105 protein-coding genes and 5 pseudogenes (1 of these 110 cut by a window edge) are annotated in these 111,775 nt (G+C 66.3%); 53 read left to right on the forward strand and 57 right to left on the reverse strand.

The features are described from left to right. From J8I34_RS12450 to J8I34_RS12460, 3 genes are all read right to left on the reverse strand, one after another. The coding region (locus J8I34_RS12450) for a transposase (RefSeq protein WP_209806167.1) at window positions 1-319 on the reverse strand (319 nt) is incomplete at its 3' end. An 84-nt stretch (window positions 320-403) separates the two neighbouring features. After that, complete coding sequence (locus tag J8I34_RS12455) at window positions 404-1,390, reverse strand: Bug family tripartite tricarboxylate transporter substrate binding protein (protein WP_029044620.1); 987 nt, start codon at window positions 1,388-1,390, stop codon at window positions 404-406. Window positions 1,391-1,495: 105 nt separating this feature from the next. Continuing rightward, window positions 1,496-2,404 (reverse strand): LysR family transcriptional regulator, encoded by a 909-nt coding sequence (locus J8I34_RS12460; RefSeq protein ID WP_209806168.1) that lies wholly within the window; start codon window positions 2,402-2,404, stop codon window positions 1,496-1,498. Window positions 2,405-2,595: 191 nt separating this feature from the next. Between J8I34_RS12460 and J8I34_RS12465 the strand changes: the two genes are divergently transcribed. Then, a complete protein-coding gene (locus J8I34_RS12465) occupies window positions 2,596-4,581 on the forward strand; it encodes an aconitase family protein (protein ID WP_209806169.1) in 1,986 nt (661 codons plus the stop codon). A gap of 8 nt (window positions 4,582-4,589) precedes the next feature. Here the strand turns inward: J8I34_RS12465 and J8I34_RS12470 are convergent, their stop codons facing one another. After that, entirely contained in the window at window positions 4,590-5,120 is a 531-nt protein-coding gene (locus J8I34_RS12470; protein WP_029044623.1) for a hypothetical protein, read from the reverse strand. 28 nt (window positions 5,121-5,148) lie between these two features. Continuing rightward, on the reverse strand, window positions 5,149-5,964 hold the full coding sequence (locus J8I34_RS12475) for a DUF2092 domain-containing protein (RefSeq protein ID WP_209770107.1): 816 nt from the start codon (window positions 5,962-5,964) through the stop codon (window positions 5,149-5,151). Between the two features lie 285 nt (window positions 5,965-6,249). Here J8I34_RS12475 and J8I34_RS12480 point away from each other — a divergent pair. The 5 genes and pseudogenes from J8I34_RS12480 to J8I34_RS12500 form a co-directional block, all read left to right on the forward strand. Beyond that, window positions 6,250-6,463, forward strand: a pseudogene (locus J8I34_RS12480) (chromate resistance protein ChrB domain-containing protein); the annotation flags it as partial. A gap of 19 nt (window positions 6,464-6,482) precedes the next feature. Then, window positions 6,483-7,141 (forward strand): annotated as a pseudogene (locus J8I34_RS12485) (chromate transporter); the annotation flags it as partial. A 217-nt stretch (window positions 7,142-7,358) separates the two neighbouring features. Beyond that, window positions 7,359-8,648, forward strand: a complete 1,290-nt coding sequence (locus tag J8I34_RS12490) for an MFS transporter (RefSeq protein WP_051320269.1) — start codon at window positions 7,359-7,361, stop codon at window positions 8,646-8,648. Between the two features lie 22 nt (window positions 8,649-8,670). After that, complete coding sequence (locus tag J8I34_RS35735; protein ID WP_500784427.1) at window positions 8,671-9,096, forward strand: metal-sensing transcriptional repressor; 426 nt, start codon at window positions 8,671-8,673, stop codon at window positions 9,094-9,096. An 11-nt stretch (window positions 9,097-9,107) separates the two neighbouring features. Then, the gene (locus tag J8I34_RS12500; RefSeq protein WP_029044630.1) at window positions 9,108-10,448 is read left to right on the forward strand and encodes an MFS transporter; all 1,341 of its coding nucleotides are present in this window, start codon (window positions 9,108-9,110) and stop codon (window positions 10,446-10,448) included. Between the two features lie 90 nt (window positions 10,449-10,538). Here the strand turns inward: J8I34_RS12500 and J8I34_RS12505 are convergent, their stop codons facing one another. From J8I34_RS12505 to J8I34_RS12535, 7 genes are all read right to left on the reverse strand, one after another. Beyond that, window positions 10,539-10,925: a hypothetical protein gene (locus J8I34_RS12505; RefSeq protein WP_029044631.1), complete on the reverse strand. Its 387-nt coding sequence runs from the start codon at window positions 10,923-10,925 to the stop codon at window positions 10,539-10,541. Between the two features lie 52 nt (window positions 10,926-10,977). Beyond that, the gene (locus J8I34_RS12510) at window positions 10,978-14,082 is read right to left on the reverse strand and encodes an efflux RND transporter permease subunit (RefSeq protein WP_209806170.1); all 3,105 of its coding nucleotides are present in this window, start codon (window positions 14,080-14,082) and stop codon (window positions 10,978-10,980) included. 9 nt (window positions 14,083-14,091) lie between these two features. Further along, window positions 14,092-15,216, reverse strand: coding sequence for an efflux RND transporter periplasmic adaptor subunit (locus J8I34_RS12515; protein WP_209770086.1), 1,125 nt, complete (start codon window positions 15,214-15,216; stop codon window positions 14,092-14,094). Between the two features lie 8 nt (window positions 15,217-15,224). Continuing rightward, window positions 15,225-15,782, reverse strand: a complete 558-nt coding sequence (locus J8I34_RS12520) for a hypothetical protein (RefSeq protein ID WP_209806171.1) — start codon at window positions 15,780-15,782, stop codon at window positions 15,225-15,227. Then, window positions 15,779-16,996 (reverse strand): TolC family protein, encoded by a 1,218-nt coding sequence (locus J8I34_RS12525; RefSeq protein ID WP_209770084.1) that lies wholly within the window; start codon window positions 16,994-16,996, stop codon window positions 15,779-15,781. The genes J8I34_RS12520 and J8I34_RS12525 overlap by 4 nt, the downstream gene beginning before the upstream one ends. Before the next feature lie 99 nt (window positions 16,997-17,095). After that, the gene (locus J8I34_RS12530; protein WP_029044636.1) at window positions 17,096-17,449 is read right to left on the reverse strand and encodes a hypothetical protein; all 354 of its coding nucleotides are present in this window, start codon (window positions 17,447-17,449) and stop codon (window positions 17,096-17,098) included. 506 nt (window positions 17,450-17,955) lie between these two features. Then, window positions 17,956-18,474: a GNAT family N-acetyltransferase gene (locus tag J8I34_RS12535; RefSeq protein WP_209806172.1), complete on the reverse strand. Its 519-nt coding sequence runs from the start codon at window positions 18,472-18,474 to the stop codon at window positions 17,956-17,958. Window positions 18,475-19,058: 584 nt separating this feature from the next. Between J8I34_RS12535 and J8I34_RS12540 the strand changes: the two genes are divergently transcribed. From J8I34_RS12540 to J8I34_RS12560, 5 genes and pseudogenes are all read left to right on the forward strand, one after another. Next, on the forward strand, window positions 19,059-20,036 hold the full coding sequence (locus J8I34_RS12540; protein WP_029044638.1) for a tripartite tricarboxylate transporter substrate binding protein: 978 nt from the start codon (window positions 19,059-19,061) through the stop codon (window positions 20,034-20,036). A 279-nt stretch (window positions 20,037-20,315) separates the two neighbouring features. After that, window positions 20,316-21,563: a serine hydrolase domain-containing protein gene (locus J8I34_RS12545; RefSeq protein ID WP_209806173.1), complete on the forward strand. Its 1,248-nt coding sequence runs from the start codon at window positions 20,316-20,318 to the stop codon at window positions 21,561-21,563. 76 nt (window positions 21,564-21,639) lie between these two features. After that, window positions 21,640-22,659: an NADP-dependent oxidoreductase gene (locus tag J8I34_RS12550; protein ID WP_209806174.1), complete on the forward strand. Its 1,020-nt coding sequence runs from the start codon at window positions 21,640-21,642 to the stop codon at window positions 22,657-22,659. A gap of 78 nt (window positions 22,660-22,737) precedes the next feature. Further along, window positions 22,738-23,598, forward strand: a complete 861-nt coding sequence (locus tag J8I34_RS12555; protein ID WP_209806175.1) for an SDR family NAD(P)-dependent oxidoreductase — start codon at window positions 22,738-22,740, stop codon at window positions 23,596-23,598. Between the two features lie 36 nt (window positions 23,599-23,634). Further along, window positions 23,635-23,844: pseudogene (locus J8I34_RS12560) on the forward strand (EthD family reductase); the annotation flags it as partial. Window positions 23,845-23,921: 77 nt separating this feature from the next. Here the strand turns inward: J8I34_RS12560 and J8I34_RS12565 are convergent. The 3 genes from J8I34_RS12565 to J8I34_RS12575 form a co-directional block, all read right to left on the reverse strand. Next, entirely contained in the window at window positions 23,922-24,980 is a 1,059-nt protein-coding gene (locus J8I34_RS12565; protein ID WP_029044643.1) for an AraC family transcriptional regulator, read from the reverse strand. A gap of 72 nt (window positions 24,981-25,052) precedes the next feature. Then, window positions 25,053-25,781: an SDR family NAD(P)-dependent oxidoreductase gene (locus tag J8I34_RS12570; protein WP_209806176.1), complete on the reverse strand. Its 729-nt coding sequence runs from the start codon at window positions 25,779-25,781 to the stop codon at window positions 25,053-25,055. Window positions 25,782-25,855: 74 nt separating this feature from the next. Beyond that, a complete protein-coding gene (locus J8I34_RS12575; RefSeq protein WP_209770064.1) occupies window positions 25,856-26,704 on the reverse strand; it encodes a TauD/TfdA dioxygenase family protein in 849 nt (282 codons plus the stop codon). A 129-nt stretch (window positions 26,705-26,833) separates the two neighbouring features. On the opposite strand from J8I34_RS12575, the pseudogene J8I34_RS12580 reads away from it, so the two are divergent. Beyond that, window positions 26,834-27,808, forward strand: a pseudogene (locus J8I34_RS12580) (AraC family transcriptional regulator); the annotation flags it as partial. Window positions 27,809-28,020: 212 nt separating this feature from the next. Here J8I34_RS12580 and J8I34_RS12585 read toward each other — a convergent pair. Beyond that, the gene (locus J8I34_RS12585) at window positions 28,021-30,720 is read right to left on the reverse strand and encodes a winged helix-turn-helix domain-containing protein (RefSeq protein ID WP_209806177.1); all 2,700 of its coding nucleotides are present in this window, start codon (window positions 30,718-30,720) and stop codon (window positions 28,021-28,023) included. A 304-nt stretch (window positions 30,721-31,024) separates the two neighbouring features. On the opposite strand from J8I34_RS12585, the gene J8I34_RS12590 reads away from it, so the two are divergent. From J8I34_RS12590 to J8I34_RS12600, 3 genes are all read left to right on the forward strand, one after another. Then, window positions 31,025-32,047 carry a hemerythrin domain-containing protein gene (locus tag J8I34_RS12590; protein ID WP_209806178.1) on the forward strand — a complete coding sequence of 341 codons (1,023 nt, stop codon included), beginning with the start codon at window positions 31,025-31,027 and terminating at the stop codon, window positions 32,045-32,047. Between the two features lie 92 nt (window positions 32,048-32,139). Beyond that, window positions 32,140-33,195: a beta-keto acid cleavage family enzyme gene (locus J8I34_RS12595; RefSeq protein WP_209806179.1), complete on the forward strand. Its 1,056-nt coding sequence runs from the start codon at window positions 32,140-32,142 to the stop codon at window positions 33,193-33,195. 187 nt (window positions 33,196-33,382) lie between these two features. Beyond that, on the forward strand, window positions 33,383-34,141 hold the full coding sequence (locus tag J8I34_RS12600) for an SDR family NAD(P)-dependent oxidoreductase (protein WP_209806221.1): 759 nt from the start codon (window positions 33,383-33,385) through the stop codon (window positions 34,139-34,141). 86 nt (window positions 34,142-34,227) lie between these two features. Here J8I34_RS12600 and J8I34_RS12605 read toward each other — a convergent pair whose 3' ends face one another. The 10 genes from J8I34_RS12605 to J8I34_RS12650 form a co-directional block, all read right to left on the reverse strand. Beyond that, the gene (locus J8I34_RS12605; RefSeq protein ID WP_209806180.1) at window positions 34,228-35,040 is read right to left on the reverse strand and encodes an SDR family NAD(P)-dependent oxidoreductase; all 813 of its coding nucleotides are present in this window, start codon (window positions 35,038-35,040) and stop codon (window positions 34,228-34,230) included. Window positions 35,041-35,206: 166 nt separating this feature from the next. Next, on the reverse strand, window positions 35,207-35,902 hold the full coding sequence (gene kdpE / locus J8I34_RS12610; RefSeq protein WP_209806181.1) for a two-component system response regulator KdpE: 696 nt from the start codon (window positions 35,900-35,902) through the stop codon (window positions 35,207-35,209). Window positions 35,903-35,942: 40 nt separating this feature from the next. Continuing rightward, on the reverse strand, window positions 35,943-38,798 hold the full coding sequence (locus J8I34_RS12615; RefSeq protein WP_209806222.1) for a DUF4118 domain-containing protein: 2,856 nt from the start codon (window positions 38,796-38,798) through the stop codon (window positions 35,943-35,945). Window positions 38,799-38,860: 62 nt separating this feature from the next. Beyond that, entirely contained in the window at window positions 38,861-39,496 is a 636-nt protein-coding gene (gene kdpC / locus J8I34_RS12620; protein ID WP_209806182.1) for a potassium-transporting ATPase subunit KdpC, read from the reverse strand. A 17-nt stretch (window positions 39,497-39,513) separates the two neighbouring features. Continuing rightward, window positions 39,514-41,754, reverse strand: a complete 2,241-nt coding sequence (kdpB, locus tag J8I34_RS12625; protein ID WP_209806183.1) for a potassium-transporting ATPase subunit KdpB — start codon at window positions 41,752-41,754, stop codon at window positions 39,514-39,516. Window positions 41,755-41,843: 89 nt separating this feature from the next. Next, a complete protein-coding gene (gene kdpA, locus J8I34_RS12630) occupies window positions 41,844-43,676 on the reverse strand; it encodes a potassium-transporting ATPase subunit KdpA (RefSeq protein ID WP_209806184.1) in 1,833 nt (610 codons plus the stop codon). After that, window positions 43,676-43,765: a K(+)-transporting ATPase subunit F gene (gene kdpF / locus J8I34_RS12635; RefSeq protein ID WP_209770007.1), complete on the reverse strand. Its 90-nt coding sequence runs from the start codon at window positions 43,763-43,765 to the stop codon at window positions 43,676-43,678. Before kdpF ends, kdpA begins: the two co-directional genes overlap by 1 nt. After that, the gene (locus tag J8I34_RS12640; protein WP_209769998.1) at window positions 43,765-43,929 is read right to left on the reverse strand and encodes a hypothetical protein; all 165 of its coding nucleotides are present in this window, start codon (window positions 43,927-43,929) and stop codon (window positions 43,765-43,767) included. Before J8I34_RS12640 ends, kdpF begins: the two co-directional genes overlap by 1 nt. A 343-nt stretch (window positions 43,930-44,272) precedes the next feature. Beyond that, window positions 44,273-44,971, reverse strand: a complete 699-nt coding sequence (locus J8I34_RS12645) for a potassium channel family protein (protein WP_029044653.1) — start codon at window positions 44,969-44,971, stop codon at window positions 44,273-44,275. Continuing rightward, window positions 44,961-46,349 (reverse strand): TrkH family potassium uptake protein, encoded by a 1,389-nt coding sequence (locus J8I34_RS12650; RefSeq protein WP_371748070.1) that lies wholly within the window; start codon window positions 46,347-46,349, stop codon window positions 44,961-44,963. The genes J8I34_RS12645 and J8I34_RS12650 overlap by 11 nt, the downstream gene beginning before the upstream one ends. A gap of 249 nt (window positions 46,350-46,598) precedes the next feature. Between J8I34_RS12650 and J8I34_RS12655 the strand changes: the two genes are divergently transcribed. Beyond that, on the forward strand, window positions 46,599-47,990 hold the full coding sequence (locus J8I34_RS12655) for a 3-deoxy-D-arabino-heptulosonate 7-phosphate synthase (protein WP_209806185.1): 1,392 nt from the start codon (window positions 46,599-46,601) through the stop codon (window positions 47,988-47,990). Window positions 47,991-48,015: 25 nt separating this feature from the next. Here J8I34_RS12655 and J8I34_RS12660 read toward each other — a convergent pair whose 3' ends face one another. The 6 genes from J8I34_RS12660 to J8I34_RS12685 all read right to left on the reverse strand — a co-directional run bounded on the left by J8I34_RS12660 (window position 48,016) and on the right by J8I34_RS12685 (window position 55,384). After that, entirely contained in the window at window positions 48,016-50,382 is a 2,367-nt protein-coding gene (locus J8I34_RS12660; RefSeq protein ID WP_209769990.1) for a DNA polymerase II, read from the reverse strand. 41 nt (window positions 50,383-50,423) lie between these two features. Then, window positions 50,424-51,461 (reverse strand): hypothetical protein, encoded by a 1,038-nt coding sequence (locus J8I34_RS12665; protein ID WP_209769988.1) that lies wholly within the window; start codon window positions 51,459-51,461, stop codon window positions 50,424-50,426. A 53-nt stretch (window positions 51,462-51,514) separates the two neighbouring features. Next, window positions 51,515-52,702: a monovalent cation:proton antiporter-2 (CPA2) family protein gene (locus J8I34_RS12670; RefSeq protein WP_029044658.1), complete on the reverse strand. Its 1,188-nt coding sequence runs from the start codon at window positions 52,700-52,702 to the stop codon at window positions 51,515-51,517. Between the two features lie 380 nt (window positions 52,703-53,082). Then, window positions 53,083-53,343: a sugar phosphate isomerase family gene (locus J8I34_RS12675; RefSeq protein ID WP_371748071.1), complete on the reverse strand. Its 261-nt coding sequence runs from the start codon at window positions 53,341-53,343 to the stop codon at window positions 53,083-53,085. A 91-nt stretch (window positions 53,344-53,434) separates the two neighbouring features. Beyond that, on the reverse strand, window positions 53,435-53,977 hold the full coding sequence (locus tag J8I34_RS12680) for an SRPBCC family protein (protein WP_209769979.1): 543 nt from the start codon (window positions 53,975-53,977) through the stop codon (window positions 53,435-53,437). Between the two features lie 195 nt (window positions 53,978-54,172). Then, entirely contained in the window at window positions 54,173-55,384 is a 1,212-nt protein-coding gene (locus tag J8I34_RS12685; RefSeq protein WP_029044662.1) for an NAD(P)/FAD-dependent oxidoreductase, read from the reverse strand. Between J8I34_RS12685 and J8I34_RS12690 the strand changes: the two genes are divergently transcribed. Genes J8I34_RS12690 through J8I34_RS12700 form a run of 3 tightly spaced genes read left to right on the forward strand, consistent with a single transcriptional unit; the run spans window position 55,371 to window position 57,519 of the window. After that, window positions 55,371-56,261 carry a TetR/AcrR family transcriptional regulator gene (locus J8I34_RS12690; protein WP_245175908.1) on the forward strand — a complete coding sequence of 297 codons (891 nt, stop codon included), beginning with the start codon at window positions 55,371-55,373 and terminating at the stop codon, window positions 56,259-56,261. The two genes, J8I34_RS12685 and J8I34_RS12690, sit on opposite strands and share 14 nt — an antisense overlap. Window positions 56,262-56,316: 55 nt before the next feature. Next, window positions 56,317-56,538 carry a DUF2798 domain-containing protein gene (locus tag J8I34_RS12695; protein WP_209769977.1) on the forward strand — a complete coding sequence of 74 codons (222 nt, stop codon included), beginning with the start codon at window positions 56,317-56,319 and terminating at the stop codon, window positions 56,536-56,538. Between the two features lie 30 nt (window positions 56,539-56,568). Beyond that, window positions 56,569-57,519, forward strand: a complete 951-nt coding sequence (locus J8I34_RS12700; RefSeq protein WP_209769975.1) for an alpha/beta fold hydrolase — start codon at window positions 56,569-56,571, stop codon at window positions 57,517-57,519. Window positions 57,520-57,601: 82 nt separating this feature from the next. On the opposite strand, the gene J8I34_RS12705 is transcribed toward J8I34_RS12700, so the two are convergent. Continuing rightward, a complete protein-coding gene (locus tag J8I34_RS12705) occupies window positions 57,602-58,174 on the reverse strand; it encodes a DUF2939 domain-containing protein (RefSeq protein ID WP_035876525.1) in 573 nt (190 codons plus the stop codon). 241 nt (window positions 58,175-58,415) lie between these two features. Between J8I34_RS12705 and J8I34_RS12710 the strand changes: the two genes are divergently transcribed. Further along, a complete protein-coding gene (locus tag J8I34_RS12710; RefSeq protein WP_245175909.1) occupies window positions 58,416-58,817 on the forward strand; it encodes a hypothetical protein in 402 nt (133 codons plus the stop codon). A 60-nt stretch (window positions 58,818-58,877) separates the two neighbouring features. Here J8I34_RS12710 and J8I34_RS12715 read toward each other — a convergent pair whose 3' ends face one another. The 6 genes from J8I34_RS12715 to cyoA all read right to left on the reverse strand — a co-directional run bounded on the left by J8I34_RS12715 (window position 58,878) and on the right by cyoA (window position 64,045). Further along, window positions 58,878-59,246: a VOC family protein gene (locus tag J8I34_RS12715; RefSeq protein ID WP_209769971.1), complete on the reverse strand. Its 369-nt coding sequence runs from the start codon at window positions 59,244-59,246 to the stop codon at window positions 58,878-58,880. Between the two features lie 303 nt (window positions 59,247-59,549). Continuing rightward, window positions 59,550-59,747, reverse strand: coding sequence for a hypothetical protein (locus J8I34_RS12720; protein WP_209806187.1), 198 nt, complete (start codon window positions 59,745-59,747; stop codon window positions 59,550-59,552). Between the two features lie 81 nt (window positions 59,748-59,828). Further along, window positions 59,829-60,254, reverse strand: coding sequence for a cytochrome o ubiquinol oxidase subunit IV (cyoD, locus tag J8I34_RS12725; protein ID WP_209769961.1), 426 nt, complete (start codon window positions 60,252-60,254; stop codon window positions 59,829-59,831). After that, the gene (gene cyoC / locus J8I34_RS12730; protein ID WP_029044671.1) at window positions 60,251-60,907 is read right to left on the reverse strand and encodes a cytochrome o ubiquinol oxidase subunit III; all 657 of its coding nucleotides are present in this window, start codon (window positions 60,905-60,907) and stop codon (window positions 60,251-60,253) included. Before cyoC ends, cyoD begins: the two co-directional genes overlap by 4 nt. Further along, a complete protein-coding gene (gene cyoB, locus J8I34_RS12735; RefSeq protein WP_209769959.1) occupies window positions 60,900-62,903 on the reverse strand; it encodes a cytochrome o ubiquinol oxidase subunit I in 2,004 nt (667 codons plus the stop codon). Before cyoB ends, cyoC begins: the two co-directional genes overlap by 8 nt. A 92-nt stretch (window positions 62,904-62,995) precedes the next feature. Then, entirely contained in the window at window positions 62,996-64,045 is a 1,050-nt protein-coding gene (gene cyoA, locus J8I34_RS12740; RefSeq protein ID WP_209770375.1) for a ubiquinol oxidase subunit II, read from the reverse strand. 143 nt (window positions 64,046-64,188) lie between these two features. On the opposite strand from cyoA, the gene J8I34_RS12745 reads away from it, so the two are divergent. Beyond that, window positions 64,189-65,508, forward strand: coding sequence for an MFS transporter (locus J8I34_RS12745; protein ID WP_209769957.1), 1,320 nt, complete (start codon window positions 64,189-64,191; stop codon window positions 65,506-65,508). 484 nt (window positions 65,509-65,992) lie between these two features. Here J8I34_RS12745 and J8I34_RS12750 read toward each other — a convergent pair whose 3' ends face one another. Further along, the gene (locus J8I34_RS12750; protein WP_209769954.1) at window positions 65,993-66,943 is read right to left on the reverse strand and encodes a GlxA family transcriptional regulator; all 951 of its coding nucleotides are present in this window, start codon (window positions 66,941-66,943) and stop codon (window positions 65,993-65,995) included. A 432-nt stretch (window positions 66,944-67,375) separates the two neighbouring features. On the opposite strand from J8I34_RS12750, the gene J8I34_RS12755 reads away from it, so the two are divergent. Further along, window positions 67,376-67,726 (forward strand): hypothetical protein, encoded by a 351-nt coding sequence (locus tag J8I34_RS12755; protein ID WP_029044676.1) that lies wholly within the window; start codon window positions 67,376-67,378, stop codon window positions 67,724-67,726. 129 nt (window positions 67,727-67,855) lie between these two features. On the opposite strand, the gene J8I34_RS12760 is transcribed toward J8I34_RS12755, so the two are convergent. Continuing rightward, window positions 67,856-68,764 carry a LysR family transcriptional regulator gene (locus J8I34_RS12760; protein ID WP_029044677.1) on the reverse strand — a complete coding sequence of 303 codons (909 nt, stop codon included), beginning with the start codon at window positions 68,762-68,764 and terminating at the stop codon, window positions 67,856-67,858. Window positions 68,765-68,917: 153 nt separating this feature from the next. Here J8I34_RS12760 and J8I34_RS12765 point away from each other — a divergent pair, with 153 nt between their 5' ends. The 4 genes from J8I34_RS12765 (at window position 68,918) to J8I34_RS12780 (ending at window position 72,851) form a co-directional block, all read left to right on the forward strand. Then, window positions 68,918-70,099, forward strand: coding sequence for a M20 aminoacylase family protein (locus tag J8I34_RS12765; protein WP_209769952.1), 1,182 nt, complete (start codon window positions 68,918-68,920; stop codon window positions 70,097-70,099). 24 nt (window positions 70,100-70,123) lie between these two features. Continuing rightward, window positions 70,124-71,140, forward strand: coding sequence for a tripartite tricarboxylate transporter substrate binding protein (locus J8I34_RS12770; RefSeq protein ID WP_029044679.1), 1,017 nt, complete (start codon window positions 70,124-70,126; stop codon window positions 71,138-71,140). A 73-nt stretch (window positions 71,141-71,213) separates the two neighbouring features. Further along, window positions 71,214-72,122 (forward strand): DMT family transporter, encoded by a 909-nt coding sequence (locus J8I34_RS12775; RefSeq protein WP_029044680.1) that lies wholly within the window; start codon window positions 71,214-71,216, stop codon window positions 72,120-72,122. 120 nt (window positions 72,123-72,242) lie between these two features. Further along, window positions 72,243-72,851 carry a hypothetical protein gene (locus J8I34_RS12780; protein ID WP_371748073.1) on the forward strand — a complete coding sequence of 203 codons (609 nt, stop codon included), beginning with the start codon at window positions 72,243-72,245 and terminating at the stop codon, window positions 72,849-72,851. A 19-nt stretch (window positions 72,852-72,870) separates the two neighbouring features. Here J8I34_RS12780 and J8I34_RS12785 read toward each other — a convergent pair whose 3' ends face one another. Then, entirely contained in the window at window positions 72,871-73,800 is a 930-nt protein-coding gene (locus J8I34_RS12785) for a 2-hydroxyacid dehydrogenase (RefSeq protein ID WP_209769943.1), read from the reverse strand. Window positions 73,801-73,824: 24 nt separating this feature from the next. Continuing rightward, the gene (locus tag J8I34_RS12790; RefSeq protein ID WP_029044683.1) at window positions 73,825-74,595 is read right to left on the reverse strand and encodes a class II aldolase/adducin family protein; all 771 of its coding nucleotides are present in this window, start codon (window positions 74,593-74,595) and stop codon (window positions 73,825-73,827) included. Window positions 74,596-74,728: 133 nt separating this feature from the next. On the opposite strand from J8I34_RS12790, the gene J8I34_RS12795 reads away from it, so the two are divergent. After that, on the forward strand, window positions 74,729-75,409 hold the full coding sequence (locus J8I34_RS12795; RefSeq protein WP_245175910.1) for a Crp/Fnr family transcriptional regulator: 681 nt from the start codon (window positions 74,729-74,731) through the stop codon (window positions 75,407-75,409). 212 nt (window positions 75,410-75,621) lie between these two features. Here the strand turns inward: J8I34_RS12795 and J8I34_RS12800 are convergent, their stop codons facing one another. From J8I34_RS12800 to J8I34_RS12815, 4 genes and pseudogenes are all read right to left on the reverse strand, one after another. Next, a complete protein-coding gene (locus J8I34_RS12800; protein ID WP_209769939.1) occupies window positions 75,622-76,578 on the reverse strand; it encodes a Bug family tripartite tricarboxylate transporter substrate binding protein in 957 nt (318 codons plus the stop codon). 52 nt (window positions 76,579-76,630) lie between these two features. Beyond that, a complete protein-coding gene (locus tag J8I34_RS12805) occupies window positions 76,631-77,785 on the reverse strand; it encodes an L-talarate/galactarate dehydratase (RefSeq protein ID WP_209806188.1) in 1,155 nt (384 codons plus the stop codon). A gap of 2 nt (window positions 77,786-77,787) precedes the next feature. Beyond that, window positions 77,788-78,678, reverse strand: a pseudogene (gene glxR, locus J8I34_RS12810) (2-hydroxy-3-oxopropionate reductase); the annotation flags it as partial. 55 nt (window positions 78,679-78,733) lie between these two features. Beyond that, a complete protein-coding gene (locus J8I34_RS12815; RefSeq protein WP_209806189.1) occupies window positions 78,734-79,540 on the reverse strand; it encodes an HpcH/HpaI aldolase family protein in 807 nt (268 codons plus the stop codon). Window positions 79,541-79,922: 382 nt separating this feature from the next. On the opposite strand from J8I34_RS12815, the gene J8I34_RS12820 reads away from it, so the two are divergent. The 20 genes from J8I34_RS12820 (at window position 79,923) to ccmI (ending at window position 94,751) form a co-directional block, all read left to right on the forward strand. Beyond that, on the forward strand, window positions 79,923-80,201 hold the full coding sequence (locus J8I34_RS12820) for a hypothetical protein (protein ID WP_209769925.1): 279 nt from the start codon (window positions 79,923-79,925) through the stop codon (window positions 80,199-80,201). A 163-nt stretch (window positions 80,202-80,364) separates the two neighbouring features. Beyond that, window positions 80,365-80,559, forward strand: coding sequence for a hypothetical protein (locus J8I34_RS12825; protein ID WP_029044690.1), 195 nt, complete (start codon window positions 80,365-80,367; stop codon window positions 80,557-80,559). A gap of 117 nt (window positions 80,560-80,676) precedes the next feature. Continuing rightward, entirely contained in the window at window positions 80,677-81,198 is a 522-nt protein-coding gene (locus J8I34_RS12830; protein WP_029044691.1) for a hypothetical protein, read from the forward strand. A gap of 153 nt (window positions 81,199-81,351) precedes the next feature. Continuing rightward, on the forward strand, window positions 81,352-82,575 hold the full coding sequence (gene serA, locus J8I34_RS12835; RefSeq protein ID WP_209806190.1) for a phosphoglycerate dehydrogenase: 1,224 nt from the start codon (window positions 81,352-81,354) through the stop codon (window positions 82,573-82,575). A gap of 201 nt (window positions 82,576-82,776) precedes the next feature. After that, window positions 82,777-83,103 carry a type 1 fimbrial protein gene (locus J8I34_RS12840; RefSeq protein WP_209806191.1) on the forward strand — a complete coding sequence of 109 codons (327 nt, stop codon included), beginning with the start codon at window positions 82,777-82,779 and terminating at the stop codon, window positions 83,101-83,103. Between the two features lie 97 nt (window positions 83,104-83,200). Beyond that, the gene (locus tag J8I34_RS35250) at window positions 83,201-83,449 is read left to right on the forward strand and encodes a response regulator transcription factor (RefSeq protein WP_255360095.1); all 249 of its coding nucleotides are present in this window, start codon (window positions 83,201-83,203) and stop codon (window positions 83,447-83,449) included. Between the two features lie 102 nt (window positions 83,450-83,551). Continuing rightward, entirely contained in the window at window positions 83,552-83,716 is a 165-nt protein-coding gene (gene napE, locus J8I34_RS12850) for a periplasmic nitrate reductase, NapE protein (RefSeq protein WP_029044694.1), read from the forward strand. A gap of 84 nt (window positions 83,717-83,800) precedes the next feature. Beyond that, on the forward strand, window positions 83,801-84,127 hold the full coding sequence (locus J8I34_RS12855; protein ID WP_029044695.1) for a chaperone NapD: 327 nt from the start codon (window positions 83,801-83,803) through the stop codon (window positions 84,125-84,127). Continuing rightward, window positions 84,124-86,619, forward strand: coding sequence for a periplasmic nitrate reductase subunit alpha (napA, locus tag J8I34_RS12860; RefSeq protein ID WP_029044696.1), 2,496 nt, complete (start codon window positions 84,124-84,126; stop codon window positions 86,617-86,619). The genes J8I34_RS12855 and napA overlap by 4 nt, the downstream gene beginning before the upstream one ends. 26 nt (window positions 86,620-86,645) lie before the next feature. Beyond that, entirely contained in the window at window positions 86,646-87,176 is a 531-nt protein-coding gene (locus J8I34_RS12865) for a nitrate reductase cytochrome c-type subunit (RefSeq protein WP_029044697.1), read from the forward strand. A gap of 72 nt (window positions 87,177-87,248) precedes the next feature. After that, window positions 87,249-87,836, forward strand: a complete 588-nt coding sequence (locus J8I34_RS12870; protein WP_029044698.1) for a cytochrome c3 family protein — start codon at window positions 87,249-87,251, stop codon at window positions 87,834-87,836. A 3-nt stretch (window positions 87,837-87,839) separates the two neighbouring features. After that, window positions 87,840-88,487 (forward strand): cytochrome c biogenesis heme-transporting ATPase CcmA, encoded by a 648-nt coding sequence (gene ccmA, locus J8I34_RS12875; protein WP_369796386.1) that lies wholly within the window; start codon window positions 87,840-87,842, stop codon window positions 88,485-88,487. Next, window positions 88,484-89,161 carry a heme exporter protein CcmB gene (gene ccmB / locus J8I34_RS12880; protein WP_029044700.1) on the forward strand — a complete coding sequence of 226 codons (678 nt, stop codon included), beginning with the start codon at window positions 88,484-88,486 and terminating at the stop codon, window positions 89,159-89,161. Before ccmA ends, ccmB begins: the two co-directional genes overlap by 4 nt. Then, window positions 89,158-89,928, forward strand: coding sequence for a heme ABC transporter permease (locus tag J8I34_RS12885; RefSeq protein ID WP_209806192.1), 771 nt, complete (start codon window positions 89,158-89,160; stop codon window positions 89,926-89,928). The genes ccmB and J8I34_RS12885 overlap by 4 nt, the downstream gene beginning before the upstream one ends. Beyond that, complete coding sequence (ccmD, locus tag J8I34_RS12890; RefSeq protein ID WP_156914273.1) at window positions 89,925-90,083, forward strand: heme exporter protein CcmD; 159 nt, start codon at window positions 89,925-89,927, stop codon at window positions 90,081-90,083. The genes J8I34_RS12885 and ccmD overlap by 4 nt, the downstream gene beginning before the upstream one ends. Further along, a complete protein-coding gene (ccmE, locus tag J8I34_RS12895; protein ID WP_029044702.1) occupies window positions 90,080-90,550 on the forward strand; it encodes a cytochrome c maturation protein CcmE in 471 nt (156 codons plus the stop codon). Before ccmD ends, ccmE begins: the two co-directional genes overlap by 4 nt. Continuing rightward, the gene (locus J8I34_RS12900) at window positions 90,547-92,556 is read left to right on the forward strand and encodes a heme lyase CcmF/NrfE family subunit (RefSeq protein WP_029044703.1); all 2,010 of its coding nucleotides are present in this window, start codon (window positions 90,547-90,549) and stop codon (window positions 92,554-92,556) included. The genes ccmE and J8I34_RS12900 overlap by 4 nt, the downstream gene beginning before the upstream one ends. Further along, window positions 92,553-93,095 carry a DsbE family thiol:disulfide interchange protein gene (locus J8I34_RS12905; RefSeq protein WP_209806193.1) on the forward strand — a complete coding sequence of 181 codons (543 nt, stop codon included), beginning with the start codon at window positions 92,553-92,555 and terminating at the stop codon, window positions 93,093-93,095. Before J8I34_RS12900 ends, J8I34_RS12905 begins: the two co-directional genes overlap by 4 nt. Next, entirely contained in the window at window positions 93,088-93,555 is a 468-nt protein-coding gene (locus J8I34_RS12910; RefSeq protein WP_029044705.1) for a cytochrome c-type biogenesis protein, read from the forward strand. The genes J8I34_RS12905 and J8I34_RS12910 overlap by 8 nt, the downstream gene beginning before the upstream one ends. Then, window positions 93,552-94,751: a c-type cytochrome biogenesis protein CcmI gene (gene ccmI / locus J8I34_RS12915; RefSeq protein WP_209806194.1), complete on the forward strand. Its 1,200-nt coding sequence runs from the start codon at window positions 93,552-93,554 to the stop codon at window positions 94,749-94,751. The genes J8I34_RS12910 and ccmI overlap by 4 nt, the downstream gene beginning before the upstream one ends. 3 nt (window positions 94,752-94,754) lie before the next feature. Here the strand turns inward: ccmI and J8I34_RS12920 are convergent, their stop codons facing one another. Next, complete coding sequence (locus J8I34_RS12920) at window positions 94,755-95,711, reverse strand: L-threonine 3-dehydrogenase (protein WP_209806195.1); 957 nt, start codon at window positions 95,709-95,711, stop codon at window positions 94,755-94,757. After that, window positions 95,711-96,910, reverse strand: a complete 1,200-nt coding sequence (kbl, locus tag J8I34_RS12925; protein ID WP_029044708.1) for a glycine C-acetyltransferase — start codon at window positions 96,908-96,910, stop codon at window positions 95,711-95,713. Before kbl ends, J8I34_RS12920 begins: the two co-directional genes overlap by 1 nt. A 113-nt stretch (window positions 96,911-97,023) precedes the next feature. On the opposite strand from kbl, the gene J8I34_RS12930 reads away from it, so the two are divergent. Then, the gene (locus J8I34_RS12930; protein WP_029044709.1) at window positions 97,024-97,620 is read left to right on the forward strand and encodes a helix-turn-helix domain-containing protein; all 597 of its coding nucleotides are present in this window, start codon (window positions 97,024-97,026) and stop codon (window positions 97,618-97,620) included. A gap of 62 nt (window positions 97,621-97,682) precedes the next feature. On the opposite strand, the gene J8I34_RS12935 is transcribed toward J8I34_RS12930, so the two are convergent. From J8I34_RS12935 to J8I34_RS12970, 8 genes are all read right to left on the reverse strand, one after another. After that, window positions 97,683-98,849, reverse strand: a complete 1,167-nt coding sequence (locus J8I34_RS12935) for a xanthine dehydrogenase family Fe-S subunit (RefSeq protein ID WP_209806196.1) — start codon at window positions 98,847-98,849, stop codon at window positions 97,683-97,685. A gap of 8 nt (window positions 98,850-98,857) precedes the next feature. Beyond that, entirely contained in the window at window positions 98,858-99,685 is an 828-nt protein-coding gene (locus J8I34_RS12940; protein ID WP_209806197.1) for an FAD binding domain-containing protein, read from the reverse strand. 3 nt (window positions 99,686-99,688) lie between these two features. Continuing rightward, complete coding sequence (locus tag J8I34_RS12945) at window positions 99,689-102,085, reverse strand: xanthine dehydrogenase family protein molybdopterin-binding subunit (RefSeq protein ID WP_209806198.1); 2,397 nt, start codon at window positions 102,083-102,085, stop codon at window positions 99,689-99,691. A 127-nt stretch (window positions 102,086-102,212) separates the two neighbouring features. Next, a complete protein-coding gene (locus J8I34_RS12950) occupies window positions 102,213-102,839 on the reverse strand; it encodes an N-carbamoylsarcosine amidohydrolase (protein WP_209806223.1) in 627 nt (208 codons plus the stop codon). Next, window positions 102,839-103,897 (reverse strand): 2,5-dihydroxypyridine 5,6-dioxygenase NicX family protein, encoded by a 1,059-nt coding sequence (locus J8I34_RS12955; RefSeq protein ID WP_209806199.1) that lies wholly within the window; start codon window positions 103,895-103,897, stop codon window positions 102,839-102,841. The genes J8I34_RS12950 and J8I34_RS12955 overlap by 1 nt, the downstream gene beginning before the upstream one ends. Before the next feature lie 16 nt (window positions 103,898-103,913). Then, window positions 103,914-104,741, reverse strand: coding sequence for an alpha/beta fold hydrolase (locus J8I34_RS12960; RefSeq protein WP_209806200.1), 828 nt, complete (start codon window positions 104,739-104,741; stop codon window positions 103,914-103,916). Between the two features lie 9 nt (window positions 104,742-104,750). Next, a complete protein-coding gene (locus tag J8I34_RS12965) occupies window positions 104,751-105,503 on the reverse strand; it encodes a maleate cis-trans isomerase family protein (protein WP_209806201.1) in 753 nt (250 codons plus the stop codon). Between the two features lie 21 nt (window positions 105,504-105,524). Next, window positions 105,525-106,487, reverse strand: a complete 963-nt coding sequence (locus tag J8I34_RS12970; RefSeq protein WP_209806202.1) for an amidohydrolase family protein — start codon at window positions 106,485-106,487, stop codon at window positions 105,525-105,527. A 455-nt stretch (window positions 106,488-106,942) separates the two neighbouring features. Between J8I34_RS12970 and J8I34_RS12975 the strand changes: the two genes are divergently transcribed. The 5 genes from J8I34_RS12975 to J8I34_RS12995 all read left to right on the forward strand — a co-directional run. Then, window positions 106,943-108,547, forward strand: coding sequence for an MFS transporter (locus J8I34_RS12975; RefSeq protein ID WP_209806203.1), 1,605 nt, complete (start codon window positions 106,943-106,945; stop codon window positions 108,545-108,547). A gap of 166 nt (window positions 108,548-108,713) precedes the next feature. Then, the gene (locus J8I34_RS12980; RefSeq protein WP_209806204.1) at window positions 108,714-109,931 is read left to right on the forward strand and encodes an ABC transporter substrate-binding protein; all 1,218 of its coding nucleotides are present in this window, start codon (window positions 108,714-108,716) and stop codon (window positions 109,929-109,931) included. Window positions 109,932-109,939: 8 nt separating this feature from the next. Further along, a complete protein-coding gene (locus tag J8I34_RS12985) occupies window positions 109,940-110,713 on the forward strand; it encodes an ABC transporter ATP-binding protein (protein ID WP_209806205.1) in 774 nt (257 codons plus the stop codon). Beyond that, on the forward strand, window positions 110,710-111,447 hold the full coding sequence (locus J8I34_RS12990) for an ABC transporter ATP-binding protein (protein ID WP_209806206.1): 738 nt from the start codon (window positions 110,710-110,712) through the stop codon (window positions 111,445-111,447). The genes J8I34_RS12985 and J8I34_RS12990 overlap by 4 nt, the downstream gene beginning before the upstream one ends. A gap of 12 nt (window positions 111,448-111,459) precedes the next feature. Then, a protein-coding gene (locus tag J8I34_RS12995) for a branched-chain amino acid ABC transporter permease (RefSeq protein WP_209806207.1) crosses the window boundary here: on the forward strand, window positions 111,460-111,775 show its start. It continues 569 nt past the right edge of the window; only the first 316 of its 885 coding nucleotides appear in the window; the start codon lies at window positions 111,460-111,462; the stop codon falls past the right edge of the window.

The following is a 111,775-nucleotide window of genomic DNA, read 5'->3' on the forward strand; positions in this document are numbered from 1 at the left end:
CCCAGACCACATCATCCATCGCCAGGCCAATGAACCAGCGAAACAGCAAGTTGTAGTGCGTCTGTTCCATGAGCTGGCGCTCCGACCGGACGCTGTAGAGCACCTGCAGCAGCATGGCCCGCAGCAACTTCTCCGGCGCGATGCTGGGCCGACCACCCTTGATATCGGCCTCGTACATTTGCGCGAACAGCCGATCCATCTTCGCCAGCGCCTGGTTCGCCATGGTGCGGATCGAGCGCAAGGGGTGGGACTTCGGCACGAAATCTTCCAGCCGCCGCATGGTGAACAAACTTTCGGTGAAGGTGTCAGCGCCGCGCATGAATGTGGGGTTGTAAGGAGTCCTCAGATTAACGATTCAGCAAGTCGTCGCGCTGACGTCCACTGCCGGTATTTCAGCAGCCTGTTAGTTCAGCGTCGCCCCCGCCTGCTTGACGATCCTTGCATGCTTGTCCAGCTCGCTGCGGAAGAACGGCACGGCCGCGTCGGCACCGGTGGCCGCCACGACCACGCCCTGCCCCGCCAGATGCTCCTGCACCTCGCGCTCCTGCAGCGTGGCCTGGATCCTGGACTGCAGCGCCGATACATTGGCCTTCGGCAAGCCCGCCGGACCCACGATCGCCAGCCAGGCATCGAAGCTGTAGCGCGGCAGGCCGGACTCCGCCAGCGTCGGCACCTCCGGCAGCGCCGGCACGCGCTGCGCGGTCGAGACGGCGATGGCCTTCAGCTTGCCGGCCTTGAGCAGCGGCAGCACCGCCTGCACCGTCAGGAAGCCGACCTGTACCTGGCCGCCGACCAGGTCCGTGGTGTAGTTGCCGGAGCCCTTGTAGGGCACATGCCGGATATCGACCTTCGCTTCGCTGGCAAACAGCTGGCCGGCCAGATGCAGCACCGTGCCGTTGCCAGACGAGCCATAGTTGAGTTCGCCCGGCTTCGACTTGAGCAGCGCGACCAGTTCGCGGGTGTTTTGCGCGTTGACCGAAGGATTGACGACCAGCACCAGCGGCAGCGTGCCGATCACCGTGATCGGCGTGATGTCCTTGAGCGAGTCGTAGGGCAGGTTCTTGTAGATAAACGGGTTGATCACGTGGTTCGACGAGATCAGGCCCAGCGTCGACCCGTCTTTCGGCGCCCTGACGATCTGCTGCGTGCCCGGCACGCCGCCGGCACCGGCGATATTCTCGACCACCACCGACTGGCCCAGGTGCTTGCCCAGCGGCTGGCTCAGCGCGCGCGCCACGGCGTCGGCCTGCGATCCCGGCTGGGTCGGCACGATCAGCCTGACCGGCCTGGTTTCCTGCGCATTGACCGCGCCAGGCAGGCCGCCCAGCACGGCCAGTGTGGTGATGCCCGCAAGCGCATGGCGCGCCCGCCGAAACAGCGTTGTCCGCATTCCTTGTCTCCGTTTATTGAAATCGCACCGTGGGCGGTGGCCTTGGGTCGGAGTGTAGGGCTGCGCCGCTGCACGGCAGAGTGCTAATCCGCTGGACCGGATATCTCAGGCTGGCATAGCCTCGGCGGTGCCTGGCTGGAGCGCGCGGATCATGGCCGCGATCGCGCGCAGCCGTGGTTGCTTGTAGGGCGCATAGATCAGCAGCTGCCGCTCGCGCCACGGCTCGTCGAGCGGCGCGCGCACAAAGCCGCGCGTGCCGGCATAGGCCGCGCCGGCGCTGGCCGGCAGCACGGCGATGCCCAGGCCGGCCTCGACCATGCGGCATGCGGCTTCGAAGCTCGACACCGTCACGCTCTGGTTGAACGGCAGGCGCAGGTTCGCCGCCTGTTCGCGCAGCTCCTGGTCGAGCGCGCCGCCAGGCTGCACCACCACCAGGGGATGCTCCAGCACTTCGGCATAGCGGATGCGCTTGCGCCGCGCCAGCCGGTGCGACGACGGCAGCACCACATTGAGCGGATCGCTGGCGAACGGCCACGACTCCAGCCCACCAGGCGTCTTGGCCGCGACGCCGATGCCGATGTCGACGCGGTCATCGAGGCAGGCGCGGATCGATTCGGCGGTGGAGCGTTCGTACAGCGCGATCTCGACCAGCGGATGCGCCGCCTTGAACGCATGCAGCCGCTCCGGCAGGAATCCGATGATGGCCGACGGACTGGCCGACACGCGCACCACGCCGGCAACCTGGTCGCCAAGATCCTGCACTTCGCGCGCAAAGCTGGCGATGTCTTCGTTGAGCTTGCGGCCCAGTTCGAGCGCGCGGGCGCCGGCATCGGTCAGCACCACGCCGGCGGGCGATCGCACGAACAGCACCACGCCGAGGCTGCGCTCCAGTTCGGCGATGCGCCGGCTCAGCGCCGACTGCGCAATGTGTTCGGTTTCCGCCGCGCGCTTGATCGAGCCTTCGCGTGCCGCGGCGAGGAACAGTTGGATATTGACGGGGTCGATGCGGTGCATGGTCTTCAGGATGCCGGGCGTGTCGCGTGTCGTTAGATACTAACGCCTGCGCACATGCCTGCCGCATGCACCACAGGACACGTGGGTTAACCCTGATATGCCCCCGGCAGATAGCAGACATGCCGGATCAGCGCTTCGTGCCGGCGCGATGCAGCCAGTAAAGTGCCGCCAATATGCCACTGGAGACCCGCATGAGCGCCCCCGATTTCCCAGGCCGCATCCTGTTCCTCGCCGACTCGGCGGATGCCATGGCGCGCCAGCTGCACGGCGAGGCGCTCACGCTTGAGCAAGCCGGGCCCTTGCGCGACGACGTGTCCACCGACGAGATCACGCCGGTGCCGATCCTGACGCACTACGACGACAAGCTCGGCCGCTATCCCTATACCGGCTGCAAGGTCGGCGGCACCTGCCCGGTCGCGCCCGGCGCGATCCGCGAGGGCGGCTTCTCGGTGACGGTCGCGGGCAACCGCTACGGCAAGGGATCGTCGCGCGAGCATAGCCCGGCGGCAGAAAAGCTCGCCGGCATCCGGCTGGTGATCGCGCGCAGCTTCGAGCGCATCTACCGCCAGAACGCCGACAACATCGGCCTGTTCACCTCGACCGACTTCGGCCTGCTCGCGCGCCTGCAGGCCGGCGAGCCGATCGCCGCGGAAACGCTGGTGGCCGGGCGCGACGCGCTGGCCGCCGCCATCCTGCTGAGCGGCGGGCTGCTGAAGTTCGGCCAGCAATACCTGGGCAAGGTCGAACCGGCACCAGCGACGCCGCCCGCGGCGCCGCAAACCCTGTTCGAGAAGATCGTCCACCGCCACCTGCTGACGACGCCCGTGACGCCCGTATCCCCGGCGGGCCCGCAACCGGGCGACGGCATCTTCGTGCGCGCAGACTGGCGCTTTATCCACGAGTACTACACCGGCATGTGCGCCCACATGCTGCACGCCACGTTCGGCAAGCCGCTGCGGCTCAAGGATGCCGATCGCATCGTGGTATTCGAGGACCATACCTCCTACGTCAATGAAAGCCCCGCGCATGTGCGTGGCGGGCTGGTCGACAACATTGCGCGGATGTGCGCGGCGCAGCGGGAGTTCGTCGACGCCTACCGGCTGCGGTGCCACCGCACGCTGACGGAGGAAGCCTCACTCAGCGGCGACGGCAGCGACGACGGCAGCCATGCCGCGGGCATCTCGCACGCGATGATGGCCGAGCGCTATGCGCTGCCGGGACAGGTCGTGGTGGGCACCGACTCGCACACCCCGCATAGCGGCGCGCTCGGCTGCGTGGCCTTCGGCGTCGGCACCACCGACATGGCCAATGCGTTCGTGACGGGTGCGGTCCGCATGACCATGCCGCAGGGCATCCGCGTCGCGCTCCACGGTGCGCTTGCGCCGGGCGTCACGGCCAAGGATGTCGTGCTGCATCTGCTGGCGCGGGCCGAGATCAAGGCAGGCGCCGGCGTCGGCAAGGTGTTCGAGTTCACCGGCCCCGCCGTGCGCGCGATGTCCATCGACGAACGCGCCACGCTGACCAATATGTGCGCCGAGCTGGGTGGCTTCACCGGCATCGTCGCGCCGGATGCGCAGACCGTGCGCTTCCTCAGGGAGCGCCGCGGCATTGATCTCGTGATCGAGCCGTGGATGCGCAGCGACGACGATGCCGCCTTCGCGGCCACCATCGAACTCGACTGCGGCACGCTCGGCCCGATGGTGGCGCGCCCCGGCGATCCCGGCAACGGCCTGCCGCTGGCCACGCTGGACCAGCGCGTGCGGGTGGATATCGCCTATGGCGGCTCCTGCACCGCCGGCAAGCGCGAGGATTTCGACCTGTACCACGAGGTGCTGCACTGGGCGGTGCAGCGCGGCCTGCGGCTGCCTTCGCATGTCACGCTCTACCTGCAGTTCGGCACCACCGACGTGCGGGACTATTGCATCCGCCAGGGCTACATGGAGACGTTCCATGCGGTCGGCGCGCGCATCTTGCAACCGTCGTGCGGGGCGTGCGCCAACTGTGGCCCGGGTTCGTCGGAACGGGCCGAGCAGGTGACGGTGAGTTCGATCAACCGGAATTTCCCCGGGCGCTCGGGGCCCGGGCAGGTGTGGCTGGCCAGCCCGCCCACCGTGGCCGCCAGTGCGATGGCGGGCGAACTGCTGTCATTCCATGACCTGCAGCGGCGCCACGGGTAAGCGCGCCATCAGTACGGAGGATTGACCACGACGTACTGCGCGCCCTGCGGCATGTACCAGGTACTGCCGCACTGCTGGTAGACCATGCCGCCGTAGTTGACCGGCACGCAGCTCGGCGGGACCGTGCGCACCATGGATCCCACCACCGCCGACGTGACGGCGACGGTGGCCGTCACCGCGGCGGCCGTCGCCACCGGGTGGTAATCGTTGTCCCAGCCGCAGCAGCCGCCATTTTCGACGTTCACGTTGACGTTGCGGCTCGTATTGACGTTGACGTCGCGGCTGGCGTTGACGTTGTTGACGCTGGTGTTGCGGACATTGTTGGTGCGCGCGTCGGCACGCTGGTTGTTCACCTGCCGCGTTTCGCGGCTGGCGCCGCCGGCAGCGGCGCGCTGCCCGCCCGCGGCATGTCCGCCGGCAGCGGCATGTCCGCCCCCCCTGTCGCCGCGGGCGGCCTCGGCCACCGATGTCCAGCCGGACGCCACCAGCATGAGCGCGGCCGTGCACACCGCGAGCGGCTTTGCGAATGTGTAGCTCATGGCAATGCTCCTTTTGTCCATGGCCCCGTTACCGGGTGGCCTTCAGGGGAACGAACTCCGCCTTCCTGGCGTCCTTGGGCGGCGTGAAGGCGAACGCTGAATTGCTGAATTTCGGATTCAGGTTCCACTTGTACAGCGTGACCGATTGCGGCCTGGCCTCGTCGGACCGGTTGGTGATGACGAGCTTGCGCGGCACCGGACGGTTGCCGGCGGCGATCCAGATCTGCCAGTCGAGCTGCCCCTGGCGGAAGGCATAGTGATCGCACAGCTCGCCGCCAACGATGTCCTGCCCGGCATTCATCGCCGATTCGATGTTGTCCACCGGCGCCGCGGGCGTGCCCCACAGGAACAGGTCGGCCGAGGGGATTTCCACGCCGAAGCGTTCGCGCAGCCGCTGCGCCAGCACGCCCAGGTTGTCGCTGAATTCGGCCTGCGAGTATGCCTTCTGCGTCGGGGAATAGAGCGTGACCTTCTTGCCGTCATAGATCAGGTCGCGCTGCGAGCGCGCGCTGCGCATCAGCGCGCGCAGCCGGTCCGGCCGCTGCACATCCAGGTCCGCGGTGGCGGTGTGCTGCAGCTTCTGGCCGTCCTGCAGCACCCGTTCGCCAGACAGGTCGATAAACACCTCGAACTGGCGCAGCGACTGCAGGTACTTGCCCATGTCGTTGAGCGCCTGGATCGTTGCGGGGTCGACAGCGTTCGGCTGGGGCTTCGCCTGTGCCTGCGCCGGTGCCGCGGCGGAGGCGGCCGATGTTGCAGGCGTCGCGGGTGGCGGCGCGGGCGGCGTGCTGCTGCAGGCCGCCAGCGCGATGACGAGCAGGGTCAGGGCCGGTATGCGTGCCATGGTGAACTCCCGGTTGACTGGACAATCGCCCGGCCGCGTGCGGATTCAGGCCGGCGATGGAGATGCTGGGGAATCTTCTATGACGGGAAGGGGGAAGTGAAGTGAATCTTTTTGTGGGTGCGGTAAGCCGTGTTGTAGGGCGCTGGAATTGGCTGTCCTGGCGGCGGGGGCCGGGAATCGGAGATGGACTGGATATTCCGCATGGGCGTAGCCCGATGTGGCGAAGAGACCTCTGCTTGCTTGATCCGCATGGTTGTCTCCTATGTTTTTTTGGGATGCCGCGGCTTCGGCCTCGAATCCGACCACGGGCTCAGCCGGCTTGGCACCATGGTGCATGCGCTCGACATTTGCGGCATTTCGGTGCCGGAAGCCAGCGGCTTTGAAGCCGTACTGGCCGGCGCACGGGCCCGCCTGAAGGATGATGACGCGCTGCTGGCGGAAATCGGCACGGTTGCTGGATTCACTTTACGCGCACTTCTCGGCCAACAAGAAGACTTGATTTCCATTTTCAACCCGCCATGAGTCGCATGCAGCAAGCCGGTATAGCACCACCGGAAGTCTCGGAACGGCCTGCCTATACTCTTTGGCAGACTCGTGCTCTATTTCCTCCGCCTTGGCACCTTCGGCTTTGGCGGGCCGGTCGCGTTGGCCGGCTATATGCATCGCGACCTGGTCGAGCGGCGGGGATGGATCGCAGAGGGCGACTACAAGGAAGGCATCGCGCTGGCGCAACTGGCGATTTATCTCGGCTACGTGCACTACCGCATCCTCGGTGCCACGCTGATCGGCCGGCCGCCAGCGGTCTGCTCAGCACGCTGGACTGGCCGCTGCTGACCCAGATCGGTGTTTTCTTCGCCAAGGCCGGCGCCTTCGTCTTTGGCCGGGTCTTGCCATCGTGCCCTTCCTTTACGGTGGCGTGGTGACGGAATACCAATGGCTTAACGAAAAGCAATTCGTCGATGCGGTGGCCGTGGCCATGATCACGCCCGGCCCCGTCGTGATCACGGTCGGCTTTATCGGCTACCTGGTGGCCGGGCTGCCCGGCGCCTGCGTAGCGGCCCTGGCGACCTTCCTGCCGTGCTACCTGTTCACGGTATGGCCGGCCCCTTACTTCAAGAAGTACGGAAAACTGCCGGCCATCCTGGCCTTCGTCGATGGCGTCACGGCGGCTGCAATTTCCGGCTACGGGCGAAACCGGCGCTGGATGGCAAGCTGCACATCGACACCTCGGACGAGCATATCCCGGGTGCCGGTGCCATCGGCGTCTGGACCAGGGCCGACAGCGTAACCCTCTTTGCTGCCATCTCGTCTGGCAGTAACAACACCGGATAAGGCGGCAGGCACCATGTCAGGCTGCAACATACATAGCAGTCCGCCCTCGCCAACTGGCCTCGATGCCAGATCGACAAGTCAGGCTCGCCGTGGCAGTACATAAGGACCACCCCCCCACCGCCAGCAGTAGCTGGCTCGAACGCATCACGCTGCCATCCGGTGTTCGCCCCGACGCCCTGCCGCTGCTTGCTGGCCGTGCGCTGCGTGGTATCTGTGATGGCTATATTGCCGTGCTGTTGCCGTCCTACCTGCTGGCCCTTCGCTTCGACTCGCTGGCCGTTGGGCTCATAAGCAGCGCGACCCTGATCGGCTCTGCCCTCGCCACCATTCTGATCGGGATCGCCGGGCACCGCTACCCGCAACGCCGCTTGCTGATGCTGGCGGCGGCCATGATGTTTGCGACCGGCCTCGGCTTTGCTGGCTTCTCCACGCTGTGGCCGCTTCTGGTCATCGCATTCGTCGGCACGCTTAACCCTGGCTCCGGCGATGTCAGTATCTTCCTGCCCTTGGAGCACGCGCGCCTGGCGGAATCAGCATCGCCTGACACCCGGACGGCGCTGTTCGCCCGCTACGGCCTGGTCGGCGCATTTTCCTCCGCTTTAGGGGCACTAGCAGCGGCGATTCCGGCATGGCTGGCCGAGCAATCCCGGCTGTCCCCGCTCGATGCGATGCGCCTGATGTTCGTTTTCTACGGAATCATAGGACTGCTGCTGTGGCGTCTCTATGCGCGCGTACCTGCCACGCAGCCATGTGGGTCGGCAACCACGGCGACCACACCATTGGGTCCGTCCCGTCCGATCGTATTGCGCCTGGCGATGCTGTTCAGCGTGGACGCGTTCGCGGGCGGGCTCGTGGTCAATTCGCTCCTGTCGCTGTGGCTGATGCAGCGGTTCGGCCTGAGTCCTGCCGCGACCGGCCAGTTCTTCTTCCTCGCAGGAATACTGACGACGTTCTCGCAACTCGCCGCGGTGCCGCTGGCGCGAAAGATCGGCCTGCTCAACACGATGGTATTTACGCATATCCCGTCCAGCCTGTGCCTGATTGCCGCCGCCTTCGCGCCCACGCTGACGCTTAGCCTGTCCTTGCTGCTTGCTCGCAGCGCGCTGTCGCAGATGGATGTGCCGACACGGACGGCTTATGTGATGGCGGTTGTGACCCCGCCGGAACGGGCGGCGGCCGCAAGCCTGACCGCCGTGCCGCGCAGCCTGGCTGCGGCACTCAGTCCCGCGCTCGCCGCCGCATTGATGGCGTGCGGCTATGCCAGCACGCCGCTGGTCGCCTGCGGCCTGCTGAAGATCGCCTACGACCTCGCGATGCTGCGCGCGTTCCGTCGGGTCAAGCCACTCAACTGACCGGCCAGAGCGGGATGTGGACTTGCCGGACTGGATCACAGCAGTACTGGCCGCAATCGTCGTTGTCGCGGCGCTGAACTGTCCGATCCATGGTGAAGGCCGAACGGATGACCAGGAGCACTGGCTTCACCGGAGCGACAGCCATCATGCTATCCTCCCCCCCAGGATAGGAGAAGTTATGTCGATGCATGCCACGCACCCCGATATCATCAAGCGCCTGAAGCGCGCCGAAGGCCACCTGAGGCGCATCATCGGCATGCTTGAAGAACAGCGGCCGTGCGTGGAGGTCGCGCAGCAGCTGCAGGCAGTCGAATCCGCCGTGGCAAGCGCCAAGAAAACGCTGGTCCATGACCATATCGACCATTGCCTCGACGATGCGATTCGCGCCGGTACCCGCACTGCGGACGAGGCGTTGCGCGAGTTCAAGTCCATCAGCAAGTATCTATAAACGTCACCGTTATGCTGGATGTCCTGACCAATCGCACCTACCGGCACTTGTTCCTTGCGCAGGTCATCGCACTCGTCGGGACGGGACTGGCAACAGTGGCGCTGGGGTTGCTCGCTTATGATCTGGCTGGCGCGAACGCCGGCACCGTTCTCGGCACAGCGCTTGCCATCAAGATGGTCGCCTATGTCGGTGTTGCCCCGGTCATCGGTGCGTACGCGAACCGGCTGCCCCGCCGCGCGTTCCTGGTGTCGATGGACCTGGTCCGTGCCGGTGTCGCGGTCTCGCTACCGTTCGTGACCGAAGCCTGGCAGATCTATCTGCTCATTTTCCTGCTCCAGTCGGCGTCGGCGGCGTTTACCCCCACGTTCCAGGCGACGATCCCCGACGTGCTACCCGACGAGAAGGACTACACCCGCGCATTGTCGTTGTCGCGGCTGGCCTATGACCTGGAAAACCTTGCCAGCCCTGCGCTGGCCGCCGCGCTGTTGACGGTGATCGGTTTCCACTGGCTGTTTGCCGGCACCGTCATCGGCTTCCTGGTTTCGGCTGCGCTGGTGGTATCCGTGCGACTGCCTCAGTCACGGGCAGTCGAGCGATCGGGCGGCATCTTCGCCAAGACAACCCATGGCATGTCGATCTATCTTCGGACGCCGCGCCTGCGTGGCCTGCTTGCGCTGAACCTTGCCGCTGCGGCGGCGGGTTCGATGGTCATCGTGAATACCGTCGTCTACGTGCAAAGCAAGATGCAGCGGCCTGCCACCGACGTTCCGATTGCATTGGCCGCGTTCGGATGCGGATCGATGCTCGTGGCGCTGCTGCTGCCAAAGTACCTCGACAAGCGGCCCGACAGGCCCGCCATGCTGACCGGTGCTTCGGTCATGGCGCTGGGCTTGCTGGCGGGCATCGCAATCGCGGAGCTGGGAGGATCGGCCGAATGGCCCGCATTCCTCGCTGCCTGGTTCACGATCGGCATAGGTTATTCGATGACGCTGACGCCCAGCGGACGCTTGCTGCGGCGCTCGGCAAGTTCGGCCAACCGGCCGGCAGTCTTCGCGGCGCAGTTTTCCCTGTCGCATGCATGCTGGCTGGTCACATACCCGCTGGCCGGGCAGCTTGGTGCGAGACTGGGCATGGCGCCGACCTTTGCCGTCCTCGCTGCGCTGACCCTCCTTGGCGTGGGGATTGGCTGGCGGATGTGGCCGGCCGCAGACCACGATATTCTCGACCACAGCCACCCAGCGGGAACGGCGTTCGAGGAGCACCTGTCTGAAGGCGAGCGTACGGGCAGCCGCAGCCACCGCCACGCCTTCACCATCGATGAGCTGCATCCGAGATGGCCGGATCTTTTGTAGTCACCGCCTTTGTACTTCCGGCCATGACCGGATGGCGACGCCCCTGCGCACCCGGCTTGCCATGGTGTGATCGACGGGGTTCCTACTGTGTCACTTCGCTACAAAGCGCGCCGTGACGGTCTTGCCGTTGGCAAACTTGATTGTCGCGACCAGCTTGGAGCCGGCTTTGAATTGCAACTTGTCGGCCGCCACCAGCGCATTGTCCGTTCCCGGGTTCAGCACCGTTTCCGTCTTCTGGGCGCCGGTCAGCACCGTCAGCTTGCCGCTGGCGCCGGCCACCGGCAGTTTCCGGTCATGGTCGTCGACATAGATGGTGACCGCGCCATCCTTGTTGACCAACTCGAACTGCAGGTCACTGGCGGTCTGCACGATGCCGCCGTACTGCGCGGGCTTGGCGCCGTGGGCCATGGCCAGACCGGAAAGGCCGGACAGTGCGAGGCTGCCGGCAAACAACATGGCTGAAATCTGTTTCTTCATCGAATACTCCGTTGATGCAGCGACTTGGGGGCGTCGCTGCCAAAGCCCGTAGTCAGTACGCGTCGCCCTGCTGTTGCGACAGAATCCGTTCCAGCGGGCGGCGCCCGAACAACCAGAATGCCAAGGGTGTCAGCACGGAATCCAGGATGGTCGAGCTGACCAGCCCGCCGAAGATCACCACCGCCACCGGATGCAGGATTTCCTTGCCGGGCGCGTCGGCCGACACCAGCAGCGGCGTCAGTGCGAACGCCGCAACCAGCGCGGTCATCAGCACTGGCGTCAGCCGCTCCAGCGACCCGCGCACGATCATCGGGATACCGAAGGTCTCCCCTTCGACGCGGCACAGGTTGATGTAGTGGCTGACTTTCAGGATGCCGTTGCGGGTGGCGATACCCGTCAGCGTGATGAAGCCGACCATGGACGCCACAGAGAGGGTCAGGCCTCCCAGCCACATCGCGATTACGCTGCCGATCAATGCCAGCGGGATATTCGCCATGATGATCAACGTGAGAGTCGCGGAGCGATAGCGCGAATACAGCACCAGGTAGATCAGTGCCAGCGACACCAGTGACAGCAGCACGATCAGTTGCGTCGCCTGCTCCTGTGCCTGGAACTGACCCTCGATGCTGACAAAATAACCACCGGGTAGCCCGGCGCGCGCGACCGCGCTGCGCACCTCGCCGATGACCTTCGACATATCCGAGCCATCGGTATTGGCATAGACCACGATGCGCCGGCGGCCATTCTCGCGCCCGATCTGATTCGGGCCGTCGCCATCCTCGACCGTGGCGACTGCCGACAGCGGTACCGCGCCCCGCGGCGAATCGAGCATGACGCGGGACAGGTCCTGCGGTGTACGGCCCGTATCCGGCAACCGCACCACCAGGTCGTAGCGGCGCACGCCCTCGATCAGCTGCGTCACCCGCGTGCCGTCCGACAAGGTCTGCAACGCCTTCAGCGCCTCGCCAGCCGGAATGCCGTATTGCGCGGCCTTGCGGTAATCGAGCCTCACATTGACTTGCGGAATCAGCACCTGACGCTCGACCGTGATATCGACGAGCCCCGGTATGGCGGCAAGTCGCCCGCGCACATTCTCTGCCAGGCCGCGCAGCGTATCGAGATCGTCGCCATAGATCTTCAGCGCGATCTGTGCCCGCACCCCGGACAGCAGGTGGTCCAGCCGGTGCGAAATCGGCTGGCCGATCGCCACCGACGCAGGCAGGCTGGCAAGCTGGGCGCGGATGGCGGCCATCACTTGTTCACGACTGCGGTCGGAGCGCTTCAGGTCGACGTCGATCTCGGAGGAATGCACGCCTTCGGCATGTTCATCGAGTTCGGCGCGGCCGGTGCGCCGGCCGACCTGCGTCACTTCCGGCACCTGCCGGATCAGCGTTTCCGCCAGCGCGCCCATGCGGTTGGCTTCGGCCAGCGAGGTGCCCGGATTGAACATCAGCGACATCACCAGCGAACCTTCGTTGAAGGCCGGCAGGAAGGCGCGCGGCATGAACGGCACCGTGGCGGCCGCCAGCGCCACGGCGATGGCAGCCGCGGCAAGCACCGCCTTTGCGCGCGGAAACGACCAGTCCAGCACCCTGCCGTCGACCCGCTTGAGCCATGCCACCAGCGGGCTGTCCGGATGCTCGAGCCGCTTCATCCGCGGCAGCAGGTAATAAGACAGCACCGGGGTCACCGTCATCGACACCAGCATCGAGGCCAGGATCGACACGATGTAGGCGATGCCCAGCGGCGCGAACAGGCGCCCTTCGATACCCGGCAGCGCAAACAGCGGCACGAACACCAGCACCACCACCAGCGTGGCATAGACGATGCCGGAGCGGACTTCGACCGAAGCGCGCCAGATCACCTCAAGCACCGACGGCGGATTCTCCTTGCCGGCCCGCTGCCTGAGCCGGCGCAGGATGTTCTCCACGTCGACCACGGCGTCGTCGACCAGCTCGCCGATGGCAATGGCCAGGCCGCCCAGCGTCATCACGTTGATCGACTGGCCCAGCAGGTGGAAGGCCAGCGCGGTGACGGCCAGCGATAGCGGAATCGCCACCAGCGAGATCGCGGTAGTGCGCGCGCTCAGCAAGAAGGCGAACAGGATGACGGTGACCATGATGGCGCCGTCGCGGAGCGCTTCGACTACGTTGCCGATCGAGGCCTCGATGAAGTCGGCCTGGCGGAACAGCACCTGCGGCGCGGACAGCCCCGGCGGCAGCCCCTGTTTCAGCTCCCCGAGTGCGGCCTCAAGGTCGCGCGTCAGCCCCACCGTGTCCGCCGCCGGCTGCTTCTGCACGCTGACGATCACTGCCGGCTTGCCATTGAAGCCAGCGTCGCCGCGCTTGAGTGCCGGGGCATAACGCACGCCCGCCACCTGCTCCAGCAGCACCGGCATGCCGTCCTTGTAGGCAACGGCCAGCCCCTTGAGGTCGTCGAGCCGGTTGGTGCGCCCGAGATTGCGGATCAGGTATTCGCGCCCATTCAGGTCGATGAAGCCACCGCTGGTATTGGCCGCGAAGTCGCGCAACGCGCTCTCCACCTGGGGCAATGCCACACCAAACTGCGCCATCCTGGCGGTGTCCGGTTCGACCCGAAGCTGGCGCACCTCGCCGCCGATCGGGATGACCTGCGACACGCCAGCCACCGACAGCAGGCGCGGCCGCAGCACGAAGTCGGCATATTCTCGCGCCTGCATCGGGCTGGCTTTGGCCGGATCGATCGGCAAGGCGATCAGCATGATCTCGCCCATGATCGACGACACCGGCCCGAGAATGGGCGTCAGCCCCCCGGGCAACTGCTCTTTCACCAGCGCCAGCCGCTCCGACACCAGCTGGCGGTTGCGATAGATATCGCTGCCCCAGTCGAATTCGGCATAGACAATCGACAGGCCCACGCCCGAAACCGAGCGGACCCGCGTGACGCCGGGCATGCCATTCAGTGCGGTCTCGATCGGGAACGACACCAGCAGCTCCACTTCCTGCGGCGCCATGCCGCCAGCTTCGGTGATTACGGTCACCAGCGGCTTGTTGAGGTCCGGGAAGACATCCACCGGCGTGCGCCAGGCGGTGAAGGCGCCGTATGCCATCAGGATGACGGCAACGGCAAGGACCAGCAGCCGATTGCCTAGGCTCGCGCGAACAATCCAGTTGAACATGCGCGCCCCTCAGCGGATCTGGTTGATCAGCGCCGCCCCGGACACTACCACCCGGTTCTCCGGCGACAGGCCTTTGACCACGACCACCGTGCGCGCATCCAGCACGCGGGCCTCCACCGGCTGGGCGATAAAGCGCTGCGTGCCGGACTTGATCCACACCACCGGCAGGTTGCTGGCGTTGCGGACCAGGGCCTCGCTGGGCAACGCGATGCCCTTGAGCGTATCGGTCAGCGTGGCCACCACCGTTACGGGCTGCCCGACGGCAAGCGGCACCGCATTGCCCGTGAGCCGGAACGTCAACGGCACGGCGCCATTCTTCAAGCTGCGCCCGGCGCCGATGAAGTCCAGCTTGCCACCGTCCGATCGACCCAGGGTACCAGCCTGGATACGGTTTGCCAGCGAGGCATCCGCGGTGTTGGCCTCGATCAGCATCCGCGCCGGGTCAACCACTTCATACAGCACGTCGCCAGCAGCGACTACCTGGCCGGCCAGCACATTGGCGGTGGCGATGACGCCACTGGCTGGCGCGGTCAGCGTGTTGGTAAGGTGCAGGCTCTTGCCCACTGCCTCGCGCTGGCCGGAAAGGCTCTGGACCTCGGCGCGGGCGGCTTCGATCTCCTTGCGCGGGATGCTGTCCTGCAGCGATTCCAACCGCTGCAGCCGTTGCCGGGCCAGGTTCAGGCTGGCGCTCAGGTTGGCCAGCTGCGCCTGCTGGTTGCCGATATCGAAGGGCTCGCTCTTGTGCCGTAGCACGGCCAGCACCTGGCCTTTGGTGACACGCTGCCCGAGTACCGGGAAGCCACCGGGTGGCGGCTCGATCCAGCCCGGGTGTCCCGCCTGCAGCCGCCCGCCCGCATTGGGGTCGATCGCCACCACGGCATTCAGCTCCACGGTCACGGGGTGCAAGGCTTCCTGCGGCATCGTCGTCCGTATACCCATGCGCCGTTGCGCGAGCTTAGGCACCTGGACACTACCGTCGGGCAACCGGGCCAGGCCGCCGCTGCCGGACACCGCCCCCGGTGCATCAAGGTGTTCGCCACCGGGCCCGTGTGCACCGGGCCCGGCCAGTGCCGGCATGGCTGCACAGGCAGCCAGCGCGACGGCGATCGTTGCGAATTTGGTTGTCTTCAGCATGTCGGGCCTCAGTTTTTCTTATGGATGTTGCGGCGCCTTATGCCCCAGGCTGCGGCAACCAGGACAACCGCCACAAGCAAGACGACCCACGGCCAGCGCGCTTGCCAGAAGGCCCCGAGGCCATGGGTGTGCGCGTCCGCGGCAACATTGAGAGTGCCCTCGATCAGGTCCGACTCATTGCCCGCAACAAGGGTGAACACGAGTGCATGGTTGCCCGGCTGGTGCAGTGCCTTGAGGAGTTTCTCGTCGGTAAAGGAGTAGTCGCCGAAGTCGGCGTGCAGCTTGCCTTGCGCCTGAATGCCGTTGAACTCGACCTCCAGCGTGCCGTTCAGCACCGGCTCGTTGGTGGCGTAGCGGTCGATCATCACCGACAGCTCATCCGCGGCTAGAGTGCCAACCAGTTCGAACGCCTCCGTATTGGCTTCGATGCCGGGCTGGGCATTCGCCGCGGCGCCGGTGCTTGTGGGCGCATCGAGGTGTTCGCCATTGGGGCCGTGGGCGCCCGGAGCGGCATGCGCGGCGCAGGCGAGTGACAAGAGCAGGGTGAGAAAGAGCTGGCGGATCATGGCAGGACTCCGAGAGCCTGGTTCAGGTTGGCAGTGGCGATGCCGCGGCGGGCGCGCTGGCGCGCCAGGTCGGCTTCGGCTTCAAGGGCCTGGTTTTGTGCGCGCAGCACTTCAGGCAAGCCGATTTCACCGGCATTGAAAGTCTTGCGCAGCAGTGCCGCCCGCTCGGACAGCGTAGCGCTGCGCTCTTCCGTGAGCTTGAGCTGCTGCCCGGCGAGCGACAGCGCCGCCTGTGCCGCGTCGATCTCAGCGCGGACGATGCGTTCAGTGCGATCGAGCTCGGCCCGGGCTGTCATCAGTTCAGTCTGCGCGGCGGTCTCGCGCGGCAGATTACGCGCGTCGGTTGCGAATGGGATTTTGACGAAGAGGCCGATGGTCTGGTCGCTGGGCATGCCGCCGCCGGCCCGGTCGCTGCGGTACAGCACACCAACTTCCGGCGGATCGCGGCGCGATTTGCGCAAGTAGCCCACCTGCCGCTCGCTGCGCAGCACGGCTCGCTGGGCTGCTTCCAACCGCGGATGGGTCGGCACGCTGGCAGCCGGATCGCCCACGGCCGCTGCCGCTTCGTCATACCGCTGCGGCAGGGCAGATACGCCGGTCGCTTGCAAAAGCCGCGCCCTGGCGTCCACCAGCCGGGATTCGCTGTCAGCCAGCAGCCCCTGTGCCGCCAAATAGTCCTGCTGCGCCAGCAGCAGGTCGGTGCGCGCAAGGTCGCCAGCGCTGACGCGCCGCCGCACGTCGTCGCGCAGGGAAGCGGCGATCTCGGCGCGGCGTCGTAATACATCGTGCTCACCCTCCGCAGCCACAAGCTGCCAGACGCGCTCGCGCACCTCAGCGGCGACGTTCAGCCGCGCCAGAGCGGCGCCGGCCTCGGCCTCGGCGGCCTGCGCGTCAGCCAGATCGCCGCGGGCCGCGCGCTGACCTGGCATCCACACCGGGACACCAAGCTGGACCTCGCTCTCGCGCAGGCCCCGATTCTCGGTCCAGCGGTCGTCCCGGTGCAGCAGGCCCAGTGTGGGTGGTCCGGCGATCAGCGCATCCGCCTGTACCCGACTGGCCGCCGCCTCCAGGCGCCGCCCTTCGGTCGCCTGGAATGCCACGGACCGCTCCCACGCGGTATTGAACAGCGCGTGCAGATCCGCCGGCGCAGGCTGGCCATGGGCCGCCGGCATCAGCAGCGCGGACGCAACAATGGAAAAGAAGAACTTCTGCATGGAATCCCCAACGCAAATCGCGATAGCACAGGTAATGCGGCGGGGCGCGGCGCAAGCCTTTGCGCCACGGCATGGAATCAGGAGGTCAAGGCCCCGCCGTCAGGCGGGCGCGTGAGGCGGGCGTAAGGGGGGACTGCCCCGAGGGTCGGGCATGCGGCCGCCAAGAAACAACGGCTCGGACTGGGTCCGCTGCGACAGCGGCGGCAGCAGGCTCGCGGGCAGGGGCGCCTGGAAGTGAGCGCCGTAGTCGAAGTCGAGTTGGTGTGACGCCGACGCTGTGGAATCGTCGAACGCGATCTCCCCGTCGTCGTCGTGGTGATGGGGGATATGTTCGGCGTGCGCCGCCATATGCTCCGAGGGGAAGCCGACCGAATGCGCGAGCTGCCGCTGCGCTGCGGCCAAGGCCTGCAGCGGCAGGATCAGCATCAGGAGGATGGCAATTGCGCGCGACATAGGCTGGATTCTACCTGACCGGTAGCAGGTAGCGCGAAGACTGACGGGACACCGTGTAACTGAATGTGGCAAGGCTAACGACCGGGGGCATTTACGAAGAATTCTTCCCCACAAGCAAGCCATCACGCTCGACACTGGAGGGGAGGAACAGGCAGATCATGCGCAGGCAGACTCATGAGGGATCGGGAGAGGATGGTCCTTCCGCCCTCGACTTCAGGCAGGGCGAGCAGCACTTCTGCTGGCTGCAACGCAACATGGCTCCACCAGTGGTTCCAGTCCGCCTCAACCCAAGCACGAGCCGCGCCGGGGAACTGAACTCCGACGCCGGGCCAGGCATCATGCGTATGCCGCGGACGAAGGACATGGCCAGGTCGTGCATTGTCACTGCTGGTGACCGACCTGCGGATAGGGATGACCGTCCCCGGCCAACTTCTGCCATCATCGTCCCTCCGCCGAACGCCCGGCATCGGTCCGAAAAGAGACAACCGGACCGCGGCAACAGCCTGCTAGAGACCAAGCGCCCAGAATTCTTGTTGAAATGTCTGCCCAAACGCCTTTTGTCCAGGCACTATCTCCGTCGTATGGAACCCCAGGCGTCGATAAAGCGCCCTTGCCTCTACGAGGCAGCTATAGGTTTCGAGCTGTACCTCCTTCAACGAGTGCGCGCGTGCATGATCGAGGGCTATCTTCATCAAGGCATGCCCGGCGCCTCTGCCTCTATACTGCGGCAGGACCAGAACGAAATTGAGAAACGCCACATCGCCAGGTCTGTCGGAGATTGCAATCGACGCCGCGCGCTTGTCCCCTATCCATCCAACCCAGACGCGATTGAACGTGCTTGGTAGCTGGAGAAATGCATGCATCTTCCGGGCGATGCTGTCCTGGAAACTTCCGTCAAAGCCGAACTCCGTGGCGTAGACTTCTCCATGCGCAGCAACGATCCATTCGTGGTCGCCCTCTTGCGCTGTTCGTACCATTAATTCGCTGGCTGTCACTCGTAACCCCCCATTTGCTTGTGTTGGCATTATCTACCTGCCGGCTTGCACTTCAATACACAACGCATCTCCCTTGTCGGGTCGGTGCACCGCCGCGAATCCACAGAATTACACGGAGCCCTTATTCCAGGTGCGCGCGAGAAGGTGCCGTCAGGTTTGAAGCAATTCATTGATCGCAAACCGCCGGGCGAATACGTACGGTCTGGCGAGATGAAGTCCCCCCAATTCGAGTGGTCTGTTTATGCGCCTGCACGGCGACACTATGGGGAATGGCGAAATCGCTTCCGCCATTGCGGCATGACTGCAATCGGGTACGCCAGGGCGTCACGGTCTCCACCCCGCGGGTCTGCTCGATCATGTCGGACTTTGCGCTCCGGGATGGATTCCGGGGCGCTTTTTCTTTGTTGGGCTTGCAGTGAGATGCGAAGAGGGCCGCCGCCGGCGCCAGCCAAGCACAAGGCCCGCCCACATTGGGCTTTCCCTAACTGTCCCGAAATGTCAAATTTTTGCCCCCGAATGTTAAGGCGCTTTGCCTCGACCGCCCATACTTCTGCCACGACTTCCGTCGTCAATGGCACCCATTTCCAGCCCACACTTATAACGGGGAGACACCTATGCCAATCCGCCCTGCCCTGACCTGCATGCGCCGCGCCGCTGTGTGCGCTGTCCTGGCCCTGTCCATGCCCGTCGCCATGGCATGGACCAGCAAGCCGGTCCGGGTACTGATCCCTGCGCCTGCCGGCGGCACCATGGATGTGCTGGCACGCGTGCTGTCCGAAGCGCTCACCGCCGAACTGGGCCAGCCCGTGGTGGTCGATAACAAGCCGGGCGCCGGCGGCAGCATTGCGATCAACACGATGCTGGCGGCGCCGGCCGACGGGCAGACCATCCTGGTGTCAACCACCAATGTGCTCACGGAGATCCCGCATGTAGTGAAGGTCTCCTTCGATCCGATGAAGGATGTGAAGCCCGTGGCCGCGGTGGCCAGGTCGACCCTCGTGCTGGTCGGGTCGACGAGCCTGCCGGCCAAGGACCTGCCGAGCCTGGTGAGCTATGTGAAGGCCCATTCGGGGCAACTCAGTTTTGCTTCCTACAGCGCGGGCACGGTCGCCCACTATGCCGGCCTGATCATGAACCAGAAAGCCGGCATGGATCTGCAGCACGTGCCTTTCGCCGGCTCTCCGCCGGCGCTGACACAGGTCATGGGCGGACAGATCGCCGTGATGTATGACGGCATGGTGACCTCGCTGCCGATGATCAAGGCCGGCAAGCTGCAGGCCTATGCCCTGGCCGCGAAACAGCGTTCGCCGCTGCTGCCGCAGGTTCCGACCTTTGCCGAGCTGGGCTATCCGGACATTGACTTCAACAACTGGGCGGGCGTGTTCGTCTCGTCCAAGGTGCCGGCAGACGTGGTCCAGAAGATCCAGGCGGCCGTCTACAAGGCGGCCTCGACGCCCAAGGTGCAGGAACGTATCCTCGGGCTCGGCTTCGAGACAGTACCGGCGCAAGCCCCTGCCCAGCTTGGCCAGGCCTTGCGCGCCGAATACGATCGCAATGCCGCCATCGTGAAGGCCTATAGCATCCAGCCCTGACGGTCCGCGGCTCCGGCGGCGTTGCTGCTGCCTTCCCGCCGGAGCTCGCTCCTTCGCGGCCATCGGGACGATCGGCCGCGATCATCCAACCTTCGCTGGTTGCTCCCCTCCTCCCCGATTCCCGTCGCCAGCCGCTGACGCAATGTCCCCGGCGGTCACGACAAAGACCCCTACCATCAATCGCCAAGCCGACCGTCTGCCTAGAATCGGCACACATACCTCACCGGCACAGCGCACCGCGCCGAACCCTCGATCCGCCGAAACTTGCAGGAGCCTGCATTGCCTCTCACCCGTGCCCTCGAACATGCTGATACCCCTGAAGGGGTGGGACTGTCCGCGCGGCGGCTGCAGTCGATCTCGGCGGTGATCCATGCCGATGTCGACCGGCGCAAGATCCCGGGCGCGGTCGTGCTGGTTGCGCGCAAGGGCCGGATCGGCTGGTTCGAGGCGTTCGGCTTCGAGCATGCGGATACCCCGTCGCGTGCGATGCAACACCATTCGGTCTTCCGCATTGCCGCGATGACCCGGCCCATCGTCGGCGTGGCAGCGCTGACATTGATGGAAGAAGGCCGACTGGCCCTGAGCGACCCCGTCGAACGCTACATCCCCGAGTTCGCCCGCCTCCAGGTCGGCGTCGAGTCAGTCGACGCGAATACCGGCGAGCGCCGCCTTGCGCTCGAGCCCGTGCGCCGCGCCATGACCGTTCACGACCTGTTCCGGCACACGTCCGGGCTGACATACGGGCAGTTCGGCGACTCGCTGGTGCAGCGCCAGTATCGCGAATGCGGCCTGATGGATCCCCGACAGACCAATGCCGAGATGATCGCGAAGCTGGCGGCCATCCCGCTGCAATGCCAGCCGGGCGAGGTGTTCGAATATGGCATGTCCACCGACGTGCTTGGCCGCATCATCGAGATTGTCTCGGGCATGGACCTCGCTCGGTTCGTCGCGGAGCGTGTAACGCAGCCGCTGCGCATGCATGCAACGGGCTTCGGGCTGATCAGGCAGGACGGCGCGGGCCTGGCGCTGCCAGCCGGCGCATCCGGCAAGTCCTCCGCCCTGTTCGACTACGACGAGCACAACCCGCCTCGCTGGCATTCCGGTGGCGCCGGCCTGCTGTCCACGGCCGGCGACTACGCGCGCTTCTGCCAGATGCTGCTCGATGGAGGCGTGCTCGATGGCGTGCGCGTGCTCTCGCGCAAGACCGTCGAACTAATGCTTGGCAACCATCTGCCGCGGGGCACGCGCTATGGCGGTTCGACAACCGGGCTCGGCATCAACGCGCCATTGCCCGATCTCGGCCAGGGCCATGGCCTCGCCGTGGGCGTGCGCACTGCGCAGGGCTTGAGCCCGGTGCCCGGTTCCATCGGCGATTTCTACTGGGGCGGCGCGCTCGGGACCTATTTCTGGGCAGATCCGCAAGAGCAGCTGGTTGCCATCCTGATGCTCCAGGAGAACGACCTGGCGACGCGCGTCGGGTACCGGTCCCTGTTGCGCAACATCGTATATGGCGCGCTGGAAGACTGAGCCGGCAAGCGCACTGCGGCGACCGGCAACGCGGCCCGCGCACACGGCGCCAGTCACGAATTTTGGAGGAACAAGCATGAAGACAATGAACCGGCGCTGGATCCTCAGGCAGCGCCCCGTCGGCGATATCGGCGACAACGACCTGCAGCTCGTCGAAGCACCGATGCCACGGCCGGAGGACGGCGAAATGCTGGTGCGTAATATCTATCTCATGGTGGCGCCGACCAACCGCGTCTGGATGAGCGAGATCGACCAGTACATGGCACCGGTGGCACTTGGCGAAGTCATGCGCGGGGTCACCATGGGGGTGGTCATCGAGTCCCACCATCCGGACTTCAGGCCAGGCGACATTGTCGAGGGCGGCATGGCCTGGGAAGAGTATTCGGTCACGAAGACTGCCAGGCGCGTCCCGGTGGAGCACGGCCTGCCCCTGCATGCCTTTGCGAGCGTGCTGGGCAACTCCGGCATGACCGCCTATTTCGGCATGCTCGACATTGCCAGGCCCAAGGCTGGCGAAACCATTGTGGTCTCGGCCGCCGCAGGCGGCGTCGGCTCGATCGCCGGCCAGATCGGCAAGATACTCGGCTGCCGGGTGGTCGGCGTTGCGGGCGGCCAGGGCAAATGCCGGCTCGTCAGGGAAGAGTTTGGCCTGGATGCCTGTGTCGACTACAAGGCAGGCAACGTGCTTGCCGATCTTCGCGCCGCCTGCCCGGACGGCATCGACGTCGATTTCGAGAACGTGGGCGGCGACACCATGGATGCCGTGCTCGCGCTGATCAACCCGGGTGCCCGTATTGCCCTTTGCGGAATGATATCGACTTACAACGCGAGCGGTGACTGGTGGAGCCCGAAGATGTTCCGCAACGTCATCATGAAACGCGCCCGCATCGAGGGTTTCCTCATTGCCGACTACCGTTCGCGGTTCCACGAAGCCGTGGAAGTCATGGCGAAATGGGTCAGGGACGGCCAGCTCAGGTACCGGGTCGACATCGTTGACGGCATCGAGCAGGCGCCCGCCGCCCTGAACCGCCTGTTTACCGGCAAGAACATCGGCAAGCAGCTCGTCCGCCTTGCTCCGGAATCCGTCATTGGCTGAGTGCCGCGGCCCCTCAGCCCCTCAGCCCCTCAGCACCTCAGCACCTCAGCACCCCTCAGCACTTACCTGTCAACATCCATGACGCATCCAGACATCGATTGCAACGATTCCCGGCCGGACGCCCGACCCCGCCTTCTGGACTTTCAGGGCAAGGCGGCAATCATCACCGGCGCCGCGTCCGGCATCGGCCTCGAACTGGCCGAGGCACTGGCGGCGCGCGGTGCCGACCTTGCGCTGGCCGACATCGACGCGCACGGGCTGGACGCCGCACGCGCGCGCCTTGCACCGACCGGCAGGCGCATCTGCACGCGTGTACTGGATGTTTCCTCCGATGCGGACGTGCGCGATGCGGCGGAGGAGTTCGAAGCGAAGCTGGGACGCATCCATCTGGTCTTCAACAATGCCGGCATCGATATGAGCGGCGAACTGGCCTCGCTGTCCGAGCAGGACTGGACCCGCGCGTTCGGCGTCAATGTGTTCGGCGTGATTCACGGCATCCGTCATTTCCTGCCGCTGCTGCGCCGGCACGGCGAGCCCGCGCATTTCGTCAGCACGGCATCAGGCGCGGGCTTCTGGGTGAACGGCGACTTTCCCATGGGCGCCTACGCGGCCACGAAATACAGCGTCGTGGCCCTCTCCGAGGCACTCGAGCAGGAGCTTCGCGGCACCGGCATTGGCGTATCCGTGCTTTGTCCTGGTCCAGTGAAGACTCCGATCGCCGAACGCTCGAACCATGCCGGCGAATCGTTCAGGGCCGCTGTTGCCGCCGGCACGGCGCCGCAGCTGGTGGCCAGTCACACGCTGGAGGCGATTCTGACAGGCGAGTTCTACATCTTCACGCCAACGCGCATGCGGCCGCGCCTTGAGGCGCGATTCACGCGGATTCTCGATGCACTGGAACGCGCGCCCAGCGTCACCGCCGGAGTGCCCACGACATGATCCATCTCATCTTCCTGAGCGTGCGGCGCCCCCGGCATGGACCGCCAGGAGTACCTGCGTTACTGGCGCGACGTGCATGCGCCGCTGGTGGAGGGCCTGCCCGGTGTGCGGCGCTACGTCCACAGCACCGTCCGCGCGGCCCCCGGTCAGGCTGCGCGCTACGATACCGTGGACGAGATCTGGGTCGACGATGCCGCGGCGCTCGATGCGCTCCTGCATTGCGCGGACTATGTCCGTTCGGCGCTGGCAGGCGCGGGCAACCTCGTTGATCCCGGCCACTGCGTGCGTCTGCAGATTACGGATCACGTCGGAGCGATGCCGTTCTACACGCGCTGCTCCGGGCTCGCCGCCACCAGCTGTTGCCGTGGAAGGGGCCCGGCCGACTGCGCGCCATCGCTGCGCCATGCACTGGGGCTGCAGCCAAAACGGCCGCGGAACCAGCGCGAGAACGCGCTCTGCATCGAGAATCCGAGCAACACGGCAACGTAGCTGACCGGGCGTTCCAAATGCCCGAGATACTGCACCGCCAGCGAGGCACGGACCTCATCGAGAATGCTGCTGAATGTCGAGCCTTCCTGCAGCAGCTTGCGGTGGACCGTGCGCCGGTCGACGCCAAGCTGGCTGGCGACACGTTCCACGCTGCAGGTTCCCGAAGAGAGCAAGGACAGCACCATCCGCCGGACTTTCTCGCTCATGGACATGGTCGCACGCGCGGCCAGCGAGTCCAGGTACGCATGCGCATACCGCGCCAGTTCCGGGCGCGCGGCGGGCAGCACTGCCTCCATGTCCTTCAGCTCGCAGACAATACCGTTGAAGTCGCAACCGAATTCGACGGGTCGGCCAAACACGCGCAAGTGGGATGCCAGGTTCCTTGGCGCCCTGTACGAAAGGCAGATGCGCCGCGCACGCCAGCCTGGGCCCATCAGTTCCTGCAGCATTCGGTAAACCGAGACCAGCACCATTTCGTCGGCCTGGCGTGTCGAACCGGAATGCTCGACCATCAGGGACAAGCGGATGACAAGAGCGCCCTCCCGTTCTTCCACGCCGAGGAACAGTGCCTCGCTGTGCAGCGTGATGTAGCGCGCCATCGCACCAAGCGCATCGCGCAGCGTCCGTGAATCTCGAACAGCCATGCCGAGAGGCCCGAGCGCCGACAGTTGACGGCCCTCCCCGAGGCGCAGGCCGAAGTCTTCGGCATCGGAGGCTGCCGCGGACATTTCGAGCAGCCGGCAGACTGCGCTGGCGGAGACCAGGTTGTCGCCGGCGTCCAGGCAGGTCCCGGGCAGCCCGACCTCTGCCAGGATCCGCAGCGGATCCAGCCCAACCGAGCGGGCCACCTCGGTGTAGCGCGACAGCGTGGCGCTGCGGACTAAACGGCTCATGGGCCTCCTTGCACGGGCTGCGGCTGCAAGGCCGTTGCAGCCTTCGGTTGTCGGTCGGGTTCTCGTCTGGCGTCAGGCGCGGCGCATCAGGCTGTAGCTCTGCGCGCTGGGTCCGAAATCGGGCATGCCGGCCAGGAACAGGGCAAGCGGGACAACGTCCGCGGGATCCTTGAACCATTCGCCGGGCGGCACCGGAACATCGCGCGTCATGTCCGTCCTGACCGGCCCCGGTATCAGCTCATTGACGCTGATGCTGTCCTCCTGCAGTTCCGTCGCCAGCGACTGGGTCAGCATCCACAGGCCGCTCTTCGAGCACGAGTAGGCAGAAAAGCCCGCGGCAGGCCGCTTGCGCTGGCCCGAACCGATCATGATGATCTTGCCGGCCCCGCGGCGGCGCAGATGGGGAATGGCGGCATGGGCGGTGTGGTAGGCACCGGTCAGGTTGATATCGATGGTCTTGCGCCAGAGCGCGGGATCGCCGTCAGCGATCCTGCGCTGCTCGAGCGCGACGCCGGCATTGGCCACCACGATATCGACACCGCCGAAGGTATCGCTGGCGCGCTGGAACAGCGTCGCGACGGTCTCGTAGTCCGCCACGTCGGCGGTCTGGGCAATGGCCCGGCCACCCGCTTCACGAATCAGCGCGGCTGTCTGCGCAATGTCGGCCTCGCTGCGGGCGCTGCATACCACCGCGGCACCGGCGCTGGCATAGGCCATTGCAATGGCGCGGCCGATGCCGCGGCCCGCGCCGGTGATCACGGCTACCTTGTCCTTGAGCAGGTTGGGGTCGATCTGGCTCATTGTCAGTCTCTCAGTCTCGCTTTGGGTTGCAACGGGGGTGGAAGGAAGCAGGACGCAGTGCCCGGGCGTGTCGCTCAGAACGGGCGGTCCCCGATCACCGTGGCCCGGTCCATCCGGCGATGACATGGCGGGTAGTCCATGACCGCGTAATGCTGGGTAGAGCGGTTGTCCCAGATCGCCACGCTGTTCGGGGTCCAGCGCCAGCGCACCTGGTACTCGGGAATGTAGGCTTGCGTGATCAGGTAGCGCAGCAGGTCACATGCGCCCGGGTTGAAGTCCTGCCCGAACCGCACGCGCTCCGGCGTATGGAAATTCGTAAAGTGGGTGGTGAAGCCGTTCACGAACAGCACCTTCTCGCCGGTCTCGGGATGCGTCCGGACGACAGGATGCTCGGCGTCCGGGAACTGCGCCTTCAGCGCGTGGCGCTTTTCGATCGGCATCGCCGCGCCGAAACTTGCCTCGATGCTGTGGCGTGCGCGCAGGTCAGCGATCTGGTCCTTGATTTGTTGCGGCAGATTCTCGTAAGCGAGCACCATATTGGCCCACATGGTGTCGCCGCCGACAGGCGGGCATTCCCGGCAACGCAGGATGCTGGCAAGCGGCGGGGCCTCGCGCCAGGTGGCATCCGTGTGCCAGGAATTCTCGTAACGCGGAGTGGGCTCGTCGGGACTCTTGTAGATACGGACCAGCCCCGGATGCTCAGGATCGCTGCCCGCCACCGGATGGTCTTCGAGTTCGCCAAAGCGGCGCGCAAAGGCGACGTGCTCGCCGGCTGTGATGTCCTGGCCGCGCAGGAACAGGACACGGTGCCTGAGCAGTGCTTCACGGATGCCGGCGAAGACGCCGTCATCGTGGATCGCATCGGCGAGGCTGACGCCGACCAGTTCGGCTCCAATGGAACAGGTAAGTGGCTCGACTCGCATTGCGACTCCAAGAGATTGTAGGTAGAGGTCGAAGCAGGAGGGTCGATGCAAGTATTGAAGAACCGGCGCGCGATGCGTTGACATTCCGGGGCAGCGACTTTACATTTTGGGGCACCTGGGGGAACTCCTATGTCTACGCTGCTGCAACAGGTGAACCTCACGGAGTTTGTCGACGTAGCCCGCCAGCTCGGCCTGGATCCCTACCGGCAACTGCGGCAGGCGGGTATCAGCCCGACTGCCCTGGTGGACCCGGAAATGCGGGTGCCCGCGAAGTCGGTCATGCAACTGCTGGAGGATTCGGCACAGCTGGCCGGCCTGGAAGACCTTGGGCTACGCGTGGCGGAAGCCCGGCAACTGACAACGCTGGGGCCCTTGTGGGTGGTGATGCGCGAGGGCGCCACCCTGCGCAACGCACTGGGTGCGATGGCGCGCTATCTGCATTTGCTCAATGAAGCGCTCGATTTGCGCATCGAGGAGGTCGGGGACACCGCGGTTGTCAGGCTTGAATTCCTGGTGTCCCGGGAAGGCTCCATGCGGCAATCGACGGAGTTCGTCATCTGCCTCTGGTTCCGGTTGTTCAAGCTGCTCGCGGGGACGGCATGGAGACCGCGCAGCGTCTGCTTCACCCACGCCGCGCCTGCCAGCCTTGCCACGCATCGGCGCCTGTTCGGTGTGCCGGTGCGATTCCGCCAGGATTTCGATGGCATCCTGCTGCCCGCCGCGGATCTCGACGTGGCCGGCGCGACGTCGGATGCGGCGCTGGGCCGCCATGCGCGCGAATTCCTGGATACCAAGCTGGCGCAATCCGATGCCACCATGCCGGACAAAGTGCGGAAGCTGGTATTCGCGCTGCTGCCCACCGGCGAATGCGGGGCCGAACAGGTGGCCCGGCAGCTTGGCATCGACCGCAAGACGATGCATCGCCACCTGGCTGGCTATGGACAGAACTACATGTCAGTCGTCGATGCCGTCAGGGTCGACCTTGTCACGAGATACCTGAAGAACAACGAACGAGCGTTATCGGACGTTGCGATCCTGGTGGGCTTTTCCTCGCTCAGCGCCTTTTCCCGGTGGTTCTCCACCCGCTTCGGCTGCAGCGTGTCGGCGTGGCGGCGTGGCGGCGTCAGCAAGCGGCGCTGGAAAGTACGCGCTAGGCGCCGCGCGTCACGGGCCGCTATAGAGTCTGCGTTTCGGTGTCATGGACACGTGTCGGGTCCGGTTGGCGCACCGTGGTTGGGACTTTCCGATCATCCGGAGAAGGCGGCCAGGCGCCCCCTGCGCGAAAGAGGAGGCAAAACGCACACGAAAGGGCGGGACTACCCGAGACCCTCCAGCAGCCCCAGCAACTGGGCGCGCCGCACGGCGTGCTTGCGCGAGCCGGCGCTGAGCTTGCCGAACAGGTTCTTCACATGCCACTTTGCCGTGACCTCGCCCACGCCGATGGCCTGTGCGATCTCCTTGTTGGAGAGATTGCGCGCCAGCAGCTCAAGAACCTCGCGTTCCTTGGGGGTCAGCACCGTGCTGGCCACGGCACGCGGCTCCGTCGCCGGGCGTTCGGCGCGGCGCGGCACGCGCGCCGCCGGCAGCGGCTGGCCGGCGCCTGATTCCGCGGCCCCCTCCTCCATCAAGCGCCTGGTCCAGTCGGCCAGCGCCGGATGCGCGTCGGCGAAGGTGCGGGCCAGGCCATAGGTCTGCGCGAGGTTCATGGCTTCCTGCATGAGCCGGCGGCTGTCCTCGCCGCCGCGATGGCGCACGAACGCCTCCAGCGCCATGATCTCGATACGCTTGCGCCCGAGCTTCATGGCCTGGGCCGCAGGCGCCGCGCGGTGCAGCGCATCCAGCGCAGACGGCCAGTCCTGCGCGGCGATTGCCGCGTTGGCGTGTGCCATGGCTTGCATCAGCGCCACATCGCGGCGCCACAGCGGGCCGTGGCCCGCCTCGGCCCCGGCGACCAGTTCGTCAAGGCGGACGATCAGGGCCCGGCATGTCTCGGCACGGAAGCGCCCGGCATGCATCCGCACCTGGTCCGCCAGGCTCGCAATGCAAAGCCGCGGCATCCCGCGCGCGGCGCCCACCGCGTACAACGCTTCGAGCAGGTCGAGTGCGCGGTGCTCGACGCCCTGCACGGCTGCCACGCGCGCAGCGCTCAGGTACGCCAGCAGCGACGTCTCGGCCGTGCCGGCCCGCTCCAGCACGTCGAGCCGGTTGGCGAGCAGCGCGGCCGCCTCGTCGACCCGGTCGCACTCGTAGACCGCCGCGGCCAGCAGCGACGCGAGCATGCAGGCGAGCGGATGGCGGCGGCCGAGATCGGCTTCCGCGCTTGCCAGGGCGGGCCGCAGGATGGCTTCGCTCAACATCACCTGCCCTTCGCGCAGGTAGCTCAGCCCGGTCACGAACTCTCCCCAGCGCGCCGCGTAGCGATGCCCCTCGCCCAGGTCGCCGCGGGGCGCGAGCTGCAGATGGCGTCGCGCATTCCCTGTCTGCCCCTGCAGGATCGCCGCCATTGCCAGGCGATTGGCATGCATCTGGGCGAGGCGCGGGTCGCGCGCGGCGGGTGGCTGGAGCCATGGCTCCAGCAGCGCAAGGCAACGGTCTGGCTGGTCCGCGTAGTAGGCCGCGATGCTCAGGATCAGCGCGCATTCATAGCGCAGGACGGTATCGTCGCCTGCCCCGTCAAGCATGCGCGCTACCAGCGACTCGGCCTCCGCATGGCGCTCGCCCAGCGCGAGCACCCAGGCAGCGGCCAGGCGCAGGCCCGGGTAGCGGTCCAGTTCCGCATCCGGCAGGCGTTCCAGCCATTCGAGCACGGTACCCAGCCGCCCCTGCATCACGGCGTCATATAGCGAGCGTCCTGCCAGCTCGTAGGCAAGGGCATGTTGCCCCGCCGCGTGTGCGTGACGCGCAGCTTCCTCGGTGATGCCGCGCGCGGCGAGCCAGCGCAACGCCCGCATATGCAGTTCGGTCTGCTCCGCGAGTGGCAATTCGGCCAGGCGAGCCTGCAGGGCACTGTGCGCAAGCGCGTGCAGCCGGCACCAGTCGCTGTCGTCCCCGGACACGAAGATCGGTGTCTCGCGGATCAGCCGCGCCAGCTGCTCCGGAGCCTGCCCGGCGCCTGTCAGCGCACGGCACAGGTCCGGATGAACGTGATCCGCGACGGCGATGCGCGTCAGAAAGCTGACGTCGTCGGGCGTGAGCTTGGCGATCAGGCCACCGACCAGGTGCTCGCCTTCATCGGCCGGGCGGGCTGCCATGGCATCCACGACGCTGCGCGGATCGGCGCCGCGCTCCATGGCCGCCAGGAGGAGTTGCAGGCCAAGCGGCCATCCGTCGGTCAGCTCATGCAGGCGCGCGCAACTGTCGGCATCGACCCGGTCGCCGAAGCGGCTGCGCACGAGGGTCATGGTTTCATCGAAGCGGAAACGCAGCGCTTCCGCGCCGATGCCGGTGCATTGGCCGTACGCCGTCAGGTCAACGACAGCCGTGTCGAACCCGCCGCGCACCGCGACCACGATGCGCAGATTGGGCGGCGCATTGTGCAGCAGGTAAAGCAGTGCGGAAAATCCGTCCTGCGAGAGGCGTTCGGCTTCGTCGACGATCAGCACGAGATCCAGCGACGTCTGGGCCACCTCGGCAAGCCAGGCCGTGAGCCCTTCGGTGCTGCCCGGCGCTGCGGCCGCGCCTTCGAGAAGGGTGCGGCCAAAGCCGGGCCGCGCGCAACCTGCGCGGACAGCGAGCACAAGGCACTGCAGGAAATGCAGTGGATCGTCGTGGGTGTCCGCGGAAATCCAGGCAACGCCAGTGCCGCGCGCCAGGAACTCGCGGCGCCATTGCGCAAGCAGCAGCGTCTTGCCGAAGCCCGGTGGTGCCTGCACGACAACCGCGGGCCGGTCGCGCAGCGCTTCGCTGTCAAGGCTGAGGCGCACGCGCGCAAGCAGGTGCCGCGGCGCGCGCGGCGGCATGGTCTTGAGCGCAAGCTCGGAAAACGCGGCACCCGAGCCGCGGTTCACGGAGGTCATCTGGCAGGTACCTGTTGGCTTGGATGCGACGCTCGCCGGGACGCGCATGCCGGGCTGCGTGCGTGGCAATGCATCGTCCGTGGCTTCGCCCTGCCATTGGGGGCGGCGTGCCTGGCTCGAAATGGTGTCTGATTATAGGCACACGACGGGCCTGGCTGGCAATCGCCCCCTCCGCCGAGGAGGGGGCGCATGAGGCGTGCCGCGGCTAGCATGCGTCCAGGTCGAAACGGATCACGAGGTATTCGATGCAATGCATGGACGTGTGCGCGCTGGAGCAGGAATGTGTACTGGCCGGGGTGCCGACATGAGCCGCCCTTGTTCCGATGCCGATGCCGTCACCTGCCGCCATCTGCTGGTTCCTCTCGACGAAACGGATGCATCCATGGCCACCGTCATCGGGGCCATCGAGCTGGCACGCATCGCGGGCGCACGGATCACGTTCGCCTATACGCCGCTCCTCGCTACAGTGCCGCGCGATCATATGAGCCGCGGCCGCGAGCTGCTCGGAAAGGCCGAGTCGGTGGCTCGGGCGCAAGGGGTGCCATGTGCATCGGCTGGCGCACCCGGCGGCGGCGTAGAAGCCGCCATTGTCGCGGCAGCGCGCGAGGCCGGTTGCGACCTGGTCTTCATCGGCAAAGCGAGGACCAGACCGCTCGTCCAGGCGGTGCTCGCGGCCGGTATCCCCGTATTCGCCATGCCGGATCCCGCGCCGATGACGCCAGTGCCGGCCGTCCGCGGCATCCGTGACGAGCACCGCGCTCTCAGTGCCATATTGCGCGCCTGGCTGGACATGCTAATGGCCGCGAACGACCACCGCGCTACCGCGGACGTGTCGGTGATGCGGGGCATGATCCGGTTTATCGAGACCTTCCCGGTCGCGCGCCAGCATCCGCGCAAGCAGGCCTGCCTCTACGGCAGGCTGCGCCGGCGCACCGCCAGGGCCGACGCCGAACTCGACGAACTGGAACGCCAGCATGAACGTGATGCGCAATGGGTCGGCGCACTCGCCGAAGCCGTTGAGCGGTTTGCGACAGGCGGCACGCTGGCCGAGCTGCTGGACAGGGTCGATCAGTATGCGCAGTTCGTCTGGGCGCTCATGGGACGCGAGGAAGGCGTCATCCTTCCGGCGGCGCAGCGCTACCTGACTGACGCGGACTGGGACAAGCTCAACGCCGCGTACTGTACAGCGAACACCGGCACCGCGCCCGGTGGGCATGAGGATCGCCCCTTCGACACACTGCTTGCCTACCTCGCCGGCCTTCCGGATGCCGATTGCGTTGCCCGCATTTGCGCGCAAGCGGAAAGCGAGTCAACGCGGGTCACTTGAAAGCGCGGCCACGCGCATCGGCTCTTGGCCATTGGATCAAGGCTGTCAAACGGGCGTCTACGGACGCGCAATTCATCATCAGGAGGATGAGCATGCAATTTCTCGACGATTCCCTGCACCCGGAGAACCAGGACAAAGTGGTGATCACCGTGGCCCCATATGGCCCTGAGTGGATGCCGCAGGACTTTCCGGAAGACATCCCGGTGACCATGGCAGAGCAGGTGCAGAAGGCAGTGGATTGCTACAACGCCGGCGCCACCGTGCTGCACCTGCATGTGCGCGAACTTGACGGCAAGGGCTCCAAGCGCCTGTCCAAGTTCAACGAGCTGATCGCCGGCGTGCGCGCCGCCGTGCCCGACATGATCATCCAGGTCGGCGGCTCGATCTCGTTCGCGCCGGAAGACGAAGGCGAAGCCGCCAAGTGGCTGTCCGACGACACCCGTCATATGCTCGCGGAGCTCACCCCGAAGCCCGACCAGGTGACGGTGGCGATCAACACCACGCAGATGAACATCATGGAGCTGCTCTATCCCGAGTACCTGAAGGGTACCTCGCTGGAGCAGCCGGCCTACCAGGCCGCCTACCGCGAAATGACCGTGCCGGCCGGCCCGGGCTGGGTCGAAGAACACCTGCGCCGCCTCAGCAACGCCGGTATCCAGCCGCACTTCCAGCTCACCGGCATCCATGCGATGGAAACGCTCGATCGCCTGGTACGCGCCGGCCACTACAAGGGCCCGCTGAACCTGACCTGGATCGGCATCGGCGGCGGCTTCGACGGCCCCAACCCGTTCAACTTCTTCAACTTCATCCACCGCGCGCCGGACGGCTGCACGCTGACCGCGGAATCGCTGCTGAAGAACGTGCTGCCGTTCAACATGATGGCCATGTCCATGGGCCTGCACCCGCGCTGCGGCATCGAGGACACCATCATCGACCAGCACGGCAACCGCATGACTTCGGTGCAGCAGATCGAACAGTGCGTCCGCGTGGCCAGGGAACTGGGCCGCGAGATTGCCTCGGGCAAGGAAGCGCGCGAGATCTACCGCATCGGCACCTGGTACGACAGCGTTGAAGAAACGCTGGCCGCCCACGGCATGGCGCCCAACCGCCAGGCTGGCATCAGGAACCTGCCGCTGCGCGCCGCCTGATGCGCAAGGCCGCCCGCACGCAGCGGCTCGACTGCGGCCAGGGCGGGCGGCTATCCTGTCCCAACAAACCGGTGCGCATGCTGGCGCGCGGGGCACCACCGCCTTGTACGCCTTGACGCATAACGATCACGGGGCGACGTGTTCATGGCACGATCGCCCCGAACCCATTGCCGGAATCGGAGAGATCATGGACCTGAGGTTAAAAGGCAAGCGTGCAATCGTGACCGGCGGCAGCCGCGGCATTGGCAAGGCGATTGCGCTGCAGCTAGCACAGGAAGGGGTGGATGTCGTGCTCGCCGCGCGCGGGAAAGAAGCGCTGGATGCGACTGCCGCGGAGCTCGCGGCGCTGACCGGCCGCCGCATTGTGCCGCTGACGGTCGACACCGCCGACAAGGCCTCTGTCGACGCCATGGTGGAGCAAGCGATTGAAGCCCTGGGTGGCATCGATATCCTGGTCAACGCCGCGGCTCTGCCAGGCGGCATCTCGCCGGCCACACAGCTGGACCAGATCGTCGATGCGCAGGCACTCGAGGATATCGACATCAAGGTCATCGGCTATCTTCGCACCGCACGGGCGCTGGCTCCGCATCTGGCCGCAAATGGCTGGGGCCGCATCATCAATATCGGCGGCCTGGCGATCTACCATACGGGCCGGCCAGTGGCCACGCTGCGTAACGTCGGCGTGGCGGCAATCACCAAGAACCTCGCTGATGAACTCGGGCCCAAGGGCATCAATGTCACGGCAGTCCATCCCGGACCCACCCGCACCGAGAAGACCGACGCGGCAACCGAGGCGTGGGCGGCGGCCAGGAGTAGCCTCGGCCGCATGGTCGACGCCAGCGAGGTCGCCTGCGTGGTGACCTTTCTTGCGTCACCACTGAGTGTGGCAATCAACGGCGAAGCCATCCCCGCCGGCGGCGGGACCCCCGGCATCATCCACTATTGAACGAACCCTGAACTGCCGACGGCAGTCTCGCCGTGCTGACCCGCTTCAGATGGGGCCAGGCCGGCAGGCTGCCAGTTGCGCTGACGTCAGTGGCCCTGTTCCTCCTGGAGCCGCTGGCGCAGTACCGCGCGCAGATCTTCGCCGTAGCCGGTGAGGGTGCCGCCATCCACCGCCAGCATCTGGCCTGTGATCATGTCTGCACGGTCGCTGGCAAGGAAGGATACCGCTTCGCCGATCTCCTCCGGCTTGCAGAACCTGCCCAGCGGTACCGTCCGCCTGATCAGCGCCTCGCGCTCCTTCGGGCTTGCATACGCTTCAATGGCTGGCGTCAGGATGCCGCCGGGGCACACCGCATTGACGTTGATACGCTGGTCCGCCAACTCCCATGCGAGGTGCTGCGTCAGTCCCGTGACCGCATGCTTTGACGCGGTGTAATCCACGCTGCTGAAGTAAGCCATGCGGATGCCGGCGATGGAGTCGATATTGACGATCTTGCCCTTTCCCTGCGCCTTCATGGCAGGGATGACCGCCTGGCAGCAGAACAGGATGCCCTTGGCGTTCACCCCCATCACGCGGTCCCAGTTCTCTTCCGTGACGTCGCACACCAGCGCGGAGGCGCCGCCGACGCCCGCGTTATTGACCAGGATATCGATGGCGCCGAACGCCTCCAGCGTCTGGCGGGCCATCGCCTCCGTGTCGGCCTTCTTGCTGATGTCGGCGCGGATGGCGATAGCGCGCTTGCCGTCCGGATCGATGCTGGACGCGACGCGCCTGGCGGCGTCAAGGTTTATGTCCACCACGGCGATCGTAGCCCCTTCACGCGCCAGCACGCGCGCTATGCCCTCGCCGCCGCCCTGCCCGCCGCCCGTAATGATTGCAACCTTGTCCTTCAGCTCCATTGTCATCTCCTTGCGATCTTGCGTCGGATGTCGATACCGTCGGCCTTTGGGCCGATCTCGGCAAGTATCTAGCAACAACGCGGAGCGTTTTGACAATCCGGGGCATCAGATTGACATTTCGGGGCGGCTAGGGAAATCACGAAGCTCAATCCATCGCTTCCCGATCCTATCCCGTGAAGCGGTAACCCAATCCGACCTCAGTCAGCAGATGAGCGGGTTGTGCCGGGTCAGCTTCAAGCTTGTGCCGCAGGTGTCCCATGTACACCCGCAGATATTGACTGCTTTCCGCCTGCGAGGGACCCCAGACCTCGCGCAGCAGCTCTCGGTGCGTCATGACTTTGCCACGATGCGCAATCAATACCGCCAACAAGCGATACTCGATTGGTGTCAGATGCACAGCCTGGCCGGAACGCGTGACCATTCGGCTGGCCAGATCGACGTGAACGTCGCCAAACGTGATCTGGTAGGCCCCTTGCGGATTGGTCCTCGCATGGCGGCGCAGCAGGACGCGCAGACGCGCGATCAGCTCCGCGACGCCAAATGGCTTTGTCAGATAGTCATCGGCACCCGCATCCAACGCACCAACTTTGTCGGCCTCTCCACTGCGAGCGGACAGCACCAGAATCGGTACATTGGTCCAGGTTCGCACCTCACCGATCAACTGCACGCCGTCGCCGTCCGGCAGCCCCAGGTCGAGAATGACAAGGTCTGGCTGGCGCGTCCCTGCCTCGATCAGTCCGCGCTTGAGCGTTTCTGCCTCACATACCGTGCAGCCCTCCGATTCCAGCGTCGAGCGAACAAAGCGCCGGATATGAGGCTCGTCTTCGACAAGCAGGATCGTTGGGGAAAAATCAAACGGCATGAACTCCTCTCCTTGGGTTCTCCATGGGTATAGCGCAACTTCAGGCATCCGCCGGCTCAGGCTCTACCGGTGGTGGATTGCCACGTGGCAGTGCGATGGTAAAGCGCGCCCCCGCCTGGCCATCGGGGCGCACCGGAAGATCCGGACGCTGGCCAGGTTCTACCCAGATACGACCGCCATGCGCTTGCATGATCGCCTCGCAAACGGCAAGGCCCAGGCCGACGCCTGCCGTGGCAGATTCGCGCTCGCCACGCGTGAACTTTTCGAAGATCTGCCGTTCCTTGCCCCTGGGCACTCCCGGGCCGTCGTCCTCCACCGAAATCCGGATGTCATCCTGGACAACTGCGGCCGAGATCCGGATTTCGGTGCCCACCGGTGTGTATTTGGCCGCATTCTCCAACAGGTTGCATAGCACGCGGTCGATCAGGACCGCGTCGCATTCGACCAGCGGAACGGTCGACAGATCTGCCACCACGACGCGATGGCGCGCCAGCGCGTCGCGCATCGACGCAAGGCTGGCACCGACCAGTTCCTCCACCGACTGCCACTCTTTGTTGGTGCGGACATCCCGGCTCTGCAGCCTCGCCATATCCAGCAGATTGACCACCATCGTCCGCATCCGCCTGGCCTGCTCGAGCATCGCGGATACTGTCTGGTCCAACGATGGCGCCAGCGGTGGATCGCTGCGCTGCATGGTCTCGGCCATGCCGATCAGGCTGGTCAGGGGAGTACGCAGGTCATGGGACACAGCGGCCAACAGCGAGCTGCGCAGCCGCTCCGACTCCATCGAAAGCAGGGCCCGCTGCGCGACTTCGACATAGTGTAGCCGCTCGATGGCGATGGCGATCAGCGTGCAGAACACATCCACCTGGCGTCGCAGCGCCGGCTGAGCAAGAGCCCGCGAAGCCGCGGGTTCGACCGCCAGTACGCCTCGCGTCTGCATGGGTGCCTTGAGTGGCAGGTACAGCACGGTGCTGCCCGGCAGCGTGTGCGTGCCAGTGCCGGCTGGCTGGCCATGCGTGAAGACCCATTCGGCCAGTATGCGGTCAATCGAATCGGTGCGCACGGTCGCATCGTGCTGACCGGCGTCCGACACAGGCGGCAGCAGCCGTCCCTCCGGCGACACCAGGAAAAAGGCAGAGCTGGCGTCGAACGCCGCCCGCAGGAAGCGGCTGCCGATCGAGACGATCTGGTCGGGCATCAGTGCGGCGGACAACTCGCGCGCCAACTCGTACAGCGTGCGCGCGTCTTCCTCCCGCTGTACGGCCAGGCGGGCCTGCTCACGCAAGCCGGCGGTCAGTTGTCCAATGACCAGGCCGACCGAGAGCATTACCAGGAAGGTCAACAGGTACTGCACGTCGCTCACGGCAAACGACAGCCGCGGCGGTACAAAGAAGAAGTCAAAGGCGGCCACGGACAGAACGGACGAGAGCGCGGCGGGCCCGCGGCCATGACGCAGCGCGACCCCCACCACTGCCGCCAGGAACAGCATGGCGATGTTAACGACATCGAACCACGGGAATGCCAGCGCCGACAACGCCGTGGCACAGGCGCACCAGACCACCGCCCAGGCGTAGTCCTTAAGCGTTGCTCCATCCTCTGACCCGCCCGGTTCCGCTTCTTCCGTCCCGTGGCGCGGCCGAATGTCGGCGCGCGTGGTATCGGCGGCGACCCGGATGATGTCGATTTCCGGACAGCCGATTGCCAGCGCGTCGGCAAAGCTGCGTCGGCCAAACAGCCAGGCCGGCGCGTTAACAAAGGGGGACAGCGCGAGCGCCAGCAGCGAACGGGCCCGTTCCGCCAGAGAGGCGCCGCCACGACGCCAGTCCGCCGGCGCCCTTCCAATCACGACCTTGGTCAGGTTGTGGCGGCGCACGTAGCCGACCACGGCCTGTACCATGTCGTTGCCTGCCAGGGTCTCCGTACGTGCGCCAAGTTCCTCGGCCAGACGCATGGCCGCTTGCAGGCGAGCTTTGCCGGCAGTGGATGGCGGCGCCAGCCGCGGTGTGGCGATCGTTACCACATGCCAGTCACAATCCAGTTGCCCCGCCAGACGTCGCGCACTCTTGACAACCTGCTCGGCATCGTCGCCGCTGCCGATGCAGGCAAGAACCGCTTCGCGTGTGCGCCAGACCGCTTGCACGGCTTCTGCCTGCCGCCAAGCCCGCACATCGTCGTCGACACGGTCAGCGGTACGCCGCAACGCCAACTCGCGCAGGGCTATCAGGTTGCCTTTGCGAAAGAAATTGCGCGCCGCATGCCGGGCCTGCTCCGGCAGATAAACCTTGCCTTCCTTCAACCGGCGCAGCAGTTCATCGGCCGGCAGGTCGACCAGCACGACTTCGTCCGCGCTATCGAAGACCGTGTCCGGCACGGTTTCCCAAACGCGGATGCCGGTGATGCCTCCGACCGCTTCGTTCAGGCTGTCGAGATGCTGGACATTGACGGTGGTCCAGACGTCGATGCCGGCGGCTTGCAGTTCCTGAATATCCTGCCAGCGCTTGGGGTGGCGGCTGCCGGGCGCGTTCGAATGCGCCAGTTCGTCAACCAGGATCAGGGCAGGATGGCGGGCCAGCGCCGCGTCCAGGTCGAACTCCTTGAGCACGCGCTCACGATACGGCACGTCCTTCATCGGCAGCCGCTCGGTCCCGGTGATCAGCGCTTCCGTCTCCGCGCGGCCATGGGTCTCCACGATGCCGATGACGACATCCGTGCCCTGCTGCACCGCGGCTCGCGCCGCCGTCAGCATGGCGAAGGTCTTGCCAACGCCAGCCGACGCGCCGAAGTACACTCTGAGCCTGCCGCGCGCTGCCCGCTCTCCTTCAGCCTGCACGAGCTGGAGCAGCGCGTCCGGGTCCGGACGCGCGCTGATCTCGCGGAATTCTGCATCAGACATGAGCCGGCTCACCCCTGGCCTGGCAAAGGCCACACTGTTTCATCCCTGATATGTTCACCGCGTCATCGGTTCGGCGCAACACCATCCAGCGCGAGGTTCAGCTTCAGCACGTTCACGCCAGGATCACCCAGCACCGCCAGCAGCGGCGCTTCGGTATTTGCGGCAATCAGCTGCCTGACCTGCTCGAGCGGGATACCCCTGGCGCGGGCTACCCGCGCCGCCTGGTATTCGGCGGCAGCCGGACTGATATGCGGATCCAGGCCGCTGCCCGATGCCGTGACCAGGTCCACGGGCACCGGGGCCTGGTTATCCGGCTCGGCGGCACGCAGCGCCTCAATGCGGGCGCGGGCAGCATCGGCCAGCGCGGGATTGCTGGGGCCGAGGTTTGACCCCGCCGACGCCGAGGCGTTGAACGGCATCGGCGCCGTCGCGGACAAGCGGCCCCAGAAGTATTTGGGGTCTGAGAACGGCTGGCCAATCAGCTCGGATCCCATTATCTTGCCTTTATTCTCGATCAGCGAGCCGGCGGCCTGGTGCGGGAACACGGCTTTCGCGATGCCGGTGATCACGCCCGGGTAGAGCAGGCCCGTAATCAGCGACAAGGCGACAAATATCACGGCCATCGGCCGGACCAGCCCGCCCTGCACCGGCGCCGGGGACGCCGAAGTCGGCTGTGGAGAATGCGCTTGAGGATTCATGAGAGCTCCAGGAGGAATCAGACCCAGCCGAACAAGGCAAGGACCAGGTCGATCAGCTTGATCCCGGCGAACGGCACCAGGATGCCGCCGAGCCCATAGATCAGCAGGTTGCGGCGCAGCAGCACGGCCGCGCCTAGCGGGCGGTACACGACGCCCTTGAGCGCCAGGGGGATCAATACGACGATAATCAATGCGTTAAAGATCACTGCCGACATGATGGCCGATGCCGGCGTCGCCAGGCCCATGACATTGAGCAGGTTGAGCTGCGGATACGTGGTGGCGAACGCCGCCGGGATGATCGCAAAATACTTGGCGATGTCATTGGCGACGCTGAAGGTCGTCAACGATCCGCGCGTCATCAGCATCTGCTTGCCGATCTCGACGATTTCGATCAGCTTGGTCGGATTGCTGTCCAGGTCGACCATATTGCCGGCCTCTTTGGCAGCCTGCGTGCCGCTGTTCATCGCCACGGCAACGTCGGCCTGCGCCAGCGCCGGTGCGTCGTTGGTACCATCCCCGGTCATCGCGACGAGGCGCCCTTGCGCCTGGTACTGCCGGATCAGCTTCAGCTTGGCTTCAGGCGTCGCCTCGGCAAGGAAGTCATCCACGCCCGCTTCGGCGGCAATCGATGCCGCGGTCAGGCGGTTGTCGCCGGTGATCATCACCGTCCTGATCCCCATCTTGCGCAGCTCGCCAAAGCGTTCGCGGATGCCGGTCTTGACGATGTCTTTCAGTTCGATCACGCCCAGCACGCGTACCGAATCGCCGCTGGCGTCGGCAACCACCAGCGGCGTGCTGCCGGCACGGGCCACCTCATCCACGGCTTGCAACACCGCATCGGGGAACTTGCCGGCCCGTTCCGTGACGTACCGGCGTACTGCATCGGTGGCGCCCTTGCGCACGTGGCGCTCACCGCCGCCATCGCGCAGATCCACGCCGCTCATGCGCGTCTGCGCGCTGAAGGGCACGAATTCAGGTTTCAGGCTTGCCATCGACGGCGCAGCCAGCCCGGGTAACCGGCGGGCCAGCGTGATAATGCTGCGCCCTTCCGGCGTTTCGTCGGCCAGCGACGACAGCCACGCCGCTTCCGCGAGCTGCAACGGCGACACGCCCGGCGCCGGGATAAAGCGCGAAGCCTGGCGATTCCCATGGGTAATGGTGCCGGTCTTGTCGAGCAGCAGCACGTCAACGTCCCCGGCGGCCTCGACCGCGCGGCCCGAGGTCGCGATCACGTTCGCCTCCATCATCCGGCTCATGCCGGCGACGCCGATCGCAGACAGCAAGCCGCCGATGGTCGTGGGTATCAGGCACACCAGCAGCGCCACCAGTACGGTGATCGTCACTGGAACACCGGCCTTGGTCACCAGCACGGCATAGAGCGAGAATGGTTGCAGCGTGGCCGTGGCCAGCAGCAGCACCAACGTCAGGCCGACCAGCAGGATGGTCAGGGCCAGCTCGTTCGGCGTCTTCTGACGCTTGGCGCCTTCGACCATCGTGATCATGCGGTCGATAAAGCTTTCGCCGGGATTGGTGGTGATGCGCACCACGATCCAGTCGGACAGCACGCGCGTGCCGCCGGTCACCGACGAGAAGTCGCCACCGGACTCGCGGATCACCGGCGCCGACTCGCCGGTGATGGCGCTCTCGTCGACCGAAGCCACGCCGTCGATGACCTCGCCATCTCCCGGAATCATGTCCCCGGCTTCCACCAGTACGACGTCGCCGCGCCGCAGTGCGGTAGCAGCCCGCGGTTCGGTGGCACCGCCCCGCTGGCCATCCTTCAGTACGCGCGCAGTCACCGTCGTTTTCAGTCCGCGCAGTGCCTCGGCCTGTTGCTTGCTGCGCCCCTCCGCCAGGGCCTCGGCGAAGTTGGCGAATAGCACCGTAAACCACAGCCAGATCGACACCGCCAGGATAAAGCCCGGACTCTCGCTGCCTGCGGCAGGCGCGGGAGCGAACATCGCGCGCAGGAACAGGATCGTCGTCAGGATGCTGCCGACGTAGACGACGAACATCACCGGGTTGCGCAACTGGTCGCGGGGCGACAGCTTCGTGAAGGCCGCCACCAGCGCAGGCTTCACCAGCTCAGGCGCAAGCATGCTACGCGAAGCCGGCCGATGTGGATGATGATGGTGGTGATGGGGAGCGTGCTGCTTGCCAGCGGCCGCCGCTTCCTGCGCTTGCGCAGCCCTGGAAGCGGCGGTGTCTCGCGCCTCGCCTTTACCCTTGGCCGTTGGGGCCATCGAATCGTGTTGCATGGTTTCTCCGCAATCCTCCGTAAGCGCCGCCACCTAGCCTGTCCGGCCGTACTGGTGCCAGGCGCGCAGGAATGCCTGATATCTCTTGGTCAGTTGGTCGCCTGTTTCCCCGCGATGGCCGTCACGGCGCCCTGGAGTTGCTCCGCAATCGGCCCGAGTGCCAGCGCGGGCACATAGGTCAGCGCCCCCACCAGCAGCACCGTGCCAACCAGCAGCACCACGAACAGGGGGCCGTGCGTGGGCATCGTGCCGCCGCTCACCGGGACCCGCTTCTTTGCCGCCAGCGAACCTGCCAAAGCGAGCACCGGGATGATGATCCAGAAGCGGCCGAGCCACATCGCCGCGGCCAGCAGCGTGTTATAGAACGGCGTGTTGGCAGACAGGCCAGCAAAGGCGCTACCGTTGTTATTGGCCGCGGATGACAACGCATACAGGACCTCCGAGAAGCCATGCGTGCCAGGATTGAACACCCCTGCGCGGCCTGGTTCCGCCATCACTGCGGCCGAGGTGCCGAGCAGCACCAGCAGCGGCGTGACCAGGATCGCCACTGCGGTCATCTTCATCTCGTAGGTCTCGATCTTCTTGCCGAGGTACTCGGGGGTGCGGCCGATCATCAGGCCGGCGATGAACACCGCCAGCACCGCATACACGAGCATCCCATACAGGCCCGAGCCGACGCCGCCGAACACCACCTCGCCCAGCTGCATCAGCAGCATCGGCACCAGGCCGCCGATGGCGGTGAAGGAATCGTGCATGGCATTGACCGCGCCGCAGGACGCGGCCGTGGTGATGGTGGCGAACAACGCCGACGCTGCGACGCCGAAGCGCGTTTCCTTGCCTTCCATATTGCCGCCCGTCTGCAGCAGCGAGGCCGCATGGTCGACCGGCAAGCTGGCCAGCGCGGGACTGGTCATCCGCTCGGAAAGGGCCGCCACGCAGGCCATGACGACGAAGATCACCGTCATCGAAGCGAGCACCGCTACCCCCTGCCGCCTGTCCCCCACCATCTCGCCGAAGGTGAAACACAGCGCAGCCGGGATCAGGAATATCGCCAGCATCTCGATGAAGTTGGCAAGCCCATTCGGGTTCTCGAAGGGATGTGCGGAATTGGCGTTAAAAAAGCCGCCGCCGTTGGTGCCGAGCATCTTGATGGCTTCCTGCGAGGCAACCGGGCCCATCGCCAGCGTCTGCTTGTCGGTCTTCAGGTCTTCCGTCACCGGCTTGCCTTGCGCATCGAGCACCGGTTGCCCGGCCGTGTCGACCTTCGGCTGGCTGTACTCGACCGGCGTGACCAGGCTGACTTCCTTGTAGGCATCGAAGTTCTGGATCACACCCTGGCTCATCAGCGCCAGTGCGATCATGGTCGCGATTGGCGCCAGCACGTACAGCGTGATCCTGGTCAGATCCACCCAGAAGTTGCCGATGGTCATGGCGCTCTGCCGCGCAAAGCCGCGGATCAGCGCGAACACCACGGCAATGCCGGTCGCCGCGGACAGGAAGTTCTGCACGGTAAGCGCCAGCATCTGGGTCAGATAGCCCATGGTCGACTCACCGGCATAGCCCTGCCAGTTGGTATTGGATACGAAGCTGATTGCCGTATTGAAGGCGGAGTCAGGCGAGACCGCGCCGAAACCTTGCGGGTTGAGCGGCAGCATCCCTTGCAGGCGCTGCAGCGCGTAGACCGCAACCACACCGAGCAAGTTGAAAGCGACGACCGCAATGGCGTACTGTTTCCATCCCATCCCGGCATTGGAACGCACGCCGCCCAGACGATACAGCAGCCGCTCGAGCGGGCGCCCCCACCCGGTGAGGGCGTATCGGTCATCCTCCACTGCACGCCGCATATAGCGCCCGAGGAACGGCGCGCATGCCAGCAGGATGGCGAGATACAGGACCAGCAGGCCCACGAATTTCGAGGACATCAGAATTTCTCCGGCTGGAACAGAGCGACGAGGAGGTAAACGAAAATTGCGGCGGCCAGCGCGCCACTCAGCAGGTCAGTCCATGCCATCACAGCCCCCTGTCAGACGCGCCGTCCTTAGCGAGTAATTGGTTGTGCGGACCGCCTTGCGCGGTCGCCGCCGACGACTTCGGAGCCAGCCTGGCGCAAAGCCCCAGCAGCGCCGCGCTCAGTGCAGCGAACCCAATCAATACGATCAGAAAGATCCAGTCCATGACAAGACGCCTCAGAGCAATTCATCGGCTTGGAGCTTAGCGAGAGGGGCGTAAAAACTGGGTATAAAGGCGGCGCGAACGTATAAAGAACGCGTAAAGATTGGGGCTCCATGTAGCGAAAAGTGCGGACAGGAGCATCTTGCGGATTGGCCGTTCGGCACTACAGCACTACGGCACTACGGAGCCGAAGGGGAGCAGAAGGCCGTGAAGGGACGAGCGGATCGTTAGATTCGCTCCTATGGCCGAGTCGCTGGGGAATGGCTTGCTTGACCTGTGTGGACGAGCATCAGCTCAAGCTGAGGGGAATTCAGTGGCCGTCCGGTCTCTGTGGCGCGCGCTCGCCCTACCCCTTCTCCGAACTGCCGGCAAAGCGCTCGATCTTGCTGGTCAGGCCCGACACCACCAGCAGGTCGCCGGGCAGCACCATGGTAGCCGCCGTGGCGTGCTCGAACTCCGCGTTGCCTCGCTTGATGCCCACCACCGTCACGCCGAATTGCTCCCGTACATGTGACATCAGCAAGGTCTTGTTATGGGTGGATGCCGGCGCATGGATCCGAGCGATGGCGAAGCCGTCGTCGAACTCGATGAAATCGATCATCCTGCCCGTGATCAGGTGGGCCACCCGCGCGCCCATGTCCGCTTCCGGGTAGACGACGTGGTGGGCACCGATGCGCTGCGCGATCTGCCCGTGCTCGGCTGTAAAGGCCTTGACCCAGATGTCCTGGATCTGCAGCTCGGTCAGCGCCATCAGCGTCATCAGGCTGGACGACATGTCGGTGCCGATGCCCACGATGGCGTGTGAAAAATCCGCCACCCCCAGCTGGCGCATGACATTGACATCGGTCGAGTCGGCCTGGATCGCACAGGTCAGCACATTGGACCAGCGCTGCACCAGGTCGGGATCCTTGTCGATGCCCATGACGTCATGGCCCAGCCGCATCAGCGACTGCGCCACGGAACCGCCGAAGCGCCCCAGCCCGATCACGGCCACGCTGTCGCCTGCTGAAAAGGCGAACTGTTCGGAAAACAATCTAGCCAACAATTGGATGCTCCTCGGGGTAACGGTACGGCGTACGGCGCTCGCCCATGGCGAGGGATACCGCGAGCGTGATGGTGCCAACCCGGCCGGCATACATCAGTCCGGCCAGGATCAAATGGGCAGAAGCCGGGAGGTCGGCGGTGATCCCGGTCGACAGGCCCGCGGAACCAAAGGCCGCGATGACCTCGAAAATCACCTGGTCGGTCGGGAATTCCGTGACAAACAGGATGGCCAGCGTCCCGATCGTCGTCAGCGCGCTGCCGAGCACCAGCACCGTGATCGCCTGCCGCTGCGCCGAACTGCTGACGCGGCGCCCGAAGGCTTCGCTGTCGCCGCGCCCGCGGATCTCGGCAATCACCAGCAGCGCCAGGATCGCGATGGTGCCGACCTTGACGCCGCCCGCGGTACTGGCGCTGCCGCCACCGACGAACATCAGGAAGTAATGCAGCGCCATGCTTTCATGGGTCAGGCCGCCGATGTCAATGGTATTGAAGCCGACAGTGCGCGCGGAGACCGAGGCGAAGGCCGCCGACAACAGCTTCTGCCCCGTGGCCATCTGGCCGAGCGTGCGTGCGTTGGCCCACTCGAACATCAGCAGGCCGGCCAGGCCCACCAGGAAAAGCACACCGGTGGTGGCCAGCGTCAGCTTGCTGTGCAGCGACCAGCGGTGCGGGCGGAAGGTCTTGTTGCGCAGGTCGTGCAGCACCGGGAAGCCGATACCGCCAACCAGCGCCGCCACCATTACCGGCAGCAGCACCCAGTGGTCGGCCGCATAGCGGACCAGGCTGTCGGCATGTGTCGAGAAGCCCGCATTGTTGTAGGCGGAAATGGCATGGAACAGCCCGTTCCAGGCGGCGTCTCCCCACGGCGCCCCGTAGGCGAAATGCAGCCGCCACGCCAGCCAGGCGGCCAGCAACAGTTCCATCCCGATCGTCACCACCAGCACCAGCCTGGCCACGCCGACGATATCGCCCAGCCCGATCGCGCGGGTCTCGGCCTGGGTCATCAACCTGGTGCGCAGCCTTAGCGAGCGGTTGACCATCAGCCCCAGCAGCGTAGACGCCGTCATCATGCCGAATCCGCCAAGCTGGAACAGCACCATGATGACCGCCTGGCCAAATCCGGACCAGTACGTGCCGGTATCGACCACGATCAGCCCGGCCACGCACACCGCGGACACCGCCGTGAAGAACGCGGTCAGCCACGGCACGCTGCCGCCGCCGGCGCGCGACCAGGGCAGCATCAGCAGCACGCTGCCCGCCACGATGGCCAGCAGGAACCCCATGGCGACGGCGCGGGCAGGATGCATGGAAGCTCTCATGCAGGCATTGTGTGCCTTGGCACGCCACAAATCCATGTGTGCAGCGCAGCACCGCAACACCGCACACCCTTTGTCAGGCCTGTAGATTGCCAGACGGCCGCCCGGCGCACCTGGTCAACGAAGGCCGGATGGCTGAACTGCACCGGCGACACATTGACCTCCGGCGACGCGCCGCATGTCGGAAATCCGGCATTACGTACCGCGATCCCTCTTCACGATGGCACGATGGACAAACCTTTGCCGATTGCCGAGACTTGACCAGTCCGGCGAGCATCGCCCCTGTGCTGCCTCTTTGTGCCACCCCTCGCCATGCCACCGTTGTCCGCGCCCCTTTTACTCGATGCAACGCTTCGCACCGTCGCCCGCCGCTATCGCCTGCCGGCAAGCGCCCCCGCGATCTCCAAACCGCACTCAGCCAGCCCGGCAACGACGCTCGCGCTTGCGATCGAACAGGCCCGCGCGACCACTGCACGCGGCGAAACGCCAGCCGCGGCCCTGAAAGACCGCTTCATCGACGCGCTCGCGCAACTGATCCGCGAAGCGCTGTGCGCGGGCGCTGGCGACCCGGTGTTCCAGGCCATGGTCATGCGGCACCGCGCGGCGCATGTGCGCGAGTATGCGTCGCTGTCCGCGGGCGCCGGCCAGGATGGCCGCCAGGTCCGGCAGGCGGTCAATGCGATCGCCCATCCGGGCCGCCAGCAACGCATCGCGCCGGGTCCGCAGCGCGAGGCATTGGCCCGGCTTCACGCGTCCGCCTCGGCCTCATCGTGGTTCGCGCTGCACGACACCGCGCGCACTCTGCTCGATATGCCGGGGATAGGGACCGAAGCGCCGGGCCTGACACGGCTGCTCGACAATCCCGCGCTGAAGCGCTTGCAGCGCCTGGAAGCGCTGGCGTCGAATGATCTGGTGCGCCAATACCAGACGCTGTGGGACCGGCATGCCCCCCGCGCCGGAAGCGCCGGCGCCAATGCGCAAGGCGTCACCGCGCGCCAGCGTGGCGCTGCCACCGAAGCACTGGCCGCACAGGCACTGCGGGCGCTGGCGCAGCGGCTCAACGAGGCCGAGAAAGCGCAGGTTTCATACCGCGTCGTGACTTCGATGCGCGTACCAGCCTCGATCCCCGCCACGCATGAACGCGCCAAGACCGAATGGGATGTGGTGCTGCTGCGGCAAGAGCTGCCGATCGCGGAAACGCCAGCGTGGGACATCTGCCTGCTCGCGGAAGCCAAGGCTTCGGTCGATGCCGCCACCACTGACCTGCCCAAGCTGCTGCGCGGCTTGCGCTTGCTGGCGCATGCCGACAAGGACGTCGTCTATGCGTTCGAGACGCAGCAAGGGACAGTGCGCCTGCACGGTGCCGCGCTCAGCGCGCTGCGCGCCGACGCGGACGGCCTTGCCGGCACGGTGCTGTATTGCTGCGATGCGCCTGCCGAGCCCAGGCCACGCCTGCTCGGCGCTGCCAGCCGGATGCAACTGCTGTCGGCACAGGCCAGTCTTGAATTTGCCAGCGCGCTGGCGCACGCGCAAGCCGCGGATCCAGCCGCGCTTGCGCCGGTCTGGCACCAGCTTTTGGAGTCGCCCCGCTGGCGCAGCGTGCTCAACCAATATCCGACACTGCGGCAAGTGCGCGAACTGATGGTTCATCCTGACGACCTGATGGCCGCGATAAATAGGGCCGGCAACGGGACCGGCGCCTGACGTGCCAGGGTGCTACGACGCTGCCCTACTGCGCAAACAAGGTCATCTGCCCCGACAACAGCCGCTCGAAATCGTCGTTCAGGAACGGCAGGATCGCGTCGGCAATCGGCTGCAGCTGCTTGCCGACGTAGTGCTCATAGTCGATCGGCGCGGATCGGCATTCGAGCGGTTCGGGCCCGGCGATGGTCATCACATAGCTGATCCAGCCGCCGTGCTGGTACTGGCGCGGGCGCCCGTGGCGCTCGTTGTAGTCGTCGGCGATGCGGGCAGCCCGCACGTGCGGCGGCACGTTGCGCTCGTACTCTTCCAGCTTGCGCCGCAGCCGCTTGCGATAGACCAGTTGGCCGTCGAGCTCTCCCGCCAGCGTGCGGCGCACGATGTCGCGCACATAATCCTGGTACGGCTCGCGGTTGAAGACCTTCTCGTAAAGCGTCTGCTGGAAATGCTGCGCGAGCGGCGACCAGTCCGTGCGCACCGTCTCGAGCCCCTTGAACACCATCTCGGCCGTGCCGTCTGGCCGCTCCACCTGGCCCGCGTAACGCTTCTTGCTGCCAAGGTCGGCGCCGCGGATGGTCGGCATCAGGAAGCGGCGGAAGTGCGTCTCGAACTGCAGTTCGAGCGCGCTTTCGAGGCCATAGACCTGCCACAGGTGGTCGCGCCACCAGTCGTTGACGTAGGCCACCAGGCTGCGGCCTATCTGCTGCGCGTCGGCCTCCGTGCGCGCGCGGCGCAGCCAGACGAAGGTGGAATCGGTGTCACCGTAGATCACCTCGTAGCCGCGCGCCTCGACCAGCGCGCGGGTCTGCCGCATGATCTCGTGCCCGCGCATGGTGATCGACGAGGCCAGTCGCGGATCGAAGAAGCGGCACCCGCTGGAGCCCAGTACGCCATAGAACGCGTTCATGATGATCTTGAGCGCCTGCGCGAGCGGCTTGTTGCGGTCGCGCTTGGCCGCCTCGCGGCCCTGCCAGACCCGCGCGACGATCGCCGGCAGGCAGTGCCTGGTCCGCGAGAAGCGCGCGCCGCGGAAGCCGGGGACGGAATCGGCATCGTCAGGATGCGCCAGCCCCTCGACCAGGCCGATCGGGTCGATCAGGAAGGTGCGGATGATCGACGGGTAGAGGCTCTTGTAGTCCAGCACCAGCACCGATTCATAGAGCCCCGGCCGCGAATCCATGACAAAGCCGCCGGGGCTGCCCTCCGGCGCCAGCTCGCCGAGGTTGGGCGCGACATAGCCCTGGCGGTGCATCAGCGGCATGTAGAGATGCGTGAACGCCGCGACCGAACCGCCGCTGCGGTCGGCCGGCAGGCCCGTGACCGTGGCGCGCTCCAGCAGGAACGACAGCAGTTCCGCCTTCTCGAAGATCCGCGTCACCAGTTCGCAATCGCGCAGGTTGTAGCGCGCCAGCGCCGGCCTGTCCTGCTCGAACATGCGGTCGATGGCATCCATGCGGTCGTACGGGTTGTCGATCGCCTTGCCCTCGCCAAGCAGCGTCTGGGCCACCGATTCGAGACTGAACGACGGGAAGCTCCACGTGGCGGAACGCAGCGCCTCGATGCCATCGATGATCAGCCGGCCCGGCGCGCTGCAGAAATAGTGCTGCTGCGCGTTGTGCTCGCGCCATTCGATTTCCGCACCGCCGCGGCCGAGGCGCAGCGGCAGCTGGAACCGTCGTGCATGCTCGACCAGCACGCGCAGGTCGAACTGGACCAGGTTCCAGCCGATGATCGCATCGGGGTCGTGGTGGGCCAGCCACTGGTTCAGTTTTTCCAGCAACTCTGGCCGTGTCGCGCAGTATTCGAGCGAGAAATCGACAGCGGCCGGCTCCCGCGGCGCAGCGCCAAGCATATAGACCTGGCGCTGGCCGCAGCCTTCGAGTGCGATCGAATACAGCTCGCCGAATGCGTTGGTTTCGATATCGAGCGAAGCCAGCCGTAGCGTGGGGCGGTAGTCCGCCGCGGGCTTCAGTTGGGCGTTGCACAGCACGCCGTCGCCTTCCGGCTCGCCCTCGAACCAGACCGGGGCCGTGATGAAGCGCTCCATCAGGTAGCGCTCGGGCGGGCGGATATCGGCCTCGTAGACATCCACGCCGGCATCGCGCAGCGATCGGCCAAGCTGGATCAGCTGCCGATGCTGCTGGCAATACAGGCCCATGACCGGCCTGCCCTTGAAGTCATGCAGCTTGAGCGGACGCAACTCGGCCGCGCGCTCGCGGCGCAGCAGCGCCTCGGCACGCTCGCGCTGTGCCTCAGGGATAAATGCAATCGACGGCTGGTACGGCAGGCGCAGCCGGCGCGGCCCGTCGTCGGTGGCCAACCAGACTTCGACCTCGGTGCCGGCGGGGGTATCGCGCCAATGTCGGGTCAGGATAAAACCCTGCTGGTGTGCCACGCTTAAGCCTTCCGGAAACCATTATCGGGATGATTTTAGCGTTACAGCATGCGCGCCGCGTCATCGAGCAACTGCATCGGCGACAGCATCCCGGCGCGGGACACGCACACCAGCGCAAAGGTGCGGACCAGCGGCGGATCTCCAGGGACCCGCGCAGTCATCAGCTGGAGCTCAGCGCCGGGCCCGGCGCTGCCGGGCGGCAGCACGATGTTCATCGGACTCAGCCGCACCGCTTCCCGCTCCACCGTGAAGCTGGCTTCGGCATGCGTCAGCACGTCGACCAGCACCTGCAGTTGCCTCTCCGGCATGCCGGCCCGGCCGCCCTGTGCCCCTGCTGCGCCAAGGGCGGCGAGCGCGGCCTCGTTCTGTGCCACCTGCTCCCGCAGCCGCTCGGACTCGCCGGGTTGCGTGTCGCTGCTTTCGCCAAGTACGCTGCGCATGCCAAAGCCCTGCTTTTCCAGCAGGTGCAGCCGCGTGGTCAGCAGTGTCTGCTCGTGCTCGATGCGGTCGCGGCGGGACGTGCCGCTGGCGACGTCGGCCAGCGCCTGCAGCGCGAGCTGGTCCAGCATGCGGCTGGCGATTTCCTCGCGCAGCGCCGCTTCGGTCGCCGCGCAGATCCGGACCCGGTGATCGGTGAAACTGACCGTGGTCTGCGGCACCTCCGTGCGCATGACGTCGCCCTCCAGCGCGACGCCCAGCGTACGGCGCTCATGTTTGTCCATCCCCAGCACGCAATAGGCCTCGGCGGCGGCCGAAGAACTGCCGAAATAGTCGCGCAGGTCCGGCGACCGGCTGAACACCGGCATGACGTCCTGTGCCGTGCCAAAGAAAGCATGGATATACGGATCGCTGTTCCACGTGGCCTCGCTTGCCGCCGACGCCGGCGGCAAGCCCGCCAAGACATCGCGCACGTACCGGTCTGCGATGGCCAGCGCCGGGACAAGCCGCTTGCGATAGCCGCTTACCAGCCGCACGTACGGACAGAGCCTGGTCACGCGCTCCACCAGCGCGGCGCGCCCTGCATCGCGCGCCCCGTCAGGATGCTTGCCGCGACGGCGCAGCCAGTTAAGGACAGTCATCGCTCGGCATCTCCCAGGATCGGTTTGCTTGCGGCGCTGGCGAACTCAGGCCGCTACTGGCCATCCGCCTCAGCCTCGCGCGGTGCCGCGCGGGTGCGCGGCAGCTTGCGGTTAGCGAGCAGCAGCAGCGGTGTCGTCGCCATCGACAGCGCAACGACGACCGTGACGACGGAGAGCTGCTCGGCATCGATCAGGTTCGCCGCCTGCGCAGCGCCCATCACGACAAAGGCAAATTCACCGCCCTGCGACAGCAGGATGGCAAAGTAGATGCGATGCTGGCGCGGCAATTCGATCCGCTTTGCCAGGTACATCAGTGCCAGGAACTTGCCCACGACCAGGGCAACCACCAGCACCGCCACCAGCAGCGGCTTGTTGCCCAGCACCGAAAAATCGATCGACATGCCGACCGCGATAAAGAACAGGCCGAGCAGGATGCCCTTGAAGGGCGCCATGTCCGATTCGATCTCGTGGCGGCATTCGGAGCCGGCCAGCAGCAGCCCGGCCACGAACGCGCCGAGCGACATCGACAGGTGGACCACGTGCATCAGCAACGCGATGCCGATGACCCAGAGCAGCGCGAAGATGGTAAAGATCTCGCGCGTGCCACTGCGCTGGATCATGCGCAGCACATATTTCAGCACGAAGCGCCCGACGACGACGACCGCTGCCAGCATGGCCAGCGCCTTCGCCGCGGAAGCCCAGCCGCTCGACATGCCGGCGTCCGCCTCAACCGGCGCAAGCAACGGCAACAGCGCGATCATCGGGATCGCGGCAATGTCCTGGAACAGCAGGATGCCAAAGCTGGACTGGCCGACGGGCGCGTCCATCAGCCGGTTCTGTTCCAGGATCGCGATCACCATCGCCGTGGAAGACAGCGACAGCGCAAACCCGGCCGCCACGCCAACGCGCCACTGCACGCCGAAGACAATGAAGATCAGCGCCAGCAACGCCGCGCACAGCGCGACCTGGATCCCGCCGTAGCCGAAGATGGACCGGCGCATCGCCCACAGCTTCTCGAATTCCATTTCAATGCCGATGATGAACATCATCAGCACGATGCCCAGTTCGGACACGTCCATGATCGAGTTGACGTCCGTGACCAGCCTCAGTCCCCAGGGGCCGATCACTGCGCCGGCGATCAGATAGCCCAGCACGGAGCCGAAGCCGAAGCGCACCGACAGCGGCACGGCAATCAGTGCCGCGGCGAGGAAGATTACCGCGTCAACCAGCAGTTGTTCCATCAATCCCCTCCCGAGGAAATGACGGGGCGATAGCCCGGGTCGTTTGGCGGTCCCTCGCTGCCGGGCGAACAAAAGCCGACTTTCTGCGCGAGGCCATGGCCTGGATATGTATTACATCATCCACGCCGAAGTGCAAGCCGAGCGCCGCTCACCGGCCCGCCCCGCGCGCGCCCGGAGGCACACGCAGCAGCAGGATGCACCGACGCCGTGCAATCTGCCCAGGCCACGCGCCGCCATCGGGCTTGACCTTGAGGCGGCGCATGGCTTTTGCCGACTCCGCTTCGACATGTCTGCGCAGCGCCGCCCGGTTCAGCAGCGAAAACCACCAGGCGGGCGCCCGGCAGGGCGAACGCCCGCCCGCAGCACCCGGCACTGCGCCTTCAACATGAGCGGCGCCGCGCTCGGCGCCGCCACCGCGTCGAAGGACACGCCTTGGGCCAGGCCGGTGACCAGCAGCCCGCCACCGGGCTGCTGGTCACCGCCAGGTCCGTGTAGATGCGGTCCACCACGGCGGGGATCGCGTCGGGGATCGTGTCGGGCTCACCGGTCGACCAGTTGGCCAGGTCGCCCCTAGCGGAAACCTGGAAGCCGCCCAGCACGGTGATATCGAGATGACCGCCGCGCATCATGACGAAGGACATCGGATGGTCGGAGATGGAAGCGCCCGCCAGCAACGCGATCGGCTCCTTGCTGGCCTCATTACCGCGATTTCTGCAACTGCGGAGCGCGCTACTACTCCAGCCGCGCGCCGCCGTCGAGCTTGGCCTTGAGGCGCCGCACGGCTTCCGTCGACTCGGCATCGACCTGCTTGCGCAGCGCGGCCCAGTTCAGCAGCGAGAACAGCAAGGTCGGCGCCTGGTAGGTGAACTCGCGCTCGAACCGCGTGCCGGTACCGGACGGTGTCAGCGCATATGTCACTGTCCCCGCTTTTCTGCCATCGATCGTGCCGTCGATGCGCCAGAGGGTCGGCGGCCGTCGCTCCGCCACCTTCCAGACCACCGTCCCCTCGCGCCCCGCCACCCTGAAGTCCTCCGTCACCTCCTCTCCAATTTCCAGCGGATGGTCGGTGGCGCCGCGCACGGCCAGCGACGACGGATGCCACGCCGGCCAGGTGGCAGGGGTCGAGACATAGGCGAACACCTCAGCGGGTGGCCGCTGGATCGTGACTTCGCTGTGGATCCTTGTCATCGGCTGCCAGGGGAGTGGCGCGAAGAGCAGCACGGCAATCACGCAGATCGCCGCCAGGGCGCGGAAGGCAGTCTTTCGGAGTGGCATGACATCCAGAGCCGGGAGCGGTGCCGGCTTCCACTATAGGCGCCCCGGCAACTCGCCCCGGACTTGCACAGGCGCAATACTACGATTGAAAAAATCTTAGTTATCCATGTCCTTCATCAGCGCGCGCAGATGCTGCGCCGATGCAATGCCAAGAGGGCGATCCGCTGGATCACCCTCTTTCCTTCCTGCGCCCGGTCAGGCAACAACGATCCGGCGCGGGTCAGCCAGCGCCAGCGCTTCCGCACGGTCCGCGCTCGGCGGGTAGATCCACTCGGTATTGATCCGTGTCTTCAGCGCCTTGGCGACGCCTCCGGTCAGCTTTACCTGCCGGTCCCAGCCTTCCGTGTAGACAGCGCCCCACGGCCCCAGGTCCAGGCAGGTCACATACTTCGGTTGGCTATACGGGATCAGCGTCTCGCCCACGAGGTCCGCTGCCACATTGTGTCCTGCCGATCGGCCGAGGTTCATCGCGTGCTGGCACGACATCGCCGCAAAGTTGCCTTCGTCATCGGTCGCGGCATAGGCGCAGTCACCGGTGGCGAACACCGACTCCACACCCCTTACCCTCAGATCGCGATCCACGTGCAGCCGGCCAAAGCCATCGCGCTCGGCCGGAATCTGCGCGGTAAGTTCGCTGGCGCGGGCCCCGGCGGTCCAGATCACCGTGGCCGCCTCGATGCGCGCGCCGTTCTCGAGGGTGACGCCCGCCGCGTCGACCGCCGCGACGCCGGAGCCGAGCTTCCAGGTCACGCCCAGCTCCGTCAGCGCCTGCTTGATCACCGGCCGCGGCCCCGCGCCCAGGTCAGGTCCGATCTCGGCATTGCGCTCCACCATGATCACGTTCACGGCGGCGTCCTCGCCCAGGACTTCGCGCAGGCGGGCCGGCATTTCCGCGGCAGTCTCGATGCCTGTGAAACCGGCGCCCGCGACGACTACCGTATTGCGCCCGGCGCCTTCCGGGCAACTGGCCAGGCCATGGAGATGCGCTTCGAGCCGCGCCGCGTCGGCGACCTGGTCGACATTGAACGCATGCTGGTCCAGGCCGGGAATCTGCGGACGGAACAACCGGCTTCCCGCGGCGAGCACCAGGCGGTCATAGCCGAGTCGGTGGCGCGAGCCATCCGCGCCGACGCCCGCAATGCTCACTGCGCGGTTCGCGACATCGATGTGTTCCACCCTGCCCTGGATAAACCGCACGCCGACGGCCTTGAAGATTTCCTGCAGCGGCGCCTTCATCCCGTTCGGATTCTGCTCATAGAGACGCGGGCGGACATGTAGTTCGGGTTCCGGCGCGACCAGCGCGATTTCCACGTCGGTGCGCCCGACCTGGTCAAGCAGACGGGCCGAAGCCAGTGCGCTCCACATGCCGGCAAAGCCGGCGCCGATGACAAGAATGCGTTGGGACATCTTCAAGCTCCTGAATCAAACCTCGGTTTTGGTAACAGGGCCGAGCCAAAGCACGACCCATAACTACGATCATATTAGTCGTAGTTTTGAAGTGCAAGATTTTTTTATCGCCAGTGACGCGAAGCGAACGCGCGCACCAGGCTTGCGCGTTGGTGAACGCATCTCCAGGCGGCATGAAGCCATCCGGCAATGTCTACGGGTACAGCCGTCCAACCCGTGCGTGAGGGATGAACCATCCGTCACATGGGCGTGCGGCCTTGACAAAAATACCGATTGGTATATTCTGGGCTGCATGAATAAAGCCGAACGCACCCGCCAGCTGATCGTCGAGAAGACAGCGCCCATTTTCAACACAAAGGGCTATGCCGGAACATCACTGGCCGACATGACCGAAGCCACTGGCCTCACCAAGGGCAGTGTCTATGGCAACTTTGCCAACAAGGAAGAGGTGGCGCTGGCAGCATTCGACCACAACTGGAAGCAGGTGCTATCCGCCGTGCGTGATGAAATGGCTTCCAAGGGCACCAGCAAGGAAAAGCTGCTGGCATTGACCGGCGTGTATGGGAATCTTCCTGAGTGTTTCCCGAAAGGCGGCTGCCCCCTTCTTAACACGGCCGTTGAGGCCGACGACACCCACCCTGCCCTGCGGGAAAAAGCGATGGCGGCCTTCCGGGGCTGGAAAGCAAACCTCGTGTCGGTCATCAAGGCAGGCATTACCGCCAGGGAGTTCCGCAAAGACGTCGACCCTGAGGAGACTGCCGTCACGCTGATCGCACTGATCGAGGGCGCGATCATGATCTCCCGGCTCACCGGCAACGCGGCGTACAACCAGGCCGTTATGTCGGCGGTGAAGAAAACCATCGCCGATCTCGCTTGATTTTTTTGAGCAAGAATATACCAATCGGTATTTTTTCAAAGTAAAGGAAGTAGCCATGAACGTGCAACTGAAACGGAAAATCGCCTTCGCGCTGTCGATGGGTGTCGTCACCACGGGAATCATCTCGTTCGCCCTGCTCGCTCTCAATATGGGATTCTCCGATGGCTTTGCGCTGACCTGGCTGCGCTCCTGGGGCATCGGCTATGTGATCGTGATCCCCGCCATCCTGCTGGTCGGCCCGCGCCTGCAAGCGCAGGTCGAGCGCTGGGTCCATTGATGTGCGATACCATTTCCACGAACTGCTGACATGTCCAGATCCTTGCTGCAGCGGCTGCTTGCATTCGCTCTCATCCTTGGCGCTGCCGCCATCGCCCAGGCCGCCCCCTCCACCCAGCCACGACAGCCCGATATCGGATGGATCGAGATTGACGCGGACATTTCGCTGAGACGGATGATCGTGCACCACCCCGGCGCGAAAGGGACCGTCCTGTTCCTGCACGGATTCCCCGAAACCCTTTACGCATGGAAGGACATCGCCCTGTCGCTGGGCGATAGCTTCGAAGTGCATGCCATCGACTGGCCTGGCTACGGGCTCTCATCGCGTCCAACGGCGGACAGGTTTTCCTATGCGCCCCGGGACTATGCCCGAGTCCTGGAGGCATACATCCGCAAGGCCGGCATCGACACGTCGCAGCTAACCATCTACGCAACCGATATCGGCGCGCTGCCGGCCTTGCTTCTGGCGCTCGACGCACCGGACATTGCGAGAACGATCATCGTCGGCGACTTCGCCCCGCTCGACAGGCCACAGTACATGTACGAAAGCCTGCAAAGCCTGAAATCTCAGCCGTCGGCCGAACTGGCTCGCGCGCAGCTGAACCGGAATCGCGACGATGTCCTCCAGAACGCCTACCGGCGCGGCCTGCCGGCGCAAGCGCAGTTCGACATTTCGCCCGAACTCCAGGAAGACATGGCCCGCGGATGGAGCCAGGGCGCCATGACGTCTGCCGACGCCTTTTATCACTACTACTCGCACTTCACGCGGGACCAGGCGTATCTGGAGGCGAACCTGCACCGGCTGAAGACACCGGTCAAGGTGGTCTGGGGTGAGAAGGACATCTATATCCGGAAAGAAATGGGCATCGAATTCGCGCAGAAGGCGCACGCCGAGTTCACCGCTCTGCCGGGCATCGGGCACTACCCGCACCTGCAGGATCCCCGGCGCACCGTAGAAGACATTCGCGCCGCATTTCGTTGAATCACATTGCAGGCGGCGCACGCCGGCCGTCCGACCCAGTCCGCTTGCATCGCGCTAAACGCCCAGGCACAGCCAGTTATGGTTATGGCCTTGCCAGATCGGGGATCTTGATCCCGACCCACTTCCACGACCAAAGCCCATCGCGCCGCAAGTCGGCAACGATCGCGTCGCCGTTGTCTTTCGTAGCCGTCGCCTGAACCAGGTTCCAGCTCCGATAGGAAACGTCGTACTTCAAGGTATCTCTTGCCGCTTCCTTGCGAGGTGCTTCCGGCGCCGGCGCCGACGCCTGTGGTTGCGGTGCCGAGGGTTGGGCGGCCGGCTTCTCACCAGCCATCAGCGCCATGACGCCAGCGGGCGATACCATGGTATCCACCAGCGTGTTGACCATGGCGAGGCCGATCATTTGTCCGAGTCCGGCAAACGGGTTGCCCTTCAACTCCGGAGATTGCAGATGAGCATTGATCGACAGGAGCAGTTGGGCCTTGAGGTTTTCGCGCAGCGCGGGGTAGTCGACGTAGCGTGAAAACTTCTCCGGATCCCGGGTTTCAATGGCGGACCGCATTTGGTAAATGGTCCAGTACGGGCTCGCGTAGCTCGTGACTGCGCCAATTGCGATTGCGGCTGTCGCTCCAACCAACATCTTCTTGTTCAACATGGCTTCCCGGGCGTTATGGTGTTGTCTGGGCGTGGAACCGGCCTTGCGGGCAAGCCACAATTGTAGCGTGGCGCCAGCGACCGGTTGATCCGCAGCCGCCCTCATCCAGGCCCGAGATGGAGTCCTATGGTAAGGTTGCCGGGATGAGTTCATGGACTTTAACTGGTGATGCATGTGCCGCATCCGTGTGGTGCCGGGAGGGTGATGCAGCGTGAGAAATGCGAAGCAGGAACCGCGGCGCATGTTGCAGGCTGAGAGAGTTTCAATCAGCAGGGCTTTGCGCCTGAGCGTGCCCCCAGAGGCCAGGCCTGCGCCGGTCAACCGGAAAGACTGGCTGCGGCAGAGGAAAGAGCAATTGCAGGCTGCCCGTGCCGCTGCCAGGCAAAGGCGCGATCTGCTAAGAGCCGAAATCATGTCGGCCGTGCAGGATGTTGCCCGAGAGGAACGCACTGCCGCGCGGCTGGAAGCTGAACGCCTGAAAGTGGAAGCGAGAGCCGCGCAGACCTACGCGCGGGAGGACGCACGTGCCGCCGCCAAGTTTGAGCGCGGCCAGCCAACCCGCCCGGTGTCCAAACGAAAGGCGCTTGCTAATGAGGAACGCAAGCTGGTCTCTTACGCCGATCTGTTGCGGATGCGTGGGTGATCTGGCGCAAGTTCCCCTGGCCGAAGCGGCTGAACGCGTGGTGGAACGTTACGTTAGGGCTCAAGGTTCGTGGCAAACCACTTCGATGTTGTGCCCGTCCGGGCCAATGACGAAAGCCGCATAGTAGTTCGCGTGGTAGTGCGGGCGCAGGCCGGGCGCACCATTGTCTTTGCCACCCGCCTCCAGAGCCGCGCGATAGAAGGCTTCGACCTGCTGGCGATTCTCGGCCGTGAATGCCAGGTGAAGGTGCGCCGGCTTCTCTTCGGTTTGGTACAGGCACAATGAAGCCTTGCGCTTTGAGCTCAGCTCGACACCGTACGTCGGCAGCCCTTCCGAGACAACGGCTACGCCGAGCGGTTCGAGTGCCTTGAGAAAGAACGCTTTGCTCGCTGCATAATCGCTGACTCCGAATTTGACGTGGTCGAACATGCTTTCTCCTGAGGTGTGCGGACCTGCGCAAGGATCCTGACCTGTCCATCGAGAGGCGTCCGGTTTGAAGGTGGCTTCAGTGGTCTCGAACGCATTGCGGTTGCGGAAGGCAAGGATTTGATGGCTTGCGGATTGGGGGTGTTGGTATTGCTCCCCGTACCGATCGCACTAGTGTGCGGCGCCGCCCAACACCGTGCAGGATGCGCCGCGCCGTCGGCGTCACGCCCCAGCCGTTCCCATGCTGAAAGCTGCGCCCGCCCCCGACAGGCACGATGGTTGCAAAGCCCTGTCAGAGCACGCCGCTCACCAATCCTTGGGAGAAATGTCATCAGCACCCTGACCATTCGCGACCTTGCCGGTCACCGCACCCTCGACGCCAGCGCCATGTCTGCGATACATGGCGGCATCTATCGCACGCCGCAGCAGATCCTGGCGTTTGAGCTCACCAATTTGCCGGCGACGCCGGATGGTCGTGTGCTTGGCACTGATGGCCAGTTGCATGTCCCTGTGATCTGAGGACACTTGGCGGGGGCGGGTATATATGCTGGTCAGTCAGGAACGTCCTGCCCTCTGCCCTGCCTGTTACGGCGCCTTGGGCGGCACGATTGCCGCACCGGGTTCAACGGTGCGCTCGTGATGCATCTTCGGCATCATGTTGCTGTTCAGGTGGAACATCACCCACAGCGACCCGGTCAGCGTGATCACCACCAGCGTCAGCGTGAACATCAGCGACAGCATGTTCCATCCACCCTCTGATCTGGCGTTCATATGCAGGAAATAGATCATGTGGACCACGATCTGCACCGCGCCGATCAGCAGGATGACGATGGCGGTGGTGGAAGACTTCTCGAACACCCCGCCCATTACCAGCCAGAACGGGACCGCGGTCAGGAAAACCGACAGCACGAAGCCGGTCAGGTAGCCGCCCAGCGTGGCATGAGGCCCTACGTCTTCCTCGTGCTCGTGGCCATGCCCGTGGCCGTCCAGTGTCTCGTCGTGTGCGCTCATGGCAGCGCCCCCATCAGGTAGACGAAGGTAAAGACGCCGATCCAGACGACGTCCAGGAAGTGCCAGAACATTGACAGGCACATCAGCCTGCGCTTGTTGGCGGTGATCAACCCGTGCCGCGCCACCTGCGTCATCAGCACGATCAGCCAGATGATGCCGAAGGTCACGTGCAGACCGTGCGTGCCAACCAGCGCGAAGAACGAGGTCAGGAACGCGCTGCGCTGCGGCCCGGCGCCCTGGTGGATCAGGTGCGCGAACTCATACAGCTCGACCGCCAGGAAGGCCGCGCCAAAAACCCCGGTGATCGCCAGCCAGATCTGCGTGCCGGCGATGCGGTTCTGCTGCATCTGCAGCATGGCGAAGCCATAGGTGATTGAAGACAGCAGCAGGAAGGTGGTGTTCAACGCCACCAGCGGCAATTCGAACAGCTCGGCCCCGCTCGGCCCGCCTGCGTATTCGCGGCCCAGCACGCCGTACGCGGCGAACAGGCACGCAAAGACCAGGCAGTCGCTCATCAGGTAGAGCCAGAACCCGAGCAGCGTGCCATTCTGCGGGTGGTGCTCTTCGGCCAGGTGGAAGGTGAAGCCCCCCGGCGGCACTTCATCCGCCTCGGAGGTGCCGCTCACGTACTGGGGATAGGTGGTCTCAGCCATGGCCCGCCATCACTTGTGTGCGCGCCGACTCCGTCCGGACCACTTGGTCGGCCGGAATGTAGTAGTCGCGCTTGTAGTTGAAGGTATGGATGATCGCGCCGATGATGATCGCGGCGAAAGACGCCACCACCAGCCACCAGATATGCCAGATCAGCGCGAAGCCGCACAGCGTCGACAGCCCCGCCAGCACGATGCCGGCCGCGGTGTTCTTCGGCATGTGGATGGGGTTGAAGCCCTGCAGCGGACGCGTGTAGCCGTTCTGTTTCATGTGCCACCAGGCGTCGGTGTCGTGCACCACCGGCGTGAAGGCGAAGTTGTATTGCGGCGGCGGCGACGAGGTGGACCATTCCAGCGTGCGGCCATTCCACGGATCGCCGGTCAGGTCGCGCAGCTCCTCGCGTCGCAGGAAGCTGACCACCAGCTGGATGATGAAGCAGGCGATGCCGATGGCGACCAGCGCGGCGCCGAAGGCGGCGATCTGGAACCAGATCTGCAGCGACGGATCGTCGAAGCGGTTCATCCGGCGCGTCACGCCGAGCAGCCCGAGCCAGTACAGCGGCATGAAGGCAAAGTAAAAGCCGGTCAGCCAGAACCAGAACGAGGCCTTGCCCCACGACGAGACCAGGCGATAGCCGAAGGCCTTGGGGAACCAGTAGTGGATGCCGGCCATCAGCCCGAACACCACGCCGCCGATGATCACGTTGTGGAAGTGGGCGATCAGGAACAGGCTGTTGTGCAGCGAGAAGTCCGCCGGCGGCACCGCCAGCAGCACGCCGGTCATGCCGCCGATCACAAAGGTGACCATGAAGCCGATGGTCCACAGCATTGGCGCCTCGAAGCGGATCTTGCCGTGGTACATCGTGAACAGCCAGTTGAAGATCTTGGCGCCGGTCGGGATCGAGATGATCATCGTCGTGATCCCGAAGAAGGAATTGACGCTGGCGCCCGAGCCCATGGTGAAGAAGTGGTGCAGCCACACCAGGTAGGACAGCACCGTGATCACGACCGTGGCGTAGACCATCGACGCATAGCCGAACAGGCGCTTGCGACAGAAGGTGGCGACCACCTCGGAGAAGATGCCGAACACGGGCAGCACCAGGATGTAGACCTCGGGGTGACCCCAGATCCAGATCAGGTTGACGTACAGCATGGCGCTGCCGCCCTGGTCGGCGGTGAAGAAATTGGTGCCGACGTAGCGGTCGAGCGACAGCAGCGCCAGCGCCGCGGTCAGCACGGGGAAGGCGGCGATGATCAGCACATTGGTGCAAAGCGCGGTCCAGGTGAAGATCGGCATGCGCATCAGCGTCATGCCCGGCGCGCGCATCTTGACGATGGTCACCAGCAGATTGATGCCGGATAACAATGTCCCGACCCCGGCCACCTGCAACGACCATATGTAGTAGTCGACGCCGACGTCGGGACTGTGGATGATGCCGGACAGCGGCGGATACGCCAGCCAGCCGGTGCGCGCGAATTCGCCAACGAACAGCGACATCATCACCAGGATGGCGCCGCCCGTGGTCATCCAGAAGCTGAAGTTGTTGAGGAACGGGAAGGCGACGTCGCGCGCGCCGATCTGCAGCGGCATGACAAAGTTCATCAGCCCCGTGACCAGCGGCATGGCCACGAAGAAGATCATGATCACGCCGTGCGCGGTAAAGATCTGGTCGTAGTGGTGCGGCGGCAGATAGCCGGCGTTGTCGCCGAAGGCAATGGCCTGCTGGATGCGCATCATGACCGCGTCGGCAAACCCGCGCAGCAGCATGATGATGCCCAGGATCACGTACATGATCCCGATCTTCTTGTGGTCGATGCTGGTGAACCACTCGCGCCAAAGGTAGCCCCACAGGCCGTACTTGGTGACCGCGCCCACGAGCACCAGCCCGCCCAGCACCACCGCGATGAAGGTGCTGATCAGGATGGGCTCATGCAGCGGGATGGCCTCCCACGTCAGCCGTCCGAAGATCAAATTGGCGAGTTCCGAGCGCTCGGGCATTTTTGTTCACCTGGGGCCTGAAGTAACCAACCGTGGCCGATGGTAGCTGGCCAGTACCGCTGGGAAAATGAGAACGTGGGAGAATCCGCGCCTTACTGCAGCAGCAGCCGGCCCTCGTTGCGTACAACACCGGCCGCGAACGCAGGCGCAACCGCCTGGGTGTTGCTCGCGGTGCAGATCTCGCGTGACGGGTCGAACTTGCCGCGGCTGCGGTCGAGTGCCATGGTATCGGCCATGCACCGGCCACCGCTCACGCAGCGGTTCAGGATCAGGTCATAGAGGCCGGGCGCCACGTTGGCATAGCGCTGCACCGGCACGCGCTCGCTGGGCTGCGCGAGCTGCAGGTAGGCATCCGTCGACAAGCCCTGGCCCGAGGACTTGACCTGCTGGATCCAGCGGTCGAAGTCTTCATTCGACAGCCCGTGGAACTTGAAGCGCATGTTGGTGAAGCCCTCGCCGCTGTAGTTGGCCGACATGCCCTCGTACTCGCCGGGCTTGTTGATCACGGCGTGCAGCTTGGTTTCCATGCCGGGCATGGCGTAGACCATGCCGGCCAGCGACGGCACGAAGAATGCGTTCATCACCGAGGTGGCGGTGATGTGGAAGGCGATGGGCCGGTCCACCGGCGCTGCCACCTCGTTGACCGTGGCGATGCCCTGCTCCGGATACAGGAACAGCCACTTCCAGTCCATGGCCACCACCTGCACCGGCAGCGGCTTGACGTCGGCGGTAACGGGCCGGTTGGCGTCGATGCGCGTGAGCGGCCGATAGGGATCGAGCTGGTGGGTGCTGACCCAGGTCACCGCGCCCAGCGCGATGATGATCAGCAGCGGCGCGGCCCAGATGGCGAGCTCCAGCACCGTGGAATGGTCCCAGTCGGGGTTGTAGGGCGCGGTCGCGCTTTCACGATAGCGCCACGCGAATACCAGCGTGAGGATGATCACCGGCACGATGATCAGCAGCATCAGGCAGGTGGCGATGATGATCAGGTCGCGCTGTCGCACGGCCATGTCGCCGGATGGCGAAAGCAACACTGCCTGACAGCCGGACAGGCACGCCAGCGCGGCTACCGCGCCACATCCTTGCAGTAGTCTTCTTCTTGGCACACGGAAATGCGGTACGGCAGCGTCGAAGTGGCCCATAGTCACTAAAGTGGCGTCTGAGGAATGTCGGCAAGCACCGATGAATCCACCTTTCGATTTTCTAAGGCAGTTTAGGCGCTATTCTTGTGACTGTGCGAGATTAAGTGCAGTATCGAAGCACTCCTGTCGAGAGGAGACTGACGATGGCCAGCCTGACCCACCAGCATCGAGCGTCGCCGACTGCACCTCCGGCCCCCGGCCACCATGAGGTGGCCCCTGCCGAAATCGCCACGGGCGTGGTGATCGGGCGAGCGTCCGAGTATTTCGATTTCTTCGTGTACGGCATCGCTTCCGTGCTTGTCTTCCCGGCGGTCTACTTTCCGTTCGCGAGCGAGCTGGCCGGGCTGCTGTACAGCTTCACGATCTTTTCCTTCGCCTTCATCGGGCGGCCGTTCGGCACGGCGCTGTTCATGCGCATCCAGCGGCGCTGGGGCCGCGGCATCAAGCTGACTGCGTCGCTGTTCCTGCTCGGCACCGCCACGGTGGGGATTGCGTTCTTGCCGTCGTACGCGTCGATCGGGGCCGTATCGATCTACCTGCTGGCACTGTTCCGCTTCCTGCAGGGCATTGCCTTCGGCGGTTCATGGGACGGCCTGCCGTCGCTGCTGGCGCTGAACGCGCCGGAAGACAAGCGTGGCTGGTATGCGATGGTGGGCCAGCTTGGCGCGCCCTCCGGTTTTATCATCGCCGGGTCGCTGTTCCTGTTCCTGCATGTCAGCCTGACCCCGCAAGAGTTCATCGAATGGGGCTGGCGCTATCCGTTCTACGTGGCCTTTGCCATCAACGTGGTGGCGCTGTTCGCGCGGCTGCGGCTGGTGGTCACGCACGAATACACGCAGCTGCTCGAAGAAGACGAACTGGAGCCGATCAGCACGCTGCAGATGGTCAATGCGCAGGGCTTCAACATCTTCCTCGGCGCGTTCGCGGCGCTGGCCAGCTATGCGCTGTTCCACCTGGTCACGGTGTTTCCGCTGTCGTGGGCGGTGCTGCACCAGGAGCAGACCATTTCCGAGGTGCTGGCCGTGCAGATCGCGGGCGGCTTTATCGCGTTCATCGGTACGCTGATCTCGGGCTGGCTGGCGGACCGCATCGGCCGCCGCACCACGCTGGCGACGATGGCGGTGCTGATCGGTGTTTTCAGCCTGGTCACGCCGTGGCTGCTGGGTGGCGGCGCCGCTGGCCAGAATATTTTCATCCTGGTCGGATTCGGCCTGCTGGGGCTGTCGTACGGGCAGGCGGCGGGCGTGGTGACCTCCAACTTCGAACGCCGCTTCCGCTACACCGGGGCGGCGCTGACCACGGATTTCGGCTGGTTGTTTGGCGCCGCGTTTGCGCCGCTGGTGGCGCTGGGGCTGTCGTCGCTGTTCGGACTGGTGGCGGTGAGTCTTTACCTGCTGTCCGGGGTGATCAGCACGTTGGCGGCACTGCGTATCAGCCGGGCGCTGGGAACGCCGGAGTTGTAGGGCGCGCCCGGTACGCGCCCCGTTGAGGACATTCAGGACAAAAAGAAAGAAAAGAAGAACGAAAATGCCGGCGCTGCGGACGCGGTGACAAGCCGCCGCAGCACCAGGCGATGGTCAGCTATCGATCAGCGCAGGCCGAAGAAGCTGAGCACCGCGAGGATGATGACAACCGCGCCAACTAGCCAGACGATATTCATGGCGGCTCCTTTGTGATGTCCGTAGGGACGTGGACGAGGTGACGGACCGGATGGCTCACCTTCCCTTTGTCCAGCAACAAACGTGCCGTGGAGCCGTATGCACTTTTCCATGGAGCGCGGGCAGTATGCTGCGCCGGGATAACGGAGGGGCCGCCGGCGCGCCAGTGGCCAGTGCAATTCCGCCAGGTGGTTATTACAAGAGGGTTTCAACGTGCGTGAAGGATGCCTGCAGGCTCATGCGGCAGGCCTGCGTCTTCAGCGTGCTTTGCCGCCCGCTTTGCCGCCCGCTATGCCGCCGGCGTTTCGACGCCTCGCGCCAGGCGTCGGATCGCCTGCGGCGGCTGGCCAAAGGCCCGCAGGAACGCCCGCCGCATGCGCTCGCGGTCGCCGAATCCGGTATCCCGCGCCACCACGTCGATGGCATGGCGCCCGCTCTCCATCATCAGCCTCGCGGCTTCGACGCGCAGGTGCTCGACGGCCTTCGCCGGCGTCTGGCCAGTCTCGTCCCGGAAAGCGCGCGCGAACTGCCGCGGGCTCAGGTGTGCCGCCTCTGCCAGCTGCTCCACGGAGAGCTCGCTTTGCAGGTTCTGCCGCGCAAAGTCCAGCGCGGCGCGGATGCGGTCGGAGCGCGGCTCCAGGTCGAGCAAGGCCGAGAACTGCGATTGCCCGCCGGCACGGCGGTGGTACACGACCAGCTTTTTCGCCACGTCGCGCGCGACCGCGCCGCCGGCGTCTTTCTCCACCAGCGCCAGTGCCAGGTCGATGCAGGCTGACATGCCGGCCGACGTCCATACCGGGCCGTCGATGATGAAGATGCGGTCCTCTTCCACGCCCACGTTGGGAAAGCGCCGCCGCAGCTGCTCCGCGTAGTACCAGTGCGTGGTGGCGCGGCGGCCATCCAGCAGCCCGGCCTCCGCCAGGTTGAAGGCCCCGGTGCAGGTGGCGCCGATGCGCCGCGAGGTGCGCGCCGCTCGCTGCAGGAACCTGACCAGCGCCGGCGGCGTAGGCGTGATGTCGTTGTCGCCGACCACCAGCACGGTATCGAAGCGGCGCCTGCCGAACGGCTCGGTGCTCACGGCAAAGCCGCCGGAACACATCACCGGCCCGCCCTGCTCCGACAGCAGGTGGACCTGGTACAGCGGCATGCCGAGCGTCCGGTTGGTGAACTCCAGCACGGTTGTAACCGCCAGGTTCATCGCCTGGAAGCCAGGGTACAGGGCGAGCGCTACGTGATGCATGATCGGACGTCCTTGGGTGGCAGAAAAGGTGGCATCCTCGGTTTTTGATGCCACGCCATTGTGCCCCGGATCATGGGGTCGCGTGCGACGAACCCTTTGCTTCCCATTGAGTTCCGGACTGCCGGGCCTTCGAAGCTGCGCGCGGCGCACCTGAGCCGGATCTTTCGTGTGACGGGCCCGGCGCCCGGCACGGGCGTGGCGCGGCTGACTGCCGCTCGCAAACGGCATCCGGGGCACGCGTTTGTACCGCTTTGTATCCGCGGCAAACATCGATACGTGTCCTGACAGAATCGCCGCTGACCCGCTACAGGGCAGATACACCGGTCTCCTTTAATTCCTCTCGTGGCCCGGCGGCAAAGACGACGAAGACGACGCCCCGGCCGCGCAGATACGCAAACCGAGACAGATCCACTGACATAAAGGAAACCGATCATGGCTACCCAATTCACCCGACGCCTCGTCCTCGCCATCGCCCTCGCCGCTGCCGCCGCTGGCGCACAAGCTGCACCGAGCGCGCGCGACCCGTTCAGCGAAGGCGCCCGCGCCGTCCAGGACGCACGCAGCCCGTTCGCCGATGGCGCGCGCAGCGTGCAGGACGCACGCAGCCCGTTCACCGATGGCGCTCGCGGCGTGCAGGACGCGCGCAGCCCGTTTGCCGACGGCGCGCGCAACGTCGACCCATACAGCGACGGCGCACGCACCCTCGCCGGCCTGGACCGCACCGGCCCCTCCGCCGACCCGGCGCGCGCAATCGACCCCTACCTGGACGGTGCGCACGCGTGAGGATGCGGCATGCCGCCGCTACGCCAGCAATAGCCGCGCGAGGCCGCAGCGCCACCGCTCCGCTTCCGGCGCATGACAAGCGAGCAGGCTATCCGTTGCACTGGATGCAACGATGCCCTGCCCGCTTGATCAGATCAGCGGGAAGGCCTTCATCACATGCCGCAGCATGCTGCTGGCCACCGGCGAAAGGTGCCTGCCCGCCCGCGAAATGATATGGATGCGGCTGTTGTTCAGAATCGGGTTGGCCAGCGGCAGCGACACCAGTTGCCTGAACTGCGCCCCTTTCAGCGGCACAGAGCGCGGCGTCAGGATGTAGCCCAGCCCCATCGCTGCGAACTCCCACAGCACCTTGAATGAGTTGGTCACCAGCATCGGCTTAAGCGTGATGTGCTCGTCCAGCTCCGCCGCCTGCACGTGCTTGCGCACGCCAAATGATTCAGCCAGCGCCGCACCCTGGTGCGCAGCCAGGTCCGCCAGCGTCAGCGCGCGCCGGCGCCGCGCGAGCGGATGGTCCTTGCGCACATGCACGCGGATCGGCGACAGCCGTGAATAGTGCGAGCGCAGGCGCACATCGTCGGGCGGCTGGAAAACAAAGCCGATATGCGCCAGGTCTTCCAGGATATGGCGGACGGTTTCGTCGGTGCCCGCCACCTGAATGCTGCAGGTAACGTCGGGATGCTTGCTCAGGAACCCCTGCAGCACCGGCTCGAGCACCAGGTCGACGAAGCCCTCGCCGAAGACGAGCTCGACATGGCCGCGCCTGGCGTTCTTCAGGTTGTTGACCTCGGCCAGGAAGGTGTCGTTCAGATCCTGCTGGCGCCGCGCGAACAGCGCCAGCAGGCGCCCCGCGTCGGTGGCGACCACGCCGCGCCCGCGCCGCTCCAGCAGCGTCAGGCCGGTGTCCTGCTCCAGCTTGGCCACGGCGCGGCTTACTACCGAAGGGTCCAGCTCGAGCACCTCCGCCGCGCCGCGCACCGTGCCGGTCTCAATGATCTGCAGCAGGCACAGCGCCCGCTTGCGGTCCAGCACGTCATCCATGTCTTTGCTCCTTCTTGCCTGATCCTGCCTCCCGGTCGAGCGAGGCTTTTTTTGATTGTTGCTATTTATACAACGTTTCTGCCCAAACATTGTCATGGATGCCGCGACCAAGGGCGTGGAGAATAGGCCGGAATACCACGTACGCCGACATTCATGACCCAGTCCCCCACCGCCAGCCTGCGTCAGGCCGTCCAGGCCATTGCGCCCGAGTTCGTCCGGATCCGCCACCAGATCCACGCCCATCCCGAGCTCGCCTTCGAGGAGCGCCGCACCAGCGACCTGGTCGCCGAACAGCTGGCGGCGTGGGGTTACGCGGTGCATCGCGGCCTGGGCACGACCGGCGTGGTCGGCACCCTGCGCAAGGGCGACGGCGGCAAGGCACTCGGCATCCGCGCCGATATGGATGCGCTGCCGATCCAGGAGCAGACCGGCCTGGACTATGCCAGCACCATCGCCGGCAAGATGCACGCCTGCGGCCATGACGGGCACACGGCGATCCTGCTGTGCGCGGCGAAATACCTGGCCGAGTCGGTCGATTTCAACGGCACGCTCAACCTGATCTTCCAGCCGGCCGAGGAAAACGAAGGCGGCGCGCTGCGCATGCTGGAGGACGGCCTGTTCGAACGCTTCCCGTGCGACGAGGTCTACGCGCTGCATAACTCGCCGGGGATGCCGGTCGGCCAGATCGGCGTTATCGCGGGCCCGGCAATGGCATCGTTCGACCGCGCCACGGTCACGCTGCACGGCCGCGGCGCGCATGGCGCCATGCCGCACCACGGCATCGACCCGATGCAATGCGCGGCCAGCATCGTGCTGGGCCTGCAGTCGATTGTCAGCCGCGAGATCGATGCGCTGAAGTCGGCCGTCATCACGGTGGGCTCGATCCAGGCCGGCAGCACCTACAACGTCGTGCCGGAAAGCGCGACCATCAAGATCGGCGTGCGCACGCTCGACCCGAGGGTGCGCACCCTGGTGGAAACGCGCATCCGCGAGTTCGTCACCGCGCAGGCGCAGAGCTACCAGCTCCAGTCCGAGGTGGTCTATGAGCGCAAGTACCCGGTGCTGGTCAATCATGCCGCGCAGACCGAGTATGCACGCCAGGCCGCCATCCGGCTGGTAGGCACCGACAACGTGGTCGAGCGCCCGCCGGTCATGGGCAGCGAAGATTTCGCCTACATGCTGGAGCAGCGGCCCGGCGCCTATATCCGGCTCGGCAACGGCCTGGGCGAGGACGGCGGCTGCATGGTCCACAACCCCCAGTACGACTTCAATGACAAGGCCTTGCCCGTGGGCGCCGCATTCTGGGCGCACCTGGCGCAGAGCTACCTGGTTTGAGCAACGCTTTTTTCGGGAGTCCTCATGTATTCACTGAACCGCCGCCGCTTCCTGCAACTGGCCGGCTGTGCCGCCGGCAGCCCGGCACTGGGCGCACTGGCCTCCCTTCCCGCGCTTGCCGCGGAAAACTTCCCCGCCCGGCCGCTGGCGCTGGTGGTGCCGTACCCGGCCGGCGGGGCCAGCGATACCTCTGCCCGGATCTTCGGGGAATCGATCGGCAAGAGCGTCAGGCAGCAGGTCGTGGTCGAGAACTACGGCGGCGGCACCGGCCTGATCGGTGCCAACAAGGTGCTGGCCGCACCCGCCGATGGCTACACCTTCTTCCACGGCTCGATCAACGAGGTGTTCCTGGCCCCGCTGCTGAATCCGGCCGCGCGCTACAAGCCGCAGGACTTCATGCTGGCCGCGCCGATCAGCGATGCCAATATCGTGCTGATGGCCAGGAATGGCCTGGCCGCCGACAGCCTGGACAAGTTCCTTGACCTGGCGAAGCAGAGCAAGGCCAAGCCGCTGACCTATGCGACCGTCGGCATCGACTCGATCTATCACCTGATGGGCGACGCGCTGGCCGCCAGGCTCGGCGCACCGCTGCTGCACGTGCCATACAAGGGCGGCGCGCCGGCACTGCAGGGCCTGGCCGGCGGCGAAGTCGACTTTGCCATCCTGCCCTACCAGTCGAGCTTCGACGCCATGCAGCAGCAGGGCCGGCTGCGCATCCTGACCAGTTTCTCCAGGGCACTGCCGCCGGCGCTGAAGCATGTCCCGCTGATCTCGCAAAGCAAGCAGATTCCCGACTTCGAATACACCATCGGCGGCGGCTACTTCGTCAAGGCCGGCACGCCCGCGGACCGGGTCGCGGTGCTGCGCAAGGCGATCGGCGAAGCGCTGGCCAAGCCGGATATCCTGGCCAAGCTGGAGGCGGAAGGACGCACCGTCGCCAGACCCATCGACAGCCAGGCGCAGGCGAACCAGGCGTTCGACCAGTACATGACGCGGGTCACGCAGCTGATCCGCAGCGTGGGACGCAAGACCAACGCCTGATTTTCGGCCCCGCCGCTGCGGGCCATGCCGGTGTTGGCGGATAATGCGCGATTCGCCCAACATCGCCTTCGCCATGCAAGCAAGCCGCGCCGGCTCCGGACGCATCGACTGGACCACCCTGTTCCTGCTGACTTTTCCGCCGCTGAGCTGGGCCGGCAACGCCATCGTCGGCCGCCTCGCCGCCGGCACGATTCCGCCGATCACGCTGAATGCCGTGCGCTGGGTGCTGGCTGGCCTGCTGCTGGCGCCATTCGCCTGGCGCGGCGTGCTGGAACATCGTGCGGCGCTGCGCCGGCACGCCGGCGTGATCGCGGCCATGGGCGTGCTGTCCATCGGCAGCTATAACGCGCTGCAGTACCTGGCACTGACCACGTCGACCCCGATCAACGTGACGCTGATCGGCGCGTCCACGCCGCTGTTCCTGATCGTGATTGGCGCGCTGTTCTTCCGCGAACGCGTCAAGCCAGTGCAGGTCGCCGGTGCGTTGCTGTGTCTGGTCGGCGTGTCCTTCGTGCTGGTGCGTGGAGAGCCGGCGCGACTGGCCCAGCTGGACCTCGTGCCCGGCGACCTCTACATGCTGGCGGCCACCATTGCCTGGAGCGCCTATACCTGGCTGCTGCGCAAGCAAAGGCCCGACGTACCGCTGCCGGTACTGCTGTTTTCCCAGATCGTCGCCGGCGTGCTGGCGAGCGCGCCGGTGACGGTATGGGAACTGATGGCCCAGGACCAGCCGCTGCCATGGAACGGCAAGGTCGCCGCGATACTGCTCTACGTGGCGACGATTCCCTCGCTTCTGGCCTACTTCGCCTGGGACCGCGCCATTGCCCGGGCCGGCGCGCAGCTGCCTGTGTTCTTCATCACGCTGACGCCGGTGTTCGCGGCGCTATTGTCGACGCTGCTGCTGGGCGACTGGCCGCGGTGGTATCACGGGGTCGGGCTGGCGGCGATCGGGGCGGGGATCTGGCTGGCGCAGCGGCGGTGAGCGGCTGTGCGAGGGCTGTCGTGGGTCGAGTTGTGCCCTGCCCTGCAGGTGCGCACGGGAAAAGCCGTAGAATCCGCGGTGACCTATCGATCCGACCCCGTGAATCCGTTCAGCACCCTGATGATGAAGAAGGCTTTCCCTCACTGCGCCGCGCTGCTGGCCACGTTTGCAGCATTTGCCGCGCAAGCCGCGCCGCAGGCAACGGCCAATGCCACCGCCAGCGCCACCGCTGCCGTCTCCAACACCGCGGCGCCGCTCGGCCTGGAGCTTGGCAAGTCGAAATGCGCACGGCTCGCCCCGGCGGAAAACCATGCCCGCACCGGCAGGTCAGAATGGGCCGGCGGCGATACGGTGGAGCTCAAGCGCCTGGAGCGCTTCCACTTCCCCGGCCTGACGCGCGTGACGCTGAACTGCGACGCGCAGGATACGGTGGCGTTGATCACCATGACCTTCGACCGTTCGGCGCTGGAAGACGTGCGCGGCAAGCTCGATGCCCGCTACGCCTCGCTGCGCAAGACCGAAGCCTCGGCGGAGAACGGCTATGCAGAATGGGCCGCGGCCAATGGCAGCCTGGAACTGCTGTACGGCCGTGACGGCAAGCACTTCACCGTGGCCTACTGGGCCCGCAACGCCAAGGCAAAGTACTTCTCCTACAGCGGCGCCGGCAGCAAACCGGCCGCTGCGTCCGCACCTGCAGCAACGGCGGCGCCGCAGCCCGCGCCGCTGTAACGCAACCCGGGCGCGCCGCTCAGTAGCCGGCCTGCCGGTCGACCTGGTTCAGCAACGGGCGTCCGTCGCGCGCGCGGCGCAGGTTTTCGATGCACTGCTGCGCTACCAGCTCGTACGAAGGATCGGCGGCGATATGCGGCGTCGCTTCGATGCGCGGGTGGGTCCAGACCGGGTCGTCGGCTGCCGGCGGCTCCTTGGCGAACACGTCCAGCGCCGCGCCGGCAAGGTGGCCTTCGTCGATCAGCGCAAGCAGGTCGGCTTCCACCACATGCTCGCCGCGCCCCACGTTGATGAAGTAGGCACCCTGCGGCAACCGCGACAGCGTCTTGCGGTCGAGCATGCCGTTGGTCTGCGGCGTCAGCGGCAGCGTGCAGACCAGGATATCGGTCTGCGCCAGCATGGCATCCAGCCCGTCGTCGCCGGTAAAGTCCGCCACGCCGGGAAGGTGCTTGGGGCTGCGGCTCCAGCCCGCCACCGGAAAGCCAATGGCCGCGAACATGCGCGCCACCTCGCTGCCGATCTCGCCCAGCCCCAGCACGCCCACGCGGCAGCGCGACAGCGCGCGCCCGCGATGGCGCTTCCATTCGCCGCGGCGCCGCTGCTCGGCATACACACCCAGTTCACGCGTATGGCGCAGCGCCATGGCCAGCACGAAGTGGGCGATGCCGGTCTGCTGGCCCGGATCGACAATGCGCGTGACCGGCATGTCCTGCGGCAGGTCCGGCGCGGCCAGCAGCTTGTCGACGCCGGCGGTGGCGGCGCACACCAGCCGCAGCTTCGGGTAGGCCGGCAGCACGCCCGGCTTGAGGCCCCAGGCGATGATGGCCTCGACGTCTTCCGGCACGGCGGCTTCGCGGCCGTTCCAGACGGTGATATCCGGCGCTTGCTCGCGCAGCAGGCCCGTGATGGGGACCGCCATGAACGACGGCAGGTGAACAAGGATGGCCATGGTCAGTTTCAGCTCGGTTGCGGCTCAGTTGCGATAGTCGGGGTTGATGCGATCGAGCCGGCGCAGCAGGCCCGGCCAGGCCAGGTTGGAGCCCTTGCCCTTGGTGGCCTGGCGCGCCTGCTGGCCCATGTTGGCGCTGGCGGATTCCGGCACCGTGGTCAGCGGCGTGCCGCCGCTCTGCGCCAGGATCTGGATGCGGCAGGCGGACTCCAGCGTGTACATGGTCAGGAACGCATCGGACACGGTGCGCCCGCACGTCAGCAGGCCATGGTTGCGCAGGATCATTTGCTTGCAGCGGCCCAGGTCGGCCACCAGCCGCGCCTTCTCGTCTTCGCGCAGCGCCACGCCTTCATAGTCGTGGTAGGCCAGGCCGGTCAGCGCGAACATCGATTGCTGCGAGATCGGCAGCAAGCCCGCCTGCTGCGCCGAGACCGCGACGCCGTGCGAAGTATGGGTGTGCATCACGCAGCCGACTTCGGGGCGCGCCTCGTGCACGGCACTGTGGATGATGAAGCCGGCCGGGTTGACGTCGTACGGCGTCTCCAGCACCGGCTGGCCCTCATGGTCGACCTTGACCAGGCTCGACGCGGTGATTTCGTCGAACATCATGCCGTACGGGTTGATCAGGAACTGGTCCGGCGCATCGGGCACGCGCGCCGAGATGTGCGTGAAGATCAGGTCGTCCCAGCCGAAGTGGGCCACCAGCCGGTAGGCCGCGGCAAGGTCGACGCGCATTTGCCATTCCGCGTCGGAAACGCGGTCCCTTACTGAATCGACGAGCTGGATCTGCGCCATCTGCGTAGTCTCCCGGGGGTGAGATATGTGACTGGACGCAGCCATTATCGCGGCGCACCGTGCCAAAGTCTGTTAAGTATTGGACAATCTCGGCTCAACCGGAACGGCAATGAGAGATCAGGTGGCCAGCAAAATGAAGCGCATCGAACCCGTGCGGGCGCTGCCGCGCGGCGTGCTGGCCAGCGGCTGGCTGCGCAATGCGCCGCCCGATGTGCTCGACGCCGTGGCCGGCGCGGCACGCCGGCTGCGCTTTGCCGATGGCGAGATGGTCTTTGCGCGCGGCGACCCGCCGACTTACTTCTGCATGGTGGTGTCGGGACGCGTGCGCATGAGCCGCGTCAGCAGCGGCGGGCGCGAGTCGGTGTATTCGGTGATCGGGCGCGGCCGCTGGTTCGGCGAGATCTCGCTGCTCGACGGCAAGCCGCGCACGCATGACGCCTTCGCGGTCGGCAATACCGAGTTGCTGGTGCTGGACCGGCGCGCGTTCGACCGGATCCTGGCGCAGCACCCCGAGGGGATGCAGTTGATCGTGCAGCAGATCTGCGCGCGGCTGCGCGTGGCCTTCGACCACGCCGAGAGTGCAGCGCAGGCGCCGGTCGATGCGCGCATGGCGGCGCGGCTGCTGGAGCTGGCCGACCGCACCGACCATATCGTGCATATCAGCGCCGAAGACCTGGGCGACATGGTCAACCGCTCGCGCCAGACGGTGGCCAAGTATCTGCAGGCATGGGAAGACGCCGGGTGGATCCGGCGCCAGTACCGGCAGATCGAACTGCTGGAGCCGGGGGCGCTCAAGCGGCTGGCGCGGGGCTGAGCGCTGAGAATTGGAAACGGGCAAACGGGATGGCGCTTGCTGCCGCCCCTCGCAAAGGCTCTCCTCTCCCGCGAAGTGGGAGAGGGGTGGGGGTGAGGGTCGGAATACCCACGGAGTGACCCGGCATCGTGCTTGCCAAACGCCCACCCTCACCCCTGCCCCTCTCCCGCAAGCAGGAGAGGGGAGCAAACCAGGGGTCTGACCGCCTGCTCTCAGTCAGCCGTGATCTTGCCCACCTCGATCACCTTCTTCCAGCGCGCATACTCCGCCGCCTGGAACGCCGTGAACTGCTCCGGCGTATTGGCGACGATCTCGAAGCCCAGGTCAAGCAGCTTGGGCTTGACCGCGGGATCGTTGAGCGCCGCGACCACGGCCGCATGCAGCTTGGCCTTGATCTCCGGCGCCAGCCCCTTCGGCGCCGCCACGGCCTGCCACGAGTAGACCGTCACGCCCTTTACTCCCGCTTCGTCCATGGTCGGCACGTCAGGCAGGATCGGCGAGCGCTTGCTGCTGGTAATGGCCAGCGCGCGCAGCTTGCCCGCCTTGATATGCGGGATCGCGGTGTTGATGTTCATGAAGGTGGCATCGACCTGCCCGCCCAGCAGGTCGTTCAGCGCCGGCGCGCCGCCCTTGTACGGCACGTGCAGGCCGGTGGTGCCGGTCTGCTGCCAGAACAGCTCGGCGGTCAGGTGGTCGCTGGTGCCGTTGCCAGCCGAGGCGAAGGTCATCTTGCTGGGATGGGCCTTCTCGTAGGCAATCACGTCCTGCAGGCTCTTGTGCGGCGAGCTGGCGGGGACGGCCAGCACATTGGGCGCCTGCACCGCCACGCTGATGTAGTCGAAATCCTTGAGCGGATCGTAGCCGGCGTTCCTGGTCAGGTGCGGCCCGATCACGAACGGACCCAGCGACGACACGAACACGGTGTAGCCGTCCGCCGGGGCGCGCTTGACCATGGCGGCGCCGATCATGCCGGCCGCGCCCGGCTTGTTGTCGACCACGAAGCTGCCGCCGAACTGCGACTGCATCTTGGCGCCCAGGATGCGGGCGACGTTGTCGCTGGAGCCGCCCGCGGGGAACGGCACCAGCAGCGTGACGGGTTTTTCCGGCCAGGCGGCGTGCGCGGTGGCCATGGCTGCGCCAAGCAGCAGGGATACGATCAGCTTTTTCATGGGTTGTCTCCTGTGTGCTGTGTGCTGTGTGTCTTGTTTCTCTAAGTCGTGCTTATGGCTGCTGGCCGAATTCCGCCTGCTGGCGCGTCCAGGCCCTGGCCTGCTCGCTGAGGCTCAGGCCGAGCCCCGGCGCGGTCGGCACCCGGATGCGGCCGTTGCCGATCTGCAGGCGCTCGTTGAAAAGCGGCTCGAGCCAGTCGAAATGCTCGACCCACGGCTCGCGCGGATACGCGGCGGCAAGATGTACGTGCAGTTCCATCGCAAAATGCGGCGCAAGCATCAGCCCCGCGTGCTCGGCCAGTGCCGCCACCTTGAGGAAGGGCGTGATGCCCCCTACCCGCGGCGCATCGGGCATCAGGTAGTCAGCGGCGCGGTGGCGGATCAGGTCCCAGTGCTCGGCGGCGCTGGTCAGCATTTCGCCGGTGGCGATCGGGGTGTCGAACTGCGTCGCCAGCGCGGCGTGGCCTTCGTGGTCGTAGGCGTCGAGCGGCTCTTCGATCCACACCAGGTTGAACGATTCAAAGGTGCGGCACATGCGCTGCGCGGTCGGGCGGTCCCATTGCTGGTTGGCGTCGACCATGATCGGCACCGCGTCGCCCAGGTGCTCGCGCACCGCGGCCACGCGCTTGATGTCGAGGGCGCCGTCGGGCTGGCCCACTTTCAGCTTGATGCCGCCGATGCCGCGCTCGACCGATGCCGCGGCATTGACCATCAGCTGGTCCAGCGGCGTATGCAGGAAACCGCCCGAGGTGTTGTAGCAGCGCACCGCATCGCGATGCGCGCCCAGCAGCTTGGCCAGCGACAGGCCGGCGCGCCGGGCCTTGAGGTCCCACAGCGCCACGTCGAAGGCCCCGATGGCCTGCGTCGACAAGCCGCTGCGGCCGACCGAAGCCCCAGCCCAGCACAGCTTGTCCCACAGCCGCGCGATATCGCTAGGGTCTTCACCAATCAGCGTCAGCGCGATCTCGGCCGCGTGCGCGAACTGGCCAGGGCCACCCGCGCGCTTGCTGTAGCTGAAGCCCAGCCCCTCGTGGCCGTTGGCGGTGCGGATTTCGGCGAACAGGATCGCGACCTCGGTCATCGGCTTCTGCCGGCCGGTCAGCACCTTGGCGTCGCTGATCGGGGTGGCCAGCGCCAGGTAGCTGGAGGACAGCCGGATCCAGGCGATGCTGTCGGCGGGTTGAGGGGAAGCTGCGGTTGCGGTCATGTTCAGGATCCGATCTCGTGGTTGGCCATCAGCTCCAGCGCGCGCACCAGCGCGGAATGGTCCCAGCCGGCGCCGCCGTGGCTCGCGCAGGCGTTGAACAGTTCCTGGCAAGTCGCCGTGTTGGGCAGCGACAGGCCCATCTCGCGCGCATTGGACAGCGCCAGGTTCAGGTCCTTCTGGTGCAGCCCGATGCGGAAGCCGGGCTCGAAGGTGCGCTTGATCATGCGTTCGCCATGCACCTCCAGCACCTTGGACGAGGCAAAGCCGCCCATCAGCGCCTGGCGCACGCGCGCCGGGTCGGCACCGGCCTTGGCGGCAAACAGCAGCGCCTCGGCCACGGCCTCGATGTTCAGCGCCACGATGATCTGGTTGGCCACCTTGGCGGTCTGGCCGGCACCGTTGTCGCCGACCAGCGTGATGTTCTTGCCCATCAGCTCGAACAGCGGGCGCACGGTCGCGAACGTGTCTTCCGGGCCGCCGACCATGATCGAGAGCGTGGCGTTGCGCGCGCCGACCTCGCCGCCGGACACCGGCGCATCGAGGTAGCGGCAGCCGAGCGCGTTGATGCGGCTGGCGAATCCCTTGGTCGCGATCGGCGAGATCGAGCTCATGTCGACCACGATCTTGCCCGGGCCCAGGCCGGCGGCCACGCCGTCTTCGCCGAACAGCGCCGCTTCCACGTGCGGGGTGTCGGGCACCATCAGGAAGATGATGTCGGCGCCCTGCGCCACTTCGCGGGCCGACGCGCAGGCGATGCCGCCCAGGTCGACCAGCGCCTGCGGCGCGCCGCTGCGGCTCGACAGCCTGACTTCATGCCCGCCGGCGATCAGGTTCTGCGCCATCGGGCTGCCCATGATGCCAAGGCCAATGAATCCGAGTTTCACGTTTTGCTCTCCTTGCGTGCGGTGCGGTTCGGTATTGTTTGGTGTTGTTTGGTGCCCGGCCGGATTAGTAGCCGCCGTTGTCGGGCGCCGGCGCTGCCGTCTGCCGTGGCTGTCCGGCGCGCATTTCGGCCATGACCTGCTGGGCCCCCGCGGCCATCAGGCGCGCATCGGAACTGACCGTGACGAAGCCGAAGCCTTGCCCGATGCGGCGCAACGCCGCCGCCGGCGCACCGTTATGGACGCCCGCGACACGCCCGTGCGCCCTGGCACGGGCAGCCACGTGCTCGATGGCCTGTGCCACCGGCGGGTCGACGTCGTCGAAGGTCGGCCGGCAGCCAAGCGCGAGCGACAGGTCGGACGGGCCGATATAGACGCCGTCGAGCCCGTCGACCGACAGGATCTCGTCCAGGTTTTCCAGCCCTCGGCGGGTCTCGATCATCGCCAGCACCACCACGGTGTCGTTGGCGTGCTGAGCGTAGTCGGCGCCGCCGTACAGCAGACCGCGGATCGGCCCGAAGCTGCGCGTGCCCAGCGGCGGGTAACGCGTGGCGGCCACCAGGCGCTCGGCATCGGCGCGGGTGTTGACCATCGGGCAGATCACGCCGTACGCGCCGGCATCGAGCACCTTCATCAGGATGCCGGGCTCGTTCCATGGCACGCGCACGACCGGCACGGTGTCCGTGGTCGAGATCGCGGTCAGCAGTGCCAGTGCATCGGCGTAGTCGAGCGCGCCGTGCTGCAGGTCGATGGTGAGCGAGTCCCAGCCCTGGTGGGCCATGGTCTCGGCGGCAAAGGCGCTGGGAATGGAAAGCCAGCCATTCACCACCGCCTGGCCTGCCGCCCACATCTTTCGGATCCGGTTTTCGCGCATAGGGGGTCTCCGCTGGCAGCGTAATACGTCGTCGTACAACATTCTACGAGAACGCGGAAAAGATTGCGCTGGGGATTACCCGGGATTCCCTAGGAATCTGCGGTGTAGTGTGCGAAATATTGATTTTACGCCACCAAATCCAGCCGGATGTAAGGCCTTCCAAGCCAAAATGCTGTTTGCCACACCCATCCATGTCATAGGATGACTGATGAAAGAAGCAATAGCGGAGAGCCCTGCGCCAGAATGAAGACAGCGGGTGGCGGCCAATTAACAATCGATTACACCCATGACCCGGGAGCTCGACTATGCTCCCGTGGCCCGCACGAAGCCGCGACACATCCGTCTGCCGCGTGCCGTAGGGCACCGACGACCGGAACGTTCCATGCATCGCCTCCCTGCCCTTCCTCTTGTTATCGCCGCGTTGCTCGCGGCCTCCGGCACCGCCCATGCGCAGCACGTCACCGGCGGCATGGGCGAGCCCGTCAGGATCGGGGCATTCTCCGCGCCCGGGGAACGCATTGACGGCGAGCGCCGGATGGCTGCGCCTCACGGTTCCAGGCAGGCCAAGGCCGGCACTGCGCGCCGGCAAGGCTCCGCCACTCAAGCTGCGCGACCCAACGGCGCGCCGGCGGCCCGGCTGCCCGGCAGGCACCTGCCGTAGTGTCGGACGCGGGGGTCTCTCCGCACGCATCTGCAGCACCGCATCTGCAGCCCCATTCCCGGCCCCACTCGTGGCGCAAGCCTATTCACGATTCCTTACAATTGACGCCAGATCAAAGCAGTATCCTCGGGCGCATCCAGATCCCCACAATAAGGAGAAATCAATGAAACCAGTCCTGGCCTTGCTCGCTGCCTGCAGCGTCCTGCTTGGTGGCTGCGTGGTTGCCCCATATGACACCTACGGCGGCGGGGGTCCCGGCTGCCCGCCGGGCCAGGCCAAGAAGGGCAATTGCCGTGTCGACCCGTACGGCAACGAATCCTTCTGCCCCCCGGGGCAGGCCAAGAAGGGCCGCTGCTGACCTGCCGGCGGCAACAGGCTTCCCGGCACGCGGGGTCCTGTTGCGCCGGCCATCGCACTAGTCGGAGAATGGCGGATGCGGGCATGACGCCCGCAGGAGAACGCCATGCAGCTTCGCATGCAACTTCGGCTGGCCGGCCGCCTGTGCGCGGCCGCATGGCTGGCCGGCACGCTCGGGGGCTGCGCCACGCTGCAGCCCGTACAGACCGGCCAGAAGTTGATCGGCAGCCCGGAAAGCGCCGTGCGCCAGACCTTCGGCCCACCCACCGAGACCTTCCGCCTGGCCGACGGCACCACCCGCTGGCTGTGGTCGCGCCAGCCCTTCGGGCATGAGGTCTATGCCGCCGATTTCGATGCCGGCGGCAAGCTGACCAATTACCGCCAGATGCTGACCGAAACGGAGGTCTATCGTGCCCAGGTCAATGTCTGGACCAAGAAAGACATGCAGGAGCATTTCGGCATGCCCCGCGAACCCATCCAGTACTATCCCCTGATGAAGCGCGAAGCGTGGTCGTGGCGGATGTACAAGGACGGCCTGCAGTCCGCGCATTTCAGCGCCTACTTCGATGACGGCGGGGTGCTGCGCCAGACCATGATCATCGTCGACCCGCTCGGCGGCGACTCGCGCCGCTCGCGCTGAACCGGCATGGGGCAACGCACGGGGCGCGTTGCCCCAACCCAAGTATGACGGTGTCAACGCCGGTGCCATTGCCGGCAGCAGGGACTCCCGTGGCCCCACGCTGTTTTGCGCGCAGAATGGAGGGGTACCCATCCCTCCAGGCGGAAGACGAACGTGACCACTGCGATCCTGCTCGAGAACATCCACCAAAGCGCCACCGCCCGGCTGGCTGAAGCCGGCCTGCAGGTCGAGCGCCGTACCGGCGCACTGGCCGGTCCTGAATTGCACGAAGTGCTGGCCAGCCACGACGTGGTCGGCATCCGCTCGGCCACGCACCTGCGCGGCGACGATATCCGCCGCGCCCCGGGCCTGCTGTCGATCGGCTGCTTCTGCATCGGCACCTCGCAGGTCGACCTGGAGGCCGCTACGCATGCGGGCATTCCGGTATTCAACGCGCCCTTTTCCAACACGCGCTCGGTGGCCGAACTGGTCGTGTCCGAAGCGGTGATGCTGCTGCGGCGGATTCCCGAGAAAAACACGCTGGCGCATGCCGGCAAGTGGGCCAAGGGCGCGAGCGGCGCCTTCGAGGCGCGCGGCAAGACCATCGCCATCATCGGCTACGGCAATATCGGTTCGCAGGTCGGCGTGCTGGCCGAATCGATGGGCATGCGCGTGGTCTACTATGACGTGCTGGCGCGGCTCTCGCACGGCTCTGCGCGCGCCGCGGGTTCGCTCGAGGAAGCGGTGTCGCAGGCCGAGGTGGTGACGCTGCATGTCCCGGCCACGCCGCGCACCAAGAACATGATCGACGCGAGCGTGCTGGCCGCGTTCAAGCCTGGCGCGATCCTGATCAATGCCTCGCGCGGCAGCGTGGTCGACATTGCCGCGCTGGCCGCGGCGCTGCGCGAAGGACGCCTGGGCGGTGCTGCCATCGATGTGTTCCCGCAAGAGCCCAAGACCAACAACGATCCGTTCGTCAGCGAGCTGCAGAACCTGCCCAACGTCCTGCTGACCCCGCACGTCGGTGGCAGCACCGAAGAGGCGCAGGAGAACATTGGCGCCGAGGTCGCGGCCAAGCTGGCGCACTTCCTGGCGACCGGCGGCACCATCGGGGCGGTGAATTTTCCCGAGGTCGATCCAGGCCCGCTGCAGTCGTCGGCGCGGCTGCTCAACGTGCATGGCAACGCGCCGGGTGCGCTGGCCGCGCTCAACACGCTGCTGGCGCAGGAGGGGGTCAACATCACCGGCCAGCACCTGCAGACGCGCGGCACCACCGGCTATGTGGTGACCGATCTCGACCGCGTTCCATCGGAGCAGCTGATGCAGGCCCTGCGCACGCACGCCGGTTTCGCGCGCTCGCGCCTGATCCTGCGGGAAGGTACTGGCCAGGCTGGCTGAAACCATGCAGGGCGCCCTCGCGCCCTGCCCCGCAGCGGTGCAATAGTCACAGCATTGTTCCAAATCTCAAGTAATCACTATTGCGGCTACTAACATCAGGTGGCGCATGTACTGTCCCTTCCGGTCGCGCAGTGGCAGCACCGCATCGCGCGGGGGCTTGCATCCGCACTACACCGACAGCGGAGTGATGCCATGAGATCAATGAAACGAAGCGGGATGATAGCGGGTGGAGTTCTGGCGCTGGCATTGGCCGGCATCGCGACGGCGCAGACGGGTACGATCACGTTTCGCGGTGCCGTCGCCAATCCGTCGTGCGGCTTCACGCCAACGTCGGCACATGTGCAGGCGCGCTGTGTCGACGCTTCGGGGCGGACGGTCTCGACGCCGGTGCCGATGCCGCCGGTGCGCGCCAAAGGGCATGCGCATGTCGCGACGGCGAAGATGCGCGTGGAGCCGGTGTTCCGCAGCCTGCCTGGGGGGCGGCGCGGCAGGCCGGATGGCTTCGTGATGGTGGTGACTTACCACTAGGCGTGGCGCGCGGGGCGGTGCGGCCGCCCGTTCTCAGGCGCTCGCCTGGCTACGCCTGGATGCCGGCGGCAACAACCTGGAGCGCCTGCTGGCACACCTGGCACACCGGCCCTGGCGCCATTGCGCCGCAAACGCGGGGCGTCGGCCGAGCCGGGCGTCCGCGGCCCGCGGGCTCGAAGTCCTGCGCATGCTGTCGGCGGGATACCGCGATCGGGTGATTGCACAGAAACTGTTCGCCTCCGAACTGACAGTCAAGTCGCATTTGCGTCGCATCCACGCCAAGCCCGGTGCCCAAAGCCGCGCTGAAGCCGCAGCGCTGACGCGTGCGCGCGGGCTGATTGCATGAACCGCGCGAGTGCAGTCTTGACACCTTCGGCCGCACTTCCTTTAATGGTGTTACGCATCAGGTGCATTGCCTGACCACTTTCACCGATTACTTCAAGCCATGATGGAAACCGGGGAAGTCCACGATCCGCAGCGCAAGAAAGAAGAACTGCGCAGCTTCCTGTTCCTGACCGCCGTGATGGTGCCGGTGCTTTCCGTCATCGTCGTGGCAGGCTATGGGTTCATTGTCTGGATGACCCAACTGGTCAGCGGCCCCCCAACGCACTGAACGCGCGGCGCGCCGCTGGCGCGAATTGTGAGATAAGAACAAGCTGCAGCACAGACTGAAACGGCATTGAACCGGAGCTTGCGCATGCCCGCAGCCAGATGTGCGATCCCCATCCAGCCGCTGCCAGCCAGCGACGAGTGGCATATTGCCGGCATCGTCGTGCATGCGCATCCGGCCAGCGTGGCGCAGGTACGCAGCGCCATCGACTCCCTCACCGGCGCAGAGGTCCACGCCGCCAGCGATGCCGGCAAGCTCGTGGTCACCATCGAAGCGCCGACCTCGCGCGCCATTGCCGCGCACCTCTCATACCTCCACCAGCTCCCCGGCGTGCTGTCGGCCGCGCTTGTCTACCAGCACAACGAAGACGCCGAAGCCATGAGCGAGACCATCTACGAGGAGGGCGCAAGATGAACATCTCCCGCCGCGATTTCATCAAGCAGACCGCCGTCGCCGCGACGGCATCAGTGGCTGGCGTCACGCTGCCGGCCGGGGCCGCCAATTTTGTCACGGACAGCGAGGTGACAAAGCTGAAATGGTCCAAGGCGCCGTGCCGCTTCTGCGGCACCGGCTGCGGGGTCACGGTTGCGGTCAAGGACAACAAGGTCGTGGCCACGAACGGCGACCCGCAGGCCGAGGTCAACAAGGGGCTGAACTGCGTCAAGGGCTATTTCCTGTCGAAGATCATGTACGGCCAGGACCGGCTGACCAAGCCGCTGCTGCGCATGAAGAACGGCAAGTACGACAAGAACGGCGAATTCGCGCCGGTCACGTGGGAGCGCGCCTTTGACGAGATGGAGCAGCAGTTCAAGCGCGTGCTGAAAGAGAAAGGCCCGACCGCCGTGGGCATGTTCGGCTCGGGCCAGTGGACCGTGTGGGAAGGCTATGCCGCGTCCAAGCTCTACAAGGCCGGCTTCCGCTCCAACAACATCGATCCCAATGCGCGCCACTGCATGGCTTCCGCAGTGCAGGGTTTCATGCGCACCTTCGGCATGGACGAGCCGATGGGCTGCTACGACGATTTCGAAGCCGCCGATGCCTTCGTGCTGTGGGGCTCGAACATGGCCGAGATGCATCCCATCCTGTGGACCCGCATCACCGACCGGCGCCTGAGCCATCCGAAGACGCGCGTGGCGGTGCTGTCCACCTTTACGCACCGCTCCTTCGACCTGGCCGACATCCCGGTCATCTTCAAGCCGCAGACCGACCTGGCGATGATGAACTACATCGCCCACTACATCATCAAGAACAACAAGGTCAACAAGGACTTCGTCAACAGGCACACGGTCTTCAAGGAAGGCGTGACCAATATCGGCTACGGCCTGCGCCCGGAGCATCCGCTGCAGCAGGCTGCCAAGAACGCGGCCAACCCCGGCGCCTCGCGCCCGATCACGTTCGACGACTTCGCGCGCTTCGTGGCCAAGTACGATGCCGATACCGTCAGCAAGCTGTCGGGCGTGCCCAAGGCCAAGCTCGACCAGCTGGCCGAGCTCTATGCCGATCCCAACGTCAAGGTGATGTCGCTGTGGACCATGGGCTTCAACCAGCATACGCGAGGCAGCTGGGCCAACAACATGGTCTACAACCTGCATTTGCTGACCGGCAAGATCTCTACGCCGGGCAACAGCCCGTTCTCGCTGACCGGGCAGCCGTCGGCGTGCGGCACCGCGCGCGAGGTGGGCACCTTCTCGCACCGGCTGCCGGCCGACATGGTAGTGACCAATCCCAAGCACCGCGAAGAAGCCGAGCGCATCTGGAAGCTGCCCGCGGGCACCATCCCCGACAAGCCTGGCTACCACGCCGTGCTGCAGAACCGCATGCTCAAGGACGGCAAGCTCAATGCGTACTGGGTGCAGGTCAACAACAACATGCAGGCGGCGGCCAACCTGATGGAGGAAGGGCTGCCGGGCTATCGCAATCCGCAGAATTTCGTGGTGGTGTCTGACGCCTACCCCACCGTGACCGCGCTGGCCGCGGACCTGATCCTGCCCAGCGCGATGTGGGTCGAGAAGGAAGGCGCCTATGGCAACGCCGAGCGCCGCACGCAGTTCTGGCACCAGCTGGTCGACGCGCCGGGCGATGCGCGCTCGGACCTGTGGCAACTGATGGAGTTTTCCAAGCGCTTCAAGGTGGAGGACGTCTGGCCCGCCGACCTGATCGCGAAGAAGCCCGAATACCGCGGCAAGACCCTGTTCGACGTGCTCTACCGCAACGGGCAGGTCGACAAGTTCCCGCTCAAGGAAGTCAACGCCGAGTACCACAATGCCGAGGCCAAAGCCTTTGGCTTCTACGTGCAGAAGGGGCTGTTCGAGGAATACGCCACCTTCGGCCGCGGCCATGGCCACGACCTGGCGCCGTTCGATGCCTACCATGAAGCGCGCGGGCTGCGCTGGCCAGTGGTCAACGGCAAGGAAACCCGCTGGCGCTACCGCGAAGGCAGCGACCCCTACGTCAAGGCCGGCACCGGCTACCAGTTCTACGGCAACCCGGACGGCAAGGCGGTCATCTTCGCCCTGCCCTACGAGCCGCCCGCCGAATCGCCCGACAAGGAGTATCCGTACTGGCTGGTCACGGGGCGCGTGCTCGAGCACTGGCATTCGGGCTCGATGACGCGGCGCGTGCCGGAGCTGTACCGCGCCTTCCCCAACGCGGTGGTGTTCATGCACCCCGAGGACGCCAAGGCCATGGGCTTGCGCCGCGGCGTGGAAGTAGAAGTGGTGTCGCGGCGCGGGAGCATGCGCTCCCGCGTGGAAACCCGCGGGCGCGACGCGCCGCCGCGCGGGCTGGTGTTCGTGCCGTGGTTCGACGCCAGCCAGTTGATCAACAAGGTGACGCTGGACGCAACCTGCCCGATCTCGCTGCAGACCGACTTCAAAAAGTGCGCGGTCAAGATCGTCAAGGTCTAGTGCGGCCGATACAACAGGGAGACGCCATGAAACCGAGTCGATCCTGGCTGCCACTGCTGGCCTTGCTCACGCTGCTGCTGGCGGTGCTGGCGACGGCGCCACTTGCGGCGCGCGCGCAGCAGCAACAACAGCAGGGCCTGGTCGATGCCATGCGCGGGCCCACGCCCATCGGCAACGAGGCCAAGGCCCCGGTCCTTTACCCGACCGAGAACAAGGACATCCGCCGCAATCGCAACTACACCATGCAGCCGCCGACGATCCCGCACAAGATCGACGGCTACCAGGTCGACAAGGATTTCAACCGTTGCATGTTCTGCCACGCGCGCACCCGCACCGAAGAAACCCAGGCGATCCCGGTCAGCATCACGCACTACATGGACCGCGACAACAACGTGCTGGCCGAGGTGTCGCCGCGCCGCTATTTCTGCACCCAGTGCCACGTGCCGCAGGCGGAGGCCAAGCCGCTGGTGGGCAACAGCTTCATCGATGTCGAGCAGATGCTCAAGCGCAAGCCCGGCGCGAAGGGGGCAGCCGACACCAAGGGAGCGGCCAAGTAAGGGAGCGACCGGATCAGGGAGCGACCAGATAGCAGCGCCCGGCCAAGATCAACCTCATTGCGGATGCGCGTCATGCTCGACCTGCTCAAGCGCTACTGGCGGACCATCACGCGGCCCAGTGCGTATTTCAGCCTGGGCTTCCTGACACTGGGCGGCTTTGTCGCCGGCGTGGTGTTCTGGGGCGCGTTCAATACCGCGCTGGAACTGACCAACACCGAGCAGTTCTGCACCGGCTGCCACGAGATGCGCGACAACGTCTACCAGGAACTTCAGGGCACCATCCACTTCACCAACCGCAGCGGCGTGCGCGCCAAATGCTCGGACTGCCACGTGCCGCACAACTGGACCGACAAGATGGCGCGCAAGATGCAGGCTTCCAAGGAAGTCTGGGCCAAGGTCTTCGGCACCGTCGACACGCGCGAGAAGTTCCAGGCGTACCGGCTCACGCTGGCACAGCACGAATGGGCGCGCTTCAAGGCCAACGATTCGCTGGAATGCCGCAACTGCCATGACTACCAGTCGATGGACTTCACGCGGCAGAGCCCGCGCGCGCAGGCCATGCACTCGACCTACCTGGCCAACAAGGAAAAGACCTGCATCGACTGCCACAAGGGTATCGCGCACCACCTGCCGGACGTATCCAAGGCCGAGGAGAAATGACGCGTGCCGCCATCCGCCGTCCGGCCAGATTCCGCCCCCGCGCTGAGCGGTGAAGGGCTCGGCCTGTCGCGCGCCGGCCGCCCGGTGCTGCGCGGCATCGACCTGGCCCTGTCGCCGGGCGGCCTGCTGCAGATACTGGGCGCCAATGGCAGCGGCAAGACCAGCCTGCTGCGCGTGCTGTGCGGCCTCGCCGTGCCGGACGAAGGCACGTTGCACTGGCACGGCCGGCCGGTGCGCAGCGGCGATCCTGCCTACCTGCAGGCGCTTGCCTATGTCGGCCATGCCAATGGCATCGACCCGGACCTGAGCCCGACTGAAAACCTGCGTTTCTCCGCACGCATGGCGGGTGCCGACGACGCGGGCGCGGTGGACCGTGCCCTTGCCGCCCAGGCACTGGAGCGCGTCGCGCACACACCAGTGCGCGCGCTGTCGCAGGGCCAGCGCCGGCGCGTGGCGCTGGCGCGGTTGTCGCTCGCGCGGCGCGCGCTGTGGCTGCTCGACGAACCGGTGGCGGCGCTGGATGCCGACGCCTGCGCGCGCTTCGATGCGCAGCTCGACACGCACCTGGCGGCGGGCGGCATGGCAGTGATCGCCACCCACCACTTGCTGAGCGCGGGCGGCACGGTGCTGCGGCTGGAGGCGGTGACATGACCCGCGCCCTCGCCGCCATCGTCACGCACGACGTGTCGCTGGCCTGGCGCCGGCGCGGCAGCCTGCTCGGCAGCGTGGTGTTCTTTGTCATCGCGGCGAGCCTGTTCCCGCTGGCGATCGGTCCCGAGCCGCAGCAGCTGCGCGCGCTGGCGCCCGGGATCCTGTGGGTCACGGCGCTGCTGGCGTCGATGCTGTCGCTGTCGCGGCTGTTCGCGCAGGAACATGCGGACGGCAGCCTCGACCAGCTGCTGCTGTCGCCGCATCCGCTGGCGCTGCTGGTGCTGGCCAAGATCGCCGCGCACTGGCTGACCAGCGGCCTGCCGCTGTTGCTGCTGACGCCTTTGCTGGCGCAGCAGTATGGGCTGCCGTGGAGTGCATCGCTGCTGCTGTCGGCCTCGCTGCTGGTCGGCACGCCGGCGCTGAGCCTGATCGGCGCGGTGGGCGCCGCGCTGACGCTGGGCGTACGCGGCGGCGCGGTGCTGCTGTGCATACTGGTGCTGCCGCTGAGCGTACCGGTGCTGGTGTTCGGCGCCAGCGCCGCGGCGGCCGCCGACGCGGGGCTCGACGTGGTGCCGCAGTTCTCGCTGCTGGGCGCATGCCTGGCGCTGTCGCTGTTCCTGTGCCCGCTGGCCACTGCCGCCGGGCTGCGCATCGCCATGGAGACGCCGGCATGAGCCAGCCACTGCCATCGCTGCACACTGCCGAGGCGCCGCGGGCGCGTAGCGCCTGGATGGCGTACGCGGCGCCGGTACGGTTCTATCCGCTGGCCGGACGACTGGCGCCGTGGTGCTTCGCCGCGGCGGCGCTGTTTGCCGTCGCCGGCCTGTATGTCGGCTTTGCCGTGGCGCCGACCGACGCGCAGCAGGGCGAGGTCTACCGCATCATCTTTATCCACGTGCCGGCGGCATGGATGTCGATGTTCATCTACCTGGTCATGGCCGGCTACTGCGCGCTGGCGCTGGTGCTGCGCACGCGGCTGTCGTCGATGATGGCCTCGGCACTGGCGCCAACCGGCGCGCTGTTCACCGCGCTGGCGCTCTGGACCGGTGCGCTGTGGGGCCAGCCGACATGGGGCACGTGGTGGGTCTGGGATGCTCGGCTGACCTCGGAGCTGATCCTGCTGTTCCTGTACCTTGGCTTTATCGCGCTGGAGTCCGCCATCGACGAGCCTCGCCGCGCCGAGCGCGCCTGCGCAGTGCTGGCGCTGGTGGGCGTGGCCAATATCCCGGTGATCTACTTCTCGGTGCAGTGGTGGAACACGCTGCATCAGGACGCCTCGGTCAGCCTGACCGCGGCGCCGTCGATGGCGGCCACCATGCTGGCCGGCATGCTGCTGATGACGCTGGCGTGCTGGATGTACACCATCGCCGTTGCGCTGGTGCGCGTGCGCTGCATCCTGCGCGAGCGCGGCGAGGTGCCGGTTACCGGAGAGACGTCATGACCCTGTCGCTGCTCCAGCATGCACTGCCATACGGACCCCATGGCATCTTCATCGCCGGGGCGTTCGGCATGAGTGCGCTGCTGCTGGCGCTGGAGCTGCTGCTGCTGGCGCGCCGCTGCCGCGCCAGCGCGCAACAGGCCAGCAACCGCCGATGACGCCGCGCCAGCGCCGCTTCGGCATGCTCGCCGCGGCCCTGGCCTGCGGCGGCATCGCGCTGGCGCTGGTGCTCAATGCGTTCCGCTCCAACCTGGTGTTCTTCTTCAGCCCGAGCCAGGTCGCCGCACAGGAGGCGCCGGTGGCGCGCAGCTTCCGGCTCGGCGGTTTGGTCGAATCCGGCTCGATCCGGCGCGAAGGCGACGGCATGACCGTACGCTTTGTCGTCACCGACACCGCGCACCAGGTGCCGGTGCGCTACCGCGGCCTGCTGCCGGACCTGTTCCGCGAAGGCAAGGGCGTGGTCGCGCGCGGCAAGCTGGAGGCCGACGGCACCTTCGTTGCCAGCGAGGTGCTGGCCAAGCACGACGAGAACTACATGCCGCCCGAAGCCGCCGATGCGCTGAAGCAGGCCGAGCAGGTGAACCGCCGCATGGCCGGGGCACCGGCGCAGGGAGCGCGCCAGTGATCGCCGAGCTGGGGCACTTCGCGCTGATCGTCGCGCTGCTGGTCGCGCTGGTGCAGGCGGCAGTGCCGCTGGCCGGCGCGGCGCGCGGCAAGCTGGCGTGGATGGCGGTAGCGCGGCCGGCGGCACGCGTGCAATGCGCGCTGGTGGCGTTGTCGTTCGCGGCGCTGGCATGGAGCTTCGTCGCCAACGACTTCAGCGTGCGCTATGTCGCGGCCAATTCCAACAGCGCGCTGCCACTGGCTTACCGCATCGCCGCCGTATGGGGCGGGCATGAAGGCTCGATGCTGCTATGGACGCTGATGCTGGCGCTGTGGTCGCTGGCGGTGGCGCACTGCAGCCGGCAGCTGCCGCTGGCCGCGGTGGCGCGCGTGCTGGGCGTGATGGGGGCGATCAGCGCGGGCTTCCTGCTGTTCCTGCTGTTTGCCTCCAACCCCTTCGTGCGGCTGCTGCCGCCGGCGATGGCGGGCCGCGACCTCAATCCGCTGCTGCAGGATCCCGGCATGGTATTCCACCCGCCGCTGCTCTACATGGGCTATGTCGGCTTCTCGGTGACCTTTGCCTTTGCCGTGGCGGCGCTGCTGGCCGGGCGCGTCGATGCCGCCTGGGCGCGCTGGTCGCGGCCGTGGACGACGGTGGCGTGGGCCTTCCTGACACTGGGCATCATGCTCGGCAGCGCGTGGGCGTATTACGAACTGGGCTGGGGCGGCTGGTGGTTCTGGGATCCGGTCGAGAACGCCTCCTTCATGCCGTGGCTGGCCGGCACCGCGCTGATGCATTCGCTGGCGGTCACGGAGAAACGCGGGGCGTTCCGCGCGTGGACCGTGCTGCTGGCGATCTTCACGTTCTCCCTGAGCCTGCTCGGCACCTTCCTGGTCCGCTCCGGCGTGCTGACCTCGGTCCATGCGTTCGCGGTCGATCCGAAGCGCGGCATCTTCATCCTTGCCCTGCTTGGCATGGTGACCGGCATCGCGCTGGCGCTGTACGCATGGCGCGCGCCGCGCTTGTCGCGGGGTGTCGAGTTTGCCGCGGTCTCGCGCGAATCGCTGCTGCTGGCCAACAACGTGCTGCTGGCGGTGGCGGCGGCAACGGTGCTGCTCGGCACGCTCTACCCGCTGCTGGTCGATGTGCTGGGGCTGGGCAAGATCTCGGTCGGCCCTGCCTACTTCGAGCAGGTGTTCGTGCCGCTGATGGCACCCGCGGTGCTGCTGATGGGCGCGGCGCCGCTGGCGCGTTGGCGCCATGGCAGCCTGCCCGACATGGCGCAGCGGCTGCGCTGGGCCGGCATCGCCAGCGTGGCCATCGGCCTGGGGCTGCTGCTGGCGCTGCGCAACGCCTCCGCGATGACCGGGCTGGGGCTGCTGCTGGCGGCATGGTGCGTGCTGAGCGCGGTGGCGAGCCTGGCGGCACGGCTGCGCCACCAGCGGGGCCACCGGTTCGGCGCGCTGCGCCAGCTCGCGCCTGGCTACTGGGGCATGCTGCTGGCGCACGCCGGCGTCGGCATCTTCATCGCGGGCGTGACGCTGGTCACCGGGCAGGAAAGCCTGCGTGAACTGCCGATGCGCGCGGGCGACACCGTCAGCGTCGGCGGCTACGACTTCCGCTTCGCCGGCGTGAGGCAGGCCGTCGGCCCCAATTATGACGCGCTGCGCGGCACGCTGACCGCGTCGCGCGACGGCAAGCGCGTGGCGGTGCTCTATCCCGAGCGCCGCATCTACCGCAGCCAGGACATGCCGACCACCGAGGCCGCGATCGACAGCGGCCTGACGCGCGACCTGTACGTGGCACTCGGCGAGAATGTCGACGGCAGCGCCTGGGCCGTGCGCATCCACGTCAAGCCCTTTGTCGACTGGATCTGGGCCGGCTGCGTGCTGATGGCGCTGGGCGGCCTGCTGGCGGCGTGCGACAAGCGCTACCGGCTGCGCCGCCGTGTCACGGCCGAGGCCGCGCCGCCGACTGCACCCGCCGCGCCCGCGCTGGCCTCCACGCGCGAGGAGACGCCGGCATGACGCGCTTCCTGCTGCCACTCGCCGCTTTCCTCGCACTGGCCGTTGCGCTGGCCGCGGGGCTGCGCAACGATCCGCGCGAGCTGCCCTCGCCGCTGGTCGGCAAGGCCGCACCGGTCTTCGCGCTGCCGCTGCTGGAGCCGGAAGGCCGCACGCTGGCGTCCGCCGACATGCGCGGCAAGGTGTGGCTGCTGAACGTGTGGGCCTCATGGTGCGCGGCCTGCCGCACCGAACATCCGGTGCTGGTCGACTTCGCCGCGCGCGCGCCGGTGCCACTGTACGGCCTGAACTACAAGGACGAGGCCGGCGCCGCGCGCGAATGGCTGCAGCGGCTCGGCAACCCCTACACGGCATCGCTGGTCGACGCCGACGGGCGCGTGGGCATCGACTACGGCGTCTATGGCGTGCCCGAAACCTTTGTCATCGACCAGCACGGCGTGGTGCGCTACCGCCAGGTAGGCCCGGTCACGCGCGAGGTGCTGGAGCAGAAGCTGATCCCGCTGATCGAGCGGCTGCAGCGCCACGGAGGCGGCCATGCATAGGCTGCGCTCCGCGCTTGCGCTGTGGCTATGCTGCCTGTCGATGCAGGCGGCCGCCGCGCCGACCGAAGCCGAGCTCGATGCGCGCGTGCATGCGCTGTCCAATGAACTGCGCTGCCTGGTGTGCCAGAACCAGACGCTGGCCGATTCCAATGCTGACCTGGCCGTCGACCTGCGCCGCCAGATCCGCGAGCAGCTGCGCGGCGGCGCCAGCGACCAGGCGGTCAAGGACTACCTGGTGCAGCGCTACGGCGACTTCGTGCTGTACAAGCCGCCGCTGCGGCCGCTGACGTGGCTGTTGTGGTTTGGTCCGCTGCTGTTGGTTGCAGGCGTTGCATGGGCGATCGTGCGCGCCCGCGCGCGCCATCGCGGGACGGACGCTCCGCTTGACGACGGCGCACGGCGCGACCTGGAGAGCCTGCTCAACGACGCCGCCGATCCCGCCGCTCCCCGACAACCATGACGACCTTCTGGCTGCTCGCCGCTGCACTGATCGCCGCCGCCATCGCGGGCCTGCTGTGGCCGCTGCTGCGCCGCCATGCCCCTCCTGACCCCGGCACCCCGGAGCGCATGCTGCTGGTCGACCTGTACCGCGACCAACTGCGCGAACTCGACGCCGACCTGCGCACCGGCACGCTGAGCGCGGCCCGGCATGCCGAAGCCCGCGACGAGCTCGGCCGCCGGCTGCTGGATGAAGCCACAGACACCGCCCCTGGCACGCGCCGCGCCAGCACGGCTCCGCTGCTCGCCGCGGCATTGCTTGCGGCGTTGCCGAGCGCCGCCATCCTGCTCTACCTGCACCTGGGCAACCCCGTCGCGCTCTGGCGCGCCGGCGACATGCCGCAAGCGAGCGGCAGCCCGCACCAGCTCAGCGGCGCGCAGGTCGAAGGCATGGTCAACCAGCTGGCGCAGCGGCTGCGCGAAGCCCCTGCCGATCCCGAAGGCTGGGCCATGCTGGCGCGTTCCTACAGCGTGCTGGAGCGGTATGCCGACGCGGCCGCGGCCTACGCCCGCGCGGTCGAGCTGGCGCCCGAAGTGGCATCGCTGCGCTCCGATTACGCCGATGTGCTGGCCAGTCTCAACAATGGCTCACTGCAGGGCCTGCCAATGGCGGAGATCAAGCGGGCGCTGACGCTGGATCCGGATGACCCCAAGGCACTGGCGCTGGCGGCCAGCGCGGCAGGGGAACGCGGCGACACGGCAGCGGCGATCGGCTACTGGGAGCACCTGCACCGGCTACTGCCGCCGGACTCGCAGACCGCGGCACGCATTGCCGCCAACCTCGCCGCGGCGCGCGGAACTTCCGCCGCGCAGGCGGCGAAGCTTACCGGCATGGTCACGCTCAGCGAAAAAGCGGGGCGCACGCCGCAGCCGGGCGACACCCTCTTCGTCTATGCCCTGCCCGCCGACGGCTCGCGCATGCCGCTGGCGGTGCTGCGCCGGCAGGCGCGCGACCTGCCGCTGACCTTCACGCTGGACGACGCGATGGCGATGCGGCCCGACCACAAGCTGTCGGCGCATACGCAGGTGGTGGTGGAAGCGCGTATTTCCGCGAGCGGGAACGCCATGCCGCAGTCAGGCGACCTGGTCGGGCGCAGCGGTCCGATGGCAGTCGGCAGCGAAGGCGTGCGGATCGCGATCGACGCTGCCGTGCCGTAGCGCTCAGGCAGCAAGCGTCGCCCTCAGGTTGGCCAGCATGTCCGCGACCATTTCCCTCAGGCCGTACTGCGCCTTCCAGCCCCAGTCCGCGCGCGCCACCGAATCGTCGATCGAATCCGGCCAGCCTTGCGCGATTGCCTGGCGGTAGTCGGGCTCGTAGCGGATCTCGAAGTCCGGCACATGTTCGCGGATCGCCGCGGCGATCTGCGCGGGCGTGAAGGTGGTGCCGGCGATGTTGTAGCTGCCGCGCTCGCCCAGCCGTTCGGCCGGTGCCTCCATCAGCTCGATGGTGGCGCGCAGCGCGTCGGGCATGTACATCATCGGCAAGGCCTCGTCTTCCTTCAGGAAGCACGTGTAGGGCTCGCCCTTCACGGCCGCATGGAAGATGTCGACCGCATAGTCCGTGGTGCCGCCGCCCGGCGGCGTCTTGTGCGAGATCAGCCCCGGATAGCGCACGCTGCGCACGTCGACGCCATGGTTCGCGTGGTACCAGCGGCACCAGCCCTCGCCCGCCTGCTTGGAGATGCCATAGACGGTGGTCGGCTCCATCACGGTCTTCTGCGGCGTATCCACCGACGGCGTGGTCGGACCGAAGGCCGCGATCGAGCTGGGCCAGAACACGCGCTCCAGCCCGGTCTGCCGCGCCAGCTCCAGCACGTTGAGCAGGCTCGTCATGTTCAGGTTCCACGCCCACTGCGGCGCCTTTTCGCCGGTTGCGGACAGCGCCGCCGCCAGCAGGTAGACCTGCGTGATGCCATGGCGCTCGACCACGGTGGCGAGTTCGCCGCGGTCGGTGGCGTTGAGCATCTCGTGCGTGATGTGCACGTGCCGGCCGGTCGGCACCACGTCGGAGGTGATGACGTTGGTGCGGCCGTAGCGATCTGCCAGCGCCAGTGCCAGTTCCGAGCCGATCTGGCCGTTGGCGCCGACGATCAGGATCTTGGGAGTGCCGCCGGCCATCAGATCAGCCCCAGTTCACGGCCGGCCTGGCCGAACGCATCCAGCGCCGCCTGCAGCGCGGCTTCGTCATGCAGCGCGCTCATCTGCACGCGGATGCGGGCCTGGCCCTTTGGCACCACCGGGTAGAAGAAGCCGACCACGTACACGCCCAGGTCCAAAAGGCGCTGCGCGAGCTGCTGCGCCTTCTCCGCGTCGTAGACCATGATCGGGATGATGGGATGCTCCCCGGCCTTGACGTCGAAGCCCAGCTTGTCCAGCCCCGCGCGGAAGAACTTGGTGTTGCGTTCCAGCCGGTCACGCAGCTCGGTGCTGGTTTCAAGGATATCGAGCACCGCGATCGATGCCCCGACGATCGCTGGCGCCACCGTATTGGAGAACAGGTACGGCCGCGAGCGCTGGCGCAACAGCGCCACCACCTCCTTGCGCGAGCTGGTGAAGCCGCCGGAAGCGCCGCCCAGCGCCTTGCCCAGCGTGCCGGTGATGATGTCGATCTTGCCGAACACGCCGCACAGCTCATGCGTGCCGCGCCCGCGCGCCCCCAGGAAGCCCGTCGCGTGGCATTCGTCGATGCCCAGCAGCGCGCCGTACTCGTCGCAGATCGCGCGCATCTCGTCGAGCCGCGCGATGGTGCCGTCCATCGAGAACGCGCCGTCGGTAAACACCAGCATGAAGCGCGCGCCGTCCGCGCGTGCTTGCGCGAGCTGCACGCGCAGGTCGTCGAGGTCGTTGTGCTGGTAGCGGTAGCGGCGCGCCTTGCTCAGGCGGATGCCGTCGATGATCGACGCATGGTTGAGTGCATCGCTGATGACCGCGTCCTCGGCGCCCAGCAGCGTCTCGAACAGCCCGCCATTGGCGTCGAACGCGGAGCCGTAGAGGATGGTGTCCTCCGTGCCCAGGAATGCCGACAGCCGCGCTTCCAGTGTCTTGTGCAGATCCTGCGTGCCGCAGATAAAGCGCACGGAACTGAGGCCGAAGCCATGCGTGCGCAGCGCCTCGTGCGCGGCCTCGATCACCTGCGGGTGCGACGACAGCCCAAGGTAGTTGTTGGCGCACAGATTGATCACCTCGCGGCCGTCGGTGGTGCGCACCCGCGCGCCCTGCGGCGTGGTAATCACGCGCTCCTGCTTGAACAGCCCGGCCTCGCGGATCGCGTCGAGTTCGGTGCGGATGGATGCGTAGAATGCCTCGGCATTCGGCATGGCTGGCTCCCTGTGGTGTGCAGTGATGTGCTGGGGATATGCTAGGATTCGATCGATAAATCGAACATGTTCTGTATATCGAACATTTTGCGCAATATAACGAACATCCATCCATGATGCAAGCCCCGGCCCAGACCCCGCAAGCCGAAGGTCCGCCAGCTGTCGGCCTGGCGCTGCAGGCACTGCGTCAGCAGCAGCGCCTGTCGCTCGACGAACTGTCGCGCCGCGCCGGCGTATCCAAGTCGATGCTGTCCCAGATCGAACGCAACCTGGCCAACCCCACCGTCGCAGTGCTGTGGCGACTGGCCAATGCGCTGGGCGTGAGCCTGACCGACTTCCTCGCCGGCGGCGCCGCGGAGCGCCCTGGCGGCGGCATCACCGTGGTCCAGCCGCACGCGATCCCGTCGCTGAAAAGCCCCGACACCCGCTGCGACTTGCGCATCCTGGGGCCGATCGAGCTGGCCGGGCGCTTCGAGTGGTATGAGCTGACCATCCAGGCCGGAGGCGAGCTCGCCTCCGAGCCGCATGAGGCCGGCACGCAGGAACACCTGACGGTATTGGGGGGGGCGATGACGGTGCGCGCCGGCGCCGACGAGAAGAAGCTGCGGCACGGCGAGACCGCGCGCTATGCGGCCGATGTCGCACATGCGATCTCCAATGGCGGCAAGACCACTGCCACCGCACTACTGGTTGTAGTGCATCCGGGGTAAGGCGGGCAAGGAAGGCGGCAAGGGAGCCCTCGCCTCGCCCCTGCCTCCCCGGCCAGCGTTGTTCAGCGGGCGCCTAACAAGCGCTTCACACGCTCCCACAGCACGCCGAAGAACATTGCCACCGGGTTCAGGCGCACGGCCTGGTTGCGCTCGGCATCGGACAGCGTGGGGTTCATCCTGCGCGATACCGACCTGCCAAAGTCGGCGATCATCCGCCGCACGAAGTCGCGCACCAGCCCCGAGCGTGAAAACTGGGCGAGCGGCCCTTGCAGCGAATACTGCAGGTCGACCGCGACTTCGGTCTCGCCGGCGGACAAGGCCTTGAGCACGTAGGCGATATCGCCCGCGGCCTTGGCATTGCTGAGCGAGTCCTGTCCGGCCCCCTTCAGCACGCCGCGCTTGTTGGCGTCATCGCGCTGCAGGCGCGCGGCGCCTTCGAACCTCGCCGACATGGGGCCGAACTTGATGGCGATATGGCCCTTGACCTTCTCCCCGGCCACTTCCGTCAGCACCGCACCGGGCAGGCAGCCCGCCACGGCCGGCAGGTCCGCCATGAAGGCCCATACCTCGTCCAGTGCATAGGGCACGGTGAAGCCGCCTTCGATGCGCGACCAGCCCTTGCGGTCGGCCGAGCGTTCCGGCTCGGCACTGCTCGCCGTCGCCAGATGCGGCTGCGAGCCGAGCACCTCCTCCGCGACCGTGAAGCCCGCGAACGGCATGGGGGCGGTGGCTGTGCTGGCGTGCCGTGCGATCACGCCGGCGGCCGCGCGGCGTGCGTCCAGCACCGAACGGATCGCTGCGACAATGCCCATATAGCCGGTGCAGCGGCACAGGTTGCCCGACAGCTCATGGCGGATGACCGCTTCGTCGGCGTCGGGCAGGCGCAGCACGATATCGCGCGCGGTGGCCAGCATCCCGGGCGTGCAGTAGCCGCACTGCAGCGCGTGATGCCGGTTGAAGGCCGCGCGCAGGTCGGCCATGACCGCGTCGTCCTCATAGCCCTCCACCGTGACAATGTCTGCGCCCTGGCAAGCGGCGGCAAAGGTGATGCACGATCGTACAGGCTTGTCGTCGAGCAGCACGGTGCAGGCGCCGCACACGCCGTGCTCGCAGCCAAGGTGGGTGCCCGTCAGGCGATGCGTGTCGCGCAGGTAGTCGCCCAGGTGCGTCCGGTCCGCGCACGCGCCGGACACTCGGCGGCCGTTGACGGTGAATTCGATGGTCTGCACGGCGCTCCTCAGTTCAGCAATTGCGTGACGCAGCGCATCACGACGGTTCGGTACAGCTTGCGGTCGATCGCGTCCTTGCCCGGCGCGGCGTGCGCGACGGCTTCTGCGACGGCATCGGCCGTCAGCGCGGCCGAGCCCTGCGCCGCGACGGCGCGCGTCAGGCCGGGCAGCACCATGGGCGGACCGTCCAGCGCGCCGAGCACGATGCGGGCGAAGCGGTGGCTGGCGTCGAAGTACGCGGCGCAGCTGGCCTCGGCGAATTCACCGGTCTTGCGGCACAGCTTCTGGTAGCCCCAGCGGCTGTGCGCAGTCTTCTGCGGCACCCGCACCGCGGCGATCAACTCGCCGTCGGCCAGTACCGTGGTGTAGGCGCCGAGCATGAACGACTCCATCGGCACTTCGCGCGTGCCGGCGGCGGACGCGATCTCGATCTGCGCGCCCAGCGCGGTCATCGCCACGACCCAGTCGGCGGCCGGATCGGCATGCGCAAGGCTGCCGCCGACGGTGCCGCGGTTGCGGATCGCCCGATAGGCAATGCCGCCGGCAACGGCCTGCAGCAGGGTGCCGCGCAGCGGTTCGAACACGCCGTCCTCGATCTGCGCGTGGGTCACGCAGGCGCCGATGCGGATGCCGTCAGGGGTTGCGGTCACGTCGCGCAATTCGCGCAGCGCCGACACATCGACCACCGTATCGGGCCGGGTCAGGCGCAGGTTCAGCATCGGCCCGAGCGATTGCCCGCCGCCCATGGCCTTGGATACATCGGTACCCGCGCCCAGGCGGGACAGCGCCTCCGGCAGCGAGCCGGGCGCGTGGTAGGAAAATGCAACGGCTTTCATCGGTCAGGCAGCCTTCCGGTTATGCGCATCGGCCTCGGCCGCATCCAGTGCTTCCAGGATCTTGCGCGGCGTCAGCGGCGTCTCCTTCAGCTCGACGCCGAAATCGCGCAATGCGTCATTGACGGCATTGAAGATGGCCGCCGGCGGCGCGATCGCCCCGCCCTCGCCCATGCCCTTGGCGCCGAACTCCGTATGCGGCGACGGCGTCTCGAAATGATGGATGCGGATCGACGGGATCTCGGTCGGCCCAGGCAGCATGTAGTCCGCCAGCGTCGACGCCAGCGGCTGGCCGTTGCCGTCGTAGTGCATGGCTTCGAACATCGCGGTGCCAATGCCCTGCGCCACGCCGCCGTAGGTCTGCCCTTCCACCACCATCGGGTTGATCATGGTGCCGCAGTCCTCCACCACCACGTAGTCGAGGATCCCGACGTGGCCGGAGTCGATATCGACTTCCACTGCCACGGCATGCGTGGCGTAGGTGAAGCTGCCGGTGTCGACGGCAGGCTTGAAGCCCATCGTGACTTCCAGCCCCTGCGCGTCGACGTCCGGCGGCAACAGGTGCGGGTTGATGTACCAGGCGTTGGCGATGCGCGCGATATCGGCGGTGCCTGCATCCTCGGCTGCCACGGCGCCATCCCGGAACGCCACGTCGCCCTGCGGCTGGCCCAGCATGTGCGCGCCGATCTTCAGCAGGCGCGGCAGCAGCGCCTTGCACGCACGCGACACCGCGCCACCGGACATCACCAGCGAGCGCGACGCATACGTGCCCGTCGAGAACGGCGTCAGGCCGGTATCGCCGTGCACGACCTTGATCCGCGCGATATCGATGCCGAGGACCTCGTGGGCAATCTGCGCGAAGGTGGTCTCCATGCCCTGCCCGTGCGAATGCACGCCCACGCGCACCTCCAGCCCGCCGTCCGGCGTGATGCGCACCGTCGCAGAATCGAAACCCGGGATCACCGGCGTGCCCCACGCGGCGAACACCGAGGTGCCGTGCGCCGATTGCTCGGTGTAGGTGCCGAAACCCACGCCGACATAGGTGCTGCCCTGTGGCCCCGCCTTCTGGCGCGCGCGGATCGCGGGCAGGCCGATCATCTCCATGGCCTTGCGTACGCTGGCCGGGTAATCGCCGCCGTCGAAATGCTTGTTGGTGACGTTGACATAGGGCATAGCCTCGGGCGGCACGAGGTTCTCACAGCGGACTTCCCACGGCTCGCGTCCCACTTCGCGGGCGATGGCGTCGATCATCAGTTCCATCGCAAAGCAGACCCCGGTACGCGCCACGCCGCGATAGGGTACGAAGCCGGGCTTGTTCGTGGCCACGCAAGTGGTTTCGCAGCGGTAGCCGTCGAAGGCGTACGGCCCCGGCAGGTTGCCGATCGCCTGCCCCGGTTCCAGCCCGATGGTGAACGGCCACACCGAATAGGCACCGCCATCGATCACGATCCTTGCATCGAGCGCCAACAGGCGGCCGCGCGCATCGGCATACGCGGTCAGCTCGTAGTGGTGCTCGCGCGAATTTGCGCCGGCGGTCAGGTGCTCGCGCCGGTCCTCGATAAAGCGGAACGGGCGCTTGTAGTTCAGCGCCAGCCACGCGATGCACAGCTCCTCCTGCTGCAGCACGCACTTGTAGCCGAAGGCGCCGCCGACGTCGGGCGAGATCACCCGCACGCGCTCCTGCTCAAGCCCCAGGCAGTGCGCCAGGATCGTGCGGATCATGTGCGGTACCTGCGTCGCGCTGTAGACCACCAGCTGGTCGAACTGGTGGTCCCAGTAAGCCAGCACTGCCTTGCCTTCCATCGGCACCATGCACTGGCGCGCCAGATCGATCTTGCGGCGAACTACGACCGTGGCCTCGCGCTGGCGCGCCTCGAAGTTCTTGTCGGCGGTCAGCGTCAGGAAGGTGTTGTCGCGCCAGTGCTCGTGCACGCGCACCTCGCCGGCAAGCTGGCTGGCCTGCGTCACGTCGGCCAGCGCGGGCAGCTCGTCGAACGACACGGCGACCTGTTCGGCGATATCCTCCGCCTCGGCGCGCGTGGGCGCGAACGCCATCGCCACCGGCTCGCCGACGAAGCGCACCTTGCCGCTGGCCAGCGGCGGCTGCGCCGAAGGCTGGTAGGACGGGAAAGCCGAGTCGGCGATGATATCGCTGGCCGCCGTCATGTCTTCGCGCACGATCACCGTGGCGGCGTGCCGGGAAGGCTTGATCACCGACAGCAGCCGGGCGTGCGCGACCGGGCTGCGCAGGAATGCCACCTCCTGCAAGTCGGGCATGGCGATGTCCGCGACAAAGCGGCCCTTGCCGTGCAGATGACGGGCGTCCTCCTTGCGCGCCACGCGCGCGCCGACTCCCTGGCCGCGCGCGATTTCCGGGTGATGCGGTTCGATCGACGATGTCATTGCCTTGTCCGTTCCGATGATAAGCGTGGCTTATTCAGCATACTGACCAAAATCCTATGAAAATGCGGGCGACCCTGTCAATTGCGGCTTTACCGCATCCCGGCAGGGCCGCCATGTCCTTGCGCGCCTAGTCCCGCACGCCGATGGCGGCAAGCCCCTCCGCCCGCGTGGCGACCGTTGCGTATTTCTGCGCCATGTCGAACAGGTTGGCCTCATGCGGCGCCAGCGCTCGGTCGCCCACGCAGTCGGACAGCACCAGCGGGCGGAAGCCGTACTGCATCGCATCGACCACGCTGGCGCGCACGCAGCCGCTGGTGACGGCGCCGGCCACCACCAGCGTGCGCACGCCGCGCTGCGTCAGCCACGCCGCCAGCGACGTGCCGAAGAACGCCGACGGAACCGTCTTGCGCACCACCAGTTCGCCCGGCTGCGGCGCCAGTTCTGCCACGATGGCGCTGTTGAAGGCATGCTCCTTCAGCGTCAGCATGTTCGGCACCTTCATCGAGAACACGTTGTGGTCGGCGCCGTCGTCGGCATACACGATGCGGCTGTGCGCGACGGGCCAGCCTTCGCTCCGCGCCACCGCGAGCAGCGGCACGGTGTTGGCAATGGCGTCGCGGATATTGCCGCCGCCGAATACCGCCGGATCGGCGAAGCCGTTGACGAAGTCCACGATCAGCAGCCCGAAGGGGCCGGCCAGCTCGAGCGTATTGCCGAAGCCCTGGCGCTGGTACGCGCCGATTTCCTTGTGCATCACGACTTGTCCTCCGGGTAGCGGAAGCCGTCGGTCACCTTGCCCGCGGTTACCATGTCGACGCCGTCCAGGCGCACGGTGCAACGGCGCACCGGTATGTCGATATGGCAGGCCGTGGTGCGATGGCCGCCGGCCTCGTTGTTGGGGCCAAGCGAAAACAGGAAGTTGCCCTCGAACGCACGCGCATCCATGCCGATGGTGGCCTCACGGTTGTACAGGCCCAGCGTCGACCAATGCGCGCGCGGCTGCAGCCCCCAGCCAATATGCGAGATCGCATAGGCTTCGGGATCGTTGAACGACGCCATGTATTCGCTCAGCAGCTCCGCATGGAGCCCGCCTTCGATGCGCGTCGCAAAGCCGGCTTCCACCGTCACGCGGATCGGCTCGGTGACGTAGGTCTTCTGCGGCAGCAGGATGTCGCCCTTGTCCAGCACGATGGTGCCGTGGGCGGCGCCTTCATTCGGCCAGGTCAGCGCGAAGCCGCTCGGCCAGTGGTCCCAGCGCCCCGGCGCGTCAACAAAGCCGTACTCGCTGATGGCGGGGAATTCCCCCAGCGGGCAGCGCAGGTCGGTGCCCGCTGGCGAGACAACGTGCATTTCCCTCGCGCTTGCCAGCCGTTGCGACGCCGCCTTCACGCGTTCGCGATCGGCCTCGCACGGCACCATGCGCACCAGCACCTCCGGCGGCTCGACGGCCAGCAGGATCCTGGTCCCGCCCTGCAGGATCTCGTGCTGCTCGGGCGAGAACAGCAGCGTCATCAGGTCCAGCACCAGGTCGCTCGCCTTCAGCGCAGCGATGGCCGCCGGGTTGCCGGTCAGCGGCGTGGTGCCGAGGTAGGCGAGCGCATCGCGGCTCAGCGCCTTCTCGCCATTGACGGGCGGCAGGTCGAGCCGGTTGACGATGGCGCCCATCGACTGCGTGGCGGTGAGCGCGGTGGACAGCGTCTGCGGGTGGGTAGCGGCACTGGTCAGGATGGTGACGGTCTGTCCCGGCTCCAGCCGGGACAGCCGCAGCACCTTACGCCAGGCCTCGATCATCTGGTGGTCGCTTACCGGCATGTCGGCTCCTTGTTCGTCATTGCAACAGCGGCGCGCCGAGGAAATCCTCCAGCGCCGCGTAAAAGCCCGCTTCGTCGTCCCACGGGATCATGTGGCCCGCATTGGCGACGTGACTGACCAGCAGGCCTGGCAGCAGCGTGCGAATTTCCACGACGTCTTCGGGCCGCACCACGTCGCCGCGGCCGGCGGTCATCAGCAACGTGGGCACCCTGACCCGCGGCATGTCGGCATGGATGTCGTCACGGTGGAAGTCCTCGAAGCTGCGCACCACCGCGTCTTCATTGCAGGTGTGCAGCCATTCGGCGCGCAGGCGCAGTTGCTCGTCGGTCCAGGTCGGGCAGAAGCGGCGCATGCCTTCCAGGTCGGTGCCTTGCCGGGACAGCCGGATCGAGTCGACGTACCACGGCAGCTGCGCCGGATACGGGCGACGGCCGGGTCCCGAGACGGGCGGGTCGACCATCACCAGCCGCGCCAGCCCGCCCGGCTGTCTCGCCGCCGCACGCAGGCCGATCCGTGCGCCCATCGAATGGCCGACCACGCTGTAGCGCGGCAGCCCCAGCGCTTCGGCAAAGGCCGTTACGTCGCGCGCCTGTGCATCAAGTCCGTAATCGAGCTCCGGCTCCGCCGACGACAGCCCGCGGCCGCGCACGTCGAGGATGTAAGTGTCGAAGCGCGTGCCGAAATGCTCGCCGACAAAGCCCCAGGTGATCGCGGGGCTGGTGATGCCCGGCACGATAACGACGGCGTCGCGCGCGACGCGCTCGCCCTCATTGCCGCCGTAGCGCAGGTAATGCTGCCGGATGCCGTTGGCGTGGACATGGCCTCCGTACTGGAAGGTACTCATGGTCGCTCCTCAGTAGGCGCCGGACAGCAGCGCACCCGCGCCCGGCACGACCGACTCCAGGTCCAGTGCACGGAGCATCGCGTACGTCGTGGCGATGGCGGCGGTAAGCACCGGCTTGCCGGTCATCGCCTCGACCTTTGCCACGGCCGGAAGCGACGGCATCTGCACGCAGGCAGACAGCACGATCACGTCGGCGTCCCGCGTGTTCATCTGCGCGACGATACCGGGCAGGCGCGCGGGGTCGTGGCGGCCGACTTCCAGGTTGTCGGGGATTTCCAGCGCGCGGTAGTCGACGACTTCATAGCCCTCGTTACGGATGTAGTCGACGACCAGTTCGGTCAGCGGCTTCATATAGGGCGCGACCACTGCAATGCGCTTTGCGCCCATCACCTTGAGCGCATCCACCAGCGCGCCGGCACTGGTGATGACCGGCGCGTCGCCGCCGTTCGCCGTGGTATGTGCCTTCAGGCGCTGTTCGGACTGCCGGTGGTAGCCATGGCCCATCGCCATGATCGCGACCAGGCAAGCATAGCCGAGCACATCGACGCGGGCATCGCTCAGCTCCACCGCGCAGCGGTCGGACTCTGCGTCCATTGCCGCCAGCTCTTCCTTGACTACCTTCTTCATCCGCATGCGGCTTGAATGGAAGGTGAAGCGTTCCGGGCGGATCTGCTGGCGCGCCGTCAGCATGGCGGGGATTTCGGTTTCCATCGTCGTGTTCGAGCTGGGGACGATCTGGCCGATACGAAAGACTTTTTGCATGAGGGTTCCCGGTTGGTGCGCTCAGAGCTTGAGCAGGCGTTGCGCGTTGCCATGGCAGACCAGCGCGCGCGTGGAGTCGTCGAGCGGTGCGCTGTCGATGAACCGCGCGGCCACTTCGGTGGATTCATAGGGATAGTCGACCGAGAACATCACCGCCTCGGGTCCCAGTTCGGCGATGGCGCCCCTCAGCGCGCCGTGCGAGCACACGCCCGAGGTGGTGATGACAATATTGCTGCCGATGTATTCGGACGGCGCACGCTCCAGCTTGACGCCATGCGAATAGACCGCGAAGCGGCTGTCGAAACGCCAGCGCTGGTACGGCAGGCCCTCGCCCATATGGCCGAGGATCAGCTTCAGGCGCGGGAAGCGGTCGAACACGCCGCTGAACAGCAGCCGCAGCGCGTGCGAGGCGGTTTCCACGCCCCACCCCCACGCGGCCCCGACCAGTTCCGGATGGCCCGCGAGCACTTGCGGCGACACGACGGCGTCGGTCGGATGCAGATACATCGGCACGTCCAGCGCCTGCATGCGTTCCCAGAACGCGTCATAAGCGGGGTCGTCGTAGTAGCGCCCATGCGTATGGCCGTTCACGAGCGAGCCCTTGAAGCCGAGCTGCTGCACGGCGCGCTCCAGTTCGGCCGCCGCCTGCTCGGGGTTCTGCATCGGCAGCGCGGCAAAGCCGGCGTAGCGCGTCGGATGGCGGGCGATCTGCGCCGCGAGGAAGTCATTGCTCTCGCGCGCCCGTGCCAGCGCCAGGCCCGCGTCGGGCTCGCCCTGCACGCCCGGGCCGGTTTGCGACAGCACGGTGATGTCGATGCCGCACCGGTCCATCTCGGCCAGGCGCTCTTCGTCGAAATCGGCAAGACGGCGACCGAGCTCGGCGAACACCGCCGGATCGATATGCTGCGTGAACCCGTTTGAGTAAGCCTGGAAACCGGGGGTCATGAAATGCTCTTCCAGGGCGATCTTCTTCACGTAGGTCATGCTGGTGGGGGCTCCTGATGGATGGAATCGCTGCGTGCCGAGCTTTTCCCGCGTATGCGAGCGCGTTGTCTCGTTAATTGATCAGTACACTGATTAGTTTTGGATTCTAGTCAGCGACATTTCAAAAGTCCAGACGCAGTGCGAAGGGTTAACACCTATAACGATGGGCAAAGTCGCTCAGTACACTGATTCGCAGATGCTCAGTATGCTGACAATATGAAATAACCGTTTAAATCGGGCTTTCCGGCGCCTTTGCAAGACAGCGGGCGGCGTCGGCAGTGGCCCGCATTTTGCTCAGCATACTGCGCTTCTCATCAGCATACTGACTGATGCACCGGCAGGATGCGGCGCTGCACAGTCTCGGGTCATCAACGACCCGCGCCACCGACGCCGGCACCACCCGGGAAGCAAACAAACAATAGAGACGTACGGCCTGACCAAGAGGAGCCCCCGCCATGACGATCAGCCTGACCCGCGCCGAGACGCGCGCCCCAGCCTCCGGCATGACCGCCGAAGAACGCAAGGTCATCCTTGCCTCATCCTTCGGCGCCCTGATGGAGTGGTATGACTTTTACATCTACGCGGCGCTGGCTGTGTACTTCGGCGCACTGTTCTTTCCGCCAGGCAATGAGACGGCCGCCTTCCTGGCGAGCCTGGCCACCTTTGGCGCCGGCTTCCTGATCCGCCCCGTGGGCGCGCTGCTGTTCGGGCGCCTGGGCGACCTGATCGGCCGCAAGTACACCTTCCTGGTCACCATCCTGCTGATGGGCGTGGCCACGGTGGGCGTGGGTGTGCTGCCGACGTACCAGCAGATCGGCATCACCGCCACGGTGCTGCTGGTCCTGTTGCGGCTGCTGCAGGGCCTGGCCCTTGGCGGCGAAGTGGGCGGCGCGGTCACGTACGTCGCCGAGCACTCGCCGACGAGCAAGCGAGGCCTCTACACCAGCTCGCTGCAGACCACCGCCACGCTGGGCCTGCTGTCCTCGCTGTTCGTGGTCTACCTGCTCAAGACCTTCCTGACCGAGGCGGAGTTCCGCGCGTGGGGCTGGCGCATCCCGTTCATCGTGTCGCTGGTGATGCTGGTGATCTCAGTCTATATCCGCGGCAAGCTGCATGAATCGCCGGTATTCGCGCGCATGAAGGCGGGCAACGCCACCTCGAAGTCTCCCATCCGCGAGAGCTTCACCCAGTGGAAGAACCTGAAGTCGGTGCTGCTGCTGTTCGTGGTGGCTGCCGGGCTTGGCGCGATCTTCGGCACCGGCCACTTCTACAGCATGTTCTTCCTCAACAAGACGCTGCAGGTGCCGATCGAAACCGTGCACAAGCTGATCGCGATTGCACTGGTGGTGGCGACGCCGTGCTACCTGTTCTTCGGCTGGCTGTCGGACCGCATCGGCCGCAAGTACATCATGATGGCGGCATGCCTGCTCGCTGCGCTATGCACCCAGCCGGTGTTCAAGGGACTGACCCACTATGCCAATCCGGCGCTGGAGCAGTTCCAGCGGCAAGGCACGGTGCAGGTGACCGCCGGCGACTGCAAGGCGCGCCTGTTCGGCGAACCGGTGTCGGCCTGCGACAAGATCCGCGGCTACCTGACCGACCTGGGCGTAGGCTACACCTTCGCGCCGGCCAGCGACCCTGCACAGGCGGAAGTGCGGATCGGCGAGCGCACGCTGCAGGGTTTCGACCGCGCCGCCATCAAGGGCGCACTGGTCGAGGCCGGCTGGCCGGAGCGCGCCGATCCGGCCAGGATGAATACGCCGATGGTGTTCCTATTGCTGCTGGTGCCGATCCTGTTCCTGGCCATGGTCTATGGCCCGATGGCCGCCTTCATGGTCGAACTGTTCCCCGCGCGGGTGCGCTACACCTCCCTGTCGCTGCCTTTCCACCTTGGTGCGGGCTGGGTCGGCGGCATGCTGTCGTTCGTGGTCACGGCAATGAACGTGTCCAGCGGCGACGTGTACTTTGGCCTGTGGTACCCGGTCGTCATCGCCGGCCTCGCCTTCGTCATCGGCATGGTGTTCGTGCCGGAGACGCGCGGGCGCGATCTTTCCACCTAAGCACTGCCACCCGGCGGACTTGCAGGGCGGAGAAATCCGCCCTTTTCATCAGCATATATTCAGCATACTGAATTATTTACCGCGCGAGCGCAGCGATGACGCCCGCGACGGGCCACTGCAGCCATCGCCAACTTCCATCCCTTCGCGCAGACAACCTGGAGCCCCCATGTCCACCTCTCGCATCCTCCGCACCCTTGCCGCGTCATCCGCCCTGCTCGGGCTGGCGCAGGCCACGCCCGCCCTGGCCGACGCCAGCGGCGTGAAGATCGGCGTCATCACCGATATGTCCGGCTCCTATGCCGACCTGTCCGGCAAGGGCTCCGTCGTCGCCGCCCAGATGGCCGTCGAGGAGTTCGGCGGCAAGGCGCTGGGCAAGCCAGTCACTGTGCTGTCCGCAGATCACCAGAACAAGGCCGATATCGCTTCGTCGCTGGCGCGCCGCTGGTTCGATACCGATGGCGTCGACATGGTGATCGATTTCCCCAATTCATCGACGGCGCTGGCGGTGCAGGAAGTGGCGCGCCAGAAGCAGAAGATCGACATCGTCTCCACCGGCGGTGCCATGGCGCTGACCAACCAGAACTGCTCGCCTACGGGATTCCACTGGGCCTGGGACACCTATTCCGTGTCGTATCCGCTGGTCCGGCGCCTGATCGACCAGGGCCGCAACAGCTGGTACTACATCACCGTGGACTATGCCTTCGGCCAGTCGCTGGAAGCCGACTTCCGCAAGGCCGTGGATGCCGGCGGCGGCAAGAACGTCGGCAGCACGCGCCATCCGCTCAATGCCAGCGACTTCAGCAGCCCGGTGGTCGCCGCCTCGGCCTCCAAGGCCAAGGTCGTGGTGCTGGCCAACGCCGGCAACGACATGATCAACGGCGTCAAGGCGGCCGGCGAGTTCGGGCTGATCAAGGCGGGGCAGACCGTCATCACGCCTTCGACCTTCATCACCGATCTCAAGAGCCTGGGGCTGCCTGCCGCGCAGGGCCTGACCTATGTCGATCCGTTCAGGCTCGACCTCGACGCGCAGTCGAAGGACTTCGTCGAGCGCTATTACAAGCGCCACAAGGCGTATCCGACGCACGGGCAGATCGGCGTTTATTCGGGCGTGCTGCACTACCTGAAGGCCGTGGAAGCCGCCAGGACCGTCGAGGGCCCCGCGGTGGCGGACAAGATGCGCGCCCTGCCCGTCAACGATGCCTTCGTGCGCAATGGCAAGGTCCGGATCGATGGCCGCATGGTGCACGACATGTACCTGGCCCAGGCCAAGACGCCGGCGGAATCGAAGGGCCCGTGGGACCTGGTCAAGTACATCGGCACGATTCCCGGCGACGAGGCCTTCCGGCCCCTGTCCGCGAGCGAATGCGCGCTGGTCAAGAAGTGAGTGCGCCCATGCCCGAGCAAGACGTAATCCTGCGCACGCAGGGGCTGACCAAGGCGTTCAAGGGCTTTACCGCTGTCAGCGATGTCAGCCTGTCGGTGCGGCGGGGCTCGATCCATGCGCTGATCGGCCCCAACGGCGCCGGCAAGACCACCTGCTTCAACCTGCTGACCAAGTTCCATGCCCCGTCTTCCGGATCCATCCATTTCAACGGCAACGACATCACCGCGCTGCGCCCGGCGCAGATCGCCCGCATGGGCGTGATCCGCTCGTTCCAGATTTCCGCGGTGTTCCCGCAGCTGACCGTGCTGGAAAACGTACGCATCGCGCTGCAGCGCAAGCTGGGTACGTCGTGGCATTTCTGGCGCGGCGGGCGGTCGCTGTCGCGGCTGGATGCACGCGCCATGGAGCTGCTGGACGAGGTGGGCCTGGCCGGCTTCGCGCATCTGGGCACGGCCGAACTGGCCTATGGCCGCAAGCGCGCGCTGGAGCTGGCCACCACGCTCGCCACCGATCCCGAGCTGATGCTGCTGGACGAGCCCACGCAAGGCATGGGCCATGAGGACGTCGAGACCGTGACCGCGCTGATCAAGCGCGTGTCGGCGGGACGCACCGTGCTGATGGTGGAGCACAACATGAGCGTGGTGTCGTCGATCGTCGATCGCATCACGGTGCTGCAGCGCGGCGCCGTGCTGGCCGAGGGCACGTATGACCAGATCTCGCGCAATCCGCAGGTGAAGGAAGCCTATATGGGAACCACGGAAGACCAGCAGGAGGCCGCATGACCGCAATCGCCACCCCTGCCCTGGAGTTGCGGGGCCTGCATGCCTGGTACGGCGAATCGCACATTCTGCACGGCGTCGACCTGGCGGTCCGGCCGGGCGAAGTGGTGACGCTGCTGGGGCGCAACGGCGCGGGCCGCACCACCACGCTGCGCGCCATCATGGGCCTGGTCGGCACGCGCAAGGGCTCGGTGCGCGTATTCGGCCAGGAAACCATCGGCATGAAGACGCACCGCATCGCGCCGCTGGGGCTGGGGTATTGCCCGGAGGAGCGCGCCATCTTTGCCAGCCTGTCGTGCGAAGAGAACCTGATGCTGCCGCCTGGCTTTGCCACAGCGACAGGCGCCACAGGCCTGCGCGAGCCGATGTCCGTTGCCGAGATCTACGAGATGTTCCCCAACCTGTACGAGCGGCGCAAGAGCCAGGGCACGCGCATGTCGGGCGGCGAGCAGCAGATGCTGGCGGTGGCGCGCATCCTGCGCACCGGCGCCAGCGTGCTGCTGCTGGACGAGATCTCGGAAGGGCTGGCGCCGGTGATCGTGCAGAAGCTGGCGAAGATGATCGCCACGCTGCGCCGGCGCGGCTACACCGTTGTCATGGTGGAACAGAACTTCCGCTTCGCGGCGCCGCTGGCGGACCGCTTCTTCGTGATGGAGCACGGCCGCATCGTGGAGGCCTTCGCCGCCAGCGAACTGGAACGGAAGATGCCCGCGCTCAATGCCCTGCTGGGCGTGTAAGGAGACCTTGTCATGGAATTGTCTGGAGTGCCCCTGCCCGCGCTGCTGAGCCAGCTGCTGCTGGGGCTGGTCAACGGATCGTTCTACGCGATCCTGAGCCTGGGGCTGGCGGTGATCTTCGGCCTGCTCAACGTCATCAACTTCGCGCATGGCGCGTTGTTCATGCTGGGCGCGGTGCTGGCCTGGATGGGCCTGAACTACCTCGGGATCAACTACTGGCTGATGCTGCTGCTGGCGCCGCTGGTCGCCGGTGCGCTGGGCGTGGTGCTGGAGCGCACCATGCTGCGCCACCTGTACCGCTTCGACCACCTGTATGGGCTGCTGCTGA

The sequence above is a fragment of the Cupriavidus phytohabitans genome, assembly GCF_017815025.1.
Lineage (GTDB): Bacteria > Pseudomonadota > Gammaproteobacteria > Burkholderiales > Burkholderiaceae > Cupriavidus.

What these genes read in the sequence shown, in the direction of transcription:
- J8I34_RS12855 (WP_029044695.1), top strand. Translation starts at nt 83,801, where the DNA reads ATGCCCGCAGCCAGATGTGCGATCCCCATCCAGCCGCTGCCAGCCAGC.
- J8I34_RS12775 (WP_029044680.1), top strand. Translation starts at nt 71,214, where the DNA reads ATGCAAGCAAGCCGCGCCGGCTCCGGACGCATCGACTGGACCACCCTG.
- J8I34_RS12670 (WP_029044658.1), bottom strand. Translation starts at nt 52,702, where the DNA reads ATGGAACAACTGCTGGTTGACGCGGTAATCTTCCTCGCCGCGGCACTG.
- J8I34_RS12585 (WP_209806177.1), bottom strand. Translation starts at nt 30,720, where the DNA reads ATGACCTCCGTGAACCGCGGCTCGGGTGCCGCGTTTTCCGAGCTTGCG.
- J8I34_RS12690 (WP_245175908.1), top strand. Translation starts at nt 55,371, where the DNA reads ATGCGTTGGGACATCTTCAAGCTCCTGAATCAAACCTCGGTTTTGGTA.
- J8I34_RS12640 (WP_209769998.1), bottom strand. Translation starts at nt 43,929, where the DNA reads ATGGACTGGATCTTTCTGATCGTATTGATTGGGTTCGCTGCACTGAGC.
- cyoD (WP_209769961.1), bottom strand. Translation starts at nt 60,254, where the DNA reads ATGAGCGCACACGACGAGACACTGGACGGCCACGGGCATGGCCACGAG.
- J8I34_RS12990 (WP_209806206.1), top strand. Translation starts at nt 110,710, where the DNA reads ATGACCGCAATCGCCACCCCTGCCCTGGAGTTGCGGGGCCTGCATGCC.
- J8I34_RS12755 (WP_029044676.1), top strand. Translation starts at nt 67,376, where the DNA reads ATGGCTACCCAATTCACCCGACGCCTCGTCCTCGCCATCGCCCTCGCC.
- J8I34_RS12840 (WP_209806191.1), top strand. Translation starts at nt 82,777, where the DNA reads ATGAAACGAAGCGGGATGATAGCGGGTGGAGTTCTGGCGCTGGCATTG.
- J8I34_RS12750 (WP_209769954.1), bottom strand. Translation starts at nt 66,943, where the DNA reads ATGCATCACGTAGCGCTCGCCCTGTACCCTGGCTTCCAGGCGATGAAC.
- cyoA (WP_209770375.1), bottom strand. Translation starts at nt 64,045, where the DNA reads ATGGGCCACTTCGACGCTGCCGTACCGCATTTCCGTGTGCCAAGAAGA.
- J8I34_RS12700 (WP_209769975.1), top strand. Translation starts at nt 56,569, where the DNA reads ATGTCCAGATCCTTGCTGCAGCGGCTGCTTGCATTCGCTCTCATCCTT.
- J8I34_RS12745 (WP_209769957.1), top strand. Translation starts at nt 64,189, where the DNA reads ATGGCCAGCCTGACCCACCAGCATCGAGCGTCGCCGACTGCACCTCCG.
- J8I34_RS12965 (WP_209806201.1), bottom strand. Translation starts at nt 105,503, where the DNA reads ATGCAAAAAGTCTTTCGTATCGGCCAGATCGTCCCCAGCTCGAACACG.
- J8I34_RS12945 (WP_209806198.1), bottom strand. Translation starts at nt 102,085, where the DNA reads ATGACATCGTCGATCGAACCGCATCACCCGGAAATCGCGCGCGGCCAG.
- J8I34_RS12490 (WP_051320269.1), top strand. Translation starts at nt 7,359, where the DNA reads ATGCCAGATCGACAAGTCAGGCTCGCCGTGGCAGTACATAAGGACCAC.
- J8I34_RS12805 (WP_209806188.1), bottom strand. Translation starts at nt 77,785, where the DNA reads ATGACCGCAACCGCAGCTTCCCCTCAACCCGCCGACAGCATCGCCTGG.
- J8I34_RS12595 (WP_209806179.1), top strand. Translation starts at nt 32,140, where the DNA reads ATGCAATTTCTCGACGATTCCCTGCACCCGGAGAACCAGGACAAAGTG.
- ccmE (WP_029044702.1), top strand. Translation starts at nt 90,080, where the DNA reads ATGACGCCGCGCCAGCGCCGCTTCGGCATGCTCGCCGCGGCCCTGGCC.
- J8I34_RS12980 (WP_209806204.1), top strand. Translation starts at nt 108,714, where the DNA reads ATGTCCACCTCTCGCATCCTCCGCACCCTTGCCGCGTCATCCGCCCTG.
- J8I34_RS12785 (WP_209769943.1), bottom strand. Translation starts at nt 73,800, where the DNA reads ATGGCCATCCTTGTTCACCTGCCGTCGTTCATGGCGGTCCCCATCACG.
- J8I34_RS12590 (WP_209806178.1), top strand. Translation starts at nt 31,025, where the DNA reads ATGAGCCGCCCTTGTTCCGATGCCGATGCCGTCACCTGCCGCCATCTG.
- ccmI (WP_209806194.1), top strand. Translation starts at nt 93,552, where the DNA reads ATGACGACCTTCTGGCTGCTCGCCGCTGCACTGATCGCCGCCGCCATC.
- J8I34_RS12525 (WP_209770084.1), bottom strand. Translation starts at nt 16,996, where the DNA reads ATGCAGAAGTTCTTCTTTTCCATTGTTGCGTCCGCGCTGCTGATGCCG.
- J8I34_RS12565 (WP_029044643.1), bottom strand. Translation starts at nt 24,980, where the DNA reads ATGAGCCGTTTAGTCCGCAGCGCCACGCTGTCGCGCTACACCGAGGTG.
- J8I34_RS12550 (WP_209806174.1), top strand. Translation starts at nt 21,640, where the DNA reads ATGAAGACAATGAACCGGCGCTGGATCCTCAGGCAGCGCCCCGTCGGC.
- napA (WP_029044696.1), top strand. Translation starts at nt 84,124, where the DNA reads ATGAACATCTCCCGCCGCGATTTCATCAAGCAGACCGCCGTCGCCGCG.
- J8I34_RS12760 (WP_029044677.1), bottom strand. Translation starts at nt 68,764, where the DNA reads ATGGATGACGTGCTGGACCGCAAGCGGGCGCTGTGCCTGCTGCAGATC.
- J8I34_RS12865 (WP_029044697.1), top strand. Translation starts at nt 86,646, where the DNA reads ATGAAACCGAGTCGATCCTGGCTGCCACTGCTGGCCTTGCTCACGCTG.
- J8I34_RS12920 (WP_209806195.1), bottom strand. Translation starts at nt 95,711, where the DNA reads ATGGCCGGCGGCACTCCCAAGATCCTGATCGTCGGCGCCAACGGCCAG.
- J8I34_RS12570 (WP_209806176.1), bottom strand. Translation starts at nt 25,781, where the DNA reads ATGAGCCAGATCGACCCCAACCTGCTCAAGGACAAGGTAGCCGTGATC.
- J8I34_RS12695 (WP_209769977.1), top strand. Translation starts at nt 56,317, where the DNA reads ATGAACGTGCAACTGAAACGGAAAATCGCCTTCGCGCTGTCGATGGGT.
- J8I34_RS12975 (WP_209806203.1), top strand. Translation starts at nt 106,943, where the DNA reads ATGACGATCAGCCTGACCCGCGCCGAGACGCGCGCCCCAGCCTCCGGC.
- J8I34_RS12665 (WP_209769988.1), bottom strand. Translation starts at nt 51,461, where the DNA reads ATGACTGTCCTTAACTGGCTGCGCCGTCGCGGCAAGCATCCTGACGGG.
- J8I34_RS12720 (WP_209806187.1), bottom strand. Translation starts at nt 59,747, where the DNA reads ATGCAACTGGCCATCAGTGCCAAGCACACGACCATCCGGCGTCGCCGG.
- J8I34_RS12970 (WP_209806202.1), bottom strand. Translation starts at nt 106,487, where the DNA reads ATGACCTACGTGAAGAAGATCGCCCTGGAAGAGCATTTCATGACCCCC.
- J8I34_RS12930 (WP_029044709.1), top strand. Translation starts at nt 97,024, where the DNA reads ATGATGCAAGCCCCGGCCCAGACCCCGCAAGCCGAAGGTCCGCCAGCT.
- J8I34_RS12510 (WP_209806170.1), bottom strand. Translation starts at nt 14,082, where the DNA reads ATGTTCAACTGGATTGTTCGCGCGAGCCTAGGCAATCGGCTGCTGGTC.
- J8I34_RS12830 (WP_029044691.1), top strand. Translation starts at nt 80,677, where the DNA reads ATGCAACTTCGGCTGGCCGGCCGCCTGTGCGCGGCCGCATGGCTGGCC.
- J8I34_RS12520 (WP_209806171.1), bottom strand. Translation starts at nt 15,782, where the DNA reads ATGATCCGCCAGCTCTTTCTCACCCTGCTCTTGTCACTCGCCTGCGCC.
- J8I34_RS12825 (WP_029044690.1), top strand. Translation starts at nt 80,365, where the DNA reads ATGAAACCAGTCCTGGCCTTGCTCGCTGCCTGCAGCGTCCTGCTTGGT.
- napE (WP_029044694.1), top strand. Translation starts at nt 83,552, where the DNA reads ATGGAAACCGGGGAAGTCCACGATCCGCAGCGCAAGAAAGAAGAACTG.
- J8I34_RS12535 (WP_209806172.1), bottom strand. Translation starts at nt 18,474, where the DNA reads ATGCCAACACAAGCAAATGGGGGGTTACGAGTGACAGCCAGCGAATTA.
- J8I34_RS12820 (WP_209769925.1), top strand. Translation starts at nt 79,923, where the DNA reads ATGCATCGCCTCCCTGCCCTTCCTCTTGTTATCGCCGCGTTGCTCGCG.
- J8I34_RS12575 (WP_209770064.1), bottom strand. Translation starts at nt 26,704, where the DNA reads ATGCGAGTCGAGCCACTTACCTGTTCCATTGGAGCCGAACTGGTCGGC.
- J8I34_RS12505 (WP_029044631.1), bottom strand. Translation starts at nt 10,925, where the DNA reads ATGAAGAAACAGATTTCAGCCATGTTGTTTGCCGGCAGCCTCGCACTG.
- kdpA (WP_209806184.1), bottom strand. Translation starts at nt 43,676, where the DNA reads ATGTCCTCGAAATTCGTGGGCCTGCTGGTCCTGTATCTCGCCATCCTG.
- J8I34_RS12800 (WP_209769939.1), bottom strand. Translation starts at nt 76,578, where the DNA reads ATGAAAAAGCTGATCGTATCCCTGCTGCTTGGCGCAGCCATGGCCACC.
- J8I34_RS12680 (WP_209769979.1), bottom strand. Translation starts at nt 53,977, where the DNA reads ATGCCACTCCGAAAGACTGCCTTCCGCGCCCTGGCGGCGATCTGCGTG.
- J8I34_RS12530 (WP_029044636.1), bottom strand. Translation starts at nt 17,449, where the DNA reads ATGTCGCGCGCAATTGCCATCCTCCTGATGCTGATCCTGCCGCTGCAG.
- J8I34_RS12790 (WP_029044683.1), bottom strand. Translation starts at nt 74,595, where the DNA reads ATGGCGCAGATCCAGCTCGTCGATTCAGTAAGGGACCGCGTTTCCGAC.
- kbl (WP_029044708.1), bottom strand. Translation starts at nt 96,910, where the DNA reads ATGCCGAATGCCGAGGCATTCTACGCATCCATCCGCACCGAACTCGAC.
- J8I34_RS12655 (WP_209806185.1), top strand. Translation starts at nt 46,599, where the DNA reads ATGCCACCGTTGTCCGCGCCCCTTTTACTCGATGCAACGCTTCGCACC.
- ccmD (WP_156914273.1), top strand. Translation starts at nt 89,925, where the DNA reads ATGACCCTGTCGCTGCTCCAGCATGCACTGCCATACGGACCCCATGGC.
- J8I34_RS12465 (WP_209806169.1), top strand. Translation starts at nt 2,596, where the DNA reads ATGAGCGCCCCCGATTTCCCAGGCCGCATCCTGTTCCTCGCCGACTCG.
- J8I34_RS12950 (WP_209806223.1), bottom strand. Translation starts at nt 102,839, where the DNA reads ATGCACAAGGAAATCGGCGCGTACCAGCGCCAGGGCTTCGGCAATACG.
- J8I34_RS12475 (WP_209770107.1), bottom strand. Translation starts at nt 5,964, where the DNA reads ATGGCACGCATACCGGCCCTGACCCTGCTCGTCATCGCGCTGGCGGCC.
- J8I34_RS12500 (WP_029044630.1), top strand. Translation starts at nt 9,108, where the DNA reads ATGCTGGATGTCCTGACCAATCGCACCTACCGGCACTTGTTCCTTGCG.
- J8I34_RS12795 (WP_245175910.1), top strand. Translation starts at nt 74,729, where the DNA reads ATGAAGCGCATCGAACCCGTGCGGGCGCTGCCGCGCGGCGTGCTGGCC.
- J8I34_RS12885 (WP_209806192.1), top strand. Translation starts at nt 89,158, where the DNA reads ATGAGCCAGCCACTGCCATCGCTGCACACTGCCGAGGCGCCGCGGGCG.
- J8I34_RS12555 (WP_209806175.1), top strand. Translation starts at nt 22,738, where the DNA reads ATGACGCATCCAGACATCGATTGCAACGATTCCCGGCCGGACGCCCGA.
- J8I34_RS12675 (WP_371748071.1), bottom strand. Translation starts at nt 53,343, where the DNA reads ATGTCCTTCGTCATGATGCGCGGCGGTCATCTCGATATCACCGTGCTG.
- J8I34_RS12960 (WP_209806200.1), bottom strand. Translation starts at nt 104,741, where the DNA reads ATGAGTACCTTCCAGTACGGAGGCCATGTCCACGCCAACGGCATCCGG.
- J8I34_RS12770 (WP_029044679.1), top strand. Translation starts at nt 70,124, where the DNA reads ATGTATTCACTGAACCGCCGCCGCTTCCTGCAACTGGCCGGCTGTGCC.
- J8I34_RS12905 (WP_209806193.1), top strand. Translation starts at nt 92,553, where the DNA reads ATGACGCGCTTCCTGCTGCCACTCGCCGCTTTCCTCGCACTGGCCGTT.
- J8I34_RS12685 (WP_029044662.1), bottom strand. Translation starts at nt 55,384, where the DNA reads ATGTCCCAACGCATTCTTGTCATCGGCGCCGGCTTTGCCGGCATGTGG.
- J8I34_RS12955 (WP_209806199.1), bottom strand. Translation starts at nt 103,897, where the DNA reads ATGCCGGTAAGCGACCACCAGATGATCGAGGCCTGGCGTAAGGTGCTG.
- J8I34_RS12540 (WP_029044638.1), top strand. Translation starts at nt 19,059, where the DNA reads ATGCCAATCCGCCCTGCCCTGACCTGCATGCGCCGCGCCGCTGTGTGC.
- kdpC (WP_209806182.1), bottom strand. Translation starts at nt 39,496, where the DNA reads ATGAATCCTCAAGCGCATTCTCCACAGCCGACTTCGGCGTCCCCGGCG.
- J8I34_RS12940 (WP_209806197.1), bottom strand. Translation starts at nt 99,685, where the DNA reads ATGAAAGCCGTTGCATTTTCCTACCACGCGCCCGGCTCGCTGCCGGAG.
- cyoC (WP_029044671.1), bottom strand. Translation starts at nt 60,907, where the DNA reads ATGGCTGAGACCACCTATCCCCAGTACGTGAGCGGCACCTCCGAGGCG.
- J8I34_RS12615 (WP_209806222.1), bottom strand. Translation starts at nt 38,798, where the DNA reads ATGTCTGATGCAGAATTCCGCGAGATCAGCGCGCGTCCGGACCCGGAC.
- ccmB (WP_029044700.1), top strand. Translation starts at nt 88,484, where the DNA reads ATGACCCGCGCCCTCGCCGCCATCGTCACGCACGACGTGTCGCTGGCC.
- J8I34_RS12780 (WP_371748073.1), top strand. Translation starts at nt 72,243, where the DNA reads ATGATGAAGAAGGCTTTCCCTCACTGCGCCGCGCTGCTGGCCACGTTT.
- J8I34_RS12605 (WP_209806180.1), bottom strand. Translation starts at nt 35,040, where the DNA reads ATGGAGCTGAAGGACAAGGTTGCAATCATTACGGGCGGCGGGCAGGGC.
- J8I34_RS12765 (WP_209769952.1), top strand. Translation starts at nt 68,918, where the DNA reads ATGACCCAGTCCCCCACCGCCAGCCTGCGTCAGGCCGTCCAGGCCATT.
- kdpF (WP_209770007.1), bottom strand. Translation starts at nt 43,765, where the DNA reads ATGGCATGGACTGACCTGCTGAGTGGCGCGCTGGCCGCCGCAATTTTC.
- J8I34_RS12815 (WP_209806189.1), bottom strand. Translation starts at nt 79,540, where the DNA reads ATGCGCGAAAACCGGATCCGAAAGATGTGGGCGGCAGGCCAGGCGGTG.
- kdpB (WP_209806183.1), bottom strand. Translation starts at nt 41,754, where the DNA reads ATGCAACACGATTCGATGGCCCCAACGGCCAAGGGTAAAGGCGAGGCG.
- J8I34_RS12455 (WP_029044620.1), bottom strand. Translation starts at nt 1,390, where the DNA reads ATGCGGACAACGCTGTTTCGGCGGGCGCGCCATGCGCTTGCGGGCATC.
- J8I34_RS12910 (WP_029044705.1), top strand. Translation starts at nt 93,088, where the DNA reads ATGCATAGGCTGCGCTCCGCGCTTGCGCTGTGGCTATGCTGCCTGTCG.
- J8I34_RS12600 (WP_209806221.1), top strand. Translation starts at nt 33,383, where the DNA reads ATGGACCTGAGGTTAAAAGGCAAGCGTGCAATCGTGACCGGCGGCAGC.
- J8I34_RS12470 (WP_029044623.1), bottom strand. Translation starts at nt 5,120, where the DNA reads ATGAGCTACACATTCGCAAAGCCGCTCGCGGTGTGCACGGCCGCGCTC.
- J8I34_RS12705 (WP_035876525.1), bottom strand. Translation starts at nt 58,174, where the DNA reads ATGTTGAACAAGAAGATGTTGGTTGGAGCGACAGCCGCAATCGCAATT.
- J8I34_RS12870 (WP_029044698.1), top strand. Translation starts at nt 87,249, where the DNA reads ATGCTCGACCTGCTCAAGCGCTACTGGCGGACCATCACGCGGCCCAGT.
- J8I34_RS12710 (WP_245175909.1), top strand. Translation starts at nt 58,416, where the DNA reads ATGTTGCAGGCTGAGAGAGTTTCAATCAGCAGGGCTTTGCGCCTGAGC.
- J8I34_RS12715 (WP_209769971.1), bottom strand. Translation starts at nt 59,246, where the DNA reads ATGTTCGACCACGTCAAATTCGGAGTCAGCGATTATGCAGCGAGCAAA.
- J8I34_RS12460 (WP_209806168.1), bottom strand. Translation starts at nt 2,404, where the DNA reads ATGCACCGCATCGACCCCGTCAATATCCAACTGTTCCTCGCCGCGGCA.
- kdpE (WP_209806181.1), bottom strand. Translation starts at nt 35,902, where the DNA reads ATGCCGTTTGATTTTTCCCCAACGATCCTGCTTGTCGAAGACGAGCCT.
- J8I34_RS12985 (WP_209806205.1), top strand. Translation starts at nt 109,940, where the DNA reads ATGCCCGAGCAAGACGTAATCCTGCGCACGCAGGGGCTGACCAAGGCG.
- cyoB (WP_209769959.1), bottom strand. Translation starts at nt 62,903, where the DNA reads ATGCCCGAGCGCTCGGAACTCGCCAATTTGATCTTCGGACGGCTGACG.
- J8I34_RS12515 (WP_209770086.1), bottom strand. Translation starts at nt 15,216, where the DNA reads ATGCTGAAGACAACCAAATTCGCAACGATCGCCGTCGCGCTGGCTGCC.